This window comes from Paraburkholderia sp. IW21 (assembly GCF_041321145.1).
Classification (GTDB): Bacteria; Pseudomonadota; Gammaproteobacteria; order Burkholderiales; family Burkholderiaceae; genus Paraburkholderia.
Window position 1 is genome coordinate 56,166 of the sequence record NZ_JBGGWA010000001.1, and the last position, 115,343, is coordinate 171,508.

A 115,343-nucleotide genomic window follows, 5' to 3' on the forward strand; every position below is an offset into this window, starting at 1 on the left:
GCTCGCTGTCGTATGCGAGCGCGGCAGCGCAATCCACCATGGAAAGCGCGCCGCAACAAACCGCCGACCGCAAGCGCGCGCTGTTCGACCGCTTCCGCGTGCACGCCACGGAAACGTTCTTAAAAGAGTACCGCGTCGCCGTTGCAACCGCTGAACGGCCGTTGGTGGCGTCGGAGGCAGAACAGGCCTTGCTTGATCTGTTCCTGATCGAGAAAGCCGCCTACGAAATCCGTTACGAAGCGGCCAACCGCCCGACGTGGCTCAGTTTGCCGGTACGCGGCCTCGCCGCGCTCGCCAGCCGGTTGCTCGGCGATACCGGCACGCCGCAGCACGATCCATCCTCCCACGCACCGCCTAATCCGGCCGAGGGCGACTATGAGTGAACATGATCCGGCCGCAGGCCTCCAGCCACTCGAGATCGACGCGCTCGTCGAAGCGCGTCACCCCGATCCTTTTTCGCAGCTCGGGCTGCATCAAACGGACGCGGGTCCGGTGGTGCGCGCGTTGCTGCCGAACGCCTCGCATGTCACCGTTATTTCCCGCGCGGACGGCGCGACACTTGGCGAACTCGAACAGCTCAGGCCGGGGCTGTTTGCCGGCCGCGTGACGTCGGCGGCGCCTTATCGCCTGCGCATCGACTGGCACGGCACCGTGCAGGAAATCGAGGACACGTATTCGTTCGGCGCCGTTCTCGGCGACGAGCCCCTGGGGCGTCTCGCCGGCGGCGACCCCTATGCCGTGCTCGAATGTCTCGGCTCGCGTCCCATGGAAGTGGACGGCGTGCCGGGCGTGCGCTTTGCCGTATGGGCGCCGAATGCGCGGCGCGTGTCGGTGGTCGGCGACTTCAATGCGTGGGACGGCCGCCGTCATCCGATGCGGTTGCGTCATCAGGCCGGCGTGTGGGAACTGTTCGTGCCGCGCGTCGGTGCGGGCACACGCTACAAATACGAGCTGCTGTCCCGCGACGGCCACCCGCTGCCGTTGAAGGCCGATCCGTGTGCAATGCAAACGGAAAAGCCGCCGGGCACCGCCTCAGTGGTCGCGCATGTCGACGAGATCGAACAGTTTCAATGGACCGATCACGACTGGATCCAGTCGCGCGCAGACAAGCAGACGCCGCGCGCGCCGATCTCGATCTACGAAGTGCATGCCGAATCGTGGCTGCGCGTCGCCGAAGAAGGTCAGCGCGGTCTCACCTGGGAAGAACTCGCCGAGCGATTGATTCCGTACGCGAAAAGCATGGGCTTCACCCACGTCGAGTTCATGCCGATCGCCGAGCATCCGTTCGGCGGTTCGTGGGGGTATCAGCCTTTAGGGCAATTCGCGCCGTCCGCGCGCTTCGGCAAGCCCGAGCAGTTCGCCGCGTTCGTCAACAAGGCACACGAGGCGGGCCTCGGCGTGATTCTCGACTGGGTGCCGGCGCACTTTCCGAACGACGCGCACGGTTTGATCGACTTCGACGGCACGCCGCTCTATGAGCACGCCGATCCGCGCGAAGGCTATCACCAGGACTGGAACACGATGATCTACAACCTCGGCCGCAACGAGGTGAGCGCGTTCCTGGTGGCATCGGGCCTGGCGTGGTTGAAGCGCTATCACGTCGACGCGCTACGCGTGGACGCGGTCGCCTCGATGCTGTATCGCGACTATTCGCGCGCCGCCGATCAGTGGGTACCGAATATCTATGGCGGACGGGAAAACCTCGAATCGATCGCGTTTCTGAAGCGGTTGAATCACGAGGTCGGCTATGTGCCGGGCGTGCCGGGCGCGATCACGATCGCCGAAGAGTCGACGGCGTGGCCTGGCGTGACGGCGCGCGTCGAAGACGGCGGCCTCGGTTTTCAGTTCAAGTGGAACATGGGCTGGATGCACGACACGCTGCACTACATGGAAGAAAATCCGGTCTACCGCCAATACCATCACCACATGATGACGTTCGGCATGGTGTACGCGTATTCCGAGCGCTTCGTGCTGCCGCTTTCGCACGACGAAGTGGTGCACGGCAAGGGCTCGCTGCTCGGCAAGATGCCCGGCGACAGATGGCAGAAGTTCGCCAACCTGCGCGCGTACTTCGGTTTCATGTGGACGCATCCCGGCAAGAAGCTGCTCTTTATGGGCGGCGAATTCGGCCAGATGGCGGAATTCGATCACGACACGTCGCCGCATTGGCATCTGCTCGACGACCCGAACCATCACGGTGTGCAGAAGCTGGTGCGCGACCTGAACCATCTGTATATCGAGGAGCCCGCGCTGCATTTGCTCGACAGCGAGCCGGGCGGCTTCGAATGGCTGATCGGCGACGACAGCGGCAACAGCGTGTATGCCTACCGGCGCACCGACGGCGCGGGCCGCGAACTGGTGGTGGTGTGCAATATGACGCCGGTGCCGCGGGTCGGCTACCGGATGGGGATGCCGCGCGGCGGCCGCTGGGCCGAAGTGCTGAATACGGATGCCGGTGTGTACGGCGGCTCGAACATGGGCAACGGCGGCCTGATTCACACCGACGAAATCTCGAGCCACGGCAGGCCGCATTCCGCCGCGCTGACATTGCCGCCTTTGGCGACGATCGTGCTACGCGCCGATTGAGAGAACTGCTGTAAGGCGAGCGCGCGGCCGGGACACCCCGCGCTCGTTGCATGAAGACCCACGAGAGCGTTCATAAATCAGAACAAGGAAGGGGAACATGTCGCATGCAATGCCCGACCGGCTTCTGCCCGGCTCGCCCTATCCGCTTGGCGCCAGTTGGGATGGCCTCGGTGTCAACTTTGCGGTGTTCTCGGCGAACGCACAGAAAATCGAGCTTTGCCTGTTCGATCCCACCGGTCGCAAGGAACTCAGGCGTTTCACGCTGCCTGAATGCACCGACGAAGTCTGGCACGGCTACTTGCCCAACGCGCATCCCGGCACGGCGTACGGCTTTCGCGCGCATGGGGCGTATCAGCCGCAGCATGGGCATCGCTTCAATCCGCACAAGCTGTTGCTCGATCCGTATGCGCGCAAACTGGTGGGGCAATTTCGCTGGTCAGATGCGCTGTTCGGCTATCGCGTGCATTCGAATCGCGCCGACCTTTCCATCGACCGGCGCGATTCGGCACCGGCCATGCCGAAGTGCGTCGTGATCGACGAAGCATTCGACTGGTCGCACGACAATCGCCCGAATGTGCCGTGGGGTGAAACCATTGTCTACGAGACGCATGTGCGCGGCGCGTCGATGCTGCGCGCCGATTTGCGCCAGCATGAACGCGGCACGTTCTCCGCGCTGGCGTCGCCGGAATTCATCGAGCATTTGCTGAAGCTCGGCGTGACCGCCGTGGAATTGCTGCCGGTGCATGCGTTTCTGAACGACCGCTTTCTGGTGGCGCGCGGCTTGCACAACTACTGGGGTTACAACACTGCGGCATTTTTTGCACCGGAGCCGTCGTATCTGAGCACACACAGGCTCGACGAAATGCGCATCGCCGTGCGCCAATTGCACGCGGCCGGCGTCGAAGTGATTCTCGACGTGGTCTACAACCACACTTGCGAAGGCAACGAGATGGGGCCGACCATCTCGTGGCGCGGCCTCGACAACGCAAGCTACTACCGCCTGATTCCCGGCGACGAACGCCACCATATCAACGACACCGGCTGCGGCAATACCGTGAATCTGCCGCATCCGCGCGTGCTGCAAATGGTGATGGATTCGCTGCGCTACTGGTCGACGGCATTCAATATCGACGGTTTCCGTTTCGATCTCGGCGTGACGCTCGGCCGCGAGCAACACGGTTTCGACCCCGGCTCCGGTTTTTTCGACGCGTTGCGCCAGGACCCGATCCTGTCGCAACGCAAGCTGATTTCAGAGCCATGGGACATCGGCCCGGGCGGCTATCAGCTCGGCAATCATCCGCCCGGCTTCGGCGAGTGGAACGACCGGTTTCGCGACACCGTGCGCCGCTTCTGGCGCGGCGACGCAGGGCTGCGGCCCGATCTGGCCGCGCGTCTCACCGGCTCGGCCGATCTGTTCAACCGGCGCTTCAGGAAACCGTGGGCATCGGTCAATTTTGTCACGTCGCATGACGGTTTTACGCTCGCCGACGTCGCCGCGTATGAGCACAAGCATAACGAGGCGAATCGCGAGGACAACAACGACGGTCACAACGAAAACTGCAGCCGCAATTGGGGCGTCGAAGGGCCGGCCGACGATCCGGTCATACTCGAAACCCGCAAACGCGTGGCCCGCTCGCTGATCGCCACGCTACTCATGGCACTCGGCACGCCAATGGTGCTGGCAGGCGACGAATCGCTGCGCACGCAGAACGGCAACAACAATGCGTACTGCCAGGATAACGAACTATCATGGCTCGACTGGGCGCGCGCGGCATCGCCCGATGGCCGCCAGATGACCGCGTTCGTCGCACGCGTGATCGCGCTGCGCAAACAGCATCCGTTGCTGCGCGAGACGCGCTTTCTGTTCGGCGACCGCGAAGTGTTGCCGGGCCTGTTCGATGTCGGCTGGTTCGACGAACACGGCGACCCGCTCACCATCGAAGCCTGGCAGGATCCCGAAGGCCGCGCGTTCACGCTGCGGCGCGCAGGTCCAGGCTTGAATGGCGAAACGGAAGTATTGTTGATGATGCTCAACGCAGCCGAGGAAACGCTGCGGTTTACGCCTCCCGCACCGCACCTGGAATGGCATGTGCTGTTAGACACTGCGGGACCGGAAAGCGCGCCGCACCGGTTGGCGGTTTCAGAAGTCGAAGTGGCCGCGCATAGCCTCGTGATGATGGCCGCGCAACCGGTGGGCGAAGCGGATTGGCAGGCGGGCTGGAAGGCCGGCGCGCAGCATGGGCCACGGCTGCTGACTGCCCTGCCGCCCGATCCGGGTGCGCATCCGCCGCGCGGCGAAGCATCGCCAACCACGTAGGCCGCACGTGCAGCATGGCAAGGCCGTGGCGTCGTGACGCGTTGGGCATCCGCGTTGGGCATCCGCATTGGCCAGCTTTAATACACGGGTCAAACGCAAGACGCAGCTTGAAAGCAAACCGAATGGTGACGAATCATGTCCGAAAGTCCGATTGATCCTCATGCGCATCATCACGCGCATTGCCTGCCGTTCGGCGCCCAGTTGCTGGGCGCCGCGGGCGCGAACCCGCGCACCCGGTTTCGCTTCTGGGCGCCCTCGTGCAAGACCGTACAAGTGGCAATCGAAAACGGACCGGCTCAAGGCACGCACGAGATGACGCCGACCGCCAACGGCTGGTTCGAAACAACCGTCGATGGCGGCGCGGGCACGCTGTATCGCTTCCGGCTAGACGGTGAACATGCGGTGCCCGACCCTGCGTCGCGTTTCCAGCCCCAGGACGTGCACGGTCCAAGCGAAGTGATCGACCCGCGTGCGTATCGCTGGGAACATACGAACTGGCACAGCCGCCCGTGGGAAGAAACGGTCCTATACGAGTTGCACGTCGGCGCGATGGGCGGCTATGCGGGCGTGCAGAAACGTTTGCCGGCGCTCGCCGCCCTCGGCGTGACCGCCATCGAGTTGATGCCGTTGAACGACTTTCCCGGCAAGCACAATTGGGGTTATGACGGCGTGCTGCCGTATGCGCCCGATTCGGCGTACGGGCGCCCCGAAGAACTGAAAGCGCTGATCGACGCCGCGCACGGCCTCGGCCTGATGGTCTTTCTCGACGTGGTCTACAACCACTTCGGCCCGGAGGGCAACTATCTGCACGAATACGCCCGCTCTTTTTTCCGTGAAGGCACGCATACGCCGTGGGGTCCCGCGATAGACTTCGAGCGCAGCGAAGTCAGCGATTTCTTCACCGACAACGCCGTCTACTGGATCAACGAATATCGCCTCGACGGGCTGCGTTTCGACGCGGTGCACGCCATCGACAATCATGCGTGGCTGCGTGAATTGTCCGACCATATCCGCGCGAAAGTGCAGCACGGCCGGCATGTGCATCTGGTGCTGGAAAACGAACACAACAGCGCAAGCCTGCTGGAAACGCATTTCAACGCGCAATGGAACGACGACGCGCATAACACCCTGCATGTTCTGCTGACGGGCGAAACCGAAGGCTATTACCACGCGTATGAAGACCAGCCGATTCGCCGCCTCGCGCGCGTGTTGTCGGAGGGCTTCACGTACCAGGGCGAGCCGTCGCCGATTCACGACGGCGCGCCGCGCGGCGAATCGAGCAAGCATCTGCCGCCCACCTCGTTCGTGATGTTCTTGCAGAACCATGATCAGATCGGCAACCGCGCATTCGGTGAGCGCCTGCGCAAGCTGACGTCGGACGATGCATTGCGCGCCGCCACCGGCTTGCTGTTGTTGTCCCCGCAAATCCCCCTGCTGTTCATGGACGAGGAATACGGCTCGACCCAGCCATTCCTGTTCTTCACCGACTACAGCGGCGATCTCGCCAACGCCGTCCGTGAAGGACGACGCCGCGAATTCGCGCGCTTTTCATCGTTCAACGACGAAAAACGGCGCGCGCAGATTCCCGATCCGAACGACGTGAAGACCTTTGCCGCGTCGTCCTCGCCTGAGCCTGCTCAGGCACCCGCACAAAACGACGACGCAAAAGACCGGCTCGACTGGATGCACTTCTACAAATCCGCGCTGGCCGTTCGAGCAAAGCTGATCACACCGCGTCTGAAGCACGGCAAGGCACTCGACGCGACCGTGCTGACCGGTGAAACCGGCGGTGACGCCAATGCGCTGACTGCCCGCTGGAAACTCGGCGACGGCGAGACGTTGTCGATCGCATTGAATCTCTCGAAGGAGAGCGTGAGATTCCCCGATCTGCCCGCCGGCAAAGTGATTTTCGAAACGCCGCCGCGCGTGCGCGAGCAGATCGACGCCAAGGTGTTGCCGTCGAACGCGTTCGTCGCGTGGCTGACCGGCGACGTCAGCGACTATGCCATCGGCCACGATGCTCGCATCGCGGGCCAACAGGAGCGCCACACGTGAGTGCTACCCGACGTCCGACCCATACGATCGTTACCCTTGCCGCTCGCGCCGGCTTCGAAGTCGAGTGGCGGGACGCGCATCATACGACGCAGCATGTGCCCGAGAACACGCTCGCCGTGCTGCTCGAACGGATGGGTTTGCCGTGCGCCAACGCCACGCAAATCCGGCAAAGCGCCGCCGCGCTCGAAGCCGAACTGTCCGGTCGAAAATTGCCGCCGCTGATGACCGCGGAGGTCGAGCGCGGCATCGCGCTGCCTGCCGCGGCGATCAAATCCGGCAGCCATTATCGGGTCGAGCTCGAAAGCGGCTCGATCATCGACGGCCGCTTCACGGCGCCCAAAGGCGAGGAAGCCTTGCTCGCACCGATCGACGAGCCCGGCTATCACACCCTGGTCATCAACGAGCAACGCGTGACGCTGGCCGTTGCGCCGTCACGCTGTTATACGGCCGCCGATGCATGGCGCACGCTGCACGGCGAATCCGCGCAGACACAGCCGCTATGGGGCATCGCCGCGCAGTTGTACGGCTTGCGCCGCACGGGCGACGGCGGCATCGGCGACTATTCGGCCCTCGCGCAGATGGCGGTCGAAAGCGCGAAGCGGGGGGCCCATGCGCTCGCTGTCAGTCCGACGCACGCGATGTTCAGCGCGGAGCCGAACCGCTTCAGCCCGTATTCGCCGTCGTCGCGCTTGTGGCTGAACGTCACGCATATCGATCCCGCCGCGGTGTTCGGCGCCCCCGCCGCGCGCGCCGCGCTCGAGGCCACAGAGGCGACCGACGCATGGTCGAGATTCGAAGACTTGCCGCTGATCGATTGGCCGAACGCGGTGGTGTTGAAGCTCAAGGTTTTGCGCGCGCTGTACGAGAATTTCTGCACGCAGGAACGCACCCAAGGTACGCCGCACGCGCTCGAATTTCACGGTTTCTGCGAGCGTGCCGGACGTGCGCTCGAAGATCATGCGCGTTTCGAAGCCCTGCAGGCGGTGCAACTCTCGCAAGAAGGCGGTAACGGTCATTGGCGTAACTGGCCTGAGGCGTTGCGCGATCCGCGCAGCCCGGAAGTCGAGGCCTTCGCCGAAGCCCATCGCCACGAGGTCGACTTCCATCTATTCCTGCAATGGCTCGCCGCCAAGGGCGTGTCGCACGCGCAGCACGCAGCACGCGATGCCGGCATGGCCGTCGGCCTGATCGCCGACCTCGCGGTGGGATGCGATAGCGCCGGCAGCCATGCGTGGTCGTATCGCGACGATATGCTGCAAGGCGTTTCAGTTGGCGCGCCGCCCGATCTGTTCAACCAGGCCGGACAGGCGTGGGGCCTCACTACCTTTTCGCCGCGAGCAATGCGCACCCAGGGCTTCTCCGCATTCATCGACATGCTGCGCGCGGCGTTCGCGCATGCGGGCGGTATCCGCATCGACCACATTCTTGGGTTGCGGCGCCTGTGGCTCGTGCCCGAGGGCGAAAGCGCGCGCAACGGCGCCTATCTGCGCTATCCGCTCGAAGATATGCTGCGGCTGATCGCGCTCGAATCGTGGCGGCATCGCGCGATCGTGATCGGCGAAGATCTCGGCACCGTGCCGCCCGGTTTTCGCGAGCGGCTCGACGAGCACGGCATCGCGGGCATTCGCGTGCTGTGGTTTGAAAGTGCGGAAGGCGGCAAGTGTTTCAAACCACCGCACGCGTGGGACCGCAACGCCGTCGGCACCACGACCACGCATGATCTGCCGACCGTGGCGGGCTGGTGGCGCGGCAGCGACATTACGTGGCGCAACAAGATTGGTCAGACGATGGCGCGCGCCGATGGCCGCGATCCCGAGGAAGCCGCGCAGCAAGAGCGCGCCGAAGACCGTGCGCTGCTGTGGCGCGCGTTCCAGCAAGCCGGCGTGGCCGCGCCTGAGGTCGAGGCGCCACCGCCCGACAACGCGCCAGTGGATGAAGCACTGGCGTTTGTTGCCGCCACACCCGGTCCGCTCGTCACGTTTCCGCTCGAAGATCTGCTCGCCCATGTCGAGCAACCGAATCTGCCCGGCTCGATCGACGAGCATCCGAACTGGCGCCGTCGCGTGACCTTGCCCGTCGACGAATTGTTCGAAGACGACACCTTCAGCGATCGCCTCCTGACTGTCGATCGCGCTCGCCGCACCGCAACCGTTCCTGCTTCTTCCAACGCTTCTTCGGAGCCTGATACGCCATGACCGTTCCGCGCTCCACGCTTCGCCTCCAATTCCACCGAGGCTTTACCTTCGACGATGCCGCGAAGCATGTCGAATACTTCGCCGCACTCGGCATCAGCCACGTGTACGCGTCGCCCATCACCACCGCCGAGCCGGGCTCGATGCACGGCTACGATACCGTCGACTACACCCAGGTCAACGCCGAATGTGGCGGCGAGGCCGGCCTCAAGCGCCTCGTCGATAAACTGCACGCGCACAACCTGGGATTGATCGTCGACGTGGTGCCGAACCATATGGGCGTCGGCGGCTCGAGCAACGCGTGGTGGCTCGACATCCTCGAATGGGGCCGGCACAGCGCGTACGCGCGTCATTTCGATGTCGACTGGCATTCGCCCGATCCCGCCTTGCGCGGCAAGGTACTGGTGCCGACCCTCGGTGCGCCGTACGGGGAAGAACTCGCGGCAGCCCGGATTGGGCTGCATTTCGCGGCCGATAGCGGGCGCTTTTATATCGGCTATGGGCCGCATGTGTTTCCGGTGTGCCCAGCCGATTACGCGCCGATTCTGCAAAGCGCCGACCGTGCCGATCTCAGCGCACTGGCCGAACGCTTCCAGGGCCTGACGACACAGCCCGCCGATCAGCCGCGCGCAGTCGAAGGACGCGAGGTGCTGCGCGAGTTCGTCGCGCAAAACGGCGACGCTTCGATCGAGTTAGTGCTGCAAGCGTATGCACCTGGAGATCCGGTGACGCGTGACCGTTTGCACCGGCTGATCGAACGGCAGCACTTCCGGCTCGCGTGGTGGCGCACCGCTGCGGATGAAGTGAACTGGCGGCGTTTCTTCGACATTTCGACGCTGGCTGGCGTGCGCGTGGAGCGGCCCGAAGTGTTCGAGGCTGTCCATGCGCTGGTTTTCCGTCTGTATCAGGAAGGCGTGGTGGATGGGTTGCGGATCGACCACATCGACGGTCTCGCTGAGCCGCGCGAGTACTGTCAGCGTCTGCGGCAGCGCCTGACTGAATTGCGCGACACCACGCCGTATGTTGTCGTCGAAAAGATCCTGGGCCGTGGCGAACCGCTGCGTGACGATTGGCCCGTGGACGGCACGACCGGCTACGATTTCATGAGCGACATGGGCGCGCTGCTGCACGATCCTGCCGGCGCTGAGCCGCTTGCGCAGACATGGACCGAACTCACCGGCCGCAGCCCGCGCTTTGCCGACGAGGCATTGGCCGCGCGACGCAAGATTCTCGCGGAAAACCTTTCGGCGGAACTGGACCGCGCGGCGCGTGCGTTGCATCGCATTGCCCGCGATTCGCTGACCACACGCGATTTCACCTTCACCGCACTGCGGCGCGTGCTGACCGAACTGGTCGTGCATTTTCCGGTGTATCGGATCTATCCGCAGAACGGACTGCGTAGTGCTGCCGATAATGTTTTCTTCGAGCAGGCGCTGGCAGGCGCGAGAGAAACGCTTTCGCGCGCGGATCATGTCGTGCTCGACCGCGTGAACGCATGGCTTGGCGGCAGCGCCGAAGAAGTGCCGAACGCGCGGGTCAATACGTCGCTGCAGCAGGGCCAGAATGGTGCGCCGCCGAGCCATGCAGGTTCCGCGCGCCGCACCGCGCAAACACTGTTTTCGCAATTGACCGCGCCGGTCGCCGCGAAGGCGGTGGAAGATACGGCGTGCTATCGCTACGGACGTTTGCTGTCGCGCAACGAAGTCGGCTCGGACCCGGGCGAGTTCGCGTTGTCAGTCGAGCAGTTTCATGCGGGGAATCTGGCGCGTTCGCAGCGCTTTCCTCACGCCATGCTCGCCACGGCGACGCACGACCACAAGCGCGGTGAAGACGTGCGTGCGCGACTGGCGGTGTTGAGCGAGATGTCTCACGACTGGAGCGCGACGTTGCGCGCGTGGTCGACCCTGAACGCGCCGCACCGGCGTGCGCTCGACGGCACCCCGATCAGCAGCGTCGGTCAGGACACAAGCTATGACTGGGCGCCTGGCCCCGCGGCCGAAGCGATGCTGTATCAGACGCTGGTGGGCTGCTGGCCGCCGGATTTAAAGCCGGACGACGAAGCCGGCGTCAAGGAACTGGCCGAACGCGTCGCGCAATGGCAGCTGAAGGCGCTGCGGGAAGCGAAGCTGCAGACCAACTGGCTCGCGCCCGACGAAGCGTATGAGGCCGGCTGCCGGGATTTCCTGTTCGACATTCTGGCGCCGCAGCGGCGCGACGGTTTCTTGCGCGAGTTGTCGGCTTTCGTCGCGCGGATTGGGCGCGCCGGTGCGCTCAATAGTTTGCAGCAGACGGTATTGCGGCTCGCGTCGCCTGGGATTCCCGATCTTTATCAGGGCACGGAGTTGTGGGACTTCAGCCTGGTCGATCCGGACAATCGCCGGCCGGTCGATTTTGCGCAACGCGAGGCATGGTTGGCCCAAACGCCGCCGTCTGAGTTTTTGCCGAACTGGCGCGATGGCCGCGTGAAGCTCGCGGTGGTGCAGCGCGTGCTTGCGTTGCGCGCGCATGTGCCGGAGTTGCTGAGTCAAGGTGCGTATCTGCCGCTGGTGGTGCGTGGCGCGCATGCGTCGAATGTGATCGCGTTCGCGCGGCGGCATGGCAACGCATGGGCGGTTGTCGTGGCGAGCCGGCTTGCTGCCGGGCTGCTCGGAGACACGGGCGATTTGCCGATGGTCGATCCGGCGAAATGGGACGATACGGCAATCGAGGTACCTGCCGATCTGGCCGGGCGGGCGTTGTTCGATTGGTTGAGTCCGGCGGCGCCTAAGGTCGATGAAGGCGGATTGCTGTATCTGCGCGATGCCTTGGGAGCGATGCCGATTGCGGTGTTGGTGGAGGACGGCGTGCCACGCAGTTGATCCGCGATTTTTAGAAGGTCCAGGCGCTACGGTCCGTTGCCTGCGCCGGCAAGCGCTGTTGCTTGCCGCAGGCGGACGGACCGGCCTGAAATCCTAGCCGCCTTCGTCGTCGAAGGTCTTCGGATAAACGCGCACGAGCACAATACGCGGCCCCTTCATCTTCTTGACCACCACGTCGAAGTGATCGAACTCGATCCTCTGACCTTCGGCAGGCAGATCGTTGAGTGCCTGAATCACGAGACCGCCAACCGATTCGGCCTTGCCCTCGTCAATATCGATCCCCAACGCACGTTCCAACGACACTACCGGCAAGCTTCCCTTGCCCATCAACGTGCCGTCGTCCATGCGTGTCCAGTCAGCGTCGCCTTGCCGGAATTCGTCGTGAATCTGCCCAACCAGCGCGCCGAGCAGATTGTCGAGCGTCAGAAAGCCGATCGGCATTGAGTTCTTGCGCCCGACCAGCGCAAAATGCGGCGCACCCTTCCGGAACCGGCGAAAGAGTTCGAGCGCCGGCATATCCGGCTTCACGTACTGCACCGGCCGCGCATAGTCGGAGAGGTCGTCGAGCGTGCTCCCCGCGTGCCGCGCCAGCAGCAAATCCTTCAAATGAATCATGCCGGCCACGCGCTCGCCGGCCGCGTCTTCGAACAACGGATAGCGGCTGAAGCGATGCCGCGCCACCATCTGCATGTTTTCGCGCAACGGCAGATCGCGCCGCAAGCCGATCATTTCATGGGACGGACGCATCAGGTCCGAGACGGTCATGCGCGAAAAATCCAGCGAGTGCGCAATCGTGTTCCATTCGTCCTGGCTGTATGCGCCGTCCGCCGCACCGAGCTCAGTCACGACGTTGGCGCGGCGGCCACGCAAGATCAGCTTGAGTTCGTCGGTTGAATAATGCGAGTCGTGACCGTGGTCCGCGTCCAGCCCCGCCAGCTTCAGCACCGCGTTGGCGCTGGTGTTGAGCACCCAGATCGCCGGATACATCGCCCAGTAAAAGCCGTACAGCGGCGTGGCGGCCCACAGCGAAACCTTCTCCGCCTCACGAATCGCCAGCGACTTCGGCGCCAGTTCGCCCACCACGATGTGCAGGAACGAAATGCACGAGAACGCGAAGAACAGCGAGATGCCGTGAATCAGCTTCTCCGACTCCACGCCAAGCAGGCTGAAGACCGGCGTGAGCAGTTCCGCGAACGCCGGCTCACCGATCCAGCCAAGCCCGAGCGACGCCAGCGTAATGCCGAGCTGACAGGCGGACAGATACGCGTCGAGCCGCCCGTGCACCTTGGCCAGCAAGCGTCCGCGCATGCCGTGCCTGGCGGCGAGGCTCTGCACGCGCGTCTGCCGCAGCTTCACCAGACCGAATTCGGCGGCGACAAAAAAACCGTTGAGGGCAACGAGAAACAACGCACCAATAAGGGCGACAACCTGGATCAAAGCGAGGGGCTCCGGCGACAAAAGTTGTCAGTATAGAGCGCGAAAGGTCGATGAAAGTTAATCGCGCACAAGGACGCCCCTCGACAGCCGGCGTTCACGCCGCGGTCGTCGCATTCAACGGCACGTGCAGCGCCAGCGTGGCGGCTTCGCTATCAGTTGCGTCGCTTTGCTCGAAACTGCCGCCGTGTGCTTCCGCGACCCGCTTGCAAAGCGCGAACACCCAGGCGATTCGTTTGGCTTCGCGCGGTTCGCTCGCCTGTTTGCGGGCAAAGGCCTCAAGCAAATGAGGCAAGGAAGGATCGTCCAGCGCAGCGGCGCTCTGCTTGAAAGTGACAGTGGCGTGCCACGTGGCGGCCTCCACACGGGCGGCCAGCGTGACCACGGCGCCCTCGGCGCTCGCTTCGACGGCGAACGTGAGCATCACCCACAGCGCGGCGGCCAGGCGCTCACGGTCGCCGTTTAACTGCTCGGTAGCGAGTTGCGAGTCGAACGTGATCTCGACGCCGCGCGTGCGTGCCAATCCTGCGCGGACGTCGTCCACGGTTTCGTCGAGCAGCGGATGCAGCGGAAACGGCGCATAGGCGAGCGCCAGCGACTTGGTTTCGGCGCGCGTGGCGTCGACGATCGTCTCGAGCAGCTTCACCTGCTGCTCCACCCCGTTACGAATGCCGGTGACGGCGCGCTGCGAGTTGGCGTCGTTCGCGTCGAGCTTGCGCTCGAGCACATACGCCCAGCTATGGATGGCGTTCAACGGACCACGCAGATCGTGCGAAACCAGCGACAGCACGTGGTCGCGCATGAATAGCGCAGTCTCCGCGCGCAGATGCGCGGTGCGTTCGGATACGGCAAGGCCTGAAGAAACCGGCGGTTCGCCGGCGGTCCCGGTGGAAGACGTTGTCACGATCGAGCCCTCTCAGGCAGTTCACGAAATATTGAAAGAAGCCCCATTATAGGCATGCGACCCGGCACAGCCAGCCTGGCCGGGCGGCCAACGTGGACGCAAACCGCATGCCACGCGGCAATCCTCGGCGGGGCATCGTCAACACGCCTACAATGTCGGTTTTTACAATTTGACCTGAGGAGCGACACATGTCGACTGTGACTACTGAATCCGGCTTGAAGTACGAAGATATCGTTGAAGGCACCGGCGCCGAAGCGGTTGCCGGCAAGACTGTCAGCGTGCACTACACGGGTTGGCTGACCGACGGCCAGAAGTTCGACTCGAGCAAGGACCGCAACGATCCGTTCGCGTTCGTGCTGGGCGGCGGCATGGTCATCAAGGGCTGGGACGAAGGCGTGCAAGGCATGAAGGTCGGCGGCACGCGCAAGTTGACGATTCCGCCGCAACTCGGCTACGGCGTGCGTGGCGCGGGCGGCGTGATTCCGCCGAATGCGACGCTCGTGTTCGAAGTCGAACTGCTCGGCGTCTAAGTTTTTCGCAGTTTTTTGCACGCACGCTTCGCCGATGAGCCACGCCGCCGTCACCGCACCTAGCGTTTCGCTGCGCCGTTACGGCGCGATCGAAGCGTCGGACGTGCACGACTTTCATCAGGTCGTGCTCGGACTCGACGGCGCGATGGTGATGGCGGTAGACGGCGTCGCGCAACAGATCGACGCCGGCTCCGCCTGGCTCATCCCGGCCGGTGCGCGGCACGATTACGCGGGCATCGGCGAGAACCGGCAATTGGTGCTCGATCTGCCGGCCGCCTCGCTGGCCGTGCCGGAACGTCTGTTCGACCGCGCGCGCGCAGTGACGGTGGATGCCTCGCTCACGCAACTCGTGCATCGGATCGCGGCGCGTGCTATCGGCGAAACACAAGGCGACGATCTGAATACGCGGCGTTTTCAATGGGACGCCGCCGCACGACTGGGCGCTGCATTGGTCGCTGACGCAGGCACCGCGATGTCCGGGGCACAAGCACCCGGCGCCGGCCTCGATTTCGCCCGCATCGACCGCTGGCTGCGCGTACATCTGTCGGAGCCGCTGCGTATCGCCGATCTCGCCGCGCACTGCGGCTTCGGCATGCGGCGCTTTCACCAGCTTTTTATCGACGCCTTCGGCGAGACACCGCATCGCTATTTGCAGCGCCTGCGTCTCGACACGTCGATCACCCTGCTTTCCGATCCGCGCCTTTCGTTGACCGATATCGCCCTTGAAATCGGCTTCGGCGATCAGAGCGCCTACACGCACGCATTCACGCGACGTTTTGGCCTCGCGCCCGGTCAATGGCGAGCAACACAGCATCGGAGCCGCGCTTAAGCCGTGAGCCGCTCACTGTTGCCAACCGTTAAATTCAATAAACGCAGCAGTCCGAATTAGATGCGTCATCGCGTCACACGCGTTAATCGAGAGCGGGACGTTTCTCCGCGCTTGCCAAGGCACGCCTTCAATTCCCTCTCTCCCGCTCGCGGCCCTCTGCATCAAGGCCTTTGGCAAACGGCGTCCTAAGTTCAATCGCAAACAACGAGTCGCGCACAGGTGTTCGGCGCCTCGATAGCATTGCCGCAGGTCGAAAATTAAATGGAACCCACCTTCTAAACGGAGGACAGAGCTACGGGGTGCGTAATGCTTTTCATGTTTTTGATGCACCCCGATCCCAACGTTTTATACCTCTGGAGGTATTCGATGGAAAAGCTGATTCGTCAAATTGCTCAAAGCTCCGTATGGAATAAGTGGGTTGCCGCCAACTCCTCCGAGACAGATGGCTGCATTTCAGGCACCAAGGAAGGTTGTATTTCCGCTGCGAAGGCAGGTTGCATCAGCTAATCGTTCCACGTTGCGAATGAGGTGACGGAAAGGTAGAACTTGCCTTCCTGACGCGCTCATGAGGCTGGTCCTTGCAAGCCGCAATGACCAGCTTCTCCTTAATCGCAATAATGCTCTGGAGTGCATATGAACAACCAGCCTACGGTTGATGTAATCGAGCAGATCAGAGATATCCCCATATACCGGCAGTCGATTGCGGAAAAATTCTTTCCGATTCTTGAAAAGCCGGCAATCGCGCTGGACTTTCCCGACAACTGGATGACGCCGCGGCTCGCCACCGCGCTCGAGACAGGCGCAGCAGAATTCGTTCTCTCGACCGGAACTCATCACGCAAGGATGCAAATCATCCGGCCGCCGTATTTCCTGTTGAACTCGTACTATCAGCTGTGGAGCGAGCATCCCGACATCCGGTTCACGTGGCAGCAACAGTGCCAGCGCGTATCCCTCGCTACCGTACTGGCAACCGAGCATGTAGCGAGATTGAACGCCCGCAGGCAGGGCACACACACTGCCGAAATCGCTTCGTCCGCAATGCGGCGGCTCGATGCGCGCACCTCGTATCTCAACCAGAAGCTCGATCCGGCACGCTGGGAACGCACCGACATCGAATGCATGCTCGACGATATCGAAGCTGCCCGGCAGACCCATCCCAGTGGGTTCTATCATCTGGATTGTTCCAGCTATCATCTGGCCCATTTCGTACTGAAGGTCTCCGCCTACGGGCTCGAAGAACGCTTCCCGAAACCTGCCAGCATCATCCACGCTTACGAGTACACCCCGGCAAACGTCAGGCGGTTCCTGCTGGAGCAGTTCAGTTGCCCGCTCATCGATCTCTTCGGCAGCACCGAACTCGGTTATCTCTACTACAGCGATCGGCATGGCCGCTACTCGCCGTATCTCGACAAAATGCGCCTGGAACTCGTGCCGTTCGCGACGAGCAACACGATCTACAGCCTGATCGTGTCGAGCGTGCGCAATCCGTACATGCCACTGATTCGCTACCGCTCCGGCGACTGCGTCCAGACCGCCGACGGTTCGGCGGACCCTGAAAAAATTGTCAGATTTTGCGGCCGCGAAAAGGAAATGCTGCGCGCTTCGCCCGGCATTGTGTCGCAAGCCGATTTCGACGACCTCATTCGCGCTGCGTCGCCGAATATCTTCATTTATCAATTGCGCCCGAAAGAGCAATGGCAAGCCTGCCTGCATTACACGACGTTCGACGGCGCCCCACTCTCGCCGCAGGAAGACGCTCATTTGCAAAGACGCATTCAGAAAGCGACGGGGATGGATTGCGCCACCTCACACCGCACCCATATCGCCATCGGCAAGTCAGGAAAATACGCGTGGCTCGCGAAATCCTGAGGGTAGGCCAAAGTCTTAACTATCATCCCTGCAACGAGGAAAACGCATGCATTCCACGCATCCTGCTCCGGTCATCGACGCGAAGACATTGCTCGGCGAAGAATTTTATTCGGAAGTAATCCTATATTTTACCCACCGCACCAATTCGCCCTTGGACTATGTGGAACGGCAGTTGATGGAATGCCTGCGGTATCTTTATCTGGTCTCGAAGCATCGGGAACAACTGAGTGGTCTTTTTCTGCCGGTCGAGCAGCAGATCGACGAAATCTGGCATTACCTCATTCTCCAGACACGCGAATACCGGACGCTCTGTGAAGAACGTTTGCCCGGAGGCTTCTTTATCGAGCACCGCAGCTGCCCTTACGCGACCTATCAGCAGGAGCCGAGCCGTGAGCAACTGATCGAGCAATCGCTTCGCTGGTTGCCGTTGTACCGGGAAACCTTTGGCCCATTCGACGAGGGCGCGCTGCCGCATTGGACCATGCCTCGTTTTCTCCGCGACGAGATGGGCCTGTCCTTGGCGGAGATCGCGCAACTCGAAGCCCACAGGACTGCCTGAGGGCAGACACCATGACAGGCTACCGGGACTCGCAGCGCCTCGGGGGCGGACGTGATCGACGGTCCACAAACACGCTTGCTCTCGCCGTCGTCCTGGCCTGCCAGCTCATGGTGGTCCTCGACGGGACAGTGATATACGCGGCACTGCCGCATCTTCGGGCAGACCTTCGGCTTGCGCGCGCGGATCTCTCCTGGGTGCAGAATGCCTACATGCTGACGTTCGGCGGGTTCATGCTGCTGGGCGCCCGCATCGGCGACATCCTGGGACACCGTCGCGTCTTTCTGACCGCCAGTGCGGTGTTTGTCCTCGCGTCGTCGGCTGGCGGGCTCACGCAATCCCTCCACGGGCTGCTCATCGCGCGCGGCCTGCAAGGCATCGCCGGCGCCTTCGCCGCGCCTTCCGCACTCGCACTGCTCATGTTGCTTTTCCCGGAAGGCGCGGCGCGTGTGCGTGCGATCAGACTTTACACAGCGGTATCCGGCGGTGGTAGCGCAGCCGGACTGGTGCTCGGCGGGGTACTGACCGATTTCGTCTCCTGGCGTTGGGTACTGTTCATCAATGTGCCCATTGGCGCACTTTTGCTGATGCTGGGGCCGCGATGCCTGCCTGAAGCGCCGCGCGACGGCGGCCACTTCGACGCCATGGGCGCGTTGACCGTCACCCTCGGCACCAGCCTTCTGGTGTACGGACTCGTACGTTGCGTGCCGGACGGTGCGGGACATCCGGGAGTCCTGGCCTCGCTCATCGCAGCCGGACTATTGCTCACCACCTTCGTTCTCATAGAGAAGGGGGCGCGGCAACCCATTACTCCGCTCTCGCTATTCGCCAACGCGCAGCGTTCAGGCGCCTATGCCGGCAGGATGCTGCTGATAGGCGGCATGCTGGGGACCTTCTTTTTCCTGGTCCAATATGTCCAGGAAGTCCTTGAGTTCAGCGCGTTCCGCGCGGGTCTCGCCTTCCTGCCGCTATCGGTTACGCAGTTTCTGATGGTGATGTATGGCGTGCCCCGGCTCATGCCCCGACTGGGTGGCAAAGGTCTGCTGGCGGGAGGACTGCTGATCGCGGCGAGCGGCATGGTATGCCTGAGCAGGGTGAATGCCGACACCGAGTTTTTCGCCGACCTCGCATTGCCCATCATGATGTTGGGAATCGGCACCGGCGCAGCGCTCGTGCCGCTTACCACGGCCGGCATCGCCGGCGTGGCACCGCACGACGCGGGTGCGGCTTCCGGTTTGATCAACGCGACGCACTATATCGGCGGCGCACTGGGCACGGCGGTTGTCGTCTTCATTGTCGATCTGACGCTTAGCCGTGCCGCTCTATCGCGAGCGCTTACCGGCCCGGCATTGGAATCGGGGGCAAAGGCCGAACTCACACATGCGCTGTCGGTGTCGGCTGCCACGTCTGCGGCGTTCTTCGTATTGGCGCTGCTCATCGTGCTCGTCACGATCCGCCGCCCACGTCCCCGCACACTGCCGGCGCCATAAGCGACGTAAGCGGCGGGCCGGCCCTCGGATCGGGCCGCCTCCGCTTTGCGACTTAACCCGTCAGACCGCGCTCCAGATCGCCACGGATGTCGCCGGCGTTTTCCAGACCCACAGCCAAACGAATCAAGCCTTCGCTGATACCCGCCGCCGCACGCGCCTCCGGCGTCACGCGACCATGCGTGGTCGTAGCCGGATGCGTGATGGTGGTACGCGTATCGCCGAGGTTGCCGGTGATCGAGCAAATCTTCGTGCTGTCGATCACGCGCCAGGCATTCGCGCGCATCTGCTCCGGCGTCTCGCCCTTCAGTTCGAACGACAGGATCGCGCCGCCCGCCTTCTGCTGACGCATGGCCAGCGCATGCTGCGGATGCGACTCGAGCCCCGGGTAGAACACGCGGTTCACGGCCGGATGCGCCTCGAGCCAGCGGGCGATTTCGAGCGCATTCTCCGACTGCTTTTCGACGCGCAGCGACAGCGTTTCCATACCCTTGAGCAGCACCCAGGCGTTGAACGCCGACAACGTCGGCCCGGCGCTGCGCACGAACGGGAACACCTTCTCCATGATGAACTTCTTCGAGCCGACCAGCGCGCCGCCGAGCACCCGGCCTTGTCCGTCGAGAAACTTGGTGGCCGAATGCATCACGACGTCCGCGCCGAGCTTCAGCGGCTGTTGCAACGCCGGGCTACAGAAGCAGTTGTCGACGACGAACACCGCATTGGCCGCCTTCGCGATCTTACTGATCGCTTCGATGTCGGCGACTTCGGTCAGCGGATTCGACGGCGTTTCAAGGAAGAACATCTTCGTCTCGGGACGCACGGCGTTTTTCCACGCGTCCAGATCGGTCGGATCGACAAAGGTCGTCGTAATGCCGAACTTGCTGAATATCTGCGAGAACATGCCGAGCGTCGAACCGAACAGGGCTTGCGAGCTGACCAGATGGTCGCCGGCCTGCAGCACCGACATCACCACCGACATGATCGCGGCCATCCCCGAAGCGGTGGCCATGCACGCTTCACCACCTTCAAGCGCGGCCAGACGGTCCTGGAACATCGAGACCGTTGGGTTCGTGAAGCGCGAGTACGTGTAGTTGTCTTCGGAATTCTTGAATTTTTCGGCGGCGTCCGCGGCACTCGCGAAGACGAAGCTCGACGTCAGGAAAATCGCTTCCGAATGTTCATTGAAGTCGCTGCGCACTGTGCCCGAGCGGACTGCCAGCGTATCGAAGTTCAGGGAGTCGTCCATGTTGGTTCTGTTTTCCAATGTTCCAGGCTGGGTTCGTTGTCTACGGCTCGCGTGAGACGAGCGCGTAACGCCGAACGGCAGCAACAAAAAAGCCCGCTTTTGCGTCGGCATAAGCGGGCTTCATGTGCGGGGGAAGCTGGAGCGGAGGCGGATGATTGCGGCTTTTCCACCATTCGCTTTAGCTGTTTTGGGTTGCCCCGCGTCCGCAAGCTGAGTTCAAATCGACGCAAGCCATCATGCTAACACGCTCGTGGTGTGGCGTGCAGCAAGCCACGCCGCGAGCGCTATTGCTCAACCCACCGACAGTTGCAGATGCAGTTGCGAACGCGCCGGGCCGCCGCCGTCGATCGCTTCGCTCGCGGCGTCGCGGTCCGATTGCGAGGACGGGGCGAGACGCGCCGTTTCGATGCGATCGAGGTACTCGGTGGTGACATCGCCCGTGACGTAATTACCGTCGAAGCACGACGCTTCGAATTCCTTCAGCGCCGGATTGATGTCGCGTACCGCCTGCTTCAACGCGTCGACGTCCTGATAAACGAGATGGTCCGCGCCGATCATGCGCGCGACTTCTTCGTCCGTACGGCCGTGCGCGACGAGTTCACCGCGCGTCGGCATATCGATGCCGTAGACGTTCGGGAATTTCACCGGCGGCGCTGCCGAAGCGAAGATCACCTTGTTCGCGCCGGCATCGCGCGCCATCTGCACGATTTCATGCGAGGTGGTGCCGCGCACGATCGAATCGTCGACGATCAACACGTTCTTGCCCTTGAACTCGATGCCCATGGCGTTCAGCTTCTGACGCACCGACTTCTTGCGTACCGCCTGGCCCGGCATGATGAAGGTGCGGCCCACGTAACGGTTCTTGAAGAAGCCTTCGCGATACTCCACACCCAGCTTCTTCGCGACCTGCATCGCGGCCGGACGGGACGAATCGGGAATCGGCATCACGACGTCGATCGCGACGTCGGGCAATTCGCGCTTGATCTTCTCGGCGAGGTAATCGCCCATGCGCAGACGCACGTTGTAGACCGGCACGCCGTCAAGCACCGAGTCCGGACGCGCGAGGTACACGAGTTCGAAAATGCACGGATTCAGGCTCGGGTTCGTCGCGCATTGCTGCGAATGCAGGTTGCCGGCGAGGTCGATGAAAATCGCTTCACCCGGCGCAATGTCGCGCACGAATTCGAAACCGATCCCTTCGATCGCGACCGATTCCGACGCCAGAATCCATTCGACGCCTTCCGGCGTTTCCTGCTTGCCCAGACACAGCGGACGGATACCGAACGGGTCGCGGAAACCGAGCAAACCGTAACCGGCGATCAACGACACGATCGCGTACGAACCCCGCACCCGGCGATGCACGCCCGACACGGCGTTGAACAGCGCTGCGGGATCGAGCTGCAGACCCGAACTGGATAGCTGCAATTCGTGCGCGAGCACGTTGAGCATCACTTCGGTGTCGGAATTGGTGTTGATGTGGCGGCGATCGATGCGGAACATCTCATCTTTCAGCTGCTGCCAGTTGGTCAGATTGCCGTTGTGCGCGAGGATGATGCCGAACGGCGCGTTCACGTAGAACGGCTGGGCTTCTTCTTCACTCGACGCGGAACCGGCGGTCGGGTAACGGACCTGGCCGATGCCGCACGTGCCGGGCAAGCTGCGCATGTTGCGCGTGCGGAACACGTCGCGCACCATGCCGTTGGCCTTGTGCATGTGGAAATTGCTGCCGTTCGCCGTCGCGATGCCGGCGGCGTCCTGACCGCGGTGCTGCAGGAGCAGCAGGCTGTCATAGATCAGCTGATTGACCGGGGATTGGGAAACTACGCCTACGATGCCGCACATGGCATGTCCTTCAAAGGTACAAAATTCGTCATGGCGGCCGGATGCCTGCGATGGCCCCCAAGGGGACTTCCTTCGGGGCATACGCGATGGTACGCAAAGGCAACCGGATTGCGCCGGAGTCCTGCGGCGTTCCTCTAGTCACTCACCTGATCGTCACACGCGGACGTAAGCAGCGAGCGTCTCGGGAAGCAGCGGTTTCATTACGTGCACGCCCTCGACCGCATAGGGTCGAAGCAAGGCGTTGCGCCAGAATTCCTGTTGGGGCAGTTCAGTCAAGCCTGCAAGGGCGACCAGAATCAGCACCAGAATGACCCCGCGCACGAGGCCGAACATCAAACCGAGCGAGCGGTCCACGCCGCTCAAACCGGTTGCCTGCACAAGGCGGCTCAGGAGGGCGTTCAGCACGCTCGCCACCAGCATCACGCCGATCACCACCAGCGCAAACGCCAACAGCCACTGGGTCAACGCGCCGCCCGGCCACGTGGCAGGGATAAAGGGCACGACATAACCGACAAAGCGGCAAGCAATGAAGAACGCCGCGATCCAGCCAATCAGCCCGAATATCTCAGACAAAAAGCCGCGCCACGTGCCGCGCAACGCCGACAAACCGATCACCGCCATTACAGCGTAGTCGAAGGCCGTGAACATCGCTCGCTTACTGTGCCGCGCCGCTGTTCGCGCCCGACGTCAAGCCGGCCTCGCGAACCTTCGCAATCGCGGCGCTGGCCGCTGCACGGTCGGCGAACGGGCCGGCGCGCAATAGCGTGAGCGTCGTACCGTCGGCCTGTTTCCGATGTTCGGTATATGCGGGCACGCCCGCCGCTTTCAATTTGGCGGCCCAATTACGCGCGTTGGCGTCGTTCGCAAATGCGCCTAGCTGGACGGCGAAACGGCTGCCCGGCGGCGATGCCGGCGTGCCGGAATTCGCGTCCGCGCCTGCGGCGGTGCTATTCGTGCTGTCCGCGCTCGGGGCCGCAACGTTCGCCGCGCTTTGCGTGGCGGCCGTTTTGGCGGGCTTTGCCGGCTTGGCGGGCGCCTGCGCTACGGGCGCTGCAGGTGCCGTATTGGCGGCGACGGCAGCGGGTGCTTGCGGTTTCGCAGCCGGCCTGGCTGCGGGGGCCGCACTCGTATCCGCGCCGTGCTGTTTGGCGGCGCCGGACTGGCCTTGCGCGGCTGCCGTTGTCGGCGCAAGGCCGGACGCGGCGAGTGCCGTGTCAGGCGCTGGGTTATCCGGCGCTACGCCGGCCTGCGAGTCTTCGTCGGCCTTGGGGAGCTTCGGAGCGGGGCGGCTTGGAATGTCGATGGAGATGTCATCAGTCACGGGCTTTGGATGCGAGTCCAGCACCATTGGCAGGATGACCACCGCCGCTACGACCAGCGCGATCGCGCCGACCAGCCTGCGCCGCGCACGCTGCTTTTCGGGCAACGTGGGGTCGAGCAGCATTGCATCGGCGTCCACGGTGCGCTCCGTGCGGCGGGTTCGCCGCTCCACGCGCTCGCCACGGGCGGCCCGGGTGGAACTGGTGTTTGCGCCGCGCCGGGTGGGCGCGTCGTCTTTCTTGCCGAACGAGAAAATTCCCATGAATCGCTTGGTTCGAGCCTGGCGCCCGTTCAGTGTTGCTGCGATTTACGGTAGGCCATCACGCCTGCTACCGTATAGAAACTGCCGAAAACCACGATTCTATCATTCTCTGACGCTCGTTTTAGCGCGTCTTGGAAAGCCTCTGCCGGTGATGCGTAGCGCGTCACGCTGCTATCGTTAGCGTCGCTCACGCCCTGCTCACGCAATGCGGCTTCGAGTTCTTCCGCCGAAGCCGCACGCGGCGTCGGCAGATCGGTCACGCACCAGTGGTCGATCTCGCCTTTCAGGTGGGCGAGGACGCCCGCAATATCCTTGTCGCGCATCGCGCCGAACACGGCGTACGTGTACGGGAAAAAGCCCATGTTGCCGAGGTTTTGCGTCAGCACCGCTGCGGCGTGCGGATTATGGCCGACGTCGAGCACGATGGCCGGCTTGCCGGGCAGCACCTGGAAGCGCCCTGGCAGTTCGACATTGGCGAGACCTAACCGGATGTCCTGCGCCGAGACCGGCAGACGGTCGCGCAGCGCTTCGAGACCGGCCAGTGCCGCCGACGTGTTGATCAACTGATTCGCGCCTCGCAACGCCGGATAGGCGAGCGCGGAACGGCGCATGGTCGGGCCCACGTAGCTCCATTGCTGGCGCTCGCTGCCGGCCTGCCCCTCGTAGCGGAAATCACGGCCGAATAGCCACAGTTCGGCGCCGATCTTCTCGGCGTGATCGATCAAGGTTTGCGGGGGCACCGGATCGGCGCAGATGGCCGGCTTGCCCGGGCGGAAAATGCCGGCTTTTTCGAAGGCGATTTTCTCGCGGGTGTCGCCCAGATAATCGGTGTGATCGATATCGATGCTGGTGATGATCGCGCAGTCCGTATCGAGGATATTGACCGCGTCGAGGCGGCCGCCCAAGCCGACTTCCAGGATCACCGCGTCCAGTCCGCGCGACGCGAACAAGCTCATGATCGCCAAGGTCGTGAATTCGAAATAGGTCAGCGTAACCGGTTCGGCCAGGCTCAGGCGTGCGGTTTCGACGGCTTCGAAGTGCGGCAGGAGTTCCGCGTCGCTCGCCATTTCGCCGTTCACTCGCGCCCGCTCGTTGAACGAGAGCAGATGCGGCGACGTGTGGCAGCCGACCGTGAAACCGGCACGCAACAGAATCGATTCGAGAATCGCGCAGGTCGAACCCTTGCCGTTCGTGCCGCCGACCGTGATGACCGGGCACGCGAACGAAAACGGCATCGCGTCACGTACCTGCGTGATACGGCCCAAACCCATGTCGATGCCGACCGGATGTGCGGATTCAAGGTGCGTGAGCCACGCGTCGAGGGTGGGGAATGGGGTCATCGAGTGAATCGGTGCTGCGTTGCGAGACCGTGATTATCCCGGAAATGACAGCGCGCCGCTTGATCACTCTCGCGGCGCGCTATTTTTTTGACTGCTTTTCTGACCGCGACCGCGCTTGAAAGGGCACGGCGGCTGAATCGATGCGAGCGCTTACGCGACCGCGTCAGCCGGCTGATGGCTCAACAGCGCCATCAATTTCGCGATCTCTTCACGCAACTTACGACGGTCGACGATCATGTCGACCGCGCCCTTCGTCAACAGGAACTCCGCGCGCTGGAAGCCTTCCGGCAGCTTTTCACGCACGGTTTGTTCGATCACGCGCGGGCCGGCAAAGCCGATCAGCGCCTTCGGCTCCGCGATCACCACGTCGCCCAGGAACGCGAAACTTGCCGACACGCCGCCCATGGTCGGATCGGTCAGCACGGAAATGAACGGCAGCCTGGCTTCGGCGAGCTTGGTCAGCATGGCCGTGGTCTTGGCCATTTGCATCAGCGACAACAGGCTTTCCTGCATCCGCGCGCCGCCCGAAGCGGTGAAGCAGATAAACGGCACTTTCTGTTCGAGCGCGTTCTGTGCGCCGCGCGCGAAACGCTCGCCGACCACCGAACCCATCGAGCCGCCCATGAACGAGAACTCGAAGCACGCGACCACCACCGGCAAGGTGTGGATGGCGCCGCCCATCACGACCATGGCGTCGGTTTCGTCGGTGTCGTCCATTGCCTCTTTCAGACGATCCGGATACTTGCGGCTGTCTTTGAACTTGAGCGCGTCGACCGGCACGATTTCCTGGCCGATTTCGTAGCGGCCTTCCGGATCGAGCAGGCCGTCGAGCCGCTCACGCGCGCCGATGCGCATGTGATGGTCGCACTTCGGGCAAACGTGCAGATTGGCCTCGACGTCGTTGCGGTACAGCACGGCTTCACACGACGGGCACTTGATCCACAGGCCTTCCGGAATCCCCTTGCGGCTCTTCGGGTCGGTTTGTTTGATTTTCGGCGGCAGCAGCTTATCGAGCCAGCTCATATTGAATCCTTCTGGGGTCAACGGTCGCGCAAACGGCGGGACGAACCCGCCGTTCACACTACAGACGACAAAAATAACTGTTATCGGGCAGTCGCGACACTATCGATCGCCTCGCGCACTTCGGCGATGAAACGCGTGAGCGTCTCGGCAGCGGCCTCGGGTGCGGCTTGTTCGAGCAATTGCACGATACGGCTGCCGATCACGACGGCATCGGAAACTTCAGCTACCAAACGCGCCGTTTGCGCGTCGCGGATGCCGAAACCGACGCCCACCGGCAGGGGGACGCGCGACTTGATGGCCGGGATTTTACTCGCGATGCTGGAAACGTCCAGATTTGCCGCTCCGGTCACGCCTTTCAACGATACATAATAGACGTAGCCGCTGGCGATTTTGCCGACTTCCGCGATGCGCTCGTCCGTCGAGGTGGGCGCAAGCAAAAAGATCGGATCAATGCGGGCGGATCGCATCTGTTCAGCGAAATTCGCACACTCTTCCGGCGGATAATCGACAACCAGCACGCCGTCGACGCCCGCTTCCTTCGCAGCTTTGGCGAACGCCTCGGTGCCCATGCGTTCGATCGGATTGGCGTAGCCCATTAGCACGACCGGCGTTTGGTCGTTCGTTTCGCGAAAGCGCTTCACGTCGGCGATGACGTGGCGTAGCGATACGCCGTGTGCCAACGCGCGTTCCGACGATTGCTGAATCACCGGGCCGTCGGCCATCGGGTCGGAAAACGGCACACCGAGTTCGATTACATCGGCGCCACCAGCGGCGAGCGCGTGCATGAATTCAACCGTGCGCGCCGGATCCGGGTCGCCGGCCGTCATGAACGGAATCAGGCCTTTCTTACCTTGGGCGGACAGCGCGGCAAACGTGTTCTTGATACGGGACATGGAATATTCTCGGATTTTGATTACTGCGCGCTCATTGCGCTTCGGTTTGCCGCTCAGCTTTGGCCGCAACCTTGCGGGTCTTGCGGGCGACAGTGGGCGCCGCGGCGGCCGCGCTAACGCGTTCGCGCGCTATCGCGCAGTAACTTTCATTGATCTCATAGCCGACGAATTCACGCTGCTGCCGAGCGCAAGCGACTGCGGTGGTGCCGCTGCCCATGAACGGGTCGAGCACGCGCCCGCCCTTCGGACAACTTGCCAGCACCATCCGCTCGACGATTTCCAAAGGCTTCTGGGTGGGATGATCGACGCGTTCCGCGTGTTGCCGATGCAGCCGCGATACCGACCAGACGTCCTTCGGATTATAGCCAAGCTCCAGCCACTTACTGCCTTCGAACAATTTGCGCGAACGCGCCTTCTTCGTGACGGCATCGTACGGGATACGGACGGGATCGAGATCGAAAAAATAATCTTTCGACACCGCGAAAAAGCCGATGTTGTCGTGCACCGAGGTGAAACGGCGCACCGTTCCGCCCATGCTCGGCACGCGCCGGTCCCAGATGATTTCGTTGATCATCGTGAGTTTTGTCTTCAGGAAGCTGAAGATCTCCGGCGCGTACTGCCATGTACAGAAGATATATAGCGAACCCGACGGCTTGAGCTTCGGTATAGCCAACGCCAGCCACCCACGCGTCCAGGCGAGGAAATCGTCGCCACTGCGCATGTCGGAGTCGTTGCCGTAATCCTTGCCGAGCCCGTAAGGCGGATCGCAAAGGATCAGGTCGATCGACCCGTCAGGGATATTCGCCACATCGGTCAGAAAATCGCGGTTCAACAGCCGGATGCCGACGGGCACCTGCGGTAAAAGCGGTGCAGGCGCCTCGACCACCCATTCCTCAGCGGCCGGGGAAGTTTCAAGCGCCGGCTGCGGCTCGTCGAACTCGTCGCGCATCGTTGCGGCGCTCAGAACTGGATGCCCGATCGCTCAGCGACCGTGTGCATGTCCTTGTCGCCGCGGCCCGACAGATTGACCAGAAGGACCTTGTCCTTCGGCAGTGTCGGCGCGAGCTTCGCGGCGTAGGCCAGCGCATGGCTGGACTCCAGCGCCGGAATGATGCCCTCGATGCGACAGCAATCGTGGAAGGCCTTGAGCGCTTCCTCGTCGGTGATGCCGACGTATTGCGCACGGTTGCTGTCTTTCAGCCACGCATGCTCAGGGCCGACGCCCGGATAATCGAGACCTGCCGAGATCGAATGCGTCTCGATGATCTGGCCGTTATCGTCCTGCAGGAGATAAGTGCGGTTGCCGTGCAGCACGCCGGGGCTGCCGCCGATCAGCGAAGCAGCGTGACGACCGGATTCGATCCCGTCGCCAGCCGCTTCGACGCCGATAAGTTGCACCGAAGCGTCGTCAATGTAGGGATAAAAAATACCCATTGCGTTCGACCCACCGCCAACGCACGCAATCACCGCATCCGGCTGACGACCCACCAGTTCGGGCATCTGCACCTTGCACTCGTCGCCGATCACGCGCTGGAAGTCGCGCACCATCATCGGATACGGATGCGGTCCCGCTACCGTGCCGATGATGTAGAACGTGTTTTCGACGTTAGTCACCCAGTCGCGCATCGCTTCGTTGAGCGCGTCCTTCAGCGTGCGCGAGCCCGATTCCACCGGCACGACGGTCGCACCGAGCAGCTTCATCCGATACACATTGGCAGCCTGGCGGCGCACGTCTTCCGCGCCCATGTAGACCACACATTCCATGCCGAAGCGCGCCGCTATGGTCGCGGTCGCCACGCCGTGCTGACCCGCTCCCGTTTCCGCGATCACGCGTGGCTTGCCCATACGCTTGGCGAGCAGCGCCTGGCCGATCACGTTGTTGATCTTGTGAGCGCCGGTGTGATTCAAGTCTTCGCGCTTGAGGAAAACCTGCGCGCCGCCGAGCAGTTCGCTCCAGCGCTGGGCGTGATAAATCGGGGACGGTCGACCCACGAAATACTTCAGTTCGCGCTCGTATTCCGCGACGAATTCCGGGTCTTTCTGATATTTCTCGTAGGCGGCACGCAGCTCGTCGAGTGCGTGAACCAGCGTTTCGGCGACGAACACGCCGCCAAACTGGCCGAAATGGCCTCTTTCGTCAGGCAAGTTATACATGATGATCACTCTTCTCAGTGTGGCGCGCGGCTTTCATACGAGAAAACCGCACCGCCTGAATCATTCGGCGTCCGCTGCGCGCACTGCGCGTACGAATGCCGCCATCCGGGCGTGATCCTTCACGCCCTTGGCGCCCGGCACTTCGATGCCGCTCGAGACATCGACCGCGTACGGGCGCACGCGATGGATCGCATCACTGACGTTTTGCGCGTTCAACCCACCACTCAAAACGGCCCGACGCGCGAGCTCTGCTGGAATAAGTGACCAATCGAAAACCTTCCCGCCGCCGCCATAGCCTTCGACATGGGTGTCGAACAGGAGGCCGCTGGCTGCTGAATAGTTAAGCGCTGATTTTACCAAATCTGCCGGTTGAGTATCCGCTGCGACTCGCAACGCGCGCAACCAAGGCAAACCCGCAACCCCGGCGAGCGATTCGCATTGCGCCGCGGTCTCGTCGCCGTGAAATTGCAGCAGCGTGAGCCCGACATTGCTCGCGACTTCGCGGATCCAGTCCGGCGTAGCGTTGACGAACAGACCGACTACCGACACGAACGGCGGCACATCGCGCACCAGTTCGACGGCCTGCGCGACGCTTACCGAGCGTGGGCTCGGGGGATAAAACACAAGACCGATCGCGTCGGCGCCGAGGTCGATTGCCTGCGTCACATCTTCCGGCTTCGACAGGCCGCACAGCTTGATGCGCGTGCGGCGTGGCGCGGCTTGCTGCTGCGCGCCGGCGTCAGTTTCACCCGTGAGATTTTCGGTTGATTTCATGTTTCCGGTTGCTCGGTCCATACGGTACTCCACGGCACGGCGCCTATCTGCGGTGCCGGCACGGCGAATTGCTCAGGATAGCCCACCTGCGCGAGATACAGGCCGTCCGGCATGAAGGTCGGCGCGGCACAGTCACGATCGCGGCTGGCGAGCACCTCGGCCATCCATTCGGCCGAGTGGCGTCCGCGGCCGATATCGACGAGACAGCCCATCAGGTTGCGCACCATATGGTGCAGGAACGCGTTCGCCCGAAAGCGGAAATGGACGAAGTCGCCCTGTTGCCGCATGTCGATCTGATGCAGATGCTTGATCGGCGTTTTCGCCTGACATTGCGACGAACGGAACGCCGAAAAATCGTGCTCGCCGATCAGGTGAGCGGCGGCGGCCCGCATCGCGTCGACGTCGACCGGCGTGTGCACCCAGCCGGTCCGCGCAGCCTGGATCGGCGAGCGGAACGGGTGGACGTACAGGACGTAGTAATAGGTCCGCTCGAACGCCGAGAAGCGCGCGTGGAACTCGTCGGGCATCGGCTTGGCCCACTGCACAGCAATTGTCTTCGGCAGGAAGGCGTTGGTGCCGCGAATCCACGAAAAGTCCGTGCGATCGAGTTCAGTGTCGAAGTGCACGACTTGGCCCAGGCCGTGCACGCCGGTGTCCGTGCGACCCGCCACGACGGTATGCACGGGCGTCTGCGCGAATTCGCGCAACGCCCGTTCGAGTTCGTCCTGCACGGTTTTGCGGTGCAACTGCGACTGCCAACCGCAGAATGCCGAGCCGTCGTACTGGACGCCAAGCGCAATACGCTTCACGACAACGGCGCGAGCGTCGAGAGCAACGCGCGGGCCTCGGTGCGCGTGGCGGGATCGTTCGCTTCGATCACTTCGTTGATGAGCGTGCGCGCGCCGGACAGATCGCCGAGGTCGATATATTCCGCGGCCAGATCGAGCTTGTTGCGGGCGATGCGGGTGAGATCGGCCTGCGTGAAGGCGGGTAACGGCTGCGCCGGGCTCGGCGGCAATTCGAGGTCGAAATCGAGCTTCAGCGCGCCGAAGCCGGCCGCGCCGAGGCCCGCGACGGCTGCATGGCCCGCAGTGCCGGCGGCGATTTCATCGGCGATATGCGGGGTGTCGTCCGGATCGTAAGGCTCAATGGCTTGCTGGGCAGTGGTTTCCGGCGATGCAACCGGCTGTGTCGACAGCGAGGCGGGTGTGCTCACCGGGTCGGCGGTGGATTCGACGCGCGGCGGCAACGGCATATCGAGACTGCCGAACGCATTGACGGCGTCGCGCGGAAATTCGGCCGGAACAGTCGGCGCTGGCTGAATGTGCGCGACGGGTGCCGGCTCGACCTTCAATGCGCCATCAGGCGTAGCGGTTTCGGTGCGGGAATACGGCTCATGAGACGGCTGATACGTCGGTGCGACGGGGTCTGCGTCCTGTTCCGCCATGGGCACTGCCGACGCCGATGTGTCGGGCACCGGATGCGCCGACGTATCGCTGTAAGGCTGACCGAGCGGCGAAGTGGTGTGCGGCTCGACGTGCTGCTGCGTGAAATCGATGACCGGTGGCGGCGTGTCCAGATGGTGCTGCGGCTCAGACGGCGGTTCTTCCAGCGGGGCCGCCGAGGCGCTCGATGCCGGCTCGTCGTCCCATTGCAGACGGTGCGCAGGCACCTCTTGCGGGAAGGTCTCATTGACCGGGTCAAGCGGCGTCAGCGGCAAGGCTTCAGCGCCGAGTTCCGCAGCAGCTGCAAGGCTGGCGGCCGTCGTCGCCCCGTCGAGGTTTTCGTGCGGGGCGGCGGGAAGAGGTTCGGACGTGAAACCGCTGTGTGCAGCCGGCGCGATGTCCGGGTTCGGCTGCGAAAATTCGAAGGGTGCGGACGCCGCGTGGCCTTCTTGCCCGGCTTGCTGGGACACGTTGAGGTCTTGTGCGGGGAAGGCGGTGTGCGATTGGCGGGCCGCAGCTTCACGTTCTGCTGTGAGGGGGTCCGTGGCTGCACGTTCTGCTGCTTGCTCGGCAGCCGCTCGGCGAATTTCCGCTTCACGCTCGGCCGCCACGCGCTCTGCCACTTCCCGCGCCGCCGCCTCATTTGCTGCAGCCTCCCGTTCAGCCGCTGCCAATGCCGCGTACCGCGCCGCGGCTTCTTCGTTCGCGCCTGACGCTTCGCGTACCGGCACCGGCTCGTCCGTAGAAACGACGTCCCGCGGCCCAGTCACTCGCGCAGACGCCACGGCTGCGTCATCTGTCGGTGCGTCTTCAGCCCGGGCAACGCCCACGCGCTTGCGCCGAAGCAAGCGCAAAGCCGCCAACAACACCACCAACGCCGCGCCGATCGCGGCCGCCACGCTCAAATTCGTCTGCGAAATACCGGCGTCGTTCGACGTGGAAATCGCCGCGCTGCCGTGACTCGGAACGGCTGCCGCAAACGACGCGCCCACCGGCGGCTGCGCGCGGTTCGTCGATGCGGTACCCGTCGCTGCCGGCAAACCGCCGATGCCGTGCTTCTGCAACTCCATCAGCACGCGGTTTTTCAGCGCCAGCAATTGCTGCAAGCTGGACACCTGCGTATGTGGCTGCGACGCCTGCTGTGCCGCAGCCGTCGCTGGAGCGGTCGCGGCAGCAGGCGCCGACATCCCTTCCGCAGCCTCACTGGCCGAAGGCTCGATCGATCCCGACCACGCATGTGCGCCACTGGCCGGCACCCCTCCAGCCTGCGAACCCGCTACCGGCGCCGACGAAAGCGCACCGGTCATCGCGGTACTGCCCGGCACTCCCGGGCTTGCTTGAGCTGTCGAGCCGGCCGTCCCCGACACTGCTGGCGTGGCCGGTGCCGCAGCATGAGCCGTAGCACTTGCCGCACTCGCCGCAGCGGCGTTGACCTGTGCCACCCCGCTCGCCGCGCTAACTGCCATCGCCGCATTCGGCGTGGGAGCGGCGGCCGCAGAAGCAGTAGATGCAGACCCCGCAACCGGCTCAGACGCCGCCAAGGCGCCAGAGGCATCCAACACCGGAACCGTCAGCAGCGCACCCACGCGCATCCGGTTCGGGTCATGGCTCATAAAGGCATTCGGATTCGCATCGAACAGCGCGCGTGAAGCGCGTGCGAGCGTCGCCCGATCGTGCGACTGGGTGACGGCAATCGCCACGTCGTTCAACGACTGACCCGGCCGCACCGTAAATTGGCCGCCCGCCGCGGAAGAAACGGAAGCGCCCTCCGCCGCGCTCGCGGCGTCGCCGGGCGCTGCCACCGCGCTGCTCACGCCAGCGCCGGCCAGCGCGAAAGCCAAAGCGGCCGCGACCGCCAGTCGGCCCGTACCTTGATAAATAGTCATAGCCCGAAGGGGAGAGAGTCGAAGGTTCATCGGGACTCCTGGCGCGTCAGCGCGCAGCCCTTTTTTGCGTTGGAAAGAGACAAGATAGTCGGAGCACACAATGAAAAAAGCGCCGCGCAAGCGCGACGCTTCTTAAGTTTTCTACGCGTCGTGAGCGCGTAGTTTACTTTACTTGTCGAGCACAATGCGAAGCATGCGACGCAGCGGTTCGGCCGCGCCCCACAGAAGCTGATCGCCGACCGTGAACGCCGACAGATATTCGCCGCCCATCGCCAGTTTGCGCACCCGGCCGACCGGCACGGTCAGCGTACCCGTTACCACAGCCGGGGACAGATCGCGCATCGACGCTTCGCGCTCGTTCGGCACGACCTTGACCCAGTCGTTACCCGACGCGAGGATGCTGTTCACTTCGTCCAGCGGCACGTCCTTGTTCAGCTTGATGGTCAGCGCCTGTGAGTGGCAGCGCATTGCGCCGATCCGCACGCACAGACCGTCCACCGGAATCGAACCCGGCGTGCCCATAGCCGGCTTGCCGAGGATCTTGTTGGTTTCAGCACCGCCCTTCCACTCTTCCTTCGACATGCCGTTGCCGAGATCCTTGTCGATCCACGGAATCAGCGAACCGGCGAGCGGCACGCCGAAGTTGTCGGTCGGCATGCGGTCGCTGTTCATGGCAGACAACACGCGGCGGTCGATGTCGAGAATCGCCGACGACGGATCCGCCAGGTCTTCCTTAGCCGCACCATACAGCGTACCCATTTGCTGCAACAGTTCGCGCATGTTCTGCGCGCCCGCGCCCGAAGCGGCCTGATACGTCATGGCCGTCATCCAGTCGACGAGGTTTTCACGGAACAGGCCGCCCAGCGCCATCAGCATCAGGCTGACTGTGCAGTTGCCGCCGATAAAATTCTTCTGGCCCTTGACCAGCGCGTTCTTGATTACGTCGAGGTTGACCGGATCGAGAATGATGACCGCGTCATCCTTCATGCGCAGCGACGAAGCCGCGTCGATCCAGTAGCCGTTCCAGCCCGCTGCGCGCAGCTTCGGGAACACTTCATTGGTGTAATCGCCGCCCTGGCACGAGATGATCGCTTCGCACTTCTTCAGGTCTTCGATGCTTGTCGCATCTTTGAGCGTGGTCTCGTTTTTGGCGAACGACGGCGCGTTGCCGCCCGCGTTGCTGGTGCTGAAAAACACCGGTTCGATCAAGTCGAAATCGCCTTCCTGCTGCATACGTTGCATCAGGACGCTGCCGACCATACCGCGCCAACCTACGAGACCTACGTTCATGACTTCATACCCTTCGAGTGGAAACTTCCCCGCATCTTTTGCCCGCAGTGACCGCGCGGGGAAGATGAGCGGGCACGACGGACGATCAGCGTTTCGTGATCGTTTTCGGGGTAATCGTTTTAATGAGTGCTTTGATGATAATGGCGAGCGCAACCACACGGGCCGTTTTGCCGTGCAGTTTGGAAATCGAGGAGATTTGAGCTGTGTGCGCCATCGCTACAATATACACGAAAACCGGAATCCGGCGACGTCATTCGCCGCTATCGTCCGTATTACGCGCGAATCGGCCTGTTTCAAGGCCGATTCGCGTTTTAAAGGCCGTTTGACGACCTAACTACCGCCTGTTTCAAAGCGCCTTCAACGCTGCGACGACAGCATCGCCCATCGCCACGGTGCCGACCTGCTTGCAACCCGGCGTCAAAATGTCGCCGGTGCGGAAGCCCTGTTCCAGCACTTTTTTCACCGCGCTTTCGATGCGATCGGCCTGTTCTGCCTTGTTCAGCGAATAGCGCAGCATCATTGCGGCCGACAGAATCGTTGCCAGCGGATTCGCCACGCCTTTACCGGCGATATCCGGCGCCGAACCGTGCGACGGCTCGTACAAGCCCTTGTTGTTCTTGTCGAGCGAGGCCGACGGCAGCATGCCGATCGAGCCCGTCAGCATCGCGGCTTCGTCGGAAAGGATGTCGCCGAACATGTTGCCGGTGACGATCACGTCGAACGATTTCGGCGCCTTTACCAGTTGCATGGCCGCGTTGTCGACGTACATGTGCGACAGCTCGACATCCGCGTATTCCTTCGACACGTCGATCATCACGTCCTTCCAGAACTGCGACGTTTCGAGCACGTTGGCCTTGTCCACCGAAGTCAGCTTCTTGCCGCGCTTTTGCGCCGCCTGAAACGCGACGTGCGCGATGCGGCGCACTTCGGGCTCCGAATAGCGCATGGTGTCGAAGCCTTCTTTCGAGCCGGCGAACAGGCCGTCCGGCGCCTCGCGCACGCCGCGCGGCGCGCCGAAGTAGATGTCGCCGTTCAATTCACGCACGATCAGGATGTCGAGGCCCGAAACAATTTCTTCTTTCAACGACGAAGCACCCGTCAGTTGCGGATAGCAGATCGCCGGACGGAAGTTGGCGAACAATTGCAGATGCTTGCGCAGGCCGAGAATCGCCTGCTCAGGACGCAGCGCGCGCTCGAGGCTATCGTACTTCCAGTCGCCGACGGCGCCGAACAGAATCGCATCCGCTTCTTTCGCCAGCGCCAGGGTCGAATCGGGCAGCGGATGGCCCTTCGCTTCGTAGCCCGCGCCGCCCACCGGTGCTTCTTCGAGTTCGAACTTTTCGCCGAGCACGTTCAGGACCTTGATGGCCTCCTTGACGATTTCGGGACCGATGCCGTCGCCCGGCAAGACTGCGATCTTCATGCGAATTTCCTTGATGATTTTCTTCGAGACTTTTGAACCTGAATCAGCGAACGAGCCCTAGCCTTCAGCCGACAATCCGATGAGCCAGCCAAGGCTGCTTCGTGATCCGCTCGGCTTCGAACTGGCGAATCTTGTCCGCGTGACGCAGCGTGAGGCCGATGTCGTCGAAACCGTTCAGCAGGCAATACTTGCGGAAGCCCGCGACTTCGAACGGATACTCCGCGCCGCCGTCCGACGTGCGCACGACTTGCGCTTCCAGATCGATGGTCAGCTGAAAACCGTTGAACGCGTAGGTTTCGTTGAACAGGTGATCGACTTGCTGTTCGGTCAGTACGATCGGCAACACGCCGTTCTTGAAGCAGTTGTTGTAGAAAATATCGGCGAAGCTCGGCGCGATCAACGCGCGAAAACCGTATTGCTGCAACGCCCACGGCGCGTGTTCGCGCGAACTGCCGCAACCAAAGTTCTTGCGCGCCAGCAGCACCGATGCGCCCTGATAACGCGGCTGATTCAGCACGAAATCCGGATTCAGCGGACGCTTCGAATTGTCCTGACCCGGCTCGCCGTGGTCGAGATAGCGCCATTCGTCGAACGCATTCGGACCGAAGCCCGTGCGCTTGATCGACTTCAGGAATTGCTTCGGAATGATCGCGTCCGTGTCGACGTTCTCGCGATCGAGCGGCGCCACGACGCCGGTGTGTACGATGAATTTATCCATGACGCTTGCGCCTGTTTCAAGACCGGGCGATGCGCGTGGCGGCCGGAAGGTCACCCGCCGCATCGCCGGCAAAAATCAAAAACCGCTTATTTGTCAGCGTGGTTGCTGATCGAATTGCCGAGGTGCGACATGTCCTGCCCGAATCCGTGCACCGTGTTGCAGCCGGCCAGGCCGAGCAATAGCCCGGCCAGAGTACCGAGTGCGAAGCGGCGCAATAGAGTGGTGCGATTCACGTTCTTCATCATGCGAATTATCCAAGCTTGCGAATATCGACGAAATGCCCTTCGATAGCCGCTGCCGCAGCCATCGCGGGGCTCACGAGGTGGGTACGGCCACCGGCGCCCTGACGACCTTCAAAATTGCGATTCGACGTGGACGCGCAACGCTCGCCCGGATCCAACCGGTCGGCGTTCATCGCGAGACACATCGAGCAACCGGGCTCACGCCATTCGAAACCGGCGTCGGTAAAGACCTTGTCGAGGCCCTCGCGTTCCGCTTGCGCCTTCACCAGACCCGAACCCGGCACCACCATCGCCAGACGGATGTTCGGTGCGACGCGGCGGCCCAGCTTCTTCACAACGTATGCCGCGGCGCGAATGTCTTCAATGCGCCCGTTGGTGCACGACCCGATGAAGATTTTATCCGGCTTGATCGATTCGATCGGCGCATTCGGTTCGAGCGCCATGTACTTCAACGCGCGTTCCATCGCGTCGCGCTTGACCGGGTCCTTTTCGCGCTCCGGGTCCGGCACGCGGCCGTCCACAGCGGTGACCATTTCAGGCGACGTGCCCCATGTGACTTGCGGCACGATTTCAGCCGCGTTCAGTTCGACCACGCGATCGAATTGCGCACCGTCATCCGACTTGAATTGCTTCCAGTATTCGACCGCGTGATCCCACTCGACGCCTTCCGGCGAGAACGGACGGCCCTTCAGGTATTCGATGGTCGTGTCGTCGACCGCGACCATGCCGGCGCGTGCGCCTGCCTCGATCGCCATATTGCAGACCGTCATGCGGCCTTCCATGGACAGCGCGCGAATCGTCGACCCGCCGAATTCGATCGCGTAGCCGGTGCCGCCTGCCGTGCCGATCTTGCCGATGATCGCGAGCACGATGTCTTTCGCGGTACAGCCGCGCGGCAGCGGGCCTTCGACCTTCACCAGCATATTCTTGCTCTTCTTCTGCAAGAGCGTTTGCGTGGCCAGCACGTGTTCGACTTCCGACGTACCGATGCCGTGCGCCAGCGCGCCGAAGGCACCATGCGTGGACGTGTGCGAGTCGCCGCAGACAATCGTCATGCCCGGCAGCGTGGCGCCCTGCTCCGGCCCGATGATGTGCACGATGCCCTGCCGCAGATCGTTCATCTTGAACTGCGTGATGCCGAAGGCGTCGCAGTTCGAATCAAGCGTATCGACTTGCAGCTTCGAGACCGGATCGGCGATGCCGTGGCTGCGATCCGTGGTGGGGACGTTGTGGTCCGACACCGCCAGATTCGCGCTGATACGCCACACCGGACGCTGAGCCAGCTTCAGGCCTTCGAACGCCTGAGGGCTGGTGACTTCGTGCAGCAGGTGACGGTCGATATAGAGGATCGTCGTACCGTCTTCTTCCGTGTGGATCACGTGCGTGTTCCACAATTTGTCGTAGAGAGTCTGTGCCATGGTATGCGAGGTAGTAATGACTGCGGGCTGACTGTGTCGATCGATTATGCCACGCAGAACCCCGCCCTGGGCTCATGAATCAAGGAGAAAACCGATAAAAAACAGGGAGTTGGGTGGTAGTGGCGATACCTGTATGGGTGTTACCCGGCAAGGGGTTGCGTGGCGTGCGTGAGTTCCGCAGCAACGCTTTGCTCCCATTCGAGCCAGTCTTTGCCGATAAGCTCGACCGGATGCTGGGTCCGGTCGTTACCGTTGCCACAGTTCATCGAATCCGCCGCGCAATACTTGTCACATCCCCAGCAGTTTCGTTCCGGGTGCCTGGGATGCAGAGGGAATTTCTTCGCCATTTGATCCGACCTCGCAGGTGCGATGGCGCGAAGGACAAACACGAACCACGCCATCCTCATTATCCCTCTGCGACAAGCACTAAAACGTTGCATGCGGCAATCGGACCTATCAAAACAAACGCCCCAACGGTTAACCCGTTGGGGCGTTTTTAATCTGCCTGGCTCATCGACTCAGCGCAGTTCACAGCCCGACAGGCCTCTGCACCGCGCCGATGAACCCCTGGCTTAGCGTTGCGCGATCGGCTTCGCTTCACGCGGCGTATCGCCGATGAACAGCTGACGCGGACGACCAATCTTCTGTTCCGGATCGGCGATCATTTCGTTCCACTGTGCAATCCAGCCGACCGTACGTGCCATCGCGAAGATACACGTGAACATCGACGTCGGAATACCGAGCGCGCGCTGCACGATACCCGAGTAGAAGTCGACGTTCGGGTACAGCTTACGCGACACGAAGTATTCGTCTTCCAGAGCGATCTTTTCCAGAGCCATGGCCAGCTTGAACAGCGGGTCGTCATGCAGACCCAGCTCTTCGAGCACTTCGTGGCAGGTTTCACGCATCAGCTTGGCACGCGGATCGTAGTTCTTGTAGACGCGGTGACCGAAGCCCATCAGCTTCACGCCCGAGTTCTTGTCCTTCACCTGCTTGATGAACTCAGGAATGTTGTCGACCGAGCCGATTTCTTCCAGCATGTTCAGCGCGGCTTCGTTCGCACCACCGTGCGCCGGGCCCCACAGACAGGCGATACCCGCTGCGATACACGCGAACGGATTCGCGCCCGACGAACCGGCCAGACGGACGGTCGAGGTCGAAGCATTCTGTTCGTGGTCGGCGTGCAGGATCAGGATGCGGTCCAGAGCGCGCACCAGCACGTCGTTGACTTTGTACTCTTCGCACGGGTTCGAGAACATCATGTGCATGAAGTTCGCGCTGTACGACAGGTCGTTCTTCGGGTACGCAAACGGCTGGCCGATGCTGTACTTGTACGCCATGGCGACCAGCGTGGGCAGCTTCGCGATCATGCGAATAGCCGACACTTCACGGTGACGCGGATTGTTGATGTCGAGCGAGTCGTGATAGAAGGCCGACAGCGCGCCGACTGCCGCGACCAGAATCGCCATCGGGTGCGCGTCGCGGCGGAAACCGCGGAAGAAGAAGTGCATCTGCTCGTGCACCATCGTGTGCTTCGTGACGGTGTTCACGAACTCTTCTTTCTGCTGCGCGTTCGGCAGTTCGCCCTTCAGCAGCAAATAGCAGGTTTCGAGGAAGTCGGCGTTTTCCGCGAGCTTGTCGATCGGGTAGCCGCGGTACAGCAGCTCGCCCTTGTCGCCGTCGATGTAGGTGATCGCCGAATTGCAGGCCGCCGTCGACATGAAGCCCGGGTCGTACGTGAACTTGCCGGTCTGGCCGTACAGTTTGCGGATGTCGATCACGTCTGGGCCGAGTGTGCCCTTGTAAATCGGCATTTCAACGCTCGGCGAATTGTCGCTGAACGATAGCGTGGCTTTAACATCTGACGGGGTCATAGCACATCCTCAATCGAAGTATGGAAACAGGGTTTCGATATTTGCACGCCTGGAACAACGGACAAGCGAGCAGCGCTTAAGCGTTGCGCAGCAACTCCAGCACCCGGATCACATCCGGGTCGGCAAGGTCGCCTTCCGGTTCCTTGCGCGCGAGCAGCAAGTCCATCAGGTCGTTATCGCTCAGTTCGAGCAGGCGCGTGAGCGCGCCCACGTCCGCATCGCTGAGGTCATGCTCATATCGGCTGAAAAAACGATCAAAGATCAGATCGTTTTCCAGCAAGCCGCGCCGCGCGCGCCAGCGAAGGCGCGCGCGGCGAAGAGGGTCGGACTGATGCGAAGATTCTTGCATCTCAGACAGCGCGGCGAACCATCAATTCCTTGATCTTGCCGATCGCCTTGGTCGGGTTCAGGCCCTTCGGGCAGACGTCGACGCAATTCATGATCGTATGGCAACGGAACAGACGGTACGGATCTTCCAGGTTGTCGAGGCGTTCGCCGGTCGCTTCGTCGCGGCTATCTGCGATGAAACGATAGGCTTGCAACAGGCCGGCCGGGCCAACGAACTTGTCCGGATTCCACCAGAAGCTCGGGCACGAGGTCGAGCAGCTGGCGCACAGAATACATTCGTACAGGCCGTCGAGCTCGTCGCGTTCTTCCGGCGACTGCAGACGTTCCTTTTCCGGCGGCGGCGTATCGTTGATCAGGTAAGGCTTGATCGAGTGATACTGGTTGAAGAACTGCGTGAAGTCGCAGATCAGGTCGCGCACGACGGGCAGGCCCGGCAGCGGACGCAGCACGATCTTCTGCGGCAGGTCGTTCATGTTCTGCAAGCAGGCCAGACCGTTCTTGCCGTTGATGTTCATCGCGTCCGAACCACACACGCCTTCGCGGCACGAACGGCGGAACGACAAGGTTTCGTCGACCGCTTTCAGCTTCAGCAGCGCGTCGAGCAGCATGCGTTCGTGCGAGTCGATTTCGATCTCGTACGTTTGCATGCGCGGCGCTGCGTCCTTATCCGGATCGTAGCGGTAAATTTCAAATGTACGCTTAGCCATTTCTGAATTCCTTTGACTTGTGCCTTAGAAGGTACGCGCTTTCGGCGGCACCGATTCGACGGTCAGCGGCTGCATGTGAACCGGCTTGTAGTCGAGGCGGTCACCTTCGCTGAACCACAGCGTATGGCGCAGCCAGTTTTCGTCGTCGCGAAGTTCGAAGTCGTTCTGTGCGTGCGCGCCGCGGCTTTCCTTGCGCGCTTCGGCGGAGACCATCGTGGCGCGCGCCACTTCGATCAGGTTCGCCACTTCCAGCGCTTCGATGCGCGCCGTGTTGAACACCTTCGACTTATCCTTCAGATGGATGTTGTCGACCCGTTCAGCCACTTCGCGAATCTTCTGGACGCCTTCGGACAGCAGCGCCGACGTACGGAACACGCCTGCGTGAGCCTGCATGGTGGCGCGGATGTCGTTAGCGACAGATTGCGTGTATTCGCCCGACGAGGACTTGTCCAGCTTGTCCAGACGCGACAGCGCGAAGTCAGCAGCGTCGGCCGGCAGCGGCTTGTGCTCCTTGATTTCCCGCACGTGCTTGACGATATGGTTGCCGGCCGCGCGGCCGAACACCACCAGGTCGAGCAGCGAGTTCGTGCCCAGGCGGTTCGCGCCGTGCACGGACACGCACGAGCATTCGCCCACTGCGTAGAAACCGTTGACGACTTCTTCATGACCCTTCGACGTGCCAACGACCTGGCCGTTAATGCTCGTCGGGATACCACCCATCTGATAGTGGATGGTCGGCACGACCGGGATCGGTTCCTTGATACAGTCGACATTCGCGAACTTCATGGCGATTTCGCGGATCGACGGCAGACGCTTCATGATCGTCTCGGCGCCGATGTGCGACAGGTCGAGCAGCACGTGATCCTTGTTCGGACCCACGCCACGGCCTTCCTTGATTTCCTGATCCATCGAACGCGAAACGAAGTCGCGCGGCGCCAGATCCTTCAGCGTCGGTGCGTAGCGTTCCATGAAACGCTCGCCGTCCGAATTACGCAGAATGCCGCCTTCGCCACGCACGCCTTCGGTAATCAGCACGCCCGCGCCGGCCACGCCGGTGGGGTGGAATTGCCAGAATTCCATGTCTTGCAGCGCGATGCCCGAACGCGCAGCCATGCCGAGGCCGTCACCGGTGTTGATGAACGCATTCGTGGAGGCCGCGAAGATCCGGCCCGCACCGCCCGTAGCGAACAGCGTGGTCTTGCCTTCGAGGATGTAGACGTCGCCGGTTTCCATTTCCAGCGCGGTCACGCCGAGCACGTCGCCCTCAGCGTCGCGGATCAGATCCAGCGCCATCCATTCGACGAAGAACTGCGTCTTGGCCGCAACGTTCTGCTGGTACAGCGTGTGCAGCAGCGCGTGACCGGTACGGTCAGCCGCCGCGCAGGCGCGTTGCACCGGCTTTTCGCCGTAGTTCGCGGTATGGCCGCCGAACGGGCGTTGGTAAATCGTGCCGTCCGCATTGCGGTCGAACGGCATACCCATGTGTTCCAGTTCGTAGACAGCGTTCGGTGCTTCACGGCACATGAACTCGATCGCATCCTGGTCGCCGAGCCAGTCGGAACCCTTGATCGTGTCGTAGAAGTGATAGTGCCAATTGTCTTCGCTCATGTTGCCGAGCGAAGCGCCGATGCCGCCTTGGGCAGCGACCGTGTGCGAACGCGTCGGGAACACCTTGGACAGCACGCAAACCGACAGGCCGGCACGCGCGAGTTGCAGCGAAGCGCGCATCCCCGAGCCGCCTGCGCCGACGATGACCACGTCGAATTTGCGACGCGGCAGAGAATTCTTGATTGCAGCCATTCTTTTACACTCTCCAGAGAATCTGCGCAGCGTAGCCCGCACATGCGAGCAGCCAGACGATCGTCAGCGCTTGAAGAAACAGGCGCGTGCCAACGGGCTTCACATAGTCCATCCAGATGTCGCGGATACCAACCCACGCGTGATAGAACAGCGACAGCAGCGTGACAAACGTGGCGAGCTTCATCCATTGCGTCGCGAAGATCGACGCCCAACCGTCATACGAGAAATCGCGCGCGCCGAAGAACCAGGCGAGCAGGATGACCGTGTAGACCGCCATGATGCAGGCGGTGATGCGCTGCGCGAGCCAGTCGCGCAGACCGTAATGCGCGCCGACAACAAGACGCTTCGGACCGATTCGGTTATTAGCTGCCATTTTTTAGAATGCTCCGAACAGTTTTGCCGCGAATGCGATGGTGAGCAGCGACGACACGACGAGAACCACGATGGAGGTTTGCTTGCCACCTTCCTTGCTGACCGCGCGGTGCGTGTCCATCACCAGGTGACGGATGCCGGCGCAGAAGTGAAACAGGAAGGCCCACGCGAGAACGAGCGTGATGAGCTTGACGATGATGTTGGAGAGGAAGCCCTTGAACACTTCGAAACTGAGTTCGGAAGTCAGGCTCTGATCGAAGAGGTACAGCAGGAACGGAAGAAATACAAAAAGCAGCAAACCGCTTACGCGATGTAAGATCGACACACGCCCCGCTAGAGGGAGACGATACGCCGTCAATATCTGTCCGATACCGATGTTCCGGAATTCCGGCCTCGGTTTTTTTACGGCTTCAGCCATGCTAGACCCCTACTATGTAGTCACACTAATCCGCAATTTTAGCGCCTTTTTATATCGCGCTGCAGCGAAAACCACTACAGGTCCGTTACAGCACGCGCGATAAAGGCGCCTTCAAACAGGCGCGCGTGTGGGACGCCGCGCCTTCGTTCAGCCCGATTCAGCTCAGATCGTTCTGATAGTAATACCCGGTCGTGACATACCAACCACGGCGCACCTCGACCGGCCGGTCCCCATATGTATAGGACACGCGCTCGACCGAAAGCAGCGGAAAACCCGCCGGCACATGCAGCAGATCGGCGACCGTTGGCTCAGCTGCAACCGCGCGGATCTTCTCCGTCGCGCGGATCATGCGCGTGCCGAATTCAGTCTCGAACATTGCGTAAAGGGGACCTTTATACTCCGACAGCCGCTCGAGCGTGAGCCCGCGGAACACCGCGCCGGGCAACCAGATTTCGTCGAGTACGGTGACTTCGCCGTCGAACTGCAGCAAGCGCTTGATCAGCACTACCGGATCGGCGGCCTTGAGATCGAGTTGCCGGGCGATGTCCGCCGATGCACGCAAGCGCCGGCATTCAAGCAGGTGGCTGACATGCGGATGTTCCGCGCCATCATCGGCCAGCAATCTGAGGAAGCGAAACTGGGCGCGGTCTTCATTGTGCGTTGCAACGAAAGTGCCCTTGCCCTGGCGGCGCACCAGCAGGTTGTCGGCCGCAAGCTCGTCGATCGCTTTGCGCACCGTCCCCTGGCTGACCTTGTATCTGGCCGCCAATTCGACTTCACTAGGAATGATCTCGCCCGGCCTCCATTCGCCGCTTTCGAGGCTCTGCGTAATCAAGCCCTTGATCTGCTGATACAAGGGGCTGAAAGTGGGCGACGTAGCGGGCGGGGCAGCGGATACACCCTCGCCCGTGGCCCCATGGCCGTTCGGATTCGCGGTGTTCGCCTGGTTGGAAGTCATCCGCGCATTTCATCATAAAGGGACCGGCCGCGTCTAGGGTTTTCCCCGCAACAGATATGTCTTATATAAGACATAAGATAATGTTGACTTTGTGTCTGACGACTCCTACACTCCTTGTCGAGCAAGGGTTTGCGGGCTTTTTGGCGGCTGTTTTGCACGATGCAATGCAGCGCCGTAGCGCACCGGCAGCCACTCTGCGCCATGCAGTTCCCACGCAATCCAGGTTTCGATTCGCCGCCATTCGTTGGCCAGACGCTTGCCGAAACGCGCTGTTTGCAGGAGCCCGCACCGTGCAGCGGCTACCCGGCGCAACATGTCCCACTCCCGCCCTCTCAAGAAAACGCAGGGCCGCCCCACGTTTTCTTGCCCCCTCGGGGGGCTTGGCGCGAAGCGTCAAGTTGGGGGCACGCAGCAGTACAGGTTTCCGGCATGGCGGTCTTGCCGCAGCGCGCCGCACAGCCTCGGCACATTCCGAGGCCGTACGCGAACAGTGAATTCCGCCGTGTTTCACAACGCTTCGCTGAACGCGCATATAGAATGGCGTTTTCCCTAGCGTCTAACGCATCGTCCTGGAGATTTCTCAATGGCTAAGCCCGCAAAGCGCGTTGCCGTCACCGGCGCCGCAGGTCAAATCGCTTACTCCCTGCTGTTCCGCATCGCCAATGGCGACCTGCTCGGCAAGGATCAGCCGGTGGTCCTGCAACTGCTCGACCTGCCGCAAGCGCAAGGCGCCGTCAAAGGCGTCGTGATGGAACTGGATGATTGCGCATTCCCGCTGCTGTCGGGTGTCGTGATCACTGACGATCCGAAGGTCGCATTCAAGGATGCCGACGTTGCCCTGCTGGTCGGCGCACGTCCGCGTTCGAAAGGCATGGAGCGTAAAGACCTGCTGTCGGCAAACGCCGAAATCTTCACGGTTCAGGGCAAGGCGCTGAACGAAGTCGCCAGCCGCGACGTGAAGGTGCTGGTGGTCGGCAACCCGGCCAACACGAATGCCTACATCGCGATGAAGTCGGCGCCGGATCTGCCGAAGAAGAACTTCACCGCCATGCTGCGTCTGGACCACAACCGCGCGCTGTCGCAACTGGCTGCCAAGTCGGGCAAGCCGGTCGCTTCGATTGAAAAACTGGCAGTGTGGGGCAACCACTCGCCGACCATGTACCCGGATTTCCGCGTTGCAACGGCTGATGGTCAAGATCTGACCAAGCTGATCAACGACGAAGAATGGAACCGCAACACGTTCATCCCGACCGTCGGCAAGCGCGGCGCGGCGATCATCGAAGCGCGTGGCTCGTCGTCGGCGGCTTCGGCAGCTAACGCTGCGATCGACCACGTGCGTGACTGGGTGCTCGGCACGAACGGCAAGTGGGTGACGATGGGTATCCCGTCGGACGGTTCGTACGGCATTCCGGAAGACATCGTCTACGGTGTGCCGGTTACGTGCGAAAACGGCGAGTACAAGCGTGTGGAAGGCCTGGCAATCGACGCGTTCTCTCGCGAAAAGATGGACGGCACGCTGAACGAGTTGCTCGAAGAGCGCGAAGGCGTTCAACACCTGCTCGGTTAAACACCTGATGCAGACGAAACCGGAACTCCAAAGCTTTATCGCGGCGGGTTCCGGTTTTTTACGTGCGAATGCAGGTACGTCCCATGAAGTTGCGGTTCACGTCGCAATTTGTCGTGCCAGTATTCGCCTCCGATTCGAACGCGCTTTGCGTCATGGCTTGCTGATCGCCGAGCAGAACGCGTCCGAATCCGATTTACTCACCCGACCAACAGAATCCTGACGCCGAAGATGCGCGCCCTCACACCCGCCGAAGTGCTGTTTGACGGCGAAGTGCCGCCCGCTGTGCTGCCTGCCTGCGATCACTACGCCGGCAGCGAGAAGCTGATGCTGAAATCGCTCGCGTTGCAGCAGCAACTCGGCGCAGTGTTCGATATCACGCTCGATTGTGAAGACGGCGCGCAGGTCGGCCGCGAAGCCGAACACGCGGAACTGGTCGCGTCGCTGCTGGGCAGCGAGCATGATTGCTTCGGCCGCGTCGGCGTGCGGATTCATGACTTCAATCATCCGCACTGGCGCGACGACGTCCGTCTCATTCTGCGCGCGGCAAAGCGGACGCCCGCTTTCATCACCCTGCCGAAAATCCGCAACGTCCCCGATGCCGCCGAAATGGCCGCGTTCATCGAAGCGACGCGGCGTGAGCTCGGCATTGCGCAGCCGGTGCCGGTGCAACTGCTGGTCGAAACGCATGGCGCGTTGACGCGTGTGTTCGATCTGGCCGCGCTCCCCGGCGTCGAGGCGCTGAGCTTTGGCCTGATGGACTTCGTATCCGCGCACGATGGCGCGATTCCCGACACCGCCATGCGTTCGCCCGGCCAGTTCGATCATCCGCTGGTGCGGCGCGCGAAACTTGAGATTTCGGCAGCCTGCCATGCGTATGGCAAGGTGCCGTCGCATAACGTCAGCACCGAAGTGCGCGACATGAGCGTGGTGGCAAACGACGCCGCCCGCGCCCGCAACGAGTTCGGCTACACGCGCATGTGGAGCATCCATCCGGCGCAGATCGAAGCGATCGTCGCTGCATTTGCACCGCGCGACGAAGAAATCGTCACCGCCACCGAAATTCTGCTGGCCGCGCAGTCTGCGCAATGGGGACCCACGCGTTATCACAACACGCTGCACGACCGGGCAAGCTATCGCTATTACTGGTCAGTGCTGCGTCGCGCGCAATCCACGGGTCGCGCCGTCCCGCAAGACGCCGCGCCGCTCTTCACGAAAGTGGGCGCTAACGGGCAAGCCGCATCATGAGCACGATGGTCAATGCAGCAGCCGGCGCGGTCGCGCTGGACGGCCCTCAGGCGCGCCGCCTTGCAATGGAATCGGGGCAGCGGCAGCGTCAGGCGGGCGCAGAATGCGCGTTTCAAGCCACGGTTCGACGAGAAGCAACGAGCAGGCACAAAGGAGATTGCGGGAGATGAGCGAGACGACGCAAACCGCCGGTGCACAAGGCGAAAACGAATCTAAAAGCGCCTTCAAACCGAAGAAGTCCGTGGCGCTGTCCGGCGTGACGGCCGGCAACACCGCGCTCTGCACGGTCGGCAAGACCGGCAACGACCTGCACTACCGCGGCTACGACATTCTCGATATCGCCAGTGCGTGCGAATTCGAAGAAATCGCGTATCTGCTCGTGCATGAAAAACTGCCGACGCAAGCCGAACTGACCGCCTACAAGACCCGGCTCAAGGCGCTGCGCGGTTTGCCCGCGAACGTGAAAGCCGCGCTCGAATGGATTCCGGCCGCCGCTCACCCGATGGACGTGATGCGCACCGGCGTATCGGTCCTCGGCACGGTATTGCCTGAGAAAGACGACCACAACCTGCCGGGCGCACGCGACATCGCCGACAAGCTGATGGCCTCGCTCGGTTCGATGCTGCTGTACTGGTACCACTACTCGCACAACGGCAAGCGCATCGAAGTCGAAACCGACGACGATTCGATCGGCGGCCATTTCCTGCATCTGCTGCACGGTGTAGAGCCGTCGAAGGAATGGGTCGACGCGATGCATGTGTCGCTGAACCTGTACGCCGAGCATGAATTCAACGCATCGACCTTCACCGGCCGCGTGATCGCGGGCACGGGATCGGACATTTACTCGGCGATTACGGGCGCAATCGGCGCACTGCGCGGCCCGAAGCACGGCGGCGCCAACGAAGTCGCGTTCGAAATCCAGTCGCGCTATCAGACGCCGGATGAAGCCGAAGCCGATATCCGTAAGCGCGTCGAAAACAGGGAAGTGGTGATCGGTTTCGGCCACCCGGTGTACACGATCTCCGATCCGCGCAACAAGGTCATCAAGGACGTCGCGAAGAAGCTCTCGAAGGAAGCGGGCAATACCAAGCTGTTCAACATCGCCGAGCGTCTGGAAGCGGTGATGTGGGAAGCGAAGAAGATGTTCCCGAACCTCGACTGGTTCAGCGCGGTCTCGTATCACATGATGGGCGTGCCGACGGCGATGTTCACGCCGCTCTTCGTGATCGCCCGCACGGCGGGCTGGAGCGCGCACATCATCGAGCAACGCATCGACAACAAGATCATTCGTCCGAGTGCGAATTACACCGGCCCCGAGAATTTGAAGTACGTGCCGTTAAATAGGAGAAAATAGCGGTCGCTGTGCGCTTTCAAAGCGCGTGCAGTTCAACCCCTGCGGTTGCCAGGACCGGTAGCTCGCGTACTGTTCAACTGAAACCAGATAGAAAGGTTCTCCCTCATGAAAAAACTGATGATCGCCGCCGTGATTGGCGCCCTGTCCACGACGATGCTAACCGTCGCGACTGACGCCGCTGCGCAAACGGCGACCACCACGAAGCCGGCTGCCAAGGCTGTGCCGAAGAAGCCGCAACCGAAACGCCTGATCAAGCGCAAGGCCAATCCGGCCAAGGAAGCGAAGGTCGATGCGGTGCCGGAAGGCTCGGAAAAGTGGTCGTGCAACGAAGGTCTGGCATTCGACCTGAAGGGCGACATGACACGTGACCAGATCGTCACGGTTCACTGGGCGAACAAAAATTACAATCTGCCCCGCGAAACGACCACCACGGGCGCGGAGCGTTTCCACGACGCAGCATCGGGTATGGACCTGGTCGTGATCCCGACAAAGGCCATGTTGTTCTCGGACAAGGACAGCGCGCGTCTGGCCGACGAGTGCAAAACGGCAGCCATGCAGCAAGGCGCACCGGCTCCGACGCAATCGAACGCGGTCAACAAGTCCAACTAAGTCATCGTCATCAGGAAAGCGCCCCGATGTCCGCTCCGATTTCCAACGTACGACCCGATCCCGACCAGGTCCTGGTCGAGATCGTCGATTACGTGCTGGATTTCCCGATCGACAGCACGCTCGCGCTGGAAACCGCGCGTCACTGCCTGATCGACACGCTCGGTTGCGGACTCGAGGCACTCACCTACCCGGCGTGCACCAAGCTGATGGGACCGATCGTGCCGGGCACGATCGTCCCCAACGGCGCGAAGGTGCCGGGCACGTCGTTCCAGTTGGACCCGATTCAGGCCGCCTTCAACATCGGCGCGATGATCCGCTGGCTCGACTTCAACGACACATGGCTGGCTGCCGAATGGGGTCATCCGTCGGATAACCTCGGCGGGATTCTGGCAACCGCCGATTGGCTCTCGCGCTGCGCCATCGCAGCGGGCAAACAACCGTTGACGATGAAAGACGTTTTGGTCGGCATGATCAAGGCGCACGAAATTCAAGGCTGTATCGCGCTCGAGAACTCGTTCAACAAAGTCGGGCTCGATCATGTATTGCTGGTGAAGCTGGCGTCGACCGCGGTGGTCGGCCAGTTGATCGGCCTCACGCGCGACGAACTGATTAACGCGGTCTCGCAAGCGTTGGTCGATGGACATGCGTTGCGCACGTATCGTCATGCGCCGAATACCGGTTCGCGCAAATCGTGGGCGGCTGGCGATGCAACGTCACGCGCCGTGCGGCTCGCGTTGATCGCGAAGACCGGCGAGATGGGCTACCCGTCGGTGCTGACCGCGAAGACGTGGGGCTTTTACGATGTCCTCTTCAAGGGCAACGAGTTCAAGTTCCAGCGTCCCTACGGCTCGTATGTGATGGAAAACGTGCTGTTCAAGATTTCGTTTCCTGCCGAGTTCCACGCGCAAACCGCTGTGGAAGCGGCAATGACTTTACACATGCAATTGAACGCCGTTGGCAAGCGCGTGGAAGACATCAGCAAGATCACGATCCGCACCCATGAAGCCGCGATCCGCATCATCGACAAGAAAGGCCCACTGAACAATCCGGCCGACCGCGATCACTGCATCCAGTACATGATCGCCGTGCCGCTGATCCACGGCCGCCTGACGGCCGCGGACTATGAAGATTCGATCGCGCAGGACCCGCGTATCGATGTGCTGCGCGCCAGGATGGAATGCGTCGAAGACGCGCAGTTCACGAAGGATTACCACGATCCGGAGAAGCGTTCGATCGCCAATGCACTGACGATCGAATTCAACGACGAGTCAACGTTCGACGAAGTCGTAGTCGAATACCCGATCGGTCACAAGCGTCGTCGCGAAGACGGGATTCCGTTGCTGGTCGAGAAGTTCAAGACCAACCTCGCGCGCCGTTTTCCGGTCAAGCAACAACTGGCGATTCTCGACGTGTCGCTGGATCAGGTAAGGCTCGAAGCCATGCCGGTCAATGAATACGTCGATCTGTACGTCATCTAGTCAAGTTAAGTACTGTAGTTCCGCGATCAAACCAAGGAAAACACCATGGCCCACAACCTCCACAAAACGCTCAAGGAATTCGACAGCGGTTCCGGCAAAGGCAAGTTCTACTCCCTGCCGCAACTCGGCCGAGCACTGAACATCAAGATCGACCGCCTGCCGGTTTCGATCCGTATCGTGCTGGAATCGGTGCTGCGTAACTACGACGGCAAGAAGATCGCCGAAGAACACATCACGCAACTCGCGAACTGGAAGCCGACCGCAGCGCGCGTCGACGAAATCCCGTTCGTCGTGTCGCGCGTCGTGCTGCAAGACTTTACCGGCGTGCCGCTGCTCGCCGACATCGCCGCGATGCGCGGTGTCGCGCAACGCGTGGGCAAGAACCCGAAGTCGATCGAACCGCTGGTCCCGGTCGATCTGGTGGTCGACCACTCGGTGCAGATCGATCACTTCCGCGAAAAGAACGCGCTCGACCTGAACATGAAACTGGAATTCCAGCGTAACAACGAGCGCTACCAGTTCATGAAGTGGGGCATGCAGGCATTCGACACGTTCAAGGTCGTGCCGCCGGGCGTGGGTATCGTTCACCAGGTGAACCTGGAATACCTGGCACGCGGCGTGCACAAGAAAGCCGAAGGCGCGGACACCGTGTACTACCCGGATTCGCTGGTCGGCACCGACAGCCACACCACGATGATCAACGGCATCGGCGTGGTGGGCTGGGGCGTGGGCGGTATCGAAGCCGAAGCCGGCATGCTCGGCCAGCCGGTGTACTTCCTGACGCCGGACGTGGTGGGCGTCGAACTGAAGGGCAAGCTGCGCGAAGGCTTGACGGCGACCGACCTGGTTCTGACCGTTACCGAGCTGCTGCGCAAGGAAAAGGTTGTCGGCAAGTTCGTCGAGTTCTTCGGCGAAGGCACGAAGTCGCTGTCGCTGCCGGATCGCGCAACGATCGGCAACATGGCGCCGGAATACGGCGCAACGATGGGCTTCTTCCCGGTCGACGAAAAAACCATCGACTACTTCAAGGGCACGGGCCGCACCGACGCAGAAATCTCCGCCTTCGAAAACTACTTCAAGGCGCAAGGCCTGTTCGGTATTCCGAAGGCTGGCCAGATCGACTACACCAAGGTCGTCACGCTGGACCTCGGCACGGTGACGCCGTCGCTGGCAGGTCCGAAGCGCCCGCAAGACCGTATCGAAATCGGTCACGTGAAGTCGACCTTCAGCGACCTGTTCTCGAAGCCGGTGGCGGAAAACGGCTTTGCGAAGAAGGAAGCCGATCTGGACGCGCAATACACGACAAGCAACGGCGTCGACGTGAAGAACGGCGACATCCTGATCGCCGCGATCACGTCGTGCACGAACACGTCGAACCCGAGCGTGCTGCTGGCGGCTGGTCTGCTGGCGAAGAAGGCTGTTGAAGCCGGTTTGACGGTCGCGCCGCACATCAAGACGTCGCTGGCTCCGGGGTCGCGCATCGTCACGGAATATCTGACGAAGACCGACTTGATGAAGTACCTCGACAAGCTCGGTTTCACGCTGGCCGCTTACGGTTGCACGACCTGTATCGGTAACGCGGGCGATCTGACGCCGGAACTGAACGAAGCGATCACGAAGAACGACATCGTCGCGGCAGCGGTTCTGTCGGGCAACCGTAACTTCGAGGCGCGTATTCACCCGAACATCCGCGCGAACTTCCTGGCCTCGCCGCCGCTGGTTGTGGCCTACGCGATCGCCGGCAACATCACGCGCGACCTGATGACCGAACCGGTCGGCAAGGGCACGGGTGGCAAGGACATCTACCTGGGCGACATTTGGCCGACCAGCGAAGAAGTCAACGAACTGCTCAAGTTCGCGCTGGACGCAGACGCGTTCCGCAAGAACTACGCGTCGCTGACCAAGAAGGGCGACCTGTGGAGCAAGATCGAAGGCGAAGAAGGTCAGGTCTACGACTGGCCGAAGTCGACCTACATCGCTGAGCCGCCGTTCTTCGGCAAGGACTTCTCGATGACGCCGGCTGACAGCATCCCCGCCGTCAAGAACGCACGCGCTCTGGGCATCTTCGGTGACTCGGTCACGACCGACCACATCAGCCCGGCTGGCTCGATCAAGGAAGACTCGCCGGCAGGCAAATGGCTGAAGGCAAACGGCGTGCAGAAGGCCGACTTCAACAGCTACGGCTCGCGCCGCGGCAACCACGACGTGATGATGCGCGGCACGTTCGCGAATGTCCGCATCAAGAACCTGATGATCCCGGCGAAGGCAGACGGCACGCGCGTGGAAGGCGGCCTGACGATTCATCAGCCGAGCGGCGAACAAGCGTCGATCTATGACGCAGCGATGAAGTACATCGACGCGGGTACGCCGACTGTTGTGTTTGCTGGTGAAGAGTACGGCACGGGCTCGTCGCGTGACTGGGCTGCGAAGGGTACGCAACTGCTGGGCGTGAAGGCTGTGGTCGCACGCAGCTTCGAGCGGATTCACCGTTCGAACCTGGTCGGCATGGGCGTGCTGCCGCTGCAGTTCAAGGGCTCGGATAGCGTGCAATCGCTCGGTATTACCGGCGAAGAAACGTTCGACGTCGAAGGCCTGGGCAACGATTTCAAGCCGCAACAGGAAGTGACGCTGGTGATTCGCGGCAAGGACGGCAAGGAGAAGCGCGTGCAGGTTCTGCTGCGTATCGATACGCCGATCGAAGTCGACTACTACAAGCACGGCGGCATTCTGCCGTTCGTGTTGCGTTCGCTGTTGGCTGCTTAAGTTATTCGCTTACGCATGCAGTAACTGCGAGCTGTTTTGCAGGGGCTGCGTCCTGTGGAGGACGCAGCCGACTTTGGAAGCCCGGCTTTTGGCCGGGCTTTTTTTTTTGGCTTTTTACTTCTGACCGCGGCCTGCCTGGAAGGCGTCCGGGTTGTCGGTGATCCGGCGTTGGGTCATGCGGGCGTTCCAGTCGGCGTCACCCGATATAGGCACAGTGGCACGCGTGGTGACATGTGCGCGCTGCTGGGCGGCCCAGTTAAGCAACGCTGCCTGGTCGATCGCATCGTTGTCGGCCGACGGACGTGCGGTCCATTCAGGCTGCTTCGACACGGCAGGCCGCGTAGCCGGGCGAACCGTGCGGCTCAACGCGAGGCGCTCGTCGACATGCGCCTCGGTCATGCGTGCGACGGCGACTTTGCGGTCCGCTTTTGCCGGACGGCTCGTCATGGTTTCGCGGGTAGACGCTCGCGCGGTTGGCTGCTGCGCGGCGTGCTGCGACAACTGCGTGCGCGGGCTGCGAGGGGCGGCCACGGGGGTAGTGTCGTCGTTCTTGGCGTGGCTCGCTGGCGACACCATTGGCACTGCATAGCTCGCCTCGGAAGGCGCTGGCGCGACATCTGCCGCTGCATAGCTCGGCGCGGATGCGGCCGTGCTCGCGACCGAAGGCACACCCTGCACCACCGTCTGCGTGTCCTCAACTGCCGACTGGGCCAACTTGGCAGGTTCCGGCGAATGATCGACGGGGGCGCTGCTGACCGCCGGCACAACCGGCCGCGTCACGGCCAGCGCTGTCGCCTTCTCCGCTTCTCGCGTCGTGCATGTCGCCAGCAACCACGCCAACGCAATGCTGCAACCCAGAAAGATCGTCGCTCCGATTACGTAATCCGAACGCGACGACCGCAGACGGATCTTGCCCATCTCAAGATAGCGCTTCGCTTCAGCCATCTCCGCATCGAAACGATGGGCGTCCGAGCGTTGCGGGGGTGCCTTGTAGAACAGAACGTGCTTCACGCCCGGAGGAAACGGGCCTCGACGCGCCGGCTGCTCCTTACGTTGCACCGCATCCTGGATCGCCTGTTGCGCTTCGGTTTGTGCGGCGGGCTGGGGTTCGCGTTGCGCTGCATTTTGTGCTGCGGTCCGCGCCGCACGTCGTCGCGACCCAAAAGGCGGCGGCAAACCATCAAATGGCCGCGGCTTCGGAAACGCCAGATCGCCTTCGATCAGGGCCTGCGGTTGGTTCATCGTAGGGTGCTCCGGTGAGGGTCGACCGCCGTGTCGAGTTGCGCGACCAAGGTCCTGGCGCGCTCCATGAGCGCGTCGATTGCACCCGCCTCGTGTTCCAGCGGGGTCGTGCTGGCGTGCCGCAGCGCTTCCATCAGACTGTGCGCGCCGACCAGACCTACGGCGCCGCTCAATCTGTGCAGCACGCTGCTCAACCCTTCGCTGTCGCGCTCGTGATTCAATCCGCTCAGGCGCTTCAGGTCGTCGTCCATTGAATGGCGCCAGCCGCCCAGAAAGGTGTGGAGATCGATACCTTCTTCGGACAACGCGTCGAGATAGCGGCGCTCGAAGGGTTCAGATGGGGCACTCGCCGCAGCTTGTTGCGACTGCGCGACAAGGGCGAACAAGGGCGCCTGCGCGTGACGAGCTGGATCTGTGGACGGTCCCCATTGGTCAACGGTGAACGGCGCACTGAAGCTCGCGCGGATGCCGGAATCTGAACTGCTTGCGACGGAAAGCTCACCTTGCATACGCTGTGCGAGGATCTGGCAGAGCGGCAAGCAGGCATCAGCGTCGCCAAGCCGCCTTTCGGCGGACGCTTCATCAGCGTTCGGTCCGAAAAGTTGTAGTTGCGGGGCATGCGCGGCTTTTCCACCGCCATCCGTCACGCTGACAACAATCCGCTGTGAGCCGGAATTCGACGGCTCCGCGCGCACGACGAGCGCAATCTCTCCATGCGTGCTGGCCTGGACCGTGCGGTTTAGCAGATGGAAAAATATCTGACCGAGCCGGGCACTATCGGCGAGAATCCGCTCGGCGACCGTTTGATCGACGCTCGAGTTCAAGCGCAAACCTCGTTGAGCCGCGGACGGAGACAATAGCGCAATGACGCCGTCGACGAGTTCTCGCAGATTCGTCGCGCTTTCGTCGAGAACGAAGGCGCGCGACTCCAGCGGCGAAACATCCAGCAAGTCGTGAAGCGTTTGACCCCATGTGCGCACCGCGGATTGGATCACCGGAACCTGCGGGCGTTGAGCCGACGGTGTGGCCGCCGTTTCGAGCGATTCAAGCAGACCCGCCACGGCTGTCAATGGAGCTTCCGCATAAAGACGCATCGCGCCGAGCAACCAGAGCCGCTCCTGCTTCGCGGCGGCGCTCGCCTCAGTGGACACTGCGGCGCGTGCGGCCTGCTCCCTCGCTTCGGCTGCATCGCACCGGTGCGTCCATTCGTTTTCAACGTGGTGCAGTTTCTCAGCAGCGCGCCTCAGCGCAGCGCGAGACAGGCATGCGCCGGCCAACGCAACGACCGCCGGGGCTGCGAGCGCCAACAGCCACGTTTGTCGCTCGATCGCGGCATCACGTGCGCCTGTCGCCGATTGGCCGAACGCACGGTGGCTATTACCGGAAGCAAGTGCAAAAGACGCGCTAGCAGCGGTCTCCTCGCGCAAATGAAGATCGCGGGCCGACTGCCCGAGTTGTCCCACTGCGTCGCGTGCGGCCAGTACTGCGGCCGCACGCGAATCGTCAACGCGCAGCGCGCGCGGCGTGCCGTCGACTAACGGCGCCGCGTTGGCGCGTATCGACAGCATGCACAGCAGTGCAAACGCAAAGAGGCAGCCCAACACCGTCGCGAAACGGATCGAAGTCAGCCCCGCGTTGTGAGAGAAACTGTGAGAGGAGCGCGGCGCACGACGACGCGCGCCCGCTGAAGAACCAAGCAGGCTCATTTTATTCATAGCCCGCAACACTCAGTCGATCAACCTGTGCAACGTAGCAAACTCAATCAGCGCGGCCAATGACGACAGTCCAAGCTTTTCCTGGATGCGGCTCTTGTACGTGCTCACTGTCTTGTCGCTCAGGAACAAACGGCTCGCGATATCCCGGTTACTCACGCCACGCGCAAGATATTGCAGCACTTCCACCTCGCGCGCTGACAGGGTGCTTAGTCCGCTCTCGGTCGCCGAATTTGCAGTATCGGCCGGGAAGCAGTCATAGCCGAATAGCACGGTTTTTAGCGCAGTAATCAGTTCGCTGATTTCGCGACCTTTGCCGACATAACCATTTGCGCCGGCAACGCGCGTATAACCGGCCATAACGTGTTCCGGTTTTGCGGAAAGAACAAGGATGCAGATTTTGGTATTGTGTGCACGAATACGGCGGATCATGGATAGACCATCAAGTCGGGGCAAATCGAGATCGAGAATTACCAGATCGGGATTTTCAGTCAGAACCATTTTCAGGCCGTCCTCACCGTCGCCGCACTCTCCAATCAACTCTAATTCCGGATCGGCACGCAGCACATCAGCTATCGTTCCCCGAATCATTGGGTGGTCGTCAATAATCACGATTCTTTTCATTTACCGCTCCATTTTCTGATCATTAATCAATGGGCGTAAAACTGAATCGCAATAGCCCACACAGGAAATCAGACGAAATACTAACAACAATGCAAAGACATTTTTTCGTCGTGGCGATGCGATATTTCTGCAATATTTGTCGGATTTTTCCCACCTGGAGGATTTGAGATTCCCTACGCGCAAGTAGTGAATGCGGTCACCTCGGCTCAATTAACGGCGGATTGCGACACATAGCGCTGACCTTTCGAACGGCGTGCTTGCGTATCCAGGCCGAAATGAAGGTCGTGGTCCGTTCGACGGCAATGCACACCGTGATGGATGCGGATCAGGCGATAATGGCGTTTGCGGAACTGGAATTCGCTCAGAGCGAGCGGGAGGCAGAAAGTGGGGAGAGAAGCGAGCGCGAACATCGTTAGCGCTCGTGATACGTATTACAGCCCTACCGTTGAACGTAATCGCCGGCCCGACAGGGGCCGGCGATTACACCCGCCTCACTGATCTTGCGGGTCTTGCTGTTGCATCTGCTGTGGCTGCATTTGCTGCGCTTGCGGCGCAGCTGATGCCTGCGCATTACTGCGCATAAAGTCCAACTCGACGCGACGGTTCGGTGCCAGACAGTCGATCAGAGCCTGTTGGTTCCGGTTGTTACACTGCACCACCGGTTCTTCCTTGCCACGACCACGAGCCATCATCGGCGCTTTGACTCCGCCGCTCTGCAGATAGCGTTTGACCGTCTCAGCACGCTTGTTCGACAGCTGACGGTTGTAGCTGTCGCTACCGAGGCGGTCCGTATAGCCTTCGATACGGATGCCCGTGACGTCGTCGACCTGTTTCAGATCGCGGGCCAACTGATCGAGCTTGGCTTTGCCACCTGGCAGCATGCCAGCCAGATCGCCGCGATCGAACTTGAAGGTCGCGTCCGCTTGCAGCGTCATCTTCTGCGGGATCGGCGAAACGACCGGTGCCGCGACCGGCGGCGGCGTGCAGGCCTCAAGCGCTGCGCCGATGCCGGGCAGGCCCTTTTCGACGCCATTGACCAGGCGCTGACTCTCGCTGAAGTCACGCGTCCATGCTTCATGGCCTGCGTGAATCAGTTCGACTTCCGAGCACGCGGTGAGGCGCTGAGCTTCCTGGCACTGCGCGAAGAGCGGAGACGTCTTCGCAGCCAGGATCTGCTTCCACAGATCCGGCCGCACCACCGAAGAGGTCCGTAGTTCCGGATTGTCGACGGAGAGCCCCTGGCCGGTTTCGAGCGCCGTGGTCAGGCGGTTGGCTTCGACCAGCGCTTCCTCGACAAAGCCCCAGCCGTCGTGGCTGGAACGTTCGTCGCGCGCGGCGTTCAGCCAGCACTGCGCCTTGTCACCGAAGTAGTTACTTTTGCGCTCACCGAGTGCGTTCAGACGGGTCTGAACCGAGCTCAGCATCGAGCCGTTCTTGACACCGCTATAAGTCGAGATCCACTGCGGCGTCACGGCCCCAGCGGCCTGACTCTGCGTTGCGCTGAAACCGTTCTGCAGAACCGTTGGGTCCTGGATTTGCAGGTGATCGCGCGTCGCGGACGACGAACATCCGGCGAGCATCGCGGCAAGCGCGATGGCGATTAATGAATACTTCATGTCTGTTTCTCATGGAAAGAGGGTCGCACGGAAGCTTCCCGTGCGACCCAGACAGCTAACGTCTTAAGCTTCTATTCAAGGCCTTGCGGCCATGGCTTAGTTGCCGAGGACGATGCCGATACCAGCGCGAACGATGGTGCTATTGCCGCCCGAAGTGGACACGCCAAGGTTGTAGTTGATCGTGCCCTTCTCGTTCCAGCGGGACACGCCCAGACCCACAGCCTGGTAGCCACGGTAGTTGGCAACACCTGCGTTCAGCGTGGTACGGCCCGGCAGGTACGGCGTGACGATGTTCAGCGCCGATGCCGAAGCGATACCCTTGGCTGCACTGCGGTCGACGTTGTTGATCGACTGCTGCATGCCACCCATCGCGTTGTTCAACTGACCGAGGTTGACTGCATCGGTTGCTTGCGTACCGGCTGCGACGTTGGTGATCTGACGCTCGTTACCGGCAGAACCCACCGATACCGAGTTGTCGCGATCCGTCGTCGAGTTCGAACCCAGCGCGACCGAGTTGGCGTTCGGAGCCGAAGCACCCGAACCCATCGCGACCGAGTTGTCGCCCGCCGTCACCGTGTTCTTGCCGATTGCAATCGCTTCCGTGCCCGATGCAACAGCACCGTTACCGATCGCGATCGCATCCGTACCCGACGAAACCGCAGCCGTGCCACCAGAGGCCGGGGTGTTGATGTTGACGTAAGTCGTGTCGCCCGCGCCGCCGCCTGACAGGTTGTTCACCTGGCTTTGGAGGCTCGAGAACTGCGAGTAGTTGACCGCATCATTCGCGCTCGAACCTGCAGCAACGTTCGTCAGCGTCACCGGCGTCGTGGAACCCACGCCACCCAGCGTCACCTTGCTCTTCGACGAGTCGTCGTAGGCCACGCCATTCGTCGTGCCGCCGCTACCGGCGTGATCAGCGACATACGTTTTCATCTGCCCGAAGTTCACGGCGTCGGTCAGATCCGTACCCGCAGCCACGTTCTTCAACTGAGTCGCTGCGCCGCCCGCGTTGAAGGTCACCGTCTCCTTCGACGGGTTGTCGTAGGCGATGAACGAGTTGGTCACGTTGCCTGCCGTGTCGACGGTCAAACCAGCGTCCTTCAATTGCTTGAGGTTCACTGCTTCGTCGTCGTTCTTCGCGGCGGCCACGTTTGCGACCGTCACCGGCGTGCCCGTGTTGCCAAGGGTCAGCAGGTCGTGCGCATCAGTGTCATACACCACACTGTTGACCGAACCACCACCCGAATCGATCTTCGCGTTGAGGCCAGTCAGCGCTGCACCGACGTCGTTGAACGTGCTGCCGCTCAGCGTGTAGGTCGGCTTCGACACCTTGCCATCCGAACCAACCGTCGACCCACCGCCCAGCGCCGCTGCCGTGCTGCTCATCGCGCCGTACAGCTGCGAACCGTTGATGGCTTGCTTGCTGCCCGACGTGACCTGGCCGTTAGCGACGTTGGCCAATACCACCGGTGTGGCGGAGCCGGAACCGCCAAACGTAACTTGGCCCTTGTTCGCGTCGTCATACGCAACGAATGCACCCGACACGTGACCGCTCGAGTCGAAGCTTGCGCCCAATGCCTTCAGCTGCTGCACGTTCACTGCGTCGTTGTTCGCCACACCGTCGGCCACGTTCGATACCGTCACCGGCGTGCCCGTGGTGCCACCCAGCGTCACCTTGTTGTGCGACGTCGTGTCGTACATTACAGCGTCGACCGAGCCACTGCCGCCGCTCGACGCGGCCGCGACCAGTGCCGAGCCCACGTCACTGTACGTCTTGCCGTTCAGCGAGTAGGTCGGCGTCGACACAGTGCCGTCCGCACCCACCTTCGCCCCACCGCCGAGTGCCGTCGCCACGCTGGCTGCCGTGTTGTACAACTGCGCGCCATTGATCGCGTCCTTGCTGCTGGACGTGACCTGACCCGCTGCAACGTTGGTCAACGTAACCGCCGGGTTCGTAACTGCGCCGCCGAGCGTCAGCTTGTTGTGCGCCGACGTGTCATAGACCACCGCGTCCGCCGAACCGCCGCCGGCGACTGCCGCGATAGCGCTGGTCATCTGGCCGAGGTTCACAGCATCGGTATTTGCCGTACCAGCTGCGACGTTGATGATCTGGCGTTGTGCCGCGCTATTGCCAACCGAAACTGCGTTGGCACGATCAGCGGTCGAGTTCGTGCCCAGCGCCACGGCATTTGCTGCAGTCGCAGTTGCGCTCGTGCCGAGAGCCATCGAGTTTGTTGCCGCCGTGGTGGTCTTAGCTTGACTTCCCATCGAGACGGAGTTGTCGCCGAGCGCTTGCGATTTAAACCCAAATGCCAGCGAATTCGCTCCCTCAGCTTGCGCGTTGTAACCGATCGCCACGCCGTTGACAGCGTTGTCACCGGTTGAAGCACCCTTGCCGATCACAGTTGCATTGACCGACAGCGCCGCGGCATTCGAACCGACAGCGGTCGAACCATCCATGCTGGCCAGAGCCTGCGCGCCGATAGCAAGCGCGTTTTCACCGTTCGACACAGCCAACGGCCCAATCGCCATTGCATTCAGCTTGGTGTTGTCTACCGTCGTACCCTCGCTGCCTTGGGTCACGTTCGTGCTTACTGCGATGTAGCTCGTCACAGGCGTAGCGCCCAGAAGCATCGAGCGCACGCCGTTCGTCTGTTGAGAGAGCTGCTGTTGCAGCGCGGTCAATTGACCGAACGTCGCGGCGTCATGAGCATCCGTACCATCGGCCACATTCATGATGCGCTTTTCCGCACCGTCGCGGCCAACCGACACCGTGTTATCAGCCGACACGACAGCGTTCGAACCGAGTGCTACGGCATTGTTGAACATCGCGCGCGCGCCCGAACCGATGGCGATCGACTTGTTACCGCTCGCGTACGAGTTACCGCCGATGGCGACCGCTTCTGAGCCGTTGGCCGTAGCCGCCGATGCTACCGAGACCACCTTGATGTACTTCGTAGCATTCGAGATGTCAGTGTTGATCGAGCCAACCGTCGTAGCAACTGCATCGATGGCAGCGCCCACGTCGGTGTACGTCTGGCCGCCGACTGCATACGCCGGCTTCGTCACCGTGCCGCTCGGGCTCACCGAAGAACCGCCACCCAACGCGTCCGCAACGCTCTGCGATACGCCAAACAACTGCGAACCGTTCACTGCATCACGACTGTTTACCGTCACCGAGCCTGCAGCGAGGTTGGTCAGCGTCACCGGCATTGCCACACCGTTGCCGCCCAATGTCACCTTGTCGTGCAACGTGGAGTCGTACTTCACAGCGTCAGCGGTGGACGCGCTCGTGCCGGAGGCCACCGCCGCCTGCAACTGACTCACGTTCACTGCGTCAGTGGCTGCGGCGCCCGCCGCCACGTTCGTCACGCGGCGTTCATTGTTCACCGAACCGACCGATACTTCGCCTACCGGCGTCAAACCGGACAGCGTGCCGCTTGCCGCCTGGTACGCCGTTGCGCCCAAGTTGGCCGTCGTCGTCGAATTCGCGCCCAGCGCGACCGAGTTCTTTGCCGTTGCCATCGCCTTCGCGCCGATCGCTACGGCATCCGTACCGGTTGCCGACGAATCGGCCAGCGTCGAATTGGCGTGGAAGTACTTGATGCCGTTACCGGTGCCATTGGTGATGTTATTCACCGTATTGGTCAGGTTCGTCACGTTGCCTGCGACGTTCGCCACGTTCTGGTTCGTCTGGAACAGTTGCGTACCATTGACCGCGTCCGTGCTCGACGCCGACAGCGAGCCCGCCGTCAGACCCGAGATCTTCGTCGTGCCGCTCGCGCCCTTCAGGGTGATCGAGTTCTTCGTCGAGTCGTCATACGCGACAAATGCGCCCGACACGTTGCCGCTTGTATCGAAGCTTGCGCCCAGATCCTTCAGCTGCTTCAGGTTCACTGCGTCCGTGTTGGCCGTACCTGCCGCCACGCCCGAGATCTTCGTCGTGCCGCTCGCGCCCTTCAGCGTGATCGAGTTCTTCGTCGAGTCGTCATACGCAACAAATGCACCCGACACACCACCGCTGGTATCGAAACTTGCACCCAAGTCCTTCAACTGCTTCAGGTTCACTGCGTCCGTGTTGGCCACACCGGCCGCTACGTTCGACAGCGTCACCGGCGTCGTTGCACCCGTGCCGCCAAACGTCACCTTGCTCTTTGCCGAGTTGTCATACGAGACAAATGCGCCTGTCACAGCACCGCTGGTGTCGAAGCTTGCGCCCAGATCCTTCAACTGCTTCAGGTTCACAGCATCGGTATCTTGCGTACCCGCAGCCACGTTGACCAACTGCCGCTTGAAGGTACCAGAACCAATAGAAACCGTGTTGTTCCGATCAGCGAGCGAGCTCGAACCCAATGCGACAGAGTACGTACCGGTCACTTTTGCCTGAGAGCCGATTGCAACGCCTTCCAGACTCGTGACCGATGCGGCACCACCGATCGCAATGGCATCCACACCCGTGGCCGTGGAATCCGCACGCGCCGAATTGACGTGGAAGTACTTGATACCGTTGCCGCTGCCACTGGTGATGTTATTCACCGTATTGGTCAGGTTCGTCACATTCCCTGCAACGTTCGCCACGTTCTGGTTCGTCTGGAACAGCTGCGTACCATTGACCGCATCCGTGCTCGACGCCGACAGCGCGCCGGCCGTCAGACCCGAAATCTTCGTGCCGCTCGCACCCTTCAGCGTGATCGAGTTCTTCGTCGAGTCGTCATACGCGACAAATGCGCCCGTCACAGCACCACTGGTATCGAAGCTTGCACCCAAGTCCTTTAGCTGCTTCAGGTTCACTGCGTCCGTGTTCGCCGTACCTGCCGCCACGCCCGAGATCTTCGTCGTGCCGCTCGCGCCCTTCAGCGTGATCGAGTTCTTCGTCGAGTCGTCATACGCGACAAATGCGCCCGTCACAGCACCGCTTGTATCGAAGCTTGCGCCCAGATCCTTCAGCTGCTTCAGGTTCACTGCGTCCGTGTTCGCTACACCGGCTGCCACGTTCGACAGCGTCACCGGCGTCGTTGCTCCGGTGCCGCCAAGCGTCACCTTGGTGTGTGCCGACGTGTCATACACAACCGAATCACCACCCGTGCCGGTACCCGCCGCCGCGAGAGCCGCGCCGACGTCGTTGTACGTCTTGCCGCCGATCACATAGGTCGGCTTCTTGATCGAACCGTCGCTATTCACGCCTGCGCCACCACCGATCGCACTCGTCACACCCGTCAACTGGCTAACGTTCACCGCATCGGTGCTCGCCGTACCGGCTGCCATATTGACAACGCGCCGCTGAGCCGTGCTGCTACCGACCGACACAGTGTTTGCACTGTTCGCGATCGAACCTGCTCCCAGTGCCACGGAATTAGCCGCGCTTGCGGTTGCGCCCGAGCCGAGCACCATTGACTTGTCTGCAGCGTCAAGCGCGATAGCGTTAGTTCCGAGCGCGAACGAGTTACCGGCGTACGCGTGGGCGCTATACCCGATGCTGACACCGTTCGCGCCCTCAGAACTTGCGTTGTAGCCAATCGCCACGCCGTTGACTGCGTCGCCGCCGGTGCTTGCGCCCTTGCCGATCACAGTTGAATTGCTTGTCAATGCAGCAGCACCCGAGCCGACAACAGTCGTTCCATCCAAGCTGGCATTAGCCTGGGTACCAACGGCGAGTGAACCGATACCGTTCGCTGATGCCCCTGGCCCGATGGCCATGGCGTTCAACGGATTGTCAGTCGTCACGGTGGCTGCGAGGCCTGGCGTGATGTTCGTGCTCACCGCGATAAAGTTGGTAACCGGCGTTGCGCCGAGAAGCATCGAGCGAACACCGCTCGACTGTTGAGAGAGTTGCTTTTGCAGCGCGGTCAACTGACCGACCGTTGCGGCATCGGTAGCATTTGTACCGTCAGCCACATTCACGATGCGCTTTTCCGCACCTTCGCGGCCAAGCGACACCGTGTTGGCTTCCGTCACAACAGCATTCGAGCCAAGAGCGACGGAATTGTCGTACATCGCGCGCGCACCGGAGCCGATGGCAATCGACTTGTTACCGCTCGCGTACGAGTTACCACCGATGGCAACAGATTCTGCGCCGTTCGCCGTTGCGCCCGCCGCTACCGACACCACCTTGATGTACTTCGTCGTACTTCCGACATTGGTGTTGATACCGTCGATGGCTGAACCAACGGCATCGAGGGCGGATCCGACGTCGCCGTACGTGCTGCCGCTGACAGTGTAGGCCGGCGCGGAAATTGTGCCGTCCTTGTTCACGACTGTCTTGCCGCCCAGTGCGGCTGCCGTGCTGGCCATTGCTCCATACAGTTGCGAGCCGTTCACTGCATCTGCGCTAGACGACGCGATCGTGCCGGCGGCCACGTTGGTCAACGCAACCGGTTTCCCCGCACCCACGCCGCCGAACGTCACCTTGTCGTGCGACGACGTGTCGTACACGACACCGTTCGTCGAACCGGTTGCCGCCTTTGCGTTCACTGCATTCAGTGCTGCGCCGACGTCCGTGTATGTGTTGCCATCCAGTGCATAGGCAGGCTTCGAGACCTTGCCGTTCGCGTCGACCGACGAATTGCCGCCCAATGCGGCTGCTACGCTGTTTGCCGTGCCGTACAGTTGCGAACCGTTTACTGCGTCAGTACTGCTGGAGGTGATCGTGCCTGCTGCCACGTTGGCCAGTGCGACCGGCGTGGTGGAGCTCGTTCCGCCGAGGGTGACCTTGTCGTGTGCCGAGGTGTCGTATTTGACGGCGTCGGTGCCAGTGCTGGCCGATGCCAATGCGCCAATCGCGTCGCCGACGTTGTTGTACGTGGTGCCATCCACGGCGTAGGCGGGAGCACTGATCGTGTTGTCAATCTGGTTCGCCTTCGAGCCGCCGCCCATTGCAGCCGCGACGGTTTGTGCCAGACCGTAGGTCCGGTTGTCGGTGTCAGCGATAAATTTGGTAACACTGGCCAACTGTGCGCCGTTCACGGCTTCGGTACTCTGGTCGCTGACCGCGCCTGCCTTGACGTTCAAAAGGGCAACAGGCGTCGTCGAGCCCGCACCGCCCAGTGTAAGCGTAGCGTGAGTCGAATTATCGTACTTCACTAGATCCGGCAACGTGCCACCCGTGATCGCGTTGGCGACCGTAGCGTTCATCTGCTTCACGTTGACCGCGTCGGTGTCCGCTGTACCTGCAGCAAGGTTGGCAATCTGACGTTCGGCACCACTGTTGCCCACCGAGACAACATTGGCCCGGTTCGCCAGCGAGTTCGCGCCCAGCGCAACCGAATTGTTCGCGTTCGCGCTCGCATTGCCGCCGATAGCCACACTTTCTGCGCCACCCGCGACAGAGTCGGCGAGCGTTGAATTCGCGTGGAAATACTTCAGATCCACCGGAGTAGGCGTCGGAGTAGGCGTCGGAGTAGGCGTGAGTCCGCCAACAGCCGCGCGCAACTGGTCCAGGTTGACAGCGTCGGTACCTGCGGTACCCGGCGCGACGTTGACAATCTGACGCTCGCCGCCCGGCCTACCGACCGATACGGTGTTTGCGCGAACCGCCACGGACCCCGCGCCCAGCGCTACCGCATTGGTCGCCAGCGCCGATGCCTGACTGCCCAATGCGAGTGCCGAACTGTTGGTCGCTGTAGCACTCTGACCGACCGCGACCGCGCCGTCAGCCGACGCCAGAGCAGAACCACCGATTGCAATCGCGTAGTTCCCGCCCGCCGCCTGTGCCTCGTCGCCAATTGCGATGTTATCCGTACCACTCGCCACAGCATGTGGGCCGATGCCCATTGCGTCCGCCCCGGTCGCCTCAGAATCTGGCTTGGTCGAGGCAACGTGAAAGTACTTCAGATCGTTCTTCTGGTATATGTAACTATAGATGTCGTCCAGCGACGCGCCACTTCCGCTCTCTCCGCTCTCTCCGCTCCCTCCGCTTGAGGCGCTGCCGCGCGTGCATCCCCAATAGCCGCCCGACTCGTAGGTCGTACAAAGTAGACCATCACTGCTTCGAACCATCGTTTGGTTCGCTTGCAACCCGGCTAAACCATACTGTGCAAGCTGTGAGTCAGGGATACCGGCATAAGGCTTACCGTCAGAGCCAATATTGTCAATGTGGTCCCAGCCATTATTCCATGTTGCATATGCATGTGCCGTGCTAACGGCACCGAACATGCCGACTGAAGCAACGGCAACCGATGTAATGTTGCGAGCCGCCCGACTCGATTTCTTCCCACTACCCTTAGCGGTCTCCGCAGCGGCCACATACGTACCCGCCTTCGCGTTCCAAACCGATTTGTAAACCTTGTTCATTCTTGTTGCATTCCCAAAAAAACGGGCGAGCCCTGCTCGCAGTTAAATTTGTGAAACCGTTCAAACGGTCTCCGCAAAAAAACTGGCCGCGTGCCTTATAAAGCTCGACCTAGACCTTTTCACGTGCCGCGAATTTAACCGCAAGCCCTATCCCCTAAAACACGGAAACAGATGAATACAAGTAGGAGTTTTCTGAGCGCACGTAAGAACACAATTGAAACAGGTCGACGAACCGCGTCCAGATTGAGATTGGACTAACTCATCAACTTCTATCGAGATATGGCAGACCTATTTGATACACGTCGCATCGCCGCAACAGCGGCATGCCTACAGAAAACGGGCAGACGGATTACTAACTGACATTAGGCATTTCACGCCCCTCATGCTGCATACAATGCCTTCCAAGCAACCAATTAGAGGCCCTCAAGACCTAAGGCGAGCGCCAAAACGGGCGCCTTCGCACCGCACCGCAATAGCCACCTCCCTAACAAGCCGGTACGAATCGATGGGACGAACATAACTGTTGCTTGGCTTAGGAAATCAACGGCACAGATACAGAAATTTCCTACACCAACACGCCCCGCAGATTCCTATACTTCGTCCCGCCACTGTTGCTCTGCATTTTGATCAGTTAATTCGTGAATTTCTGTTTCTGTTCAAAATATAAAAACCGGTAAAACCGTGCCAAGGCAACATGCATTCTTATTATTTAACTTGAAATAGAGATCATGAAAATTTCTCAAATCCGCCGTAAAAATAAACAACTCGGTCAAGGCATGACTGAATACATCATCATCGTCGCACTGATCGCCGTGTCGGCAATTGGCGTGTATTCGCTGTTCGGCCAAACCCTGCGTAACCAGACTGCCGGTCTTGCAAAAGAAATGTCGGGCCAAACGGCTACGGACAACATCTCGACGGCTCAGCAGAACGCCAACACGGCTACGAGCAATGCCAACAAGACGAAAAACATGGGTACGTACGACGCAGCTAACGTCGTCAACTAATCTTCTTCAGATTGCGATAAACATTATGAAACGCTCTGCCCGCAAGGGCAGGGCCAGGGTCGCCAGCGCTAGCGGGCAGGCGCTGGTCCCTGCTCTAATTTTTCTTCTGGTCGGCAGCATCGGCCTCTATGTGGCGTTCAACTCGTTCCAGATGACGAGCGCCAAGATCAAACTTCAAAACACTGCGGACGCAGCTGCCTATAGCGCAGCCGTGCTGCAGGCACGCGACTACAACTTCTCCGCGTATACAAACCGCGCCATGGTTGCCAATCAGGTCACCGCGGCGCAGGCGGTCGCACTGAAGTCCTGGATCGACGATCTCGATTCAACCTATAGCCATTCCGATCTCGACGACAGCGTTAAGGGCATCGCGGATCACCCCGATCAATGGAACACGCCGAAAAGCCGCGGCAAGGCCGATATTGGCCCCGTGCGGGCAACCCTGGATTCGCTGCTTCCTACGCTAGCGAAAGGGATTGGCGCGATTAATCTCGCACTGAGCAACGCGCAGGCCAATTATCACGCCGCCGTTTTCGTTGCTGTGCCAGACACGGCCGACGCTGTGGCTCGGCAAAATCAAGTCGACACGCACGTCACAACTGGCTATTTCATAAGCCCGCGTAATGCAGTCCAGTTGTCTTCTTGGCAATCCTATACGCGCACCGTCACACCGGCTGGCACGCTCGGCTACGATCATTTCGCGGACATCGTCACAAATGCGGACACGCTCGACGACTTCGTCAAGAACCGCGATTCGACCCGCAGTGTGGTGCCTGACTACCAGCAACTCGACGACTCTGCCAATAAGGTCTGTCGGAGCGGTGGCCGTATCGCCATTACAGTCTCCCATGACGGCGGCACGCAATTGCGTACGGACAAGAAGGGCTGGCAGTCCATCGACGCCAGCACCGCGCACGTGAATATCACCTGCTTGTACGCATTTGACGCCATTGCGGGCAGCGGCGGCAGCGCAAACGGAAATGTTCAAACCTTCATGTCACGGCCGCCCTTCGCCGCGGCAGAAGACTGGCAAGGCTACGGTGACTACTACAACTTCGGTGACCACACCAGCCCGCTACCGGGATCGCTCGTATCGCCGGCCATGGCGCAGCAGTTTTATAACGGCCCCGGCACCTCCATGGACACCGACAACGGCGGCCTCCTGCCCTATCAAGACATGAGCGGTACACCCGTGGCGACCAAGGCTCCGCGCATCACGATAGAAGTGGAGCGCGTAGGCACCACGTTGGTAAAGACGCCTGGCTTGCACGGCGGCGGACGCATGGAGGTTCAGGCTAATGATGCCGGTGGTGTCATGCGAGCCCTGTCTAGCGCAAATGCTTATTTCGTTCGCCCTAACGAGAGTTCGTTAGGCGCAGTCAGCGGCGCATTGATGCGTGCCGATGCGTGGGCACGCGCGGACGGACAAACCGAATACCCGAGCCTCTTCAGCCCGTACTGGCAGGCCACGCTCGCGCCGGTCAGCATCGGCGAGCGCAGCGTCGCCATGGCCACGCAGATCTCCGGGGGAACCCAGGCAGGAAAGCCATGAAACGAATGAACGCAAGAAGGGCAAGTCAGTCCGGTCAAGCCATCGTGGAGTTTCTGGTCGCGACAACGTTGGTCATGAGCGTGCTGTTCCTCGCCATCGTGATGCTTGGCAAGTTCAACGACGTCCGCAACAAGACGTTGATGGGCTCCCGCTACGTCGCGTGGGAACGAACCGTGTGGTCAGATGGCGACTCCGCTAAGAATTTGAGTTCCGATCCGGCAAGCACGGAAGCGTGGTCTGCGAGTTATGGCCAGACGGCATTAAGCACCAACAAGATGGATGACGAAATGCGGCGCGAATTCTTGCAGCGTTTCGCCTCGGCTAATGGCGCGCCCATCAAGAGCACGGACCGCAACAAGGGCTCGCTGCCGTCTGCCCAGCAAACGATGTGGGAAGACCACAGCGGTAAGTCATTTCTCGGCTCGGCGAACGACGTCAGCGTTACCACTGTCAGCAGCAAAGATCCGGCCACGAACCTCAATCAATATACGGGTTCGTCGTTTGGATCGGTGCAGACAGCCAGCGGTGGTACGTACAGCGCGACGATGGCACTACCGACTCGCACACTGGAAACCGGCACGCTCGCTATCGCGATCGCGCAAGACAGCGACACGCTTAAGCGCCTGTGGCCCGGCTTCACCGGTCTGAGCTTTAGCGACACGAACGTGCTGCTGACGAATACCTGGCTGGCTGAAGGTAGTGCAAATTCGAAAGCGCTGTTCGCCAAGGCGGTGCCCGCGGCTAACACGAACGTGGTTCAGCCATCCCTTTATAACGGTCTGCAAAAGTACGCGCCCGAAATTGGCACAACCGCCAAGCTCGAGTTCGGCCGTATTCAGCAGGATGTGCTTCCAAACGATCGACTTAGACCATGACATTCGCTCAGTCAATTGCGCGCGGATCTTTGCTCGCGTGCACACTTATTTCAGGGGCCGCCCTAGCGGACGCAGCCTGCGACAAGCAGCCTGTAAAAGCCAGCCATACGCAGGCCATTGGCCGCGACATGATCGTGAATGGTGTCCCTACTTCGGTTTGGGGATTGGAGTTCGCCGGTTCGCCAGCTGACGTTTCGAATGAGTTCCGTGAATTCTGGACAAGCGAAGACGTACCGGCCAAGGGAAAACGAGGGCCGTCCGGATGGCTGCTTAGCGCTTTGGACGACACCTGCCACTACGTACTCACCATTCCGCCGCAACCCGATGGTGCTCGAACCAAAGGGCTCCTGAGTGTGACGCAGTTGGCAGGCGGTGCCGTACGTCATCGGATACCCGATTCAGCCGTTCCGTTGCCAGAAGGCGGCCGGATTATTTCGGATGTCGAAAGCCGCGACCCTGGCCAGGCGGGACGAACTTGGCTCATCGAGATGTCCGGCCGCGCCAGCGACAACGCCCAGCGCTACAGCAGCCGGCTCTCGGATGAAGGTTGGTCAACTGTCGCTCAAGCGCCCGCGTATCAGTTGGATGGTTCGCAGCGAATCATGGGTAACGCCATGGTCATGCAGCGCGGTGGCGATCGCCTGGATGTGATTTTTTCCGACCGCAACGGGCAAACCGAAGCTGTCGTCAATGCAGCAAGGAACCGTTGAAATGAAACATTCCGCTAGGCGCCCTCACCGGCAACGCGGTCAAGCCTATGTCGAATACGTGTTGGTTACGTTGTTGATTGCGATCGTGCTGATTTCAGGCAGCGACACTCCGCCCATCACTGCCCTAGTCGCCGCATTCAAATCGTATTTTGGTGCTTACAGCTTCACTCTCTCGCTGCCCTAATTCACCAGGGCTAATATGTCATGCTTAAAAAAATTAAATTTCGCTCGCTTCTTGGAAATTCTTGGGTTCTGCTGTTCGCCGCCGTGCTGGTGGCAGGCGGCCTGACGTTTCTGTTGTACAAATATCTTACGGACCGTGAGGCAAAGCTCAAGGCCGAAATGGCCGGCCAGCGCAACCGCGCCGGTATAGAAGTAGTCGTTCCGAGTAGGGATGTGCCAGTCGGCACGCCGTTGTCGAGTGGAGACTTTGTCGCACGCGAGATCGCTCCCGATCTGGTCTATGACGACATGATCCGTGCCTCGGATTTCGACACGTATCGCCCGTCACGTCTCGTCAGGGCGGTCCGCCGAGGCCTGCCGCTGCGCGCCGGAGACATCGACGCGTTGCGCGGCCGTGATTTTTCCGACGTTGTGCCGGCCGGTCAACGCGCACTGACGCTGGAAATCGATACGGTGAACTCGACCGCTGCGATGGTCCGCCCAGGCAATCGCGTCGACATCTACTGGGTTGGTAAAAACCTTGACCAGCAGGCCGATGCCAATGCCGCGCCCGGCGATAACAAGACAATCCGATTGCTGATGCCCGACGCGCTGATTCTGGCTACTGGCCAGGACGTCCGCCCGCGTGACGCTGGTGAAGCCATGCAAAACGCCAGCAATCCGCAGACAGCGTCGAATTACGGCACCGTCACGTTGCAAGTCCCCGTATCCGAGGCCGCACGACTCGTGCTGGCGCAAAAAGTCGGCACGCTGCGTTTGATCCTGAGGAATTCAGACGACAAGGACAACCGCGTTCCGACCCAGTTTGTCGAAAGCAACCTGTTCTCGCCTACGACCAAAGCCTCAGCGGGCGTCGTGGAAATCATCTCGGGCGGCGGCGACATGGCGCAAACGAAGCTCATTCCAGCGTCCCCGGCCGCGCCCGCTGCACACATCCCCTCGCAATCGTCCAACTGGTCCCCCGATTCGTCCGCGGAAGCCAAACAGCCGAGCGTCTATGAACAGGCGAATGCAATTGCCAAACAGCTTCAGAAGATCGATACGCGCGGCACGCCGGGTCGGAACTAAGTACAGAACACAGGTTTCAAGAAATGAAAGTCAAACATCAGCCGACGGTGTCCCGTCGCCGAATCTTCACGTCGATGCTTATGGGCGTCATGTTGTGCGAAGCCGCGCCCGTTGCGCTCGCGGAACCCGCTACTTCGTATTCCGAGGACAGCGCCTCGGCCAGCGCCAGTCTGCTTGAAATGTATCGCGGCGAAGTCCGCATCTTGCGCGTGCCTGGCACAATCAAGCGCGTGGCGATCGGTAACGGCAAACTGGTGACCGCGAATGTAGTCGACGGTCGTCTGATGCTACTCGGCGAAGCGGCAGGCGTTACCTCGCTCGTGGTGTGGAATGAAAAAGGCATCGCGCTGCAAACTACTGTGCGCGTCGCGAAGGGTGACGTGAACGCCTCTCTCGATCAGTTGCGCGCCGTTTTGCAGTCAGTACCTGGGCTGCGTATCCAGTCGGTCGGCCCTAACATCGTCTTGTCGGGCGTTGTGCATCGTGACATGGCGCCACTCGTCAAAGCTGCCACCGAAGACCTCAAGAACGTGATCGACACCACCACTGTCGACGAAGGTGACGCGCTGAAGAAGACCATCCACTTCAAGGTGCAGATCATGGAGATCACGCGCACCGGTCAGCAGAATCTCGGCATCGCGTGGGACAGCCAGTTTAACGGGCCGCAAATCGGCGGAGCGGCGAGCGTCGCAACCGGCGCCGCTACCGCCGTCACGGCGGGAACAAGCTACTTCCTCGCGGGCATCGCGTCCAACATCACGTCGAAGATTAACTTCGCGGTGAATAACGGCGATGCCTTCATTCTAGCGGCACCCGAACTGAACACCAAGAGCGGCGGGACCGCGACCTTCCTCGCGGGTGGTGAAGTGCCTATTCCGAAAGCAGGCGCGCTCGGCACCACCGATGTCGACTACAAGCCGTATGGCATCACGCTGAACATTAAGCCGGTTGTCGACGCGAACAACATCATCTCGGCCAATCTTCAGACTGAGATCAGCCAGATTGACCCGTCGGTTTCCTATGGCGGCTTCCCCGGCTTCATGACCCGCAGAACGAGTTCTGACATTTCTATGCGCGCTGGCGAGACCATCGCCATTTCCGGACTCATCAGTGCAGACGCATTGAGCGCTAGCAACGGGATGCCGTTCCTCGGCCAATTACCGATCATCGGCCAGTTATTCCGCTCAGATAGCTTCCGTTCGAAGAAAAGCGATCTCGTAATCTTTGTGACACCCGTGATTTCCGATCCAGCGCTGTCGCCTAATACGGATCTGCTGGCGCGTGCGGACAAGCTCGACGCGAAGTATCGCAGTAGCTATGGCAATCCGAGTCCACTCGCGGCCACGGAATGGGAAGACTCTACCCCAGCTACACGGCATCCGATCGCGCCCACACGGGCGGTCAGTCCGGCGCCGGTTCGCAACACGCCGGTGCAGGCACCCGCCGTCAATCCGGCACCGGTTACCAATAGCACGCCGCCACCGGCGCCGGCGCCGGCGCCGGCGATCGGCCTCGTCGAAGCGATCCGCATGCTAGACACCGCAAAACGTCCGCCGGTCGCAGCAGGCAATGATGCTCCCACGGCGCCCGTCGCCCCGACCGATCGCTTGACCGATCCCGCGCCCACACCGCCCGCTGTTGTGAGCGGCAAGGTGCCAGCACAGCAAGTCGGTGTGCTTGGCAATTCCGGCAATTGAACGGGTTACATCGAGAAGCATCATGCTAAATCTTCAAGTACACGCGCGTAACGCGCCCGTCCAAACATTCCAGATCGACCAGGGTTGCACGATCGGCAAAGACTCCGGCTGCGATATCGTGGTCAAGGGTATGCTGGTCGGCAAGCTTCACGCCCGCATCGTGCAGGAACACAATGCGTACTACATCGAGGATCAAGGCGGCATTGCAGCGACGCTGGTCAATGGCTCACCGATCACGCGATATGGTCCGCTAACAGAAGTCGACCAGATCGAAATCGGCACAACGACCCTGAAAATCGCGCGCGCCACCGCTTCGCATGCGGGCCATGCTGCTTCACCGGCAACATCTGCACACTCGCCAGCGGTCCACGCCGACGTGCGCGCAGCAACGGCGTTCGCACAACCGGGAACGTGGCCTACTCCCGCCAATGTTGCTGACACTAACATCGCCTCCCAGGTGACGTACACGACGCTGCAACCGCAAGCATCCGAACACGTTTCGTCAGCCAACGTCACTTCGTTTGCCGTGCCAGCGGCAAACCAACGGCCTACCGAGGAAGCAACGCAAGCGCCGACAGCCCCCGTTCCGGCCGCCGTTCAGCCGGCACGCGCTAAAAAGACCGCAGCGCCAATCCTGCCTGTTGCGCCGATCAATAGTCCCGCCGGTATCGAGCTACGCAAGCGTGCCCACATGAAGGTGATCGCAGCACTCGACTTGCGGCGCCTGAACGTCGCCCGCATGGAAGACGACGAGTTGCGCAAAACTGTCAACACAGCACTCGACGAGATCTTCGCTAACGACAGCAGCTTCCGCACAACCGAAGTGCCAATTGCGACGCTTAAAAAAAGCGTCTTCGATGAAATCATCGGCCTCGGCCCGCTCGAGGAGTTGATTGCAGACCCGACGGTATCCGAAATCATGGTCAACTGTCACGACGAAATCTTCATTGAACAGTCTGGCCGGCTGACACGGTCGCCAGTCATCTTCACCGACGACCGCGCAGTGCTTGGCGCAATTGAACGGATCGTCGCGCCGATCGGCCGCCGGATCGACGAAAGCTCGCCGATGGTCGACGCACGTCTTTCCGACGGCTCGCGTGTGAACGCGGTCATTCCACCTTTGGCGTTGAAGGGTCCAAGCATCACAATCCGAAAATTCTCGCAGCGCAAACTGGTCGGCGAGGACTTGATCAAATTCGGCTCGATGTCACCTGAGATGCTGGAGTTCCTGCAAACCGCGGTCGAACAGCGCGCCAATATCATCATCTCCGGCGGCACGGGCTCGGGCAAAACCACCTTGCTCAACGTGCTGTCAAGCTACATTCCGGATGACGAAAGGATCGTCACCGTCGAAGACGCGGCGGAACTGCAGTTATCACAGCCCAACCTCGTCTCGCTCGAAGCGCGTCCCGCGAACATGGAAGGCAAAGGCGCAATTCACATCCGCGATCTCGTGAAGAATTGTCTGCGGATGCGGCCTGACCGAATCGTCATCGGTGAATGTCGCGGCGGTGAAGCACTGGATATGCTGCAGGCAATGAACACCGGCCACGACGGCTCGCTTACCACGGCCCACGCTAACGCGCCGCGCGACTGTATCGCCCGTCTTGAGGTAATGACATTGATGGCCGGCCTCGACCTGCCGGTGCAGGCAATCCGCGAACAGATCTGCTCCGCCGTCGACATTATCGTGCAACAGACACGCTTTTCCTGCGGCTCGCGGCGCGTGACTCACGTCACGGAAGTTAGCGGCATGGAATCAGGCGTTATTCAGCTGCAGGACGTCTTCGTCTTTAAGGAAGAGGGTTTTGGCGAGAACGGTAAGATCGATGGTCAATTTGTGCCGACAGCGTACATTCCTGATTTCTATCAAGACCTGATTCGCAGGCGTATTCCCGTGAATACGGATATTTTTACCCGCACCGAATAACGGGCCCGTCATGAGTCTTCCTATTATTCTGGGTCTCGCCTTTTTCGGCAGCATATTCCTCATCTGGATGGTCGTTCGAACCGGCAAGGCCACGATTACCACGGGCTCGCACCAAATGGCCGGCGAGATCGAAGCATCGCTCGCTGACGCGTTCGTGTTCATCAACCGGCAAAAGATGGCCGCGTGGACCATGCTCGCCATCGTGGTGTTGCCCATCCTCGCGTTCCTGTTGAGCCACAGTGTTCTGGTCGCGCTGGCCGCGTTACCCATCGCGCTGACACTCCCGAAGAGATATCTTGCACGCATGCGCAAGAAGCGTATCGCTATGCTCGAACGCCAGCTGCCCGACGCGCTGCTAATGATGGCCGGCGCTCTGCGCGCCGGTGCGAGTTTTCCCATCGCGCTGGAAAGCGTAGTGCAGGAATCGGCTCCCCCGATCTCACAGGAATTCGACCTCCTGATGCGCGAAATCCGTCTCGGTATTGACCTTGACATTGCAATGCGTAACGTTGAGAAGCGCATTCCGATTCCCGATTTCATGATGGTGACGGCAGCTATTACTATTGCGCGGGAAGTCGGCGGCAACCTTGCTGAAGCACTGGAATCTGTCGCGGGCACTTTGCGCGAAAAGCTTCAAATGGAAGGGAAAATCAAGGCGCTGACTTCACAGGGACGTATGCAGGGAATTGTGATGACCTGCTTGCCGCTGCTCCTGATGCTCGTCCTACACTTCATGGAGCCTAAGGCCATGGCGCCGTTGTTCGACGAACCAGTCGGCTGGGGCACGCTGGCCGTTATCGCGGTGATGGAATTTCTTGGCTACAAGTCCATCACCAAGATCACCAATATCGATGTGTGACCTATGCTGCTATTCATTGCCTTACTCGTCAGTTTCGGCGTGGTGCTCGTCGTGGCGCTTTGCCTGAAATCGGTCAGCGGCTTGACCGCCGTCGTCAGCGACGAAGACCGCACCTATCTCGACCCGTTGCCGAAGCCGCTACGCATGCTGTGGCCGCTCGTCAATTTCGTGGCTCACCACTTCGGCCACATTTTCGGAGACAAGCTCGTCGAGAAGACCGAAGACCAACTGCGCCTAACGTCTCTGTTGTTTCTGATGAACGCACGGCAGTTCCTCTCGCTATCGCTTGTTTCGTCGATATTGGTAACGCTCGTCGCCCTTGTCCTCATGCTGGCACTCGGGATGTTCTCGTTGTGGGTGCTGATCGGGGCCGCTTTACTCGGCTATTTCTATCCACGCATCTGGACCAGAGACGTGCGTCGTCGCCATGTCGCGGCAATTCTCAAGCATCTGCCGATTTATCTCGACTTCCTAACACTCGGCGTCGAGGCCGGCCTGAACATCAACGGTGCGATTCAGAAGGCGGTGGAAAAAGGCCCGGAAGGTCCATTGCGCCGTGAGTTCGAACATGTATTGCGCGATCTGAAATCCGGTCTGAACCGTACGGAAGCCCTTCGACGTTTCGACGAGCGGCAACGCGTTAAGGAAGTGACCAATCTCGTCGGCGCCGTAGTGCAAGCGGAACGAATGGGCGCGGGCCTCGCGAAGACGCTGCGCTTCCAGTCTGTGCAGCGTCGCGTGGAGCGCTTTCAGCGCGCAGAGAAGCAGGCCATGGAAGCGCCGGTCAAACTGGTGTTCCCGCTGCTTATGTTCATCTTCCCAGTTACCTTTATCGTGCTCGGCTTTCCGATCGCTATGAAATTCGTGCAGGAAGGTCTGCTATGAAGTTTGTCAGTCTTTTTATCGGCGAACACCCTGTCGGCGTCAGGGTATCGATCACGGAAACCACGCGGGAGCGCATGCGCGGCCTGCTCGGCCGCGATGGTCTTCCCAGCGACGAAGCACTGCTGCTGCAGCGTTGCTGGTCAGTCCATACGTTCGGTATGCGCTTTGCCATTGACGTACTCTTTCTCGACTCGAATGGACGCGTTGTCGGCATCCGTCACGAGGTGCCGAGACGGCGCATGCTGCTTAACCTTCGAGCGACGCAAACTCTAGAATTGGCCGCAGGCGCGGTCCACCAGCATGGTATCGCACTCGGCGATCAACTTGCATTTGAGGCGCCCCTGTGAATTCTCCATGTTTAACGGCCCAGCGAGCCATCTTCCGCACACCTGCACGAGTAAGTGAAGCGCGCAAGCACCGGCAACTCGGTCAGTCCATGACAGAGTTCCTAGTCATCGCGCCGTTGCTACTGTTCTTCTGTTTTGCCACCGTGCAGTTCGTGCTGCTCTACCAGGCAAAGTCGACGCTTGATGTTGCCGCTTTGGAGGCTGCCCGTGAAGGCGCCGTCAACAATGGCTCGTTGACATCCATGCAGGCGGGCCTCGCACGGGGACTTGCGCCTCTCTATGCGCGTCAAGCCGGCGCGGAAGGTGTACAAGCTGCGCAGTCGAAGGCAAAGCTCGACGTCACCAGTTCTAGCACCATCACAACTGTCAGCCCGACACTCGCGATGGTGCAGGACTTCGCACAGCCTCGCTACTACCCTGACCAAGGTGTGTCATACATGGAGATCCCTAACGATACGCTGATGTACCGCGACTCGCGCAACTTGGGACCGCGCTCTCAAGTCAACATCCAGGATGCAAACCTGTTGAAGATTCGCGTTCACTATTGCTACGACATGTACGTACCCCTCGTCAACAAAGTGTTGTACTACGCGGTCAACGTCATCGGCAATATTGGCACGGGCGGCATTCTAACGCGCGAGCCGGCTGACCAATCTCAAGATCCGTATGGATCGCGTCGCAATCCAGACCAGTTGTGTAAAGTCACGCTAGAAAACGGTATTCAAACTGGCCGTTGGCCAATAGCGCTCGAATCCGAAGCACTCGTACGCATGCAGTCGAGCTATCGCGCCAGCGCTGCGAATGATGCGAAACAGCCTTAATCGTGCAGTCACAGCCATGGCGCGCCGCATGACCCTCCCAGAACTGCCCTCGCATCTCGGCAATCTGCCCGAACATCGCTCGGTGCGGAATGTATGGGCGCCGCACTCACCTCTGCGCAACCGAATACTGGCGATCCTACTCGCGAGCGCAGGTTGCCTGCCGGTCCTCGCAAACGCGGCGGACACGAAGCATCCTCACGCTCGCAGTGCATCGAACGTCATCATGATGATCGGGGGAATGGCGGATGGCGATCACATCGCAGCGTCTGCGCCGTCAACCCCATCGGCAGACCCGCTTGTGACATCGGAAGCCGCTAGCAAGCTGTCGGTCGTCATTCAACCGAGCGCCGGACAGATCTCGCCGTCTGCCCCGTCGTCAGCATCGGTCGAGTCAAGGGTCATGGCGCTCGCGCCACTCGTCGACGAGGTGGCCCGCAACACGGATCTCGACAGTGCTTTGCTTATGGCCGTCATCGACACTGAATCGGGTGGAAACCCGCAAGCCATATCGTCGAAAGGTGCAAGTGGCCTGATGCAATTGATGCCCGAAACGGGCGCACGGCACGGTGCCACGAACCTGTTTGACCCGCGTCAAAACATTGCAGCCGGGGCGCGCTATCTACGTCGGTTGCTGCGGCAGTTCGGCGATGTGCAACTGGCGCTCGCAGCCTATAACGCCGGGGAAGGTGCTGTGCGGAAGTACGGCGACCAGATACCGCCGTATGCGGAAACAATGAAGTATGTCCCGAAAGTGATGGGACGATACCTTCGATATCGAAGTGCAACGAACTCCGTTAACGATATGTCGAACGATGCCACGACGAAAACGCCTCAAGAAAGGTTTCTACTGGTCCGACAAAGTATCGAATCGGATTAGTTGAGCGAAAAAGCATATCAAAATAGATCAGTGCCGAGTGCCTGTGTTAAGCAAATCCTCTAATTGTGCATTCAGGCGTTCTAGCGAGTCAGTAACTACCGACAAGACTGTTCGCACAAGCGCTGTCTTACGCGTCTTGGCAGCGGCTTCCAGTCGCGCCAGCAATGTGATCAGCGCCGATGAATCGAGCAGGCACATCGCCCCCTTGAGCCGATGTGCTTCGCCACTTACGTTGTCCCATAACGACGCATTGAATGAATCACGCAGGGCGTCAAGCGTCGCTCTATTCGTGTCGATCAACAACCGGATCAAATGTTGTTCAACAGCGGCGTCGCCGCAGGCGAGTTCGTGGATTTTCGCGGTGAGCGTCTGCCGGTCGTTCGCGGCAATCGTGTAGCTCACGGGGTATTCTGCAACGGTGCGTGTCATCGCGTCGGCACAATCCCGCAGCGACGCGTGTAGTCGACCAAATCGACCATCGTTTTAATGTCGAGTTTGTGCATAATGCGCGTTTTGTGACTGCTGACAGTCTTGTTGCTGATAAACAGCGCGTCGCCAATCGCCTTGTTCGACATGCCCTTCGACAGCATCTGCAAAATCACGAGTTCCTTATCGGACAACAGCGTGAGTCTGTCCTCTTCATTTGCCACGTTGGCGCCAGGCCCAAGACCAGCACCGCTAGCGGTCACGGGAAACACCGTATAGCCGGCCAACACGGCCTCAACACCGCGCATGATTTCCTTCATCTCCTGTGACTTGGCGACGAAGCCGTGCACACCCGAACGCATCGCCCGCGGCGCGAAGGTAGCCGGGTCCTGCCCCGACAGTACCAGCACTCGCATTGCGGGATGGGCGAGCTTGAGACGCGGAATCACATCGAGCCCGCTTATGCGCGGAATATCGAGATCAAGGATTGCAAGTTTTGGCGTGTGTTGCCGGGCCATTTCGACGGCGGTTTGGCCATTGTCGGCCTCAATCACCTCTTCAACGCCAAGCAGTTGCATGAGCTGCATCTTGATGACCAGCCGAAATGCTGGGTGATCGTCGATAACTAGAATAGTAGACATATATTGTATTCCTCATGAAAAGTATCCCCGTCGCACACAAACGCTTACCAGCGGTAAGCCAAAAGAGCCGCATCCAGCGAAGAGAATGCGCGCAAAGCGTTCCCGCCTCGCGGCGGAGTACTGCAGGGAATTAAGTTAGGGGGCTCACAGCAGAGCCGGAATATAACGCGGGCAGCGGAAATATCGATCGGTTGCACGACTTCAGCATTAGTTCACGCCAACGTCATTCTTGCTGCACTGGCAAGCTATGACGCCCCGAGCACGAATTCGATCTCAACACGTCGGTTCGGCGCAAGGCATCGCACCAGTTCATCGCGCTTGGTTTGTTGACAGGTAACCAGTTGATTCGCACTGCCTTGGCCCTGCGCGGTTATCGGCAAGGTTACGCCGTGATTATTCAGATACTGCCGGACCGTCAACGCACGCTGCAAAGAAAGGCTCTGATTGTAAGCATCGCTACCGAGCCTGTCGGCGTAGCCGGTGATCTTTAACTGACGTATGGCGGGAGCCTTCTTCAAGCCAGTGACGACGTCGTCAAGATGTTGCTTGCCGGCCGGCAAGATCGCCGCCTCATCGCCGCCGTTGAAACGGAACAGCGAGTCGGCTCGCAGCGTTATTTTTCGCGGCGCCTGCGCTACCGGTGCCGGTGCCGGTGCCGGTGCCACCGTGTGCTTCGCTTGCGAACATTGCAGCGCCGTTTCCGCGGATTTCCGCAGGTTGTCCTGAACCTTCGGTAAGCGCTTTTCAGCGTTGGAGAAACTCCGTGTCCATGCGTCATGTCCAGCTTGCATGAGTTCGACTTCGGCACATGCCAAGGGCTGTTGTGCTTGCGGGCATTGAGCAGTGGCGGGATCAGCCTTGATGGTATTGACGATCTTCCACAGATCGGGGCGCACCGTCGACACGGTCCGCAACGCCGGGTTGGCAGCGGACAACGGCGAGCCATTTTCGAGGCTCATCGTAATCATTGCGGCCTGACCAATGGCTTCTTCGACGAAGCCCCATCGGTCGTTAGCCTGCCAAGCGTGTTGGCCAGCGTCCAACCAGCATTGCGCCTTTGCGTGGAAATAACTGCTTTTGTCGCCGGGCAATTGATCGAGCCGCTGTTGCAACGATGCCATTGCGGTGCGGCTGCTGACGATTGGCGCGTAGGTGTCGATCCATTGCCCATTGGCCGCGCCTGCAGCCTCGTCCTGGGAGGCGCCGACGCCGGTTTTTAGCACGGTGGCATCTTCGATGCCCAACCGCTCACGCGCGGCATGGTCCGCGCAACCTGACAAGGCCAGCGCACATGCGAGGATCGTTAGCTGAAGTTTCATTGAATTTCTGCGTCGAGCGCATCTTCCTTAAGATGGTTCCGAGTATGAAGAGACGCAGGAAGGGGGGGAATGGGAAGATTCTTAGAATGACGTCAGAAAGTTGAGACTTTCGGGAAAATCACGTCAAACGCAGGAAAAGCTCGGTATCGGAGGAGTCGGGACATTTGCGTGAGCCGCGACGTCGCCACAATGCAAGGCCTGTGCATGGACCCATGCCGCGCCGGACCTAGGGCGCGTGGGTACGGCGCGGGTCGGTCAATCCAATCAGCATCGCACCGTCCTGCCCTGCAACGGCGGCGAGGCATCGGGCCAGCCATTCACGCCCTCACCGCCCGCGCCGCATTCCGCCCCCGCAGCCATTCCAACGCCAGCAACAAGCAAGTCGAAAACACAATCAAAATCGTCGCCAACGCCGCGATCGTCGGGCTGATATTCTCTCGAATGCCGGTGAACATCTGCCGCGGCAACGTCGTCTGATCCGCCCCAGCCAGAAACAGCGTCACCACCACCTCGTCGAACGATGTCGCGAACGCGAACAACGCCCCCGAGATCACCCCCGGCGCAATCACCGGCAACGTGATGCGGAAAAACGTCTTCATCGGATTAGCACCCAACGACAAACTGGCGCGCACGAGGTTGTAATTGAAGCCCTGCAAGGTCGCCGCCACCGTCGTTACGACGAACGGCACACCAAGCGATGCGTGCGCCAGAATCAGCCCGATATAAGTATTCGCCAGCCCCAGCGGCGCAAAAAACAAATACATGCCGACGCCGACCACCACCACCGGCACGATCATCGGCGAAATCAGGATCGCCATCAGCAGCGCCTTGCCGCGGAAATTCGCTTTGGTCAGCCCGATCGCAGCCAAAGTGCCGAGCACAGTTGCGACCACGGTGGCCGACGGCGCCACAATAAAGCTATTCTTCGCCGCCATACGCCATTCATCGGACGCGATCAGGTGCTGATACCAGCGCAGCGACCAACCCGGAATCGGATACACCAGAAACGTGCTCGACGAAAACGACAGCGGCACAATCGCCAGCACCGGCAAAATCAGATAGAGCAGCGTCAGCACGGCAAGGGCGCGCAGCGCGAAGTACCACATGCGTTCGACCAAAGACATATGCGGCGCGAACAAGGGCTTGGCAAGTTTCATCGCGAGTAAGCTCCGTTCAGGAATCAGCCGAGGCTCAGTGACGAACGCGTAAAGCGCCCGTAGATGACATACAGCACGAGCGTCGCGGCGAGCAGCAAACCGCCGAGCGCGCACGCCATGCCCCAGTTGATCGTCACGTTGGTGAAGTACGCGACGTAGTAGCTGACCATCTGGTCGCCCGGGCCGCCGAGCAGTGCCGGTGTGATGTAATAGCCGATCGCCAGAATAAACACGAGCAAGGCGCCCGCGCCGATGCCCGGATAAGTCTGCGGCACATACACGCGCCAAAACGCGGCGAAAGGGTGACTGCCGAGCGAGATCGCGGCGCGCTGATAGGTCGGCGGGATCGACTTCATCACGCTATACAGCGGCAGGATCATGAACGGCAGCAGAATGTGCGTCATCGAGATGTACACGCCGGTTCGGTTGAACAGCAGCGCCAGCGGATCATGCAACAGCCCGCTCGCAATCAGCGCCTTGTTCACTAGCCCTTCGCTTTGCAGAATCACAATCCACGCGGCAACGCGCACGAGGATCGACGTCCAGAACGGAATCAACACGAGAATCATCACCAGATTCGCGCGACGATCGGACAGCGTCGAGATCCAGTAAGCGAGCGGGTAACCGAGCAGCAGCGCAAAAAACGTCACGGCCGCACCGATCACAAACGTGCGGCTGAACACGGCGAGATAAATCTGTTGGTCTGGATCGGTCGGGATAATGTGGCCGAACGCGTCCTGTTTATGGTCCAACGAAGCCAGTAGATAGAAGGGCGAATACACACCCGAATTCTTTGCAATCGCCTGCCAGTAAGAGATGTCGTTCCAACGCTCATCCAGTTCGACGAACTTCGCGTGAACCTGGGCAGGCGTGAGATTCAATGGCTTGCTGTTGTCGTCGACGAACGGCATCGCATGTGCCGATTTCGCTACCAGAGAGCGGTAGCCGGGAATTTCGACGTTCAGGCGGCGTGCGAGCGCCCCCATGCCGTCGCTATCGGCGACCGCGGTGAGGTCCACCGCCAATGCGGCATACGCTGCATCAGGAGGCAGCGTCTTGCGATCCCAACCGTTCAACGCATTCAGTGTATGGGGTAAGGCGTTGACCACTTCCGGATTCTGCGCGGCGCGTGTCAACAGTGCGCCAATCGGCACGACAAAAATCAGCAGCAGAAAAATGGCAAGCGGTGCAATCAGCAGCAGCGCCATGGCGCGCTTCTTTGCTTCCGCGGCCTTCAGTTCGCGTTTGAGCCGAATACTCGACTCAGGTGTTGAATCGCCGACGATCGTCATCGTAGTCACACTCGTCTCCCGACATGCGCTTGCATTTCACTGCATCGATACGGCGCGGCTTCGGTAACAAGAAAAGCCGCGCCTTCCCGCGCTTAACTAATTACTTCGAAGCCCACGACGAAAAACGTTGCTCCAGTTCATCGCCATGATCGGTCCAGAACGCAAGGTTCTGCAGCACTGCGTTCTTGCCATTAGCCGGCGAGTTCGGCAGATTTGCAAGCGTCTTCGGATCGAGCGACTTGATGGCGGCCACGTTCACCGGCCCGTACGCGATGTTGTGTGCGTAGTCCTGCTGCGGCTTCGACGAAATCGAATAGGCGATGTACTTCTCCGCCAGCGCCTTGTTCGGCGTGCCCTTCGGAATCGCCCAATAGTCGAGATCGTAGATGCTGCCGTTCCACACGACCTTGAGGTTCTTACCTTCCTTCTGCGCGGCGTCGATGCGGCCGTTGTACGCGGTAGACATCACCACGTCACCCGCGACCAGAAATTGCGGCGGCTGCGCGCCCGCTTCCCACCACTGGATATTCGGCTTCAGTTCATCGAGCTTCTTGAACGCACGGTCTTGACCTTCCTTGGTGGCAAGCACCTTGTAGACATCCTTTGGCGGCACGCCGTCGGCCATCAACGCGAATTCGAGGTTGTAACGCGCCCCCTTGCGCATCGCGCGCTTGCCCGGGAATTTCTTCACGTCCCAAAAGTCGGCCCAGCCGGTCGGCGCGGTTTTCAGCTTGTCGGCGTTATACGCGAGCGCAGTCGACCACACGAAGAAGCCCACGCCGCAGGTTTGCGGCGCTTCCGGAATCAGATCCGACTTCTTGCCGATCTTCGACCAGTCGAGCTTCTCGTACAGCCCTTCGTCACAGCCACGGCCGATGTCGCCTGATTCGACTTCCACCACATCCCAATTCACATGCTTCGCTTCGACCATCGCCTTCACTTTGGCCTGCTCACCGTTGTATTCGACGGCGGTCACCTTGTTGCTGGTTTGCGTTTCGAACGGCTGGTTGAATGCGACCTTTTGCGCGTCGCCATTCGCGCCGCCGAAGTTGACGACCGTCAGTTCGGCTGCATTGACCTGCGCGGCTCCCAGCGCGAGCGCTACAGCACCGACAGCGATGGCGCAGCGCGATTTCCCGATCTTGCTCATGGTGTGTTGCTCTCCTTTGGTGGTGGGCTTTCAATTTTCAGCTAAGTACGGTACGGCTTGTTTTATGTGCTGCTGACTCGACCTACCTAAAACGGACGAACTGCGCCGACCACTTCGCGCCAAACGCCCTCACGCCCCTGCAAACACCCGCAGATGCTCGGGCGCGAACTCCAGCGCGATCGGCGCGCCGGGCGCGAAGGTTTCGAGTGCGTCGGTGCCGAGCGGCACCTTGACAAAGCACTCGTCCTGCTCCGGCAGCCCACAACGCATGCGCACGTGGTCACCGAAATAGATCAGCCCGCGCGCTTCACCGGCCAGCGCGTTGGCGCCGGGCCGCGACACGCCATTCGCCCGGTTAGCGAGCTTCATGCGTTCGGGCCGGATGCACGCGACCGCCGGCGTGCCCGCCCGCGCGCCACCGATATTGCGTCCCGTGAGTCGCGTGCCGTCAATCAGATGAAACTCGCAATACTCACCGTCGACATTCGCGATCGTGCCGCGCAGCTTGTTGCTGTCGCCAATGAAGTTCGCGACGAACTCGTTGCACGGCGATTCGTACAGACGGTCCACCGTGTCGAGTTGCTGCACGATGCCTTTATCGAACACGGCAACGCGGTCGGACATGGTCAGCGCTTCGCCCTGATCGTGCGTGACGTACACAAACGTCACGCCGAGCTTCTCGTGCAATGATTTAAGTTCGTACTGCATGTGTTCGCGCAACTGCTTGTCGAGTGCGCCGAGCGGTTCGTCCATCAACACAAGCTTGGGCTCGAATACCAGCGCCCGCGCCAGTGCAATGCGTTGCTGCTGACCACCGGAGAGCTGTGCTGGGTAACGTTTCGCGAAACTTTCCATGCGCACCATCTTCAATGCGTGATGGGTGCGGTGCGCGCGTTCCTCAGCCGAAAGTTTGCGCACGGTGAGCGGGTACGCGACGTTCTGCTCGACCGTCAAATGCGGAAACAGCGCGTAGTTCTGAAACACCATGCCGATGTTGCGCTTATGCGGCGGCACGGTATTGAGCAGCGTGCCGTCGAGCCAGATCTCGCCGCCGGTGGGAAATTCGAAGCCCGCCAACATCATCAGACACGTGGTTTTCCCTGACCCGGACGGTCCGAGCAGCGTCAAAAATTCGCCCTGATAGATATCCAGATCGAGTTGTTTGACGACCAGCGTTTCGCCGTCGTACGTCTTGCGCACCCCTCGAAAGCTGACGATCACGTCATCGGTTTTCATGCCCTCGTCTCCTCTGCTGTCCAGCTGGCTCCCTCTGCAAAACAGAGGGGATAGCGTCAATTGCGTGGCTCACTATAGTCCCTTACGGTTCTACAATATGGAACCATTTCATTATTCCGGGTAGAACCACTTGGATACCGTGATCTTGTCGGATTGGCTCGCCGCGCGGCTCGACCGCGCGGCCGCCGAACCGGTCTACAGACAGACGTTGCGGCTGATGCAGCAGGCCATTCTGACCGGCCAGCTGCCGCCCGGCACCAAGCTGCCTAGTTCGCGCACGCTCGCCGAAGACCTCGGCATCGCGCGCAATACGGTGCTGCACGTCTACGATCAGTTGACCGCCGAAGGCTATGTGATCTCGACCACCGGCAGCGGCACGTATGTCGCCGACACGCGGCCGGACAGCGCGGCGGTGAATGCGCGCAAGAAGCCAGCGGTGGCGGGTGTCGACGAGAAGGGTGAGCGGGGAGGCTCGCCCACGGCGCTCCCGAAACGCGATCGCGCCGGCCTCTCCACGCGTGGGCGAAGGCTGATCGATCAGGCCGGCGTATCCGCCAAACAGTGGGGTGCGTTCATGCCGGGCGTGCCCGACGTCGCCGAATTTCCGGCGCGCACGTGGAGCCGCCTTCAGGCGAGGTTGTGGAAGGAGGCCAATCCCGACTTGCTGACCTATGCGCCGGGCGGCGGCTATCGGCCGTTGAGGCGTGCACTGTCCGACTACCTGCGAGTGGCGCGCTCGGTGAATTGCACGCCCGATCAGATCATCATCACGACAGGCATTCACCAGTCGATTGACCTCGCGGTGCGTCTATTGACCGACGTCGGCGACCGCGCGTGGGTCGAAGAGCCGTGCTATTGGGGCGTACGGAGCGTGCTGCAATCGTCGGGGATAACGCTGGTGCCGGTGCCGGTCGACGAAGAAGGGCTCAACCCACGCGAACAGGATCTGAAACAGCCGCCGCGCCTCGCGCTCGTGACACCCTCGCATCAGTATCCGCTCGGCATGGTAATGAGTCTCGCGCGCCGCCGCACACTGCTTGAATACGCGCGGCAGCACAACGTCTGGATCATCGAGGACGACTACGACAGCGAGTTCCGCTACGGCAGCCGTCCGCTCGCGTCGCTGCAAGGACTCGATGACGCCGGCCAGGTGATCTACGTGGGGAGTTTGGGGAAGATGCTGTTTCCGGGTTTGCGGATCGGCTACATGATCGCACCCGAGCATCTGGTGGATACGTTCCGCACGGGCGTGGCCGAGCTGTATCGCGAAGGGCAGTTGATGCAACAGGCGGTGATGACCGACTTCATCATGGACGGCCATCTCACGTCGCATGTTCGCCGCATGCGTGCGCTATATGGTGAACGCAGGCAGATCCTGATCGACGCGATCACTGCGCGTTTCGGTGACGAACTGCCGGTGATGGGCGACGAAGCCGGCTTGCATCTGGTGCTCGGCCTGCCCGACCATGCCAACGATCGAGCGGTGACGGCCGCGGCTTACGACGCCGGCGTGATCGTGCGGCCGCTCGCCGCTTACTACAGCACCGAGACGCCCGCGCGGCGTGGGCTGCTGCTGGGCTACGCATGCGTGGCGAACGAGAAGATCGGCCCGGCATTCGACACGCTCGCGCAGGTGATCGAGCAGACGGTGTTGAAGAAAGCGCCGACGCGCGCCGCTTGAGCGCAAGCAGCCGCTGCCTCGCACGGCGTTACCAGATGCGGCCGCTACGCTGCAATTCGCGCAGCAGCGTAAGGCCATCACGCGTGTGGTCATCTATCACTTCAAGCCAAAATCCACCCGCGTCGTCGCACCCTTATCCTTGATGCCGTCCGCGTTCAGTTTCGGCGCGACGATAAACACGCGGCTGCTATCGATCTTGCCCTCGAAATACTGCTGCACGGCTTGCGCCCGTTGCTGCGCGAGTTGACGCAAACTGGCGTCGTCGATCGGCGCATTGGCGGCAAGCGCGCTCTTCATCTCGTCGTCCGGCAGGCTCTTGGTCAAGCCGACAAAATTGCGCGGCTTCTTGAAGTCGGCGGCCTTGTAGGCCTTGGTCAGATACTTATCGTATTCCTTCGGATCGACAGTCACCGTCGACAGATCCACGCTCTCGCCATTGCCGACCACGTCCTTGATTTTCTGCTGCTTGACCAGCCGTTCAACATAGCCCGTGCGCAACGCCGGTTCGTCGATAGCCGGATCGACACGGCCGATCAGGTCGATACGGATCGACGTCTTGTCGGCGAGCGCCTTCACGATCGTGTCGAGTTTCTTGTCGGCGGCGTCCGGGAGTTTCGCCGACCCCGGCTCGAATTCGACATAGCCCAACTCCTCACCATTGCCGCCAAACGCATTGGCGATCAGCGAGAACGGCGCGGTCACGGCCTTCTGCAACAGATTAAGTACCGCATGCCAGATCAGCCCGCCAATGCTGAACTCCGGATTCGATAACGATCCCGACACCGGGAGGTTCACGTCGATTTCGCCGCGCGAATTTTTCAGCAGCGAGATTGCGAGACGCACCGGCAGCTTGGTCGCCGTGTTGTTCTCGACGTGATCGCCGAACGTGAGTTGATCGATGAAAATATGATTGTTCGCGTTCAACTGATCGTTGTCGAGCTTGTAGTGCAGGTCGACGTTCAGCTTGCCCTTGGTGATCGGATACCCGGCGTATTTCGCCGAATACGGCGTGAGGTTGGTGAGCTCGATATCGTGCGCGCTCGCAGTCAAATCGAGCGCCGGCTTTGCAATCAGCGGATTGATCGTGCCGCGGATCGACAGCGGACCATTGGCCGCCAGCTTCGCAGCGATGTCCACAGGCGCGGGCGTGGTCGATTGAGTACCGAACGCGCCGACCGTCCCTTGAATGCCGACGAGATTTGCCGTGAAGTTCGGCTTGATGAAGTTGTCGGTATAAGTCACACGGCCCTGCTGCAGCACCAACTGGCCGAAGTGAAGTTTGACGGGGCTTTGCGGCGGCGTGGCGGCGGTGACCGTGGCCGGCGTGTTAGGCGTTGCCGACGACGCCGGAACCGCCGCGGACACTACTTCGGGCGACGACGCGGCTTGCGGCGTCAACGGCACGGGTTCCGCGCCGCTCTTGTCGCGTGTCAGCGATTTCGCGTTACCGCTTTGATGTGCGATCACGTCGTTGAGATTCAGCTTGCCTTGCGCATCGAGCAGCACGCGCCCATAGAACTTCGTGAACGTCACGCGCGCCGCGTCGACCACCGTGCCGTGCTCGTCGTAGTCGGCCTTCAGGTCGGACAGCGCGAGCGATCTCCATCCCGCGAACGGGTCTGAGGTCACCTTGTCGAGCATCCGTACGTCGACGAGCGCCACGTCGCCGCGATACGTCGCTTTGAGCGCCTTCGCCTGAGTCAGCGCGAGGTCGCCGTTCGCGTTGAGCAACGCGCTCGCGATCAGCGCGTTCAGCTTGCCGCCGAAGTACGGTTCGAACGCAGCCGCGTCGAGCCGGTTCGCGTTCACCTTGACAGCCACCTTAAGCGGCGTCGCCGTGACGTTGCCCGTTACGCCGAGCGTGCCTTTCTTGTTGAGCGTTGCCTGCAGATCGATCGGCAGCGGACGGCTCAGATCGTCGCTGATCTGCTGCACCTTCAGTTGCAGCGGCGTCACGCTCAGCGTCACCGGATGCGGCGTGGTGTTGTCGGTGAAATTGGCGGTCGCGTCTTTCAGGTTGAGCTCGCCGATCTTGTAATGCCACGCAGGCCCTTCCGCCTGGGCCTTCTTCACGGCGTGGATCGCTGTGCGCTGCTGCTCGGCTTGGTGCGGGCCGGCGAGCGCGGCAAGGTCGATGCTGCCGTCTTTCAGACGCTGCGCATTGACCACCAGACCGGTCGTGTCGACGCCGGCGATATCGGCGGTGCGCCCCGCAACGTCTACCTTTTTGACCGTCACGCGGCCTTGCGCGAGCGAGACCACCGGCTCCTTGCTGCCGCGTGCCGCGAGTTTGAGCGATTGCAGATCGAGTTGCGTGTCGGTGACCATCACCGCCGCCGGCGACCTCGACCAGTTTGCACCGACGCTTGCGGTGGCGGAAAGCGCGCCGCCCACCACTTGCGCGGCGGTTGCGGTGTCGAGATACGGTTGCAGCAGCGGCAACTTCAATGACTTCAGATCGAGCTTCGCACTGGCGGTCTTCGCCACGAGACCGAACGCACCCGCCGCGCCGAGCGAGCCGCCGCCGTCCTTGAAGTCGGTGTTCAGCGTGTAGTGTGCGGGCGCGGTGGCGAGCGTCGAAAAATCGGTCAGCGTGACGGCCAGTTTTTGCAGGCCGAGGTCGACGGGGCGCGAGGCGGCCTCATCGTGGACGTTGACGACGCCGTCGTTGAGCACGAAGCGCTTGATCGACAGGTCCAGAGGCGGTGCGGCCTTGTCCGCGGCGGTAGCGCCCGATGCCGCAACTGGCGCGCTCGCCGTATTCTTCGCCGTGGCCGACGCAGCCGGCGTAGACGCGGCCGGAGCGGGCGCCGATGCCCGCGAAGCCCCCGCAGCGGGCGCAGGCGCAAACATCCGCTCGACACTCAACACCCCTTCTTTATCACGCGCGAGATTGGCGCTTGGCGCGTCGATGCGGATATCGTCGAAGTGATACAGGCTCTTCAGCGGCTCAAGCATTGCGGCGGTGACATGCACCGCGCGCGCGGCGAAGAACGGCGCCTTGCGCTGATCGCGCACGTCCACGTCGCTCATATCGACAGTGCCCGCCACGCGCAGCGAGGGCGCATTGTTGGAGACCACGAAGTGGAGCTTGAGGTCAGTGGACAGCTTGCCGCTCTGCACAATCACCGGCAGCTTCGTCGGCACATACGACATGAGACGCGGCACGTCGAGCCCCTCGAAACGCAGCGACACTTCCGATTCGCGCGACGCTGCAAACGGCTTGGTCTTGCCGTCGATGGCGAGCGGACTGCCGTCGATACGCGCACGCAGCAACGGCTCGACGAAAATGTCGGTTTTCGAAGGCAGGGTCGCGATAAACGGAATGCCGAGCTTCCATTGATCGATCACATGCGTCGTGCCGAGCAGCCTGTCGTCGAACGTGATCTGGCCGTTTTCGAGGCGAATGTTCGACACCGAGAACAGCGTCGGCTTGCTATTGGGCTTGGCCGGCTGCTTCGAGAACTTCTCGATCAGGTCGGTGAAATTGAAGCGCTGCGCATCGTAGCGAACGATATGAAAACGCGGCGAATCGAGCTGCACTTCGTCGATAATCGGCGCGGCGCGAAACAGCGAGCTCCACGACGGTTTCACAATGAGCCGTGAAATATCGACGAAGTCGCCCGCGCCGCCGCGCTCGCCGATATGCACGCGATCGGCTTCAAGCTCGAGCGTGTACGGATTGAGCGCGATGCGGCCAATCGTGGCAGGTCGATCGAGTTGCTTGCTGAGTTGCTGCTCGGCGATATGGCGAATCAGCGGGGGCGCCGCGAAAAAGCCCAGCAGACCGAACACTACGAGGAAGATCAGCAGACCCGTGATGGCACGCCGGGTACGGCGTGACTGCGCGACGTCGCGCACGGTCTGCATGGAAGATATCAGGGATGCTTTATTGAGGCTTGCCATGCTCGGTCTTGGGTAATGCAGCGGCAAGGCCGCCGCGAAAACGAAAATCCCGCAAGCGGCAGTATAAGTGGTGAATCTTGTGTGGGTAGAAATGTAAGCGGTGGCTTACACATTGTTCTGCGCTACAACGTCACGTGTACGCCGCCATGAAGCGGCGAACACGCGCTGATTCAACCATCACTCACGCATTGCCGTCACACCAGTGACGCATTGTCGTGATGCACGTTACTGCTGCATGTCACTGACGCACGACCGCCGGCGGTTGCCAGCTACCGTCGGTGGCTTGCGGCTTCGGCGCATACAGGCGCAGCACCAGTTGCAGATCGGCGCGCGGCGCCGGCAGCCAGTTGCCGCTCTTGCCGCGTGTCGACGATACCGTCACGTCCAGCGAGCCGTCGCGATTACGACGCGCGCCATTGCGATCGCCAACCGCCAGACGCGCCGGTGCGCTTTCGCCCAGCGCGCCGTCTTTCGTGTAAGCAGTGATCGACCAGAAGCCGCGCACCGGCGGCAACTGGTTCGGCGCGAAGTGGATCACGTAGCGGTTGGCGCCGTTGAGCGCATGGCCGTCGCTGTCCTGGGTGACGACCGCGCGCACTTCATCGTCTTTCGTGCCGATGCCCGGTTGGGTGGCAGCGGCGTAAGCGCGCATCGCGTAGTCGGGACCGTAGTTACCCACGCCGTCGCCGAACCAGCTCCAGCCGTTGCCGCTCAGCAGATTGGAAGGCGGCGTGACGACGCGCTCGTGGCCGTCGGCGAGGCCCGCGGCGATCGCCTCGGGGGCGCTCGGGAGCTTTACCGGTTCGCCAGGCGTCACGCCGAAGTCCGACAGCATTTTCAACGCATGCGGATCGGCAGGCGTCGGCGGATTGTCGGGCAACGCCTGCGCGAGCCGGCTGAAGAAGGCGTTCGCGTCGAGCGCGGCGACTCGCGCGGCCGGCGTGCCGGAAGCGGCTGCATCGACGGCATTGCTGCGCGGCGGCGTAATCGACGCCGAGCGCCGGTCGCCGGCGTAGACGCTCAGCGGCGCGACGCGGATGGCGCGCTGCAGCTTGCGCACCGCCGTCAGGTCGCGCGTACCGTTCGACTGGATGCGCACGCTCACCCAGGCGTTGCGGGTCGGCACGTCGACGCGCTTCACGCCCTTGGGCAGATCGCCTTGCCAACCCGGACCGACGAAGGCAACGGTTTGCGCCTTGATGCCCGCGGCGCGGGTGGCAAACTCCGAGCCGGTCGACCAGACTACGTTGGTCCACATGTCGAGCACGCGGGCGTCGACGTAGCGGCCGTGCGAGTCGGGCAGCGACACGATCACCGGCTCGCTGCCAACGTCCAGCCAGCCGGTCGAGTCGAGCGTGTCGAGACTCGGTTGCAACGGATTGGCTGCGCCGATTGGCGGCAAAGCCTGCGCGTGACGCAGCGTATTGATCGGCGCCTGGCCTGGATCGGTGCCGACCGCCGCATCGCGCGCGACGTCCATCAGCACCAGCGGATAGGCGAATACGTACGAATCAGCGACTTCGTCCTTGATCCAGCCGGGGGTTTTTTGCGTTGTGGACGAGGTCGACGCGCAACCCGCCAGAAATGCAAGGCCTGCGAGCGATGCGCAGGTCCAGTGAAGCGAAAATAGCGCTCGGCGATTTTTTATCATTCGTTCGGGTAGCGGAACGTGCGGTCCTAGGGGAAAACGTCGGTGCGCAGCGGGGACCTGCTTGCGTGGCCTCCCAAAGCTCAGCGCAGTCAGTCTGCGTCTCGCGATGCCGACAACATCGGGTTGTATCGTATCCTTGTTCACCAGGCAAGCGCAAAGGCAGGAATAGCGCTTTGTAATGAGCGCGCGGACACCATTTACATTACGGTTGACGATTTTTGCCCCTCCCGCGCCGACGCTTGCCCTTCTCGACCACGCATCGATCTTTTGTATCCGGAGCGCTTTATGTACATGCCCGCCCAATTTGAAGAGAGCCGTCCAGAGGTTCTCCATCGCCTGATCGCCGAGCAGCCCTTCGGCGCGCTCATTACCCATGGACCAAACGGGCTCGATGCGAACCATTTGCCGTTCGACCTGGAAGTCGTCCCCGAAGGGGCTCCCGCCCAAACCCACGGCATCCTTCGCGCCCACGTGGCCCGGGCCAACCCGGTCTGGCAGGAGGTCGCCGCCAATCCGGAAGCCCTTGTGATCTTCCAGGGGCCGGCCGCCTACATCTCGCCGACCTGGTATCCGAGCAAGCACGAGGCGCATCGGCAGGTGCCGACTTACAACTATATGGTGGTGCATGCGCACGGCCGGATCGTCGTGCGCGACGACGAAAAGTTCGTGCGTGGCCTCGTCGCGCGACTCACCCGTAAGATGGAAGCGGGCGAACCGGTGCCGTGGAAGATGGGCGACGCGCCGGCCGACTATATCGCCCAGATGCTGGGCGCGATCGTCGGTATCGAGATCGAGGTCGAGCGGCTGGTGGGCAAGTGGAAGCTCGGCCAGAACAAGGAAGCCGCGGACCGGCGCGGCGCGGCCGAAACCCTGCTGGCGCGCCCCAGCGACGAGCAGAAGGCAGTCGGCCAGGCCATGCTGGACGCGCCGCCGGCGTTCTGACCGGGCGATTTCAGCAGCGCAGCCTGGGTGGTGGGAGGCGCGTTGGTAGCACTCCAGCTCGCAACTTAAACATCCTTGACCTTCCCATCATAGGAAGGTCAATACTGGGTTCATGATGCGGCCCAATGCCGTCACGAGCCTTGCCTACCATGACCGAACTTGCCACTCCCCAGCGCCCCTTGGGCGCTACCCCTTCCGGAACCGCCGAACTCGACATCAGCGGGATGACCTGCGCCTCATGCGCGATGCGTGTCGAGAAGGCGCTAGCCAAAGTGCCCGGTGTCACGGGCGTGTCGGTGAATCTCGCGACCGAAACGGCGACCGTCAATCTTGGCGACCCGGCCTCGGCCGCGGATACCGACGTCGACACGCTGATTGCAGCCGTCAAGAAAGCGGGCTACGAGGCAGCGTTGATCGCGCCGCCAGACGCACCGGCGGCGGCCGACAATGCCACCGCTGCCTCCCCTGCCGACAGCAAACGCACCCAAACCCGCCGCGAACTGGCAGCCGTACTCGCCTCCGCCGTGCTGACGCTGCCACTGGTCCTGCCGATGGTCGGTGAGTGGTTCGGCTTGCACGCGGTGCTTTCGCCGTGGCTGCAACTCGGTCTTGCCTCGATCGTGCAATTCGTGTTCGGCGCGCGTTTTTATCGCGCGGCCTACCGTGCCGTTCGGGCCGGCGCCGGGAACATGGACTTGCTGGTGGCGCTCGGCACGTCGGCGGCTTATGGAATCAGCGTGTATGAACTCGCGACCCATCCGGGCGACATGATGCATCTGTATTTCGAGGCGTCGGCGGTGGTGATTACGCTGGTGCGCTTCGGCAAATGGCTCGAGGCGCGCGCCAAGCGCCAGACCACGGACGCGATCCGCGCGCTCAACGCGCTGCGTCCCGACCGCGCGCGGATTCGCGTCGGCGCCGACGAACGCGAAGTACCGCTCGCGCAGGTGCGGGTCGGCACGGTGGTGATCGTGCGTCCCGGCGAACGCGTGCCGGTCGACGGCGCAGTGCTTGAAGGCCGCACCCATATCGACGAATCGCTGATTACCGGCGAAAGCCTGCCGGTGCCGAAGCAGACAGCCGATCCGGTCACCGCCGGTTCGATCAACGGCGAAGGCGCGATTGCGGTGACCACCACCGCGATCGGCGCGGAAACGACGCTCGCGCGAATTATTCGCCTCGTGGAAAGTGCTCAGGCTGAGAAGGCACCGATCCAGCGCCTGGTCGACCGGGTCAGCGAGATTTTCGTACCGGCGATTCTGGCGATTGCGGCGTTGACGCTAGTGGGCTGGTTGATTGCCGGCGCGGGCGGCGAAACCGCGATTCTGAATGCGGTCGCCGTACTGGTGATCGCCTGCCCGTGCGCGCTCGGGTTGGCCACGCCGGCGGCCATCATGGCCGGCACCGGCGTCGCCGCGCGGCATGGTGTGCTGATCAAGGACGCCGAGGCGCTGGAAACCGCGCATCGCGTGAATATTGTCGCGTTCGATAAAACCGGCACGCTGACGGTCGGGCAACCGTCGGTAACGGCGTTCGAGCCGGTCGGCGGCATGGGTCGCGAAGAGACGCTGGCGCTTGCTGCAGCCGTCCAGCGGCATAGCGATCATCCGTTGGCGCGGGCGGTGGTGAAGGCATATGAAGCGGCACACGCGGAGGGTCCAAAAGCCGACGCTGCGGTTGAGGACTCGTCAGCGAATAACGGCGCCATGGCAGGGAGCGACAACGCGCGGCACGTTTCCGGGTCCACAACAGTAGAGACGCCAGCTACTGAATCGCCGGTTGCGATACTCACCGCAAGCGCCGCGCGCGCCGTCCCGGGCCGAGGCGTGGAAGCAGACATTGACGGCCGCACCCTGGCGCTCGGCAGCACGCGCTGGCTCAACGAACTCGGCATCCAGCTGCCGCCGCACCTCACCACGCGCGCAAAACAGCTCGAAGCCGCCGGCAACACTGTCTCCTGGTTGATGGAGCGCGCGCCGCTTGCGCCCACCGTTTTGGCACTGATCGCCTTCGGCGACACCGTCAAACCGACCGCCCGGGCGGCCGTCGAACGGCTCGCTCAAATGGGCATCAAAAGCGTGCTCGTCACCGGCGACAATCACGGCAGCGCGGCGAGCGTCGCCAAGGCGCTCGGCATCGACGAATTTCACGCCGAAGTCCTGCCCGATGACAAAGCCCGTGTGATCCGCGATCTGAAAATCCGCAGCGCCGGCATCGTCGCGATGGCGGGTGACGGTATCAACGACGCCCCCGCGCTCGCCGCCGCCGATATCGGCATCGCGATGGCAACCGGCACCGACGTCGCGATGCAGGCGGCCGGCATCACGCTGATGCGCGGCGACCCGTCGCTGGTGGCCGACGCTATCGACATTTCGCGCAAGACCTGGCGCAAGATCCAGCAGAACCTCTTCTGGGCCTTCGTCTACAACCTGGTCGGTATCCCGCTCGCGGCCTTCGGCTTGTTGAATCCGATGCTGGCCGGCGCGGCGATGGCGTTTTCGAGTGTGAGCGTCGTGACCAACGCATTGCTGCTGCGCACCTGGCGCGGCGCACCGGGGCGTTGATGGGCAATATACCGCGTGCCGATAGCGTTGATTTTCGCGCGGCGCATCTTGCTTCAAACGCCTCTGCGTTCACGAACCGTTATGCGGTCGGACGGAACATCTGGAACATCGCCCCGATTTCGGCGTAGTCGGCGCGATAGCCGGCGCGCATGATGGGCTGCGCGGCGTGAGTGTCGAACAGACCGTCTTTCAGATAGGCCTCGTTGATGTGGACACCGACCACCTGCCCAAGCGACAGGTAGTTGTCCATCGGCTTGCCCTCGAGGGTGTGCAAACGCACGACTTGCAGCAGCTTGCATTCGAGCGCGGCCGGCGATTCGGCAACGTGCGGCACGGCGACGTTGCGGCCCGGTGCAGGTGTGAGGCCAGCGAGTTCGAATTCGTCGACGTGCGGCGCGACCGGTGCCGACGAGCGGTTCATCTGCTCGGCGAGCGGCTTGGTGGCGAGATTCCAGACGAATTCGCCGGTTGCTTCGATGTTGGCGACGCTGTCTTTACGGCCTTCGCTGCAGAAACCGATGATCGGCGGGAAGCTGGCGAAAGCGCCGAAGAAGCTGTACGGCGCGAGATTCAGCGCGCCTTCGGCGTCGCGGGAGGAAATCCAGCCGATCAGGCGCGGCGCGACGATGGCCTTGAACGGGTCGTGCGGGAGGCCGTGACCGGCAGCGGGGTCGTAGAAGTAGTGGGACATGGTTGGTGTCGAAGTTTGCGGGTGAGGCGGGAAGGGATTTATACCGCAGACTCGCCGAAGCTGCTGGAAGGCGGGTTCAGGGGGATGCTGCTATCGGCTCTTTCGGGCGTGCGGTTGATCGATTGGCTTCGCGATCCATGCTTGACAGGCTTTGGAATGTAAATTGAATATACAGACTATAACCTGTATATTCAATTTACAGCTTATTGTCTGTATCTTTGTGGTACAGTCCACAGACTGTACGGGCCTGAAGAAAATCCAATGGATTACGCTATCAAGACGCTAAGTCAGCTCCGCCCCATTCTGCTGGGCTTCCGCAAGTCCGCAGGGCTCACACAAGCTGCGGTGGCCAAACTGCTGGGTATCACCCAGCAAAGCTACGCACAACTGGAAGCCAATCCGGCATCGGCGAGCGTAGAGCGGCTCTTTAAGGTCATGCGTTTGCTGAACGTGGAACTGAGCTTAAGCCAGACGTCCCCCTCGCCAAGCAGTAAGCCGGCGCAGACCGGCACGCCGAAGCGTCAACGGCCGGTCCCCACCGTCAAGAAAGCAAAACTTCCGTCTACGGCCAACCGCTCAGGCTCTACCTCGAAAGCATCGAGCTCGAAGCAGCCCCTTGTGGCGATCACGACAAAAAAGAAAAGGGAAAACTGGTAATCATGGCGCGCCGCTCTCAGACGCAACGACTCGACATCTGGATGAACGGCCTGCCGGTCGGCTACTGGGAAAAAGCACGAGAAGGGGACCGCCTCAGTTATCTCGACAAGTGGATCGAAGATGAACAGGGGCGCCCACTTTCCTTGTCGATGCCGTTCACACCCGGCAATCAGCCCTATCGCGGCGACGTGGTCAGTGCATTCTTCGACAATCTGCTTCCCGATAGCGATGCGATCCGCCGGCGATTGGCTCAACGGCATCGCACGGGCAGCACGAATGCTTTTGACCTGCTGGTAGCGCTTGGTCGTGACTGCGTTGGTGCGATCCAACTCCTCCCGCCTGACGAGCAACCCACCGAACTTTACGGCATCTCCGGAACGCCGCTATCCGAGCCGCAGGTTGCTCAGTTGCTGCGTAATGCAACCGCAGTAGCGCCGCTCGGCCAATATGAGAGCGGTTCGGACCTGAGGCTATCGATTGCCGGTGCCCAGGAGAAAACCGCGCTGCTGCGCCACGATGAGCAGTGGATCTACCCGAGCGGCAGCACGCCGACCACGCATATCTTCAAGCTCCCGCTCGGCCTCGTTGGGAACATGCAGGCGGATATGCGGACGTCGATTGAAAACGAATGGCTGTGCTCGAAAGTCGTCTCGGCGTATGGACTGCCCGCAGCGAATTGCGAGGTTGCAACGTTCGACGATCAGAAAGCGCTCGTGGTCGAGCGCTTCGACCGCAGGCTGTCGAGTGACGCAAGCTGGATCGTGCGCCTTCCGCAGGAAGACATGTGCCAGGCCACCGGAAGGCCCTCCCATCTGAAGTACCAAGCCGACGGTGGGCCGGGCATCGCCGAGATCATGGAGGTATTGCTCGGCTCGGAAAACGCGGATCAGGATCGCCGACAGTTCTTCAAGACCCAACTCGTGTTCTGGCTACTGGCAGCAACGGATGGGCATGCAAAGAACTTCAGTATTTTTCATTTGCCTCGCGGGGCGTACCGATCGACGCCGCTTTACGATGTGCTCTCCGCACATCCGATCATCGGCCCGAGGCGCAATCAGATTGCGCGTCAAAAGGCGAAGATGGCGATGGCGGTTCGTGGCAGTGCCAATCACTACCTGATCGACAAGATTCAAGGTCGGCACTGGACCCAACAGGCTCGGCAAATCGGGTTGGGAAACGAGACGGCGCAGGACATTATTGCCGAAGTCGTCGACATGACTGATCGCGTGATCAACGAGGTGAGCGGTCAAGTGCCTCCAGGATTTCCGAAGGGACTGGCGGAATCGATTCTGAGTGGAGTTGGGAGGCAGCGGAACAAGCTAGCGGGGGCGCCGAGTCGGTCGTCCGCCGCATAGGAAGGAAAGTGCCTCCCGCATCGCTGCATTAACCCCGACTAATCACGCGCTTCCGGCCTTCTTTCACTTGCGCCAGATGGGCCTCGTCCCATTCATAGAAACCCGCGCCGCTGCGCACGCCGACACGCCCGGCGTTCACCTGCGTACGCAGCAGTTCGAGCACGTCTTCATCTTTGGCGAGTTCCGGCATCAGATGTGTCGAGATGTCCAGGAAGGTATCGAGGCCGCCCATGTCCGCGCCCTCGAACGGCCCGACGATGCCCCAACGGCGGCCGAGCGACGCCTTCATGACCCGGTCGACGACATCCGGCGTTGCCGCACCCGAGCGCACGATGTTCAACGCCTCGCGCAGCACCGCGAACTGCAGCCGGTTACCGACAAAACCCGGAATCGCCTTCGCCAGTACCACCGGCTCCATGCCGATCGCGCTCATCAACGCGGCGGTCTGCTCCGTCACTTCTGGCGCGGTTGCGGTACCCGGCACAACTTCGACGAGCGGAATCATATGCGGCGGATTCCAGAAATGCGCGATCAGAAACCGCTCCTTCGCGCGTAGCGGAGCAACCAGTTGGTCGGGCGGAAAACCGCTGGTGTTGCTCGCGAGAATCGCATCGTCTGACATCAATTCAGCCAGCGACGCGTACAAGCGATGTTTCAGTTCGAGCACCTCGGGAATCGCTTCGATTACACATTGCGCCGACGCCATCGCGTCGAGTTGCGCATGCGTCTCGATGTGCGCGAGTGCCGCCTGTTTGGCGGCCTGGTCGATGCGTCCGGCATCGATCAGCTCGTCGAGCACTGCTTCCGCCTTCGGCGCGACGCTCGCGAGGCGCGCCGGATCGACGTCGTGAACGATCGTCCGGTGCCCGTGCAATGCGCTTTGCGTCGCGATGCCGACGCCCATCAATCCCGTGCCCACCACGCCTATCACTGCCTTGTCCACGCCGCTCTCCTGCTGCCGTCGATGAAAGCTTTCAAGCATAGCGCAGCGCGCCCGTTTTCAAGCCGGAACGTAACAAAGCCGGCCTTCCGTGAGGAAGGACCGGCTTTGTCGACTTCACGCCGCGTCGCGCGGCGCTGTCATTCGCGCATTAGTAGCGCTGGGGCGGCGGGCGATGGTCGTCGCCGTGGCCGTGATGGTGCGGATCGTCGTCGTGCGGATGACGACGCATCCAGTCGTCGTGTTGCCAATAGCGATGACCGTCATAGTAACGATCGCCATGCCAGCCGATGTCGACCGACACGCCCACCGGCATCATGTGCGGCTGACCGTACACCGCCGGTCCATGACCATTCTCGACGGCCACCCGTTCCTGGGCGAAAGCGCTGCCGGCTGCGAGCAGCGCACCACCGGCCAGCAAGGTTGCAATAATCGAACGCGATGTCTTGTTAACGGTTTTCATCGTGACCTCCCATCAAAGTTTTTGGTATCAAGCCGGCGTCCGTGTTTGGGGTACATCGAACCGCGATTTCGGGTTCGGACCAGACGCCGTACGCTTGAGACCAACTTTAGCGGTGCACACCGCATGAAGACGTGAGCACTTGTAAGCCCACATTTCACAGACAGGGACTGATGAATGGAGGCCTTTTCGGCGTTCACCGCCCGTCTGCAAGGCATGCACGACGGATCGACCACGCGGCGCGGCAGCGCACTGTCAGGCGCTGTTACATTCATTTCCGCGGAGAAATATTCGGAAACGCCGGAGATGGGAAGCAAACCGCCCAAAAAAACAAAAGCCACGGCACGCGTTTCGCAGGCCGTGGCTTGATGATGCTAGCGCACTCAAGTGCGCGCCCATGCGCAGTTGCTCGCGCGCAGGCAGTCCGATTTTGCTTTTAGTCGCTCAGCTTGATGCCGAACAACGTGGCTTGCGCTTTGCGCATGCGCTCCGCTTCGCGGCTACGCGCTGCATACGAATAGTCCGAATCCAGCGGCAGATGGGGCGACGCAAAGAGGTCGCTGACCTTTTGGAACAATGCAAAAATGAAGCTCATGGCGACTCCCGGTTGGTTACTGCATTTGCTAGGGTTTTCCCTTAATTGGAATTATAGGGTTTTCCCTAGTCAAAAGCTAGTGCGATGCAGCAATTTCTTGGGTGTGATGCATTGCCACAGGGTTTTTCTTCATGGTGCGTCGCATCATGACAACGTCCCCGTTTTTCAGCTTTCGGGGTCACAAGCGTCTGCCTATTGAAGCGTGGTCGATTGAAGCGTGCGCGATCGCGCCCGCGAAGCGAGGCGCCGCGCCCCGGCTTGTCGCCGGGGCGGCGATCACTGAAGATCAGTGCGAGGTGACTGCTTTCGGCTTGTGCGCGCGCTGTACTCGCGCGCTGCGCTTGCCATGAGCCGGCGCGGCAGCGGCTGGCTGAGACGCAGTGGTTGCGGCTACGTCGGAAGCCGCATTGGCGGCCGCCGCGTTGGCCATCGCCATGTGGGTGTCGAGCAAGCTGACCATGGCGGCCTGCTGGTTCTGCATCATCTGTTCGACGCGATGCTGCTGGGCCGTGGTCTCGCGCGTCAGGCGCATCAGGAGCACGGTCTGCGCGATGCCGATGGCGACCGTCACCAGCAACGCGCCCACCACGATCGACAGCATCCATTTCATGCGGCGTGAGTGATCGGTCGCGGCGAGGCGTTGATCGGCGATCACACCATATAAGGCATCCACGGTATCGGCGAAGGCAGTTGCTCGCGCGCGGTCGAGTTCGGGCGCGGCGCGCAGTGCTGCCGACGCAGCTTCGGCAGTTTGGGTTTCCCGGAAAGACGCGCCGAATGCAGTGTTTGCATGCGCGTGTGCAGACGCCGACGCACTGCCCGAAGGCTCGGCGGCCAGATTCGGCTCGCCAGTCGCGGCGCCGGATGCTGATACGGTGCGCTCCGCGCCTGCATTCGCGGCTTCGGTTCCGGCCACTTCTCGCGAAGCCGTCGTCGCCTTGAGGAAGGTCGCCGCGAAGCGCTGCGGCGGCAAAGGCGGCTTAGCGCCGCCCGGCGTGGATGCAGCCGCTGTAGCTGCGGTCGTAGCGCCCGGCTCCGCTGCCTGACGCAGCGCGGCCACACTGCGCGCCACCGTCGCCGCGGCCATTGCAGGCGTGAGCGGCGCAGTCGCGTCCCGTGTCGCCGGCTTCTCTTCGGTGCATAACTCCTCTGCCGCCTTCGCCTCCGCAAAAGCCAACTCGCTGACCGGCGATGCCGTTGCAGCCAGGCCCCCCGTCTCCAGCCCACTCAATTGCGCATTCGCTGGCGTCACGTCATCTGACTTCGCGACCCGAGGCGCACGGCGCGCCGCCTTCGCGTCCAGCGAAGCGCTGTCGGCATCGATTGCGCCGACCGCTGCCAGCACGACATCGGGCAATTCAAAGCCATGCAGCGTGCCCTGCCGGACGTCGATGTTCATCGCTTCCAGCGTGGCGCGGGTGGGATCGTCGGGGAACAGATCGAGCGTGGTGTCGTCGCGTGAGGCGTCGCTCAATTGCGCGAGGCGTTGTGCCGAGCGCGCGGCGCGCGCCAGCTTGTTTTCAGTTTCGGTCGAGACAGTGGCCTGACGCCGCTTCTTCGAAGCGGCGCGCGGAGCCTGGGACTGCGTGGATGCTGCGGAATCTGCCATAGAGAAAAAAGCGGTCGTCGCCGGGAAGCGGGCGCCGAGCACCGCTCGTCAATGCCATTGGAATTTTTCGAGACCGCATTGTCGCATGGCCGCCCGCACCTGCCGAAGCCATTCGCCGAGGATTTGCCGCTTTTTAAGACACCGCCTCGTCCTGCCGAAGCGGCTTGACGCCGTGCAGTTAACGCAAGCGCGTGCAGATCGCCTCATATCCGGCATTCGACACGCGATGCAGCGTGATCATGACTTCATCCCACTCCGGCGCGTCGTCGCTTTGCTGCATCACGAACTGCCTGACGCACGCTGCCGAGCGCTGCGGCCAGCACCAGAGGGGAAATGAGTTCGAGATTCCCTAACATTGTTTTTCTCTTTATCTGAAATTATTTGAAGCGTATTCCTCAACTGTGTCGGGGTGCCAGCGACAGCCGTTTGCTTTATGCTTGGCCGCACGCCGCCCCACCCAAAGCACCAGCCCGAGCCTGCGCGCGCTTCGAACCGCCGCGTTTTTGTCCAATCGAACTATGCAAAGCATGACCCCTTCCACCGCTTCAACGATCGCTCTTGCTACCGCCTTGCGTGACCACTTCACGCGCGTGGTGCTGCCGCTGTGGCGCGGACCCGGTTTCAATACCGAACTAAAGCTGCCGTATGAAGCGGTCAACGCAGAGGGTCCCTCGGCGCTACCCGCAGAACGCTACCGGGCGATGGCGTGCGCGCGACAATTGTTCGTGTTCTCGCAAGCCGGCGATGCGGCTCATGCACAGGTGCTGTTCGATTCGTTGATGCACACCTTTCAGGACACGCGTCACGGCGGATGGTTCTATAGCGTGGATGCGCAGGGCGCCCCGCTCGACACGACCAAAGACCTGTACACGCATGCGTTCGTGGTCTTCGCGTGTGCGGAATACGGCGGCCGTTCCGGAAATCGCGACGCGCTCGAGGTCGTGCATCGCACGTCGGCACTGATCCAGTCGGACTTCGCCGCCGAAGGCGACCTGTTCAACGCCGCGCTCACCGCGGACTTCGCCCGCGTGACCGGCACGCCGATCCAGAATCCCTTGATGCACCTCACGGAGGCCTGGCTGGCCGCCCGCGAAGCCACGCACGATAACGCCTTCGACGCCGCGTTGCGCCGCCTCGCCAACGCCGTCGCGCATCGCTTCGTGCATGGGCCGACCGGCTGCATCGCCGAATTGCCGATTGGCGCGGACGACAATCGTCTGGAACCGGGTCACCAGTTCGAGTGGCTCTGGCTGGTCAAACAGGGGGGTGCGTTGTTCGAAGCCTCAGGTCTCCACGAAGCACTGCCCCGGGCGTTCAGCTTCGCGCAGCAATACGGCGTGGACCAGAAAACGGGCGGCGTGTGCGCCTCGCTCGACGAAACCGGCCAGATCAAGGACGCCACCCAGCGGATCTGGGCTCAGACGGAATATCTGCGCGCGCTGGCGAGCCACGGCGATCCGGCTGCGCTCGCCGCGCTGCCGCGGCAAATCGAGCTTTTCCAACAACGTTTCTTGCGCCCGCAAGGGTGGTTCGAAAGTAAAACCGCGGCCGGTGACGTGGCGCGTGCCGACATGCCGTCGACCACGCCCTATCACCTCGCGACTGCCTATGAGGCGTTGCCGGGCTGAGCGCCGGCAGCTACGTTCCGCGTCGCCGGGCATCGGCACCAAAGCCGACCGTCCGGTCGATCAAATCAATATGCTTCGCGTTGCCAAGGTCCCCAATCGGCGTCGGCAGTTTTAAATCGCGTGTAGGTCGCGCTTTGTCCGGTGGGGGTGTCCGATGTATCGCCGTGCGGCTTTTTGTCGGTGGTGTGAAGGGCGAAGGCCTGGTGGTCTTCGGTATTGACCGTGATGCGGCCGACCGGGTCCGGGGCGCTTTCCTGAGGTGATTTAGACTCCAATATCGCGAGATAGGGGGTCAAACGACTCCAGAACGAGGTAAGTTCTTCTTGCAAATAATGTGTCAATGTTTTTCCTGGAAGAGTAATACAAGCAGTTTACCCTACCGGCTGGAATACCCCCCAAAACGCTTTTGAGACCTCAAAAGGGCCCAATCGGGGGAATACCCGAATACTTGTTGATTGGCGTCCATCATAAAGACGTGATACAACTCCTACTTCGCGCTCGATCTCGTGTTGAGAACTAGCGGTCGCGAATGCAACACACAACATTTACTGGATTAAAAATGGCAACAGGTACTGTGAAGTGGTTTAACGATGCAAAGGGCTTTGGCTTCATCACGCCGGACGACGGCGGCGAAGACCTGTTTGCGCACTTTTCGGAAGTTCAAGGCAGCGGCTTCAAGTCCCTGCAGGAAAACCAGAAAGTGACGTTCGAAGTTAAGCAAGGCCCGAAGGGCAAGCAGGCTGCGAACATCCAGCCGGCCTAAGTACCGTCAGGTACTTTGAGGCACCCTTAGGCGCTTGCGTCTGATGCAAAATGGCCCGCGAAAGCGGGCCATTTTCTTTTGCCGCTGCCTTCTTTTTGAGCGCTCGCGCGGCTTAAGTTGCCCGCATTCCCGACAGCGCGAACCCCGCCGTTTGCCCGCGCATCTCGTCGATTTGTTGCGTCCGCAACACAGTTTCGGAAATTTCGAACACGGAAACGGCTTCATTCAGTTGCTGCGCGCTGCGCTGAGCCAAACCCCGCACCTCACCCGCCACCACGGCGAAGCCACGGCCCTGCTCGCCCGCGCGCGCCGCTTCGACAGCCACGTTCAACGCCAGGATATTGGTCTGGAACGCGATGCGTGATCGGCGTTCTGGCGCACGGTGGCGGTCAGTTCCTCCATGCTCGACGCGGTTTCTTCAAGCGAGGCGGCCTGGTTCTCAGTCCGTGCCGACAGATCGGCGTTACCGGTGGCGATTTCGTTGGCGCCGAGGTGGATCAAGTCGACGGATTCGCGCACGGTTTGCACGGTGCGCGCCACGCTCGCCTGCATTTTCGCGAGACCCGAGAACAGACGGCCGATTTCATTGCGGCCGCGCGAGGCGATCGGCTGGTCGAGGCAGCCCTTGCGCGATGCGGTCGAAGTGACGGCCGGCTTCTTCCAGAATGCAAAGAATGACGGAAGCTATGCCACGGTTAACGGCATACCAGAACTTTGCTTGAGGTCAAATTTCGCCAACAATCGCCTTACAACCCCTTTTCGTCGGTCAACCCCACAATTCTCATCGTTTTTCGCAATAATGCCGCACAGATATTTCCGATTCACCTTGACGCGATGCGTCGGCGCTTCCTAGAGTGGGTAGGGACTGCACAACGCACGCCAGTGCAGATGCCACTGCGGGCCACGCCCGAAGGAATCACGATGACCGACCTCCTCGACCGGGCGCGCGGCGCACTGCATGCCCAGCCTTTCAGCATGCTGCTAGGCGCCGAGCTGATGCACACGGGCACCAACGAACTGACGCTATGCCTGCCGATTCGCGACGAACTGCGGCAGCAGCATGGCTTCGTCCATGGCGGCGTCATCAGTTATCTCGCCGATAACGCGCTGACGTTCGCCGGCGCGCTGTCGCTGGGGCCGAAGGTCGTGACCGGCGAGTACAAGATCAACTATCTGCGTCCCGCGGTGAACGGCACGTTGATCGCGCGGGCGAAAGTCATCTACGCCGGACGGTATCAGGCAACCTGCCAGTGCAACGTGTATGTGATGGATGGAGAGCGCGAAAAGCTCGTCGCCGTTGCACAAGGCACAATCAATCGAATCGGTGACAACGGCGAACACGAACCGGTGGGTTGAACGTCGATCAATCGGTTGTGCTGTTTACGGGGCCGCTTCAATTCCCCACGCGTGAACGCAGTTAGACGCTCGTGCGCAGGGCCATAAAAAATGCCGTTCCTGCATCACAGGAACGGCATTTTCATCAACAACCCATTTTCACCCAGGCAGCAAGCGGTTCACTCCGCCGCGTAAGTCTTCTGCGTCTGTTCGCCGAGACCTTCAATACCGAGGCGTATCGTCTGCCCCGGCTTCAAGAACACTGGATTCGGCTTCACACCCATGCCGACGCCCGGCGGCGTGCCGGTCGAAATCACGTCGCCCGGTTGCAGGCTCATGCACTGCGACACATACGACACAAGCTTCGCCACGCCGAACACCATCGTCTTCGTGCTGCCGTTCTGATAGCGGTGGCCGTCCACTTCGAGCCACAGGCTCAGGTTCTGCGGATCCGCAACTTCATCGCGCGTCACGACCCACGGGCCGATCGGGCCGAACGTATCGAAGCCCTTGCCCTTGTCCCACGTACCGCCGCGCTCGATCTGCCATTCACGTTCGGAAACGTCGTTGATCACGCAGTAACCGGCGACGTAATCAAGCGCGTTGGCTTCGTCGATATATTTCGCCGGCTTGCCGATCACCACCCCGAGTTCGACTTCCCAGTCGGTCTTCTTCGAGCCGCGCGGAATTTCGACGTCGTCGTTCGGGCCGCAGATCGCGCTCGTCCACTTGTTGAAAATCACCGGTTCCGAAGGCACCGGCAGATTCGATTCGGCGGCGTGGTCCGCGTAATTCAGCCCGATGCAGATGAACTTGCCGATCTTGCCAACGCACGGTCCCATGCGCGGATTGCCATCCACGACCGGCAACGAAGCCGGATCGATCCCACGCAGTTTGGCGAGACCTTCGTCAGTCAGCGCGGCGCCGTCGATATCGCCCACCACCTTCGACAGATCGCGAATCTTGCCTTGCGCGTCGAGCAAGCCCGGCTTTTCCTGGCCTTTCGGCCCATAACGAAGCAGTTTCATCGTTGCACTTCCCTTTACGTTCAGTGATATTCGGTTCGAGTGTCCGCGTGCGTCAGTGTCTGTCAGTTCGACCAGCCGCCGTCGATCACATGCGCGTGGCCGGTCGTAAACGACGATTCGTCAGACGCGAGATACAGTGCCAGCGCGGCGATTTCTTCCGGCTTGCCGATGCGGCCCATCGGCTGACGCGCGACAAAGGCCGCCTGCACGTCTTGCAGCGTCGCGCCCTGAGCCTTGGCCTGCTCAATGATCCGCTGTTCGAGCGACGGCGAAGCCACCGTGCCCGGGCAAATCGCGTTACAGCGTACACCACGTGTGATGAAGTCGGCAGCAACGGACTTGGTGAGCCCGAGTACCGCCGCCTTCGACGCGCTGTAGACAAAGCGGTTCGGCACGCCCTTCACGCTCGACGCCGCCGACGACATGTTGATGATCGAGCCACCGCCGTTCTCCAGCATCGCGGGCAAGAACGCGCGGATCATCCGGTACATCGCCTTCGCGTTGAGATCGAACGCGAAGTCCCAGTCTTCGTCGCTCGATTCGAGAATCGAGCCGGCATGCACGAAGCCTGCGCAGTTGAACAGCACGTCGATCGCGCCGAGTTCGGCGGCCAGCGCCTTGATTGCCGCGTCGTCGCGCACGTCGAGCTTGCGCGCTTCGACCGGCTTGCCGGCAAGTCCGTCGATGCGGATATCGGTGGCGATCACGCGCGCGCCTTCAAGCGCGAACAGTTCCGCGGTGGCGAGGCCGATGCCTTGTCCTGCCGCGGTGATCAGGGCCGTCTTGCCGGCCAGTCTTTGTGTCATCTACGACTCCAGTTGAGTGGGCTTCTCTTCGTTACTCGTCTTCGTCACGTCAAAGTCGATAAAAGGCTGCGGCATTGCCGCCGAAAACCGCCTCGCGCTCGTCGTCGCTCAAGGACGCGAGCAAAGTATTCGCCACCGAGTGCCACAGCAGATAGTCGCCGTTCAGATCGAGCACCGGCCAGTCGCTGCCCCACATCAAACGCTGTGGACCGAATGACTGAAGCAGATGTTCGACATAGGGTTGCAGCGTTTCTTCGGTCCAGCCAGGCGAGGCTTCGGTGACGAGTCCCGACAGCTTGCAATGCACTTGCGGTAACTTTGCGAGCCGCTTGATTGCATCGGCCCACGTTTGCCAACCCGCGCGGCCATAGCGAATCGGTGGCTTCGCACCGTGGTCGACAACAATGCGCAGCGTGGGGAAACGCGTCGCGAACGTTTCGAAATGCTCGACGTGCCGCGCGTAAATCAGGGCGTCGAACGCGAGGTCGTGCGCAATCAATGCTTCGATGGCGGGCGCCAGATCGGGGTTCGCGATCCAGGTATCGTCGGGTAAATCCTGCAGCATCGGCCGCACGCCTTTGAACTTCGGCTCATGCGCGAAAGCGTCGATGACGGCTGGCGCAGTCGGCAACAGCAACGGCACCCAACCCACCACGCCCGCGATCGACGGCTCCTTGCGCGCAATGTCCAGCAAGTAACGTGTTTCGTCGATAGTCGGCGCCGCCTGCACCACTACCGTCCGCTCGATGCCCGCTCTTTCGCGCAATGGTTTGAGATCGGCGGGGCCGAACAGCCGGTAAAGGATTTTCAGTTCCGGCGTAAGCCACTCGTAGTCGCCGCGAGCGGGGTCCCAGTAGTGCTGGTGGGCATCAATATGCATCGTTGGTCAATCCTCTGGCGCGGGCGCGCGGCTGTCGAGCAAGCCTTTGTCGCGCAACGCGGACCACAAGTCCGCGGGGATCGGCTGCTCGAACGACGCGACGTTCTCACGCAATTCGTCGGCACTGCGCGCGCCGGTCAACACAGTGGCGACCGCCGGATGCGCATACGGAAACTGCAAAGCCGCGGCAGCAAGCGGCACGCCATGCACGCGGCACACTGCTTCCAGCCGCGCGACGCGCTCGATCACTTCGCGCGGCGCATCGCCATAGTTAAATTTCAGATCGCCTTCGACGCCGCGCGCCAGAATGCCCGAGTTGAACGCGCCGCCTAACAGGATGCTGACACCGCGCTTCTCGCAGGCGGGCAGCAGGTCGTCGAGGGTGGTCTGTTCGAGCAGCGTATAACGGCCCGCGAGCAATGCGCAATCGATATCGAATTCGGCCATCGCGTCGAGTATGACGGCGCCTTCATTGACGCCGAGCCCGACCGCCTTCACCGCGCCGGACGCGCGCAATGTGTCCAGCGCGCGTAAGCCGCCGCCTTCGGTCAGTTGTTTCCAATAGTGGGGATTCTTATCGCCATGTGTAACGCGGCCGATATCGTGCACCAGCAGGATGTCGATATCGACAATGCCGAGGCGCTGCTGGCTGTCTTCGAATGAACGGAGAATGCCGTCGTGTGTGTAGTCGTAAATCGCTTCGAACGGCAGCGGGTTTTGCCAGCCGTCCTTTGGATCGCAAGGCGTGGTGCGCGGCACGAAACGGCGCCCGACTTTGGTGGACAACACATACTCGCTGCGCGGATAGCGGCGCAAGGCGTCGCCCAGACGATGCTCGGCCTTCGTGTTGCCGTAATGCGGCGCGGTGTCGAAGTAACGCACGCCCGCGTCCCACGCGGCGACGATGGTCGCGTGCGCTTCCTCATCGGACAAATCGCGGTAGAGGCCACCCAGGGGCGCCGTACCGAGCCCCAGTCCTGTCACTTGTAATGCGCGGCGGCCGATGCCGCGCCGCTGCCCGATCTTCGAACCGACCGTTGCCGTCATTGACCACGTCTCCTGTGTCGATCGGGTTAGCGCTTTAGCGCTTACTCCGATCCCATTGGGGTTTTAACACGCGCGGACGATGTTTGCCCGCCACGTTAAAGTCCGCCGGATGAACCCCTGATTGTCCGCTGATTTGACGGCTCAATGCGGCTCGATCGCGACAACCCGATGCGGCGGTGCAGCACTCGACGGCAAGCAAGCCGGGCCTACAGGCTCGAAAGTCTTATACGTGAGGATGAATTCCTGATGACCGAGCGTTTCCGACTTCGACGCCGCGCCTCGCGAAACCGCCACCGTTTGCTCGAACACTTCGCGGCCCACTTCGTCGAGTGTGCCGCGGCCTTCGAGAATGCGACCTGCATCTACGTCCATATCGCCGGCGAGATTGCGATACGTGGCGGGATTCGCGCACACCTTGATGACCGGCGAAATCGCCGAGCCGACCACCGATCCACGTCCGGTCGTGAATAGAATCACATGCGCGCCGCATGCGATCAGTTCGCCGATTTCCGCGTTGTCGCTGATGTTGGGAAAGCCGAAGCGCGGTTCGCCGTCCGGCACCACATCGAGCAGATAGAGGCCGCCGGTCGGCGGCACATCGCCGGGTTTAACGATGCCGACAATCGGTGACGCGCCGCTTTTCGCATACGCGCCTAAGGATTTCTCTTCCTGCGTGGTGAGGCCGCCGTCGGCATTGCCGACGGCGAAACTGCCGTGGCCAAGGATCGAGTAGTAACGCGCCGCCTTCGCTACGCACGCAACAATTTCATCCCCCAGCTCAGGCCTCGCCGCACGCGTTTTCATGTGAAATTCGCAGCCCACCAACTCGCCGGTTTCCTCGAAGATGCAAGTCGCGCCCGCATCGATCAGATGATCGAACGCGCGGCCCACCGCCGGATTCGCAGTGATGCCGCTGGTGCCGTCCGAGCCGCCGCAAATCGTGCCGATCACTAACTCGCTCAGCGCCATCGGCACTTTCTGCTGCGCGGCGAGTTGTTTGCGTGCCCCGCGAATCCAGTCGACGCCGTATTGAATCGTGCTGCGTGTCCCGCCTTTTTCCTGGATCGTCAGTACTTCGACGGGACGGCCGCTCGCGCGCACCGCGTCCACGAGGTAATGCTTGTTCATGCTCTCGCAACCGAGCGACACGAACAACACCGCGCCTACGTTCGGATGAGTCGTGAGACGCTCCAGCATTTTTTCGGCGTACCCGTTCGGATAGCAGCCGGGAAAGCCGATCAGATGCACTGGAGGTTCGCGCTCGGCGGAAGGAGCGTCGAACGCATCGAGCGGTTCGCGAAACTGCGTGACGATCTCACGCGCGACGTGATGCGCGCACTCGACCAGATACGCCACCGCGACCACATTGCGGATGCCTTTACGGCCATCGTTGCGCAGATAGCCTTGCAGCTTGGGCGGCTGCGCGGCGGCAGATGCTACGGAAAAGTCAGTCATGATCGATCGTTCCAGCGCGGCACGTGGCCACGTCATTGTGCACAAGTCAGTGATGGACGAACTCGTGGCCCGCGTCGTGCGTATAAGTCGGCAGGTAGTCGCTTTCCAGGTTGTGCGTATGCAGATGCGCACCACGCGCCACCGCTTCGGTCACGTGCCCGATCACCGCGCCGTAGCGCAGCACCTTGTCGTCTTTCGCGAGTTCACGACGCGCCACCTTGTGACCGAGGTCGACGGTTTTGACGAGCGTCACGCGCTCGCCTTCAATCTCGACTTGCGTGCCCGCATCGAGACGCGCCGCCGCGATCAGGCAGTTATCAGCGGGGCTGAGCAGGATCAGGCGTGGATCGGTTTGCGATGGTTGCGTGGGGTGGCTGGTCAAGTCAGTTCTCCGTGAAGCGTGTGCATTAGTTCTGACCTTCGCCGCTGGCGAGGCGCGCCACCATCAGCGAGCCCAGGATGATTGCGCCGTAGATCGCCTGAATCCAGAACGACGGCACCTGTGCGAGCGTCAGCAGGTTCTGCACGACGCCGAGCAGCAGCACCCCGGAGAGCGCGCCGAGCATCGTGCCCTTGCCGCCGTCGAGCGAAATGCCGCCGATTACCGCCGCCGCGAACACCGTGAAGATCATGCCGTTGCCCTGGTTCGCGTTGATCGCGCCGACATAGCCCGTCACAATCAAACCGCCCACCGAAGCCAGCATGCTGCCGAGTACGAATACGCCCCACGTAATGCGCTCGACGCGAATCCCGGCGGCACGCGCCGCTTCCGGATTGCCGCCGATCGCGTATAACGCGCGGCCCAATCGGTGATAGCGCAACACGAACGCGGCAATCGCGAACGCCACTGCCGCGAGCCACACGGACAACGGCAAGCCGAATACGATGGTGGTCGCGAGGGAAAAGAACGAAGGCGGCATATCGAACAGCGTGCCGCCTTTGGTCGCACCGACCAGCATGCCGCGCAACACGATGAGCATCGCCAGCGTCACGATGAATGCGTTCAGCCGCAACCGCACCACCAGAAATCCATTGACGAAGCCGATCGCCGCGCCGACTACAACGATGGCGAGCAAACCTACGGCTGCCGGCCATTGCATACCGAAGCCCGCGGACGCGGCCGGCATGACCAGCATCGCGCCGACAGCCGGCGCAATACCCACCGTCGATTCGAGCGACAAATCGAACTTGCCGGTCAACACGATCAGCGATTCGGCGAGCACGACCAACGCCAATGCCGCCGACGCGCCCAACACGCTGATCAGATTCGCCTTCGTCAAAAAGCTCGGACTGACGAACGCGCCGATCACGATCAACAACGCGAGCGCCGGCAGCAAGGCCAACTCACGCAAGCGCGCGAGTTCTGAACGCGCGCGCTTGCCGCGTGTAGCCTGGACGGCCGCCTGCGGCTGGGCCGCTTGACCTTGCGCGGCGCCGAATGCAGGGCTG

95 protein-coding genes and 3 pseudogenes (2 of these 98 cut by a window edge) are annotated in these 115,343 nt (G+C 61.4%); 40 read left to right on the plus strand and 58 right to left on the minus strand.

The window, feature by feature from the left end; genetic code table 11:
* From treS to treY, 6 genes are all read left to right on the plus strand, one after another.
* Positions 1-383 carry the final stretch of a maltose alpha-D-glucosyltransferase gene (gene treS, locus ACAX43_RS00270; protein ID WP_370706429.1) on the plus strand. The gene continues 3,064 nt to the left of window position 1, outside the view, so the window shows 383 of its 3,447 coding nt (coding positions 3,065-3,447); the start codon falls outside the window, past its left edge; its stop codon occupies positions 381-383.
* Positions 376-2,586, plus strand: a complete 2,211-nt coding sequence (gene glgB, locus ACAX43_RS00275; RefSeq protein ID WP_370706430.1) for a 1,4-alpha-glucan branching protein GlgB — start codon at positions 376-378, stop codon at positions 2,584-2,586. Before treS ends, glgB begins: the two co-directional genes overlap by 8 nt.
* A gap of 97 nt (positions 2,587-2,683) precedes the next feature.
* The gene (gene glgX / locus ACAX43_RS00280; protein WP_370706431.1) at positions 2,684-4,903 is read left to right on the plus strand and encodes a glycogen debranching protein GlgX; all 2,220 of its coding nucleotides are present in this window, start codon (positions 2,684-2,686) and stop codon (positions 4,901-4,903) included.
* 135 nt (positions 4,904-5,038) lie between these two features.
* Entirely contained in the window at positions 5,039-6,958 is a 1,920-nt protein-coding gene (treZ, locus tag ACAX43_RS00285) for a malto-oligosyltrehalose trehalohydrolase (protein WP_370706432.1), read from the plus strand.
* Complete coding sequence (gene malQ / locus ACAX43_RS00290; RefSeq protein ID WP_370706433.1) at positions 6,955-9,153, plus strand: 4-alpha-glucanotransferase; 2,199 nt, start codon at positions 6,955-6,957, stop codon at positions 9,151-9,153. The genes treZ and malQ overlap by 4 nt, the downstream gene beginning before the upstream one ends.
* Complete coding sequence (treY, locus tag ACAX43_RS00295; RefSeq protein ID WP_370706434.1) at positions 9,150-12,008, plus strand: malto-oligosyltrehalose synthase; 2,859 nt, start codon at positions 9,150-9,152, stop codon at positions 12,006-12,008. The genes malQ and treY overlap by 4 nt, the downstream gene beginning before the upstream one ends.
* A 93-nt stretch (positions 12,009-12,101) precedes the next feature.
* On the opposite strand, the gene ACAX43_RS00300 is transcribed toward treY, so the two are convergent.
* Positions 12,102-13,445 (minus strand): hemolysin family protein, encoded by a 1,344-nt coding sequence (locus ACAX43_RS00300; RefSeq protein WP_370706435.1) that lies wholly within the window; start codon positions 13,443-13,445, stop codon positions 12,102-12,104.
* Between the two features lie 94 nt (positions 13,446-13,539).
* On the minus strand, positions 13,540-14,346 hold the full coding sequence (locus ACAX43_RS00305) for a sensor histidine kinase (RefSeq protein WP_370706436.1): 807 nt from the start codon (positions 14,344-14,346) through the stop codon (positions 13,540-13,542).
* A gap of 188 nt (positions 14,347-14,534) precedes the next feature.
* Here ACAX43_RS00305 and ACAX43_RS00310 point away from each other — a divergent pair, with 188 nt between their 5' ends.
* The 6 genes from ACAX43_RS00310 to ACAX43_RS00335 all read left to right on the plus strand — a co-directional run bounded on the left by ACAX43_RS00310 (position 14,535) and on the right by ACAX43_RS00335 (position 19,620).
* Positions 14,535-14,876 carry an FKBP-type peptidyl-prolyl cis-trans isomerase gene (locus ACAX43_RS00310; protein ID WP_027803023.1) on the plus strand — a complete coding sequence of 114 codons (342 nt, stop codon included), beginning with the start codon at positions 14,535-14,537 and terminating at the stop codon, positions 14,874-14,876.
* Positions 14,877-14,910: 34 nt separating this feature from the next.
* Positions 14,911-15,705: a helix-turn-helix domain-containing protein gene (locus ACAX43_RS00315; protein ID WP_370706437.1), complete on the plus strand. Its 795-nt coding sequence runs from the start codon at positions 14,911-14,913 to the stop codon at positions 15,703-15,705.
* Positions 15,706-16,071: 366 nt separating this feature from the next.
* Positions 16,072-16,212 carry a hypothetical protein gene (locus ACAX43_RS00320; RefSeq protein WP_370706438.1) on the plus strand — a complete coding sequence of 47 codons (141 nt, stop codon included), beginning with the start codon at positions 16,072-16,074 and terminating at the stop codon, positions 16,210-16,212.
* A 126-nt stretch (positions 16,213-16,338) separates the two neighbouring features.
* The gene (locus tag ACAX43_RS00325; RefSeq protein WP_370706439.1) at positions 16,339-17,574 is read left to right on the plus strand and encodes a hypothetical protein; all 1,236 of its coding nucleotides are present in this window, start codon (positions 16,339-16,341) and stop codon (positions 17,572-17,574) included.
* Between the two features lie 46 nt (positions 17,575-17,620).
* Positions 17,621-18,133 carry a hypothetical protein gene (locus ACAX43_RS00330; protein ID WP_370706440.1) on the plus strand — a complete coding sequence of 171 codons (513 nt, stop codon included), beginning with the start codon at positions 17,621-17,623 and terminating at the stop codon, positions 18,131-18,133.
* A gap of 11 nt (positions 18,134-18,144) precedes the next feature.
* On the plus strand, positions 18,145-19,620 hold the full coding sequence (locus ACAX43_RS00335) for an MFS transporter (protein WP_370706441.1): 1,476 nt from the start codon (positions 18,145-18,147) through the stop codon (positions 19,618-19,620).
* A 52-nt stretch (positions 19,621-19,672) separates the two neighbouring features.
* Here ACAX43_RS00335 and ACAX43_RS00340 read toward each other — a convergent pair whose 3' ends face one another.
* The 13 genes from ACAX43_RS00340 to asd form a co-directional block, all read right to left on the minus strand.
* A complete protein-coding gene (locus ACAX43_RS00340; protein WP_370706442.1) occupies positions 19,673-20,863 on the minus strand; it encodes an O-succinylhomoserine sulfhydrylase in 1,191 nt (396 codons plus the stop codon).
* 291 nt (positions 20,864-21,154) lie between these two features.
* A complete protein-coding gene (purF, locus tag ACAX43_RS00345) occupies positions 21,155-22,705 on the minus strand; it encodes an amidophosphoribosyltransferase (RefSeq protein ID WP_370706443.1) in 1,551 nt (516 codons plus the stop codon).
* A gap of 153 nt (positions 22,706-22,858) precedes the next feature.
* Positions 22,859-23,353 (minus strand): CvpA family protein, encoded by a 495-nt coding sequence (locus ACAX43_RS00350; protein WP_370706444.1) that lies wholly within the window; start codon positions 23,351-23,353, stop codon positions 22,859-22,861.
* Between the two features lie 7 nt (positions 23,354-23,360).
* Positions 23,361-24,287 (minus strand): SPOR domain-containing protein, encoded by a 927-nt coding sequence (locus tag ACAX43_RS00355; RefSeq protein ID WP_370706445.1) that lies wholly within the window; start codon positions 24,285-24,287, stop codon positions 23,361-23,363.
* Between the two features lie 29 nt (positions 24,288-24,316).
* A complete protein-coding gene (folC, locus tag ACAX43_RS00360) occupies positions 24,317-25,627 on the minus strand; it encodes a bifunctional tetrahydrofolate synthase/dihydrofolate synthase (RefSeq protein ID WP_370706446.1) in 1,311 nt (436 codons plus the stop codon).
* Positions 25,628-25,777: 150 nt separating this feature from the next.
* Positions 25,778-26,650 (minus strand): acetyl-CoA carboxylase, carboxyltransferase subunit beta, encoded by an 873-nt coding sequence (gene accD / locus ACAX43_RS00365; RefSeq protein ID WP_370706447.1) that lies wholly within the window; start codon positions 26,648-26,650, stop codon positions 25,778-25,780.
* An 80-nt stretch (positions 26,651-26,730) separates the two neighbouring features.
* Positions 26,731-27,543 (minus strand): tryptophan synthase subunit alpha, encoded by an 813-nt coding sequence (gene trpA, locus ACAX43_RS00370; protein WP_370706448.1) that lies wholly within the window; start codon positions 27,541-27,543, stop codon positions 26,731-26,733.
* A gap of 31 nt (positions 27,544-27,574) precedes the next feature.
* Positions 27,575-28,492 carry a site-specific DNA-methyltransferase gene (locus tag ACAX43_RS00375; RefSeq protein ID WP_370706449.1) on the minus strand — a complete coding sequence of 306 codons (918 nt, stop codon included), beginning with the start codon at positions 28,490-28,492 and terminating at the stop codon, positions 27,575-27,577.
* 11 nt (positions 28,493-28,503) lie between these two features.
* The gene (trpB, locus tag ACAX43_RS00380) at positions 28,504-29,697 is read right to left on the minus strand and encodes a tryptophan synthase subunit beta (RefSeq protein ID WP_370706450.1); all 1,194 of its coding nucleotides are present in this window, start codon (positions 29,695-29,697) and stop codon (positions 28,504-28,506) included.
* A gap of 60 nt (positions 29,698-29,757) precedes the next feature.
* Positions 29,758-30,471, minus strand: a complete 714-nt coding sequence (locus ACAX43_RS00385) for a phosphoribosylanthranilate isomerase (protein WP_370706451.1) — start codon at positions 30,469-30,471, stop codon at positions 29,758-29,760.
* Positions 30,468-31,280: a tRNA pseudouridine(38-40) synthase TruA gene (gene truA, locus ACAX43_RS00390; RefSeq protein ID WP_370706452.1), complete on the minus strand. Its 813-nt coding sequence runs from the start codon at positions 31,278-31,280 to the stop codon at positions 30,468-30,470. The genes ACAX43_RS00385 and truA overlap by 4 nt, the downstream gene beginning before the upstream one ends.
* The gene (locus tag ACAX43_RS00395; RefSeq protein ID WP_370706453.1) at positions 31,277-33,832 is read right to left on the minus strand and encodes a FimV/HubP family polar landmark protein; all 2,556 of its coding nucleotides are present in this window, start codon (positions 33,830-33,832) and stop codon (positions 31,277-31,279) included. Before ACAX43_RS00395 ends, truA begins: the two co-directional genes overlap by 4 nt.
* Positions 33,833-33,970: 138 nt before the next feature.
* Entirely contained in the window at positions 33,971-35,092 is a 1,122-nt protein-coding gene (gene asd / locus ACAX43_RS00400; RefSeq protein ID WP_370706454.1) for an aspartate-semialdehyde dehydrogenase, read from the minus strand.
* Here asd and ACAX43_RS00405 point away from each other — a divergent pair.
* The gene (locus ACAX43_RS00405; RefSeq protein WP_370706455.1) at positions 35,091-35,426 is read left to right on the plus strand and encodes a hypothetical protein; all 336 of its coding nucleotides are present in this window, start codon (positions 35,091-35,093) and stop codon (positions 35,424-35,426) included. The two genes, asd and ACAX43_RS00405, sit on opposite strands and share 2 nt — an antisense overlap.
* Before the next feature lie 12 nt (positions 35,427-35,438).
* Here ACAX43_RS00405 and leuB read toward each other — a convergent pair whose 3' ends face one another.
* The 12 genes from leuB to ACAX43_RS00465 form a co-directional block, all read right to left on the minus strand.
* Complete coding sequence (gene leuB, locus ACAX43_RS00410) at positions 35,439-36,515, minus strand: 3-isopropylmalate dehydrogenase (RefSeq protein WP_370706456.1); 1,077 nt, start codon at positions 36,513-36,515, stop codon at positions 35,439-35,441.
* 64 nt (positions 36,516-36,579) lie between these two features.
* Complete coding sequence (gene leuD, locus ACAX43_RS00415; protein ID WP_370706457.1) at positions 36,580-37,233, minus strand: 3-isopropylmalate dehydratase small subunit; 654 nt, start codon at positions 37,231-37,233, stop codon at positions 36,580-36,582.
* An 86-nt stretch (positions 37,234-37,319) separates the two neighbouring features.
* Positions 37,320-37,478 (minus strand): entericidin A/B family lipoprotein, encoded by a 159-nt coding sequence (locus ACAX43_RS00420; protein ID WP_370706458.1) that lies wholly within the window; start codon positions 37,476-37,478, stop codon positions 37,320-37,322.
* Between the two features lie 5 nt (positions 37,479-37,483).
* Entirely contained in the window at positions 37,484-38,893 is a 1,410-nt protein-coding gene (gene leuC / locus ACAX43_RS00425; RefSeq protein ID WP_370706459.1) for a 3-isopropylmalate dehydratase large subunit, read from the minus strand.
* 140 nt (positions 38,894-39,033) lie between these two features.
* The gene (locus ACAX43_RS00430; protein ID WP_370706460.1) at positions 39,034-39,240 is read right to left on the minus strand and encodes a DUF3079 domain-containing protein; all 207 of its coding nucleotides are present in this window, start codon (positions 39,238-39,240) and stop codon (positions 39,034-39,036) included.
* A 225-nt stretch (positions 39,241-39,465) separates the two neighbouring features.
* Positions 39,466-40,767, minus strand: a complete 1,302-nt coding sequence (gltA, locus tag ACAX43_RS00435) for a citrate synthase (protein ID WP_370706461.1) — start codon at positions 40,765-40,767, stop codon at positions 39,466-39,468.
* Between the two features lie 76 nt (positions 40,768-40,843).
* Positions 40,844-41,116: a succinate dehydrogenase assembly factor 2 gene (locus ACAX43_RS00440; protein ID WP_370706462.1), complete on the minus strand. Its 273-nt coding sequence runs from the start codon at positions 41,114-41,116 to the stop codon at positions 40,844-40,846.
* Position 41,117: 1 nt separating this feature from the next.
* Entirely contained in the window at positions 41,118-41,822 is a 705-nt protein-coding gene (locus tag ACAX43_RS00445; protein WP_007178777.1) for a succinate dehydrogenase iron-sulfur subunit, read from the minus strand.
* 24 nt (positions 41,823-41,846) lie between these two features.
* A complete protein-coding gene (sdhA, locus tag ACAX43_RS00450) occupies positions 41,847-43,622 on the minus strand; it encodes a succinate dehydrogenase flavoprotein subunit (RefSeq protein WP_370706463.1) in 1,776 nt (591 codons plus the stop codon).
* A gap of 4 nt (positions 43,623-43,626) precedes the next feature.
* Positions 43,627-43,995: a succinate dehydrogenase, hydrophobic membrane anchor protein gene (gene sdhD, locus ACAX43_RS00455; RefSeq protein WP_054034791.1), complete on the minus strand. Its 369-nt coding sequence runs from the start codon at positions 43,993-43,995 to the stop codon at positions 43,627-43,629.
* A gap of 3 nt (positions 43,996-43,998) precedes the next feature.
* The gene (gene sdhC, locus ACAX43_RS00460) at positions 43,999-44,412 is read right to left on the minus strand and encodes a succinate dehydrogenase, cytochrome b556 subunit (RefSeq protein ID WP_370706464.1); all 414 of its coding nucleotides are present in this window, start codon (positions 44,410-44,412) and stop codon (positions 43,999-44,001) included.
* Positions 44,413-44,569: 157 nt separating this feature from the next.
* Positions 44,570-45,370, minus strand: coding sequence for a GntR family transcriptional regulator (locus ACAX43_RS00465; RefSeq protein WP_370706465.1), 801 nt, complete (start codon positions 45,368-45,370; stop codon positions 44,570-44,572).
* A 583-nt stretch (positions 45,371-45,953) separates the two neighbouring features.
* On the opposite strand from ACAX43_RS00465, the gene ACAX43_RS00470 reads away from it, so the two are divergent.
* From ACAX43_RS00470 to acnA, 6 genes are all read left to right on the plus strand, one after another.
* Positions 45,954-46,937, plus strand: coding sequence for a malate dehydrogenase (locus ACAX43_RS00470; RefSeq protein ID WP_370706466.1), 984 nt, complete (start codon positions 45,954-45,956; stop codon positions 46,935-46,937).
* Positions 46,938-47,165: 228 nt separating this feature from the next.
* The gene (locus tag ACAX43_RS00475; RefSeq protein WP_370706467.1) at positions 47,166-48,182 is read left to right on the plus strand and encodes a CoA ester lyase; all 1,017 of its coding nucleotides are present in this window, start codon (positions 47,166-47,168) and stop codon (positions 48,180-48,182) included.
* Between the two features lie 166 nt (positions 48,183-48,348).
* Positions 48,349-49,536 carry a 2-methylcitrate synthase gene (gene prpC / locus ACAX43_RS00480; protein ID WP_370706468.1) on the plus strand — a complete coding sequence of 396 codons (1,188 nt, stop codon included), beginning with the start codon at positions 48,349-48,351 and terminating at the stop codon, positions 49,534-49,536.
* 105 nt (positions 49,537-49,641) lie between these two features.
* Positions 49,642-50,145, plus strand: coding sequence for a hypothetical protein (locus tag ACAX43_RS00485; RefSeq protein WP_370706469.1), 504 nt, complete (start codon positions 49,642-49,644; stop codon positions 50,143-50,145).
* A gap of 26 nt (positions 50,146-50,171) precedes the next feature.
* Positions 50,172-51,623 (plus strand): bifunctional 2-methylcitrate dehydratase/aconitate hydratase, encoded by a 1,452-nt coding sequence (locus ACAX43_RS00490; RefSeq protein WP_370706470.1) that lies wholly within the window; start codon positions 50,172-50,174, stop codon positions 51,621-51,623.
* Positions 51,624-51,668: 45 nt separating this feature from the next.
* Positions 51,669-54,386 carry an aconitate hydratase AcnA gene (gene acnA / locus ACAX43_RS00495; RefSeq protein ID WP_370706471.1) on the plus strand — a complete coding sequence of 906 codons (2,718 nt, stop codon included), beginning with the start codon at positions 51,669-51,671 and terminating at the stop codon, positions 54,384-54,386.
* Between the two features lie 114 nt (positions 54,387-54,500).
* Here the strand turns inward: acnA and ACAX43_RS00500 are convergent, their stop codons facing one another.
* The 7 genes and pseudogenes from ACAX43_RS00500 to ACAX43_RS00530 form a co-directional block, all read right to left on the minus strand.
* Entirely contained in the window at positions 54,501-55,628 is a 1,128-nt protein-coding gene (locus ACAX43_RS00500) for a hypothetical protein (protein ID WP_370706472.1), read from the minus strand.
* Positions 55,625-57,343 (minus strand): sensor histidine kinase, encoded by a 1,719-nt coding sequence (locus tag ACAX43_RS00505; RefSeq protein ID WP_370706473.1) that lies wholly within the window; start codon positions 57,341-57,343, stop codon positions 55,625-55,627. The genes ACAX43_RS00500 and ACAX43_RS00505 overlap by 4 nt, the downstream gene beginning before the upstream one ends.
* Positions 57,344-57,355: 12 nt before the next feature.
* Entirely contained in the window at positions 57,356-57,964 is a 609-nt protein-coding gene (locus ACAX43_RS00510) for a response regulator (RefSeq protein WP_370706474.1), read from the minus strand.
* Between the two features lie 206 nt (positions 57,965-58,170).
* Complete coding sequence (locus ACAX43_RS00515) at positions 58,171-58,374, minus strand: hypothetical protein (protein WP_370706475.1); 204 nt, start codon at positions 58,372-58,374, stop codon at positions 58,171-58,173.
* An 81-nt stretch (positions 58,375-58,455) separates the two neighbouring features.
* Positions 58,456-59,580 (minus strand): OmpA family protein, encoded by a 1,125-nt coding sequence (locus ACAX43_RS00520; protein WP_370706476.1) that lies wholly within the window; start codon positions 59,578-59,580, stop codon positions 58,456-58,458.
* Between the two features lie 96 nt (positions 59,581-59,676).
* Positions 59,677-67,575, minus strand: a complete 7,899-nt coding sequence (locus ACAX43_RS00525; RefSeq protein WP_370707062.1) for a YadA-like family protein — start codon at positions 67,573-67,575, stop codon at positions 59,677-59,679.
* A 165-nt stretch (positions 67,576-67,740) separates the two neighbouring features.
* Positions 67,741-67,869: pseudogene (locus ACAX43_RS00530) on the minus strand (ESPR domain-containing protein); the annotation flags it as partial.
* A 728-nt stretch (positions 67,870-68,597) separates the two neighbouring features.
* Between ACAX43_RS00530 and ACAX43_RS00535 the strand changes: the two are divergent.
* From ACAX43_RS00535 to ACAX43_RS00595, 13 genes are all read left to right on the plus strand, one after another.
* Positions 68,598-68,876 (plus strand): Flp family type IVb pilin, encoded by a 279-nt coding sequence (locus ACAX43_RS00535; protein WP_370706477.1) that lies wholly within the window; start codon positions 68,598-68,600, stop codon positions 68,874-68,876.
* A 25-nt stretch (positions 68,877-68,901) separates the two neighbouring features.
* Positions 68,902-70,428, plus strand: a complete 1,527-nt coding sequence (locus tag ACAX43_RS00540; protein WP_370706478.1) for a pilus assembly protein TadG-related protein — start codon at positions 68,902-68,904, stop codon at positions 70,426-70,428.
* Entirely contained in the window at positions 70,425-71,303 is an 879-nt protein-coding gene (locus ACAX43_RS00545) for a hypothetical protein (protein ID WP_370706479.1), read from the plus strand. The genes ACAX43_RS00540 and ACAX43_RS00545 overlap by 4 nt, the downstream gene beginning before the upstream one ends.
* Positions 71,300-72,013 (plus strand): hypothetical protein, encoded by a 714-nt coding sequence (locus ACAX43_RS00550; RefSeq protein WP_370706480.1) that lies wholly within the window; start codon positions 71,300-71,302, stop codon positions 72,011-72,013. Before ACAX43_RS00545 ends, ACAX43_RS00550 begins: the two co-directional genes overlap by 4 nt.
* Before the next feature lies 1 nt (position 72,014).
* Complete coding sequence (locus ACAX43_RS00555) at positions 72,015-72,197, plus strand: hypothetical protein (protein ID WP_370706481.1); 183 nt, start codon at positions 72,015-72,017, stop codon at positions 72,195-72,197.
* A 20-nt stretch (positions 72,198-72,217) separates the two neighbouring features.
* Positions 72,218-73,264 (plus strand): Flp pilus assembly protein CpaB, encoded by a 1,047-nt coding sequence (gene cpaB, locus ACAX43_RS00560; RefSeq protein WP_370706482.1) that lies wholly within the window; start codon positions 72,218-72,220, stop codon positions 73,262-73,264.
* 23 nt (positions 73,265-73,287) lie between these two features.
* Positions 73,288-74,961: a pilus assembly protein N-terminal domain-containing protein gene (locus ACAX43_RS00565; RefSeq protein WP_370706483.1), complete on the plus strand. Its 1,674-nt coding sequence runs from the start codon at positions 73,288-73,290 to the stop codon at positions 74,959-74,961.
* A gap of 22 nt (positions 74,962-74,983) precedes the next feature.
* Complete coding sequence (locus tag ACAX43_RS00570) at positions 74,984-76,891, plus strand: ATPase, T2SS/T4P/T4SS family (protein ID WP_370706484.1); 1,908 nt, start codon at positions 74,984-74,986, stop codon at positions 76,889-76,891.
* A gap of 10 nt (positions 76,892-76,901) precedes the next feature.
* Entirely contained in the window at positions 76,902-77,750 is an 849-nt protein-coding gene (locus tag ACAX43_RS00575; protein WP_370706485.1) for a type II secretion system F family protein, read from the plus strand.
* A gap of 3 nt (positions 77,751-77,753) precedes the next feature.
* Complete coding sequence (locus tag ACAX43_RS00580) at positions 77,754-78,635, plus strand: type II secretion system F family protein (protein ID WP_370706486.1); 882 nt, start codon at positions 77,754-77,756, stop codon at positions 78,633-78,635.
* Positions 78,632-78,982 (plus strand): DUF192 domain-containing protein, encoded by a 351-nt coding sequence (locus ACAX43_RS00585; RefSeq protein ID WP_370706487.1) that lies wholly within the window; start codon positions 78,632-78,634, stop codon positions 78,980-78,982. Before ACAX43_RS00580 ends, ACAX43_RS00585 begins: the two co-directional genes overlap by 4 nt.
* Before the next feature lie 89 nt (positions 78,983-79,071).
* Positions 79,072-79,803 carry a TadE family protein gene (locus tag ACAX43_RS00590; RefSeq protein ID WP_370706488.1) on the plus strand — a complete coding sequence of 244 codons (732 nt, stop codon included), beginning with the start codon at positions 79,072-79,074 and terminating at the stop codon, positions 79,801-79,803.
* A 28-nt stretch (positions 79,804-79,831) separates the two neighbouring features.
* Positions 79,832-80,680, plus strand: coding sequence for a lytic transglycosylase domain-containing protein (locus ACAX43_RS00595; protein ID WP_370706489.1), 849 nt, complete (start codon positions 79,832-79,834; stop codon positions 80,678-80,680).
* A gap of 27 nt (positions 80,681-80,707) precedes the next feature.
* Here ACAX43_RS00595 and ACAX43_RS00600 read toward each other — a convergent pair whose 3' ends face one another.
* The 7 genes from ACAX43_RS00600 to ACAX43_RS00630 all read right to left on the minus strand — a co-directional run bounded on the left by ACAX43_RS00600 (position 80,708) and on the right by ACAX43_RS00630 (position 87,901).
* Complete coding sequence (locus tag ACAX43_RS00600; protein WP_370706490.1) at positions 80,708-81,082, minus strand: Hpt domain-containing protein; 375 nt, start codon at positions 81,080-81,082, stop codon at positions 80,708-80,710.
* A 23-nt stretch (positions 81,083-81,105) separates the two neighbouring features.
* The gene (locus tag ACAX43_RS00605) at positions 81,106-81,747 is read right to left on the minus strand and encodes a response regulator (RefSeq protein WP_370706491.1); all 642 of its coding nucleotides are present in this window, start codon (positions 81,745-81,747) and stop codon (positions 81,106-81,108) included.
* A gap of 245 nt (positions 81,748-81,992) precedes the next feature.
* On the minus strand, positions 81,993-83,066 hold the full coding sequence (locus ACAX43_RS00610; protein WP_370706492.1) for an OmpA family protein: 1,074 nt from the start codon (positions 83,064-83,066) through the stop codon (positions 81,993-81,995).
* Between the two features lie 317 nt (positions 83,067-83,383).
* Entirely contained in the window at positions 83,384-84,223 is an 840-nt protein-coding gene (locus tag ACAX43_RS00615; RefSeq protein ID WP_370706493.1) for an ABC transporter permease, read from the minus strand.
* Between the two features lie 23 nt (positions 84,224-84,246).
* A complete protein-coding gene (locus tag ACAX43_RS00620) occupies positions 84,247-85,515 on the minus strand; it encodes an ABC transporter permease (RefSeq protein WP_370707063.1) in 1,269 nt (422 codons plus the stop codon).
* A 100-nt stretch (positions 85,516-85,615) separates the two neighbouring features.
* Complete coding sequence (locus tag ACAX43_RS00625) at positions 85,616-86,665, minus strand: ABC transporter substrate-binding protein (RefSeq protein WP_370706494.1); 1,050 nt, start codon at positions 86,663-86,665, stop codon at positions 85,616-85,618.
* A gap of 129 nt (positions 86,666-86,794) precedes the next feature.
* Complete coding sequence (locus tag ACAX43_RS00630) at positions 86,795-87,901, minus strand: ABC transporter ATP-binding protein (RefSeq protein WP_370706495.1); 1,107 nt, start codon at positions 87,899-87,901, stop codon at positions 86,795-86,797.
* Positions 87,902-88,031: 130 nt separating this feature from the next.
* Between ACAX43_RS00630 and ACAX43_RS00635 the strand changes: the two genes are divergently transcribed.
* Positions 88,032-89,582 (plus strand): PLP-dependent aminotransferase family protein, encoded by a 1,551-nt coding sequence (locus ACAX43_RS00635; protein WP_370706496.1) that lies wholly within the window; start codon positions 88,032-88,034, stop codon positions 89,580-89,582.
* A 96-nt stretch (positions 89,583-89,678) separates the two neighbouring features.
* Here the strand turns inward: ACAX43_RS00635 and ACAX43_RS00640 are convergent, their stop codons facing one another.
* Both ACAX43_RS00640 and ACAX43_RS00645 read right to left on the minus strand, forming a co-directional pair.
* A complete protein-coding gene (locus tag ACAX43_RS00640) occupies positions 89,679-93,488 on the minus strand; it encodes a DUF748 domain-containing protein (protein WP_370706497.1) in 3,810 nt (1,269 codons plus the stop codon).
* A gap of 238 nt (positions 93,489-93,726) precedes the next feature.
* Entirely contained in the window at positions 93,727-95,139 is a 1,413-nt protein-coding gene (locus ACAX43_RS00645; RefSeq protein ID WP_370706498.1) for a DUF1254 domain-containing protein, read from the minus strand.
* 285 nt (positions 95,140-95,424) lie between these two features.
* On the opposite strand from ACAX43_RS00645, the gene ACAX43_RS00650 reads away from it, so the two are divergent.
* Together ACAX43_RS00650 and ACAX43_RS00655 are read left to right on the plus strand one after the other, a co-directional pair.
* Positions 95,425-96,081: an FMN-binding negative transcriptional regulator gene (locus tag ACAX43_RS00650; protein ID WP_370706499.1), complete on the plus strand. Its 657-nt coding sequence runs from the start codon at positions 95,425-95,427 to the stop codon at positions 96,079-96,081.
* Positions 96,082-96,230: 149 nt separating this feature from the next.
* Positions 96,231-98,645 carry a heavy metal translocating P-type ATPase gene (locus ACAX43_RS00655; RefSeq protein ID WP_370706500.1) on the plus strand — a complete coding sequence of 805 codons (2,415 nt, stop codon included), beginning with the start codon at positions 96,231-96,233 and terminating at the stop codon, positions 98,643-98,645.
* Positions 98,646-98,724: 79 nt separating this feature from the next.
* Here ACAX43_RS00655 and ACAX43_RS00660 read toward each other — a convergent pair whose 3' ends face one another.
* Positions 98,725-99,336, minus strand: coding sequence for a flavin reductase family protein (locus ACAX43_RS00660; RefSeq protein ID WP_370706501.1), 612 nt, complete (start codon positions 99,334-99,336; stop codon positions 98,725-98,727).
* A 261-nt stretch (positions 99,337-99,597) separates the two neighbouring features.
* Here ACAX43_RS00660 and ACAX43_RS00665 point away from each other — a divergent pair, with 261 nt between their 5' ends.
* Together ACAX43_RS00665 and ACAX43_RS00670 are read left to right on the plus strand one after the other, a co-directional pair.
* Positions 99,598-99,993 carry a helix-turn-helix transcriptional regulator gene (locus ACAX43_RS00665; RefSeq protein WP_370706502.1) on the plus strand — a complete coding sequence of 132 codons (396 nt, stop codon included), beginning with the start codon at positions 99,598-99,600 and terminating at the stop codon, positions 99,991-99,993.
* Positions 99,994-99,995: 2 nt separating this feature from the next.
* A complete protein-coding gene (locus tag ACAX43_RS00670; RefSeq protein WP_370706503.1) occupies positions 99,996-101,348 on the plus strand; it encodes a type II toxin-antitoxin system HipA family toxin in 1,353 nt (450 codons plus the stop codon).
* 28 nt (positions 101,349-101,376) lie between these two features.
* On the opposite strand, the gene ACAX43_RS00675 is transcribed toward ACAX43_RS00670, so the two are convergent.
* From ACAX43_RS00675 to ACAX43_RS00695, 5 genes and pseudogenes are all read right to left on the minus strand, one after another.
* Positions 101,377-102,330: a 3-hydroxyacyl-CoA dehydrogenase family protein gene (locus ACAX43_RS00675; RefSeq protein WP_370706504.1), complete on the minus strand. Its 954-nt coding sequence runs from the start codon at positions 102,328-102,330 to the stop codon at positions 101,377-101,379.
* A 109-nt stretch (positions 102,331-102,439) separates the two neighbouring features.
* On the minus strand, positions 102,440-102,751 hold the full coding sequence (locus ACAX43_RS00680) for a hypothetical protein (protein ID WP_370706505.1): 312 nt from the start codon (positions 102,749-102,751) through the stop codon (positions 102,440-102,442).
* A 433-nt stretch (positions 102,752-103,184) separates the two neighbouring features.
* The gene (locus ACAX43_RS00685; protein WP_370706506.1) at positions 103,185-103,343 is read right to left on the minus strand and encodes a hypothetical protein; all 159 of its coding nucleotides are present in this window, start codon (positions 103,341-103,343) and stop codon (positions 103,185-103,187) included.
* Positions 103,344-103,629: 286 nt separating this feature from the next.
* Positions 103,630-104,952, minus strand: coding sequence for a hypothetical protein (locus ACAX43_RS00690; protein ID WP_370706507.1), 1,323 nt, complete (start codon positions 104,950-104,952; stop codon positions 103,630-103,632).
* A gap of 178 nt (positions 104,953-105,130) precedes the next feature.
* Positions 105,131-105,247: pseudogene (locus ACAX43_RS00695) on the minus strand (MgtC/SapB family protein); the annotation flags it as partial.
* Positions 105,248-105,470: 223 nt separating this feature from the next.
* Between ACAX43_RS00695 and ACAX43_RS00700 the strand changes: the two are divergent.
* Positions 105,471-106,580, plus strand: coding sequence for an AGE family epimerase/isomerase (locus tag ACAX43_RS00700; protein WP_370706508.1), 1,110 nt, complete (start codon positions 105,471-105,473; stop codon positions 106,578-106,580).
* Between the two features lie 65 nt (positions 106,581-106,645).
* Here ACAX43_RS00700 and ACAX43_RS00705 read toward each other — a convergent pair whose 3' ends face one another.
* A complete protein-coding gene (locus ACAX43_RS00705) occupies positions 106,646-106,921 on the minus strand; it encodes a hypothetical protein (protein ID WP_370706509.1) in 276 nt (91 codons plus the stop codon).
* A gap of 218 nt (positions 106,922-107,139) precedes the next feature.
* Here ACAX43_RS00705 and ACAX43_RS00710 point away from each other — a divergent pair, with 218 nt between their 5' ends.
* Positions 107,140-107,343, plus strand: coding sequence for a cold-shock protein (locus ACAX43_RS00710; protein ID WP_007178724.1), 204 nt, complete (start codon positions 107,140-107,142; stop codon positions 107,341-107,343).
* A 112-nt stretch (positions 107,344-107,455) separates the two neighbouring features.
* Here the strand turns inward: ACAX43_RS00710 and ACAX43_RS00715 are convergent.
* Positions 107,456-108,049 (minus strand): annotated as a pseudogene (locus ACAX43_RS00715) (methyl-accepting chemotaxis protein); the annotation flags it as partial.
* 215 nt (positions 108,050-108,264) lie between these two features.
* Between ACAX43_RS00715 and ACAX43_RS00720 the strand changes: the two are divergent.
* Entirely contained in the window at positions 108,265-108,699 is a 435-nt protein-coding gene (locus tag ACAX43_RS00720) for a PaaI family thioesterase (protein ID WP_370706510.1), read from the plus strand.
* 158 nt (positions 108,700-108,857) lie between these two features.
* Here the strand turns inward: ACAX43_RS00720 and ACAX43_RS00725 are convergent, their stop codons facing one another.
* From ACAX43_RS00725 to ACAX43_RS00755, 7 genes are all read right to left on the minus strand, one after another.
* On the minus strand, positions 108,858-109,706 hold the full coding sequence (locus ACAX43_RS00725; protein ID WP_370706511.1) for an ureidoglycolate lyase: 849 nt from the start codon (positions 109,704-109,706) through the stop codon (positions 108,858-108,860).
* Positions 109,707-109,768: 62 nt separating this feature from the next.
* A complete protein-coding gene (locus ACAX43_RS00730) occupies positions 109,769-110,512 on the minus strand; it encodes an SDR family oxidoreductase (protein ID WP_370706512.1) in 744 nt (247 codons plus the stop codon).
* 49 nt (positions 110,513-110,561) lie between these two features.
* Positions 110,562-111,392: an amidohydrolase gene (locus ACAX43_RS00735; RefSeq protein ID WP_370706513.1), complete on the minus strand. Its 831-nt coding sequence runs from the start codon at positions 111,390-111,392 to the stop codon at positions 110,562-110,564.
* A 6-nt stretch (positions 111,393-111,398) separates the two neighbouring features.
* Positions 111,399-112,439 carry an aldo/keto reductase gene (locus tag ACAX43_RS00740; RefSeq protein WP_370706514.1) on the minus strand — a complete coding sequence of 347 codons (1,041 nt, stop codon included), beginning with the start codon at positions 112,437-112,439 and terminating at the stop codon, positions 111,399-111,401.
* Between the two features lie 141 nt (positions 112,440-112,580).
* Positions 112,581-113,894, minus strand: a complete 1,314-nt coding sequence (locus tag ACAX43_RS00745; RefSeq protein ID WP_370706515.1) for a UxaA family hydrolase — start codon at positions 113,892-113,894, stop codon at positions 112,581-112,583.
* Positions 113,895-113,940: 46 nt separating this feature from the next.
* On the minus strand, positions 113,941-114,276 hold the full coding sequence (locus tag ACAX43_RS00750) for a UxaA family hydrolase (protein WP_370706516.1): 336 nt from the start codon (positions 114,274-114,276) through the stop codon (positions 113,941-113,943).
* Between the two features lie 25 nt (positions 114,277-114,301).
* On the minus strand, positions 114,302-115,343 hold the 3' portion of the coding sequence (locus ACAX43_RS00755) for an ABC transporter permease (protein ID WP_370706517.1). It continues 17 nt past the right edge of the window; 1,042 of the gene's 1,059 nt are visible here — the last part of the coding sequence; its start codon lies off the right edge, out of view — the gene reads right to left on this strand; the stop codon is at positions 114,302-114,304.

Excerpts from the sequence above, each read along its gene's own strand:
- ACAX43_RS00545 (WP_370706479.1), top strand. The coding sequence starts at position 70,425 with ATGAAACGAATGAACGCAAGAAGGGCAAGTCAGTCCGGTCAAGCCATC.
- ACAX43_RS00665 (WP_370706502.1), top strand. The coding sequence starts at position 99,598 with ATGGATTACGCTATCAAGACGCTAAGTCAGCTCCGCCCCATTCTGCTG.
- ACAX43_RS00555 (WP_370706481.1), top strand. The coding sequence starts at position 72,015 with ATGAAACATTCCGCTAGGCGCCCTCACCGGCAACGCGGTCAAGCCTAT.
- ACAX43_RS00385 (WP_370706451.1), bottom strand. The coding sequence starts at position 30,471 with ATGAAATCAACCGAAAATCTCACGGGTGAAACTGACGCCGGCGCGCAG.
- cpaB (WP_370706482.1), top strand. The coding sequence starts at position 72,218 with ATGCTTAAAAAAATTAAATTTCGCTCGCTTCTTGGAAATTCTTGGGTT.
- ACAX43_RS00500 (WP_370706472.1), bottom strand. The coding sequence starts at position 55,628 with ATGAACCAACCGCAGGCCCTGATCGAAGGCGATCTGGCGTTTCCGAAG.
- ACAX43_RS00660 (WP_370706501.1), bottom strand. The coding sequence starts at position 99,336 with ATGTCCCACTACTTCTACGACCCCGCTGCCGGTCACGGCCTCCCGCAC.
- trpB (WP_370706450.1), bottom strand. The coding sequence starts at position 29,697 with ATGTATAACTTGCCTGACGAAAGAGGCCATTTCGGCCAGTTTGGCGGC.
- ACAX43_RS00395 (WP_370706453.1), bottom strand. The coding sequence starts at position 33,832 with ATGAACCTTCGACTCTCTCCCCTTCGGGCTATGACTATTTATCAAGGT.
- ACAX43_RS00580 (WP_370706486.1), top strand. The coding sequence starts at position 77,754 with ATGCTGCTATTCATTGCCTTACTCGTCAGTTTCGGCGTGGTGCTCGTC.
- prpC (WP_370706468.1), top strand. The coding sequence starts at position 48,349 with ATGAGCGAGACGACGCAAACCGCCGGTGCACAAGGCGAAAACGAATCT.
- ACAX43_RS00680 (WP_370706505.1), bottom strand. The coding sequence starts at position 102,751 with ATGAAAACCGTTAACAAGACATCGCGTTCGATTATTGCAACCTTGCTG.
- ACAX43_RS00445 (WP_007178777.1), bottom strand. The coding sequence starts at position 41,822 with ATGGCTAAGCGTACATTTGAAATTTACCGCTACGATCCGGATAAGGAC.
- ACAX43_RS00735 (WP_370706513.1), bottom strand. The coding sequence starts at position 111,392 with ATGCATATTGATGCCCACCAGCACTACTGGGACCCCGCTCGCGGCGAC.
- ACAX43_RS00340 (WP_370706442.1), bottom strand. The coding sequence starts at position 20,863 with ATGGACGACTCCCTGAACTTCGATACGCTGGCAGTCCGCTCGGGCACA.
- ACAX43_RS00605 (WP_370706491.1), bottom strand. The coding sequence starts at position 81,747 with ATGTCTACTATTCTAGTTATCGACGATCACCCAGCATTTCGGCTGGTC.
- ACAX43_RS00690 (WP_370706507.1), bottom strand. The coding sequence starts at position 104,952 with ATGGCAGATTCCGCAGCATCCACGCAGTCCCAGGCTCCGCGCGCCGCT.
- ACAX43_RS00565 (WP_370706483.1), top strand. The coding sequence starts at position 73,288 with ATGAAAGTCAAACATCAGCCGACGGTGTCCCGTCGCCGAATCTTCACG.
- ACAX43_RS00625 (WP_370706494.1), bottom strand. The coding sequence starts at position 86,665 with ATGAGCAAGATCGGGAAATCGCGCTGCGCCATCGCTGTCGGTGCTGTA.
- leuB (WP_370706456.1), bottom strand. The coding sequence starts at position 36,515 with ATGAAGATCGCAGTCTTGCCGGGCGACGGCATCGGTCCCGAAATCGTC.
- ACAX43_RS00645 (WP_370706498.1), bottom strand. The coding sequence starts at position 95,139 with ATGATAAAAAATCGCCGAGCGCTATTTTCGCTTCACTGGACCTGCGCA.
- ACAX43_RS00505 (WP_370706473.1), bottom strand. The coding sequence starts at position 57,343 with ATGAATAAAATGAGCCTGCTTGGTTCTTCAGCGGGCGCGCGTCGTCGT.
- ACAX43_RS00720 (WP_370706510.1), top strand. The coding sequence starts at position 108,265 with ATGACCGACCTCCTCGACCGGGCGCGCGGCGCACTGCATGCCCAGCCT.
- ACAX43_RS00630 (WP_370706495.1), bottom strand. The coding sequence starts at position 87,901 with ATGAAAACCGATGACGTGATCGTCAGCTTTCGAGGGGTGCGCAAGACG.
- ACAX43_RS00675 (WP_370706504.1), bottom strand. The coding sequence starts at position 102,330 with ATGCTTGAAAGCTTTCATCGACGGCAGCAGGAGAGCGGCGTGGACAAG.
- ACAX43_RS00575 (WP_370706485.1), top strand. The coding sequence starts at position 76,902 with ATGAGTCTTCCTATTATTCTGGGTCTCGCCTTTTTCGGCAGCATATTC.
- ACAX43_RS00335 (WP_370706441.1), top strand. The coding sequence starts at position 18,145 with ATGACAGGCTACCGGGACTCGCAGCGCCTCGGGGGCGGACGTGATCGA.
- ACAX43_RS00515 (WP_370706475.1), bottom strand. The coding sequence starts at position 58,374 with ATGTTCGCGCTCGCTTCTCTCCCCACTTTCTGCCTCCCGCTCGCTCTG.
- ACAX43_RS00550 (WP_370706480.1), top strand. The coding sequence starts at position 71,300 with ATGACATTCGCTCAGTCAATTGCGCGCGGATCTTTGCTCGCGTGCACA.
- ACAX43_RS00465 (WP_370706465.1), bottom strand. The coding sequence starts at position 45,370 with ATGACTTCCAACCAGGCGAACACCGCGAATCCGAACGGCCATGGGGCC.
- ACAX43_RS00350 (WP_370706444.1), bottom strand. The coding sequence starts at position 23,353 with ATGTTCACGGCCTTCGACTACGCTGTAATGGCGGTGATCGGTTTGTCG.
- treZ (WP_370706432.1), top strand. The coding sequence starts at position 5,039 with ATGTCCGAAAGTCCGATTGATCCTCATGCGCATCATCACGCGCATTGC.
- ACAX43_RS00405 (WP_370706455.1), top strand. The coding sequence starts at position 35,091 with ATGACTTCATACCCTTCGAGTGGAAACTTCCCCGCATCTTTTGCCCGC.
- ACAX43_RS00475 (WP_370706467.1), top strand. The coding sequence starts at position 47,166 with ATGCGCGCCCTCACACCCGCCGAAGTGCTGTTTGACGGCGAAGTGCCG.
- ACAX43_RS00620 (WP_370707063.1), bottom strand. The coding sequence starts at position 85,515 with ATGACGATCGTCGGCGATTCAACACCTGAGTCGAGTATTCGGCTCAAA.
- folC (WP_370706446.1), bottom strand. The coding sequence starts at position 25,627 with ATGACCCCATTCCCCACCCTCGACGCGTGGCTCACGCACCTTGAATCC.
- ACAX43_RS00440 (WP_370706462.1), bottom strand. The coding sequence starts at position 41,116 with ATGCAAGAATCTTCGCATCAGTCCGACCCTCTTCGCCGCGCGCGCCTT.
- ACAX43_RS00485 (WP_370706469.1), top strand. The coding sequence starts at position 49,642 with ATGAAAAAACTGATGATCGCCGCCGTGATTGGCGCCCTGTCCACGACG.
- ACAX43_RS00710 (WP_007178724.1), top strand. The coding sequence starts at position 107,140 with ATGGCAACAGGTACTGTGAAGTGGTTTAACGATGCAAAGGGCTTTGGC.
- ACAX43_RS00470 (WP_370706466.1), top strand. The coding sequence starts at position 45,954 with ATGGCTAAGCCCGCAAAGCGCGTTGCCGTCACCGGCGCCGCAGGTCAA.
- ACAX43_RS00420 (WP_370706458.1), bottom strand. The coding sequence starts at position 37,478 with ATGATGAAGAACGTGAATCGCACCACTCTATTGCGCCGCTTCGCACTC.
- ACAX43_RS00330 (WP_370706440.1), top strand. The coding sequence starts at position 17,621 with ATGCATTCCACGCATCCTGCTCCGGTCATCGACGCGAAGACATTGCTC.
- accD (WP_370706447.1), bottom strand. The coding sequence starts at position 26,650 with ATGAGCTGGCTCGATAAGCTGCTGCCGCCGAAAATCAAACAAACCGAC.
- ACAX43_RS00610 (WP_370706492.1), bottom strand. The coding sequence starts at position 83,066 with ATGAAACTTCAGCTAACGATCCTCGCATGTGCGCTGGCCTTGTCAGGT.
- ACAX43_RS00595 (WP_370706489.1), top strand. The coding sequence starts at position 79,832 with ATGACCCTCCCAGAACTGCCCTCGCATCTCGGCAATCTGCCCGAACAT.
- ACAX43_RS00540 (WP_370706478.1), top strand. The coding sequence starts at position 68,902 with ATGAAACGCTCTGCCCGCAAGGGCAGGGCCAGGGTCGCCAGCGCTAGC.
- glgB (WP_370706430.1), top strand. The coding sequence starts at position 376 with ATGAGTGAACATGATCCGGCCGCAGGCCTCCAGCCACTCGAGATCGAC.
- purF (WP_370706443.1), bottom strand. The coding sequence starts at position 22,705 with ATGTGCGGCATCGTAGGCGTAGTTTCCCAATCCCCGGTCAATCAGCTG.
- ACAX43_RS00730 (WP_370706512.1), bottom strand. The coding sequence starts at position 110,512 with ATGACACAAAGACTGGCCGGCAAGACGGCCCTGATCACCGCGGCAGGA.
- ACAX43_RS00640 (WP_370706497.1), bottom strand. The coding sequence starts at position 93,488 with ATGGCAAGCCTCAATAAAGCATCCCTGATATCTTCCATGCAGACCGTG.
- ACAX43_RS00315 (WP_370706437.1), top strand. The coding sequence starts at position 14,911 with ATGAGCCACGCCGCCGTCACCGCACCTAGCGTTTCGCTGCGCCGTTAC.
- ACAX43_RS00535 (WP_370706477.1), top strand. The coding sequence starts at position 68,598 with ATGAAAATTTCTCAAATCCGCCGTAAAAATAAACAACTCGGTCAAGGC.
- ACAX43_RS00525 (WP_370707062.1), bottom strand. The coding sequence starts at position 67,575 with ATGGTTCGAAGCAGTGATGGTCTACTTTGTACGACCTACGAGTCGGGC.
- ACAX43_RS00310 (WP_027803023.1), top strand. The coding sequence starts at position 14,535 with ATGTCGACTGTGACTACTGAATCCGGCTTGAAGTACGAAGATATCGTT.
- ACAX43_RS00325 (WP_370706439.1), top strand. The coding sequence starts at position 16,339 with ATGAACAACCAGCCTACGGTTGATGTAATCGAGCAGATCAGAGATATC.
- trpA (WP_370706448.1), bottom strand. The coding sequence starts at position 27,543 with ATGTCCCGTATCAAGAACACGTTTGCCGCGCTGTCCGCCCAAGGTAAG.
- ACAX43_RS00650 (WP_370706499.1), top strand. The coding sequence starts at position 95,425 with ATGTACATGCCCGCCCAATTTGAAGAGAGCCGTCCAGAGGTTCTCCAT.
- ACAX43_RS00430 (WP_370706460.1), bottom strand. The coding sequence starts at position 39,240 with ATGGCGAAGAAATTCCCTCTGCATCCCAGGCACCCGGAACGAAACTGC.
- ACAX43_RS00615 (WP_370706493.1), bottom strand. The coding sequence starts at position 84,223 with ATGAAACTTGCCAAGCCCTTGTTCGCGCCGCATATGTCTTTGGTCGAA.
- ACAX43_RS00355 (WP_370706445.1), bottom strand. The coding sequence starts at position 24,287 with ATGGGAATTTTCTCGTTCGGCAAGAAAGACGACGCGCCCACCCGGCGC.
- asd (WP_370706454.1), bottom strand. The coding sequence starts at position 35,092 with ATGAACGTAGGTCTCGTAGGTTGGCGCGGTATGGTCGGCAGCGTCCTG.
- ACAX43_RS00700 (WP_370706508.1), top strand. The coding sequence starts at position 105,471 with ATGCAAAGCATGACCCCTTCCACCGCTTCAACGATCGCTCTTGCTACC.
- ACAX43_RS00320 (WP_370706438.1), top strand. The coding sequence starts at position 16,072 with ATGGAAAAGCTGATTCGTCAAATTGCTCAAAGCTCCGTATGGAATAAG.
- sdhD (WP_054034791.1), bottom strand. The coding sequence starts at position 43,995 with ATGGCAGCTAATAACCGAATCGGTCCGAAGCGTCTTGTTGTCGGCGCG.
- treY (WP_370706434.1), top strand. The coding sequence starts at position 9,150 with ATGACCGTTCCGCGCTCCACGCTTCGCCTCCAATTCCACCGAGGCTTT.
- ACAX43_RS00745 (WP_370706515.1), bottom strand. The coding sequence starts at position 113,894 with ATGACTGACTTTTCCGTAGCATCTGCCGCCGCGCAGCCGCCCAAGCTG.
- glgX (WP_370706431.1), top strand. The coding sequence starts at position 2,684 with ATGTCGCATGCAATGCCCGACCGGCTTCTGCCCGGCTCGCCCTATCCG.
- ACAX43_RS00670 (WP_370706503.1), top strand. The coding sequence starts at position 99,996 with ATGGCGCGCCGCTCTCAGACGCAACGACTCGACATCTGGATGAACGGC.
- ACAX43_RS00570 (WP_370706484.1), top strand. The coding sequence starts at position 74,984 with ATGCTAAATCTTCAAGTACACGCGCGTAACGCGCCCGTCCAAACATTC.
- leuC (WP_370706459.1), bottom strand. The coding sequence starts at position 38,893 with ATGGCACAGACTCTCTACGACAAATTGTGGAACACGCACGTGATCCAC.
- gltA (WP_370706461.1), bottom strand. The coding sequence starts at position 40,767 with ATGACCCCGTCAGATGTTAAAGCCACGCTATCGTTCAGCGACAATTCG.
- ACAX43_RS00585 (WP_370706487.1), top strand. The coding sequence starts at position 78,632 with ATGAAGTTTGTCAGTCTTTTTATCGGCGAACACCCTGTCGGCGTCAGG.
- ACAX43_RS00510 (WP_370706474.1), bottom strand. The coding sequence starts at position 57,964 with ATGAAAAGAATCGTGATTATTGACGACCACCCAATGATTCGGGGAACG.
- ACAX43_RS00740 (WP_370706514.1), bottom strand. The coding sequence starts at position 112,439 with ATGACGGCAACGGTCGGTTCGAAGATCGGGCAGCGGCGCGGCATCGGC.
- ACAX43_RS00590 (WP_370706488.1), top strand. The coding sequence starts at position 79,072 with ATGACAGAGTTCCTAGTCATCGCGCCGTTGCTACTGTTCTTCTGTTTT.
- ACAX43_RS00725 (WP_370706511.1), bottom strand. The coding sequence starts at position 109,706 with ATGAAACTGCTTCGTTATGGGCCGAAAGGCCAGGAAAAGCCGGGCTTG.
- ACAX43_RS00685 (WP_370706506.1), bottom strand. The coding sequence starts at position 103,343 with ATGAGCTTCATTTTTGCATTGTTCCAAAAGGTCAGCGACCTCTTTGCG.
- ACAX43_RS00375 (WP_370706449.1), bottom strand. The coding sequence starts at position 28,492 with ATGCGCGACGAGTTCGACGAGCCGCAGCCGGCGCTTGAAACTTCCCCG.
- ACAX43_RS00520 (WP_370706476.1), bottom strand. The coding sequence starts at position 59,580 with ATGAAGTATTCATTAATCGCCATCGCGCTTGCCGCGATGCTCGCCGGA.
- ACAX43_RS00490 (WP_370706470.1), top strand. The coding sequence starts at position 50,172 with ATGTCCGCTCCGATTTCCAACGTACGACCCGATCCCGACCAGGTCCTG.
- ACAX43_RS00655 (WP_370706500.1), top strand. The coding sequence starts at position 96,231 with ATGACCGAACTTGCCACTCCCCAGCGCCCCTTGGGCGCTACCCCTTCC.
- sdhC (WP_370706464.1), bottom strand. The coding sequence starts at position 44,412 with ATGGCTGAAGCCGTAAAAAAACCGAGGCCGGAATTCCGGAACATCGGT.
- sdhA (WP_370706463.1), bottom strand. The coding sequence starts at position 43,622 with ATGGCTGCAATCAAGAATTCTCTGCCGCGTCGCAAATTCGACGTGGTC.
- acnA (WP_370706471.1), top strand. The coding sequence starts at position 51,669 with ATGGCCCACAACCTCCACAAAACGCTCAAGGAATTCGACAGCGGTTCC.
- leuD (WP_370706457.1), bottom strand. The coding sequence starts at position 37,233 with ATGGATAAATTCATCGTACACACCGGCGTCGTGGCGCCGCTCGATCGC.